The organism is Pseudomonas sp. Irchel 3F3 (genome assembly GCF_900187545.1).
In the GTDB taxonomy this organism is placed as follows: domain Bacteria; phylum Pseudomonadota; class Gammaproteobacteria; order Pseudomonadales; family Pseudomonadaceae; genus Aquipseudomonas; species Aquipseudomonas fortuita.
The window spans coordinates 397,555-500,828 of record NZ_FYDS01000007.1; the positions used below are offsets into that span (position 1 = coordinate 397,555).

90 protein-coding genes, 2 tRNA genes, 1 other RNA gene and 1 pseudogene (1 of these 94 running past the window's edge) are annotated in these 103,274 nt (G+C 60.4%); 58 read left to right on the forward strand and 36 right to left on the reverse strand.

Annotated elements, in window-relative coordinates:
• The 13 genes from CKW35_RS17940 to CKW35_RS18000 form a co-directional block, all read left to right on the forward strand.
• Positions 1–518, forward strand: partial view of a hypothetical protein gene (locus CKW35_RS17940; protein ID WP_023047877.1) — the end only. The gene continues 2,422 nt to the left of window position 1, outside the view; 518 of the gene's 2,940 nt are visible here — the last part of the coding sequence; its start codon lies off the left edge, out of view; it ends in the stop codon at positions 516–518.
• A gap of 117 nt (positions 519–635) precedes the next feature.
• Positions 636–1,253 carry a hypothetical protein gene (locus CKW35_RS17945; RefSeq protein WP_060518529.1) on the forward strand — a complete coding sequence of 206 codons (618 nt, stop codon included), beginning with the start codon at positions 636–638 and terminating at the stop codon, positions 1,251–1,253.
• Positions 1,254–1,255: 2 nt separating this feature from the next.
• Positions 1,256–1,780, forward strand: coding sequence for a transglycosylase SLT domain-containing protein (locus tag CKW35_RS17950; RefSeq protein ID WP_016489296.1), 525 nt, complete (start codon positions 1,256–1,258; stop codon positions 1,778–1,780).
• Between the two features lie 64 nt (positions 1,781–1,844).
• Entirely contained in the window at positions 1,845–2,345 is a 501-nt protein-coding gene (locus CKW35_RS17955; RefSeq protein WP_231995295.1) for a DotD/TraH family lipoprotein, read from the forward strand.
• Between the two features lie 14 nt (positions 2,346–2,359).
• Positions 2,360–3,307: a type IV secretory system conjugative DNA transfer family protein gene (locus CKW35_RS17960; RefSeq protein ID WP_224372393.1), complete on the forward strand. Its 948-nt coding sequence runs from the start codon at positions 2,360–2,362 to the stop codon at positions 3,305–3,307.
• On the forward strand, positions 3,304–4,503 hold the full coding sequence (locus tag CKW35_RS17965) for an ATPase, T2SS/T4P/T4SS family (RefSeq protein WP_016489293.1): 1,200 nt from the start codon (positions 3,304–3,306) through the stop codon (positions 4,501–4,503). Before CKW35_RS17960 ends, CKW35_RS17965 begins: the two co-directional genes overlap by 4 nt.
• A gap of 46 nt (positions 4,504–4,549) precedes the next feature.
• Complete coding sequence (locus CKW35_RS17970; RefSeq protein WP_172455929.1) at positions 4,550–4,822, forward strand: hypothetical protein; 273 nt, start codon at positions 4,550–4,552, stop codon at positions 4,820–4,822.
• Positions 4,823–4,876: 54 nt separating this feature from the next.
• Positions 4,877–6,196, forward strand: a complete 1,320-nt coding sequence (locus CKW35_RS17975; protein ID WP_060518527.1) for a hypothetical protein — start codon at positions 4,877–4,879, stop codon at positions 6,194–6,196.
• A gap of 134 nt (positions 6,197–6,330) precedes the next feature.
• Positions 6,331–7,323: a hypothetical protein gene (locus tag CKW35_RS17980; RefSeq protein WP_095116512.1), complete on the forward strand. Its 993-nt coding sequence runs from the start codon at positions 6,331–6,333 to the stop codon at positions 7,321–7,323.
• A 12-nt stretch (positions 7,324–7,335) separates the two neighbouring features.
• Positions 7,336–8,118: a hypothetical protein gene (locus CKW35_RS17985; RefSeq protein ID WP_016489289.1), complete on the forward strand. Its 783-nt coding sequence runs from the start codon at positions 7,336–7,338 to the stop codon at positions 8,116–8,118.
• A gap of 249 nt (positions 8,119–8,367) precedes the next feature.
• On the forward strand, positions 8,368–9,210 hold the full coding sequence (locus CKW35_RS17990; RefSeq protein ID WP_016489288.1) for a hypothetical protein: 843 nt from the start codon (positions 8,368–8,370) through the stop codon (positions 9,208–9,210).
• Positions 9,211–9,214: 4 nt separating this feature from the next.
• Positions 9,215–9,787 carry a hypothetical protein gene (locus CKW35_RS17995; RefSeq protein ID WP_232248900.1) on the forward strand — a complete coding sequence of 191 codons (573 nt, stop codon included), beginning with the start codon at positions 9,215–9,217 and terminating at the stop codon, positions 9,785–9,787.
• A 36-nt stretch (positions 9,788–9,823) separates the two neighbouring features.
• Complete coding sequence (locus CKW35_RS18000) at positions 9,824–10,672, forward strand: hypothetical protein (protein ID WP_016489286.1); 849 nt, start codon at positions 9,824–9,826, stop codon at positions 10,670–10,672.
• A gap of 82 nt (positions 10,673–10,754) precedes the next feature.
• On the opposite strand, the gene CKW35_RS18005 is transcribed toward CKW35_RS18000, so the two are convergent.
• Both CKW35_RS18005 and CKW35_RS18010 read right to left on the reverse strand, forming a co-directional pair.
• Positions 10,755–11,108 (reverse strand): hypothetical protein, encoded by a 354-nt coding sequence (locus tag CKW35_RS18005; protein WP_023049287.1) that lies wholly within the window; start codon positions 11,106–11,108, stop codon positions 10,755–10,757.
• Positions 11,109–11,119: 11 nt separating this feature from the next.
• Entirely contained in the window at positions 11,120–11,665 is a 546-nt protein-coding gene (locus CKW35_RS18010; protein ID WP_016489284.1) for a hypothetical protein, read from the reverse strand.
• Between the two features lie 961 nt (positions 11,666–12,626).
• On the opposite strand from CKW35_RS18010, the gene CKW35_RS18015 reads away from it, so the two are divergent.
• The 5 genes from CKW35_RS18015 to CKW35_RS18035 all read left to right on the forward strand — a co-directional run bounded on the left by CKW35_RS18015 (position 12,627) and on the right by CKW35_RS18035 (position 19,020).
• The gene (locus CKW35_RS18015; RefSeq protein ID WP_095116514.1) at positions 12,627–15,557 is read left to right on the forward strand and encodes a DotA/TraY family protein; all 2,931 of its coding nucleotides are present in this window, start codon (positions 12,627–12,629) and stop codon (positions 15,555–15,557) included.
• Between the two features lie 164 nt (positions 15,558–15,721).
• Positions 15,722–16,099, forward strand: a complete 378-nt coding sequence (locus CKW35_RS18020; RefSeq protein ID WP_016489282.1) for a hypothetical protein — start codon at positions 15,722–15,724, stop codon at positions 16,097–16,099.
• Positions 16,100–16,158: 59 nt separating this feature from the next.
• Positions 16,159–16,611 (forward strand): hypothetical protein, encoded by a 453-nt coding sequence (locus tag CKW35_RS18025; RefSeq protein WP_016489281.1) that lies wholly within the window; start codon positions 16,159–16,161, stop codon positions 16,609–16,611.
• Positions 16,612–16,669: 58 nt separating this feature from the next.
• Complete coding sequence (locus CKW35_RS18030) at positions 16,670–18,460, forward strand: phospholipase effector Tle1 domain-containing protein (protein WP_016489280.1); 1,791 nt, start codon at positions 16,670–16,672, stop codon at positions 18,458–18,460.
• Between the two features lie 125 nt (positions 18,461–18,585).
• On the forward strand, positions 18,586–19,020 hold the full coding sequence (locus tag CKW35_RS18035) for a hypothetical protein (RefSeq protein ID WP_016489279.1): 435 nt from the start codon (positions 18,586–18,588) through the stop codon (positions 19,018–19,020).
• 31 nt (positions 19,021–19,051) lie between these two features.
• Here the strand turns inward: CKW35_RS18035 and CKW35_RS18040 are convergent, their stop codons facing one another.
• Both CKW35_RS18040 and CKW35_RS18045 read right to left on the reverse strand, forming a co-directional pair.
• Positions 19,052–20,305, reverse strand: coding sequence for a DUF6685 family protein (locus tag CKW35_RS18040; protein ID WP_095116516.1), 1,254 nt, complete (start codon positions 20,303–20,305; stop codon positions 19,052–19,054).
• 34 nt (positions 20,306–20,339) lie between these two features.
• Positions 20,340–20,873 (reverse strand): hypothetical protein, encoded by a 534-nt coding sequence (locus tag CKW35_RS18045; protein WP_016489277.1) that lies wholly within the window; start codon positions 20,871–20,873, stop codon positions 20,340–20,342.
• Positions 20,874–21,179: 306 nt separating this feature from the next.
• On the opposite strand from CKW35_RS18045, the gene CKW35_RS18050 reads away from it, so the two are divergent.
• Both CKW35_RS18050 and CKW35_RS18055 read left to right on the forward strand, forming a co-directional pair.
• Positions 21,180–21,671 (forward strand): hypothetical protein, encoded by a 492-nt coding sequence (locus CKW35_RS18050; protein ID WP_095116518.1) that lies wholly within the window; start codon positions 21,180–21,182, stop codon positions 21,669–21,671.
• Positions 21,668–22,321 (forward strand): OmpA family protein, encoded by a 654-nt coding sequence (locus CKW35_RS18055; protein ID WP_016489275.1) that lies wholly within the window; start codon positions 21,668–21,670, stop codon positions 22,319–22,321. The genes CKW35_RS18050 and CKW35_RS18055 overlap by 4 nt, the downstream gene beginning before the upstream one ends.
• Positions 22,322–22,343: 22 nt before the next feature.
• Here the strand turns inward: CKW35_RS18055 and CKW35_RS18060 are convergent, their stop codons facing one another.
• Positions 22,344–22,691, reverse strand: coding sequence for a hypothetical protein (locus tag CKW35_RS18060; protein ID WP_016489274.1), 348 nt, complete (start codon positions 22,689–22,691; stop codon positions 22,344–22,346).
• Between the two features lie 113 nt (positions 22,692–22,804).
• On the opposite strand from CKW35_RS18060, the gene CKW35_RS18065 reads away from it, so the two are divergent.
• Together CKW35_RS18065 and CKW35_RS18070 are read left to right on the forward strand one after the other, a co-directional pair.
• Positions 22,805–23,416, forward strand: a complete 612-nt coding sequence (locus CKW35_RS18065; RefSeq protein WP_016489273.1) for a hypothetical protein — start codon at positions 22,805–22,807, stop codon at positions 23,414–23,416.
• A 102-nt stretch (positions 23,417–23,518) separates the two neighbouring features.
• Positions 23,519–24,277: a hypothetical protein gene (locus tag CKW35_RS18070; protein ID WP_016489272.1), complete on the forward strand. Its 759-nt coding sequence runs from the start codon at positions 23,519–23,521 to the stop codon at positions 24,275–24,277.
• Positions 24,278–24,321: 44 nt separating this feature from the next.
• On the opposite strand, the gene CKW35_RS18075 is transcribed toward CKW35_RS18070, so the two are convergent.
• The 10 genes from CKW35_RS18075 to CKW35_RS18120 all read right to left on the reverse strand — a co-directional run bounded on the left by CKW35_RS18075 (position 24,322) and on the right by CKW35_RS18120 (position 33,296).
• On the reverse strand, positions 24,322–24,753 hold the full coding sequence (locus CKW35_RS18075) for a hypothetical protein (RefSeq protein WP_224372387.1): 432 nt from the start codon (positions 24,751–24,753) through the stop codon (positions 24,322–24,324).
• 28 nt (positions 24,754–24,781) lie between these two features.
• The gene (locus tag CKW35_RS18080) at positions 24,782–25,207 is read right to left on the reverse strand and encodes a hypothetical protein (protein WP_016489270.1); all 426 of its coding nucleotides are present in this window, start codon (positions 25,205–25,207) and stop codon (positions 24,782–24,784) included.
• Positions 25,208–25,295: 88 nt separating this feature from the next.
• Entirely contained in the window at positions 25,296–26,645 is a 1,350-nt protein-coding gene (locus CKW35_RS18085; RefSeq protein ID WP_016489269.1) for a hypothetical protein, read from the reverse strand.
• A 27-nt stretch (positions 26,646–26,672) separates the two neighbouring features.
• Positions 26,673–27,806, reverse strand: coding sequence for a M23 family metallopeptidase (locus CKW35_RS18090; RefSeq protein WP_095116520.1), 1,134 nt, complete (start codon positions 27,804–27,806; stop codon positions 26,673–26,675).
• Positions 27,807–27,819: 13 nt separating this feature from the next.
• The gene (locus CKW35_RS18095; protein WP_016489267.1) at positions 27,820–28,995 is read right to left on the reverse strand and encodes a hypothetical protein; all 1,176 of its coding nucleotides are present in this window, start codon (positions 28,993–28,995) and stop codon (positions 27,820–27,822) included.
• Positions 28,996–29,002: 7 nt separating this feature from the next.
• Positions 29,003–30,139: a hypothetical protein gene (locus CKW35_RS18100; RefSeq protein ID WP_016489266.1), complete on the reverse strand. Its 1,137-nt coding sequence runs from the start codon at positions 30,137–30,139 to the stop codon at positions 29,003–29,005.
• A 1-nt stretch (position 30,140) separates the two neighbouring features.
• A complete protein-coding gene (locus CKW35_RS18105) occupies positions 30,141–30,896 on the reverse strand; it encodes a hypothetical protein (protein ID WP_016489265.1) in 756 nt (251 codons plus the stop codon).
• Between the two features lie 12 nt (positions 30,897–30,908).
• Complete coding sequence (locus CKW35_RS18110) at positions 30,909–31,754, reverse strand: hypothetical protein (protein WP_016489264.1); 846 nt, start codon at positions 31,752–31,754, stop codon at positions 30,909–30,911.
• A complete protein-coding gene (locus CKW35_RS18115; protein ID WP_095116522.1) occupies positions 31,747–32,265 on the reverse strand; it encodes a type IV secretion protein IcmW in 519 nt (172 codons plus the stop codon). Before CKW35_RS18115 ends, CKW35_RS18110 begins: the two co-directional genes overlap by 8 nt.
• 260 nt (positions 32,266–32,525) lie before the next feature.
• On the reverse strand, positions 32,526–33,296 hold the full coding sequence (locus CKW35_RS18120; protein WP_023047583.1) for a nuclease-related domain-containing protein: 771 nt from the start codon (positions 33,294–33,296) through the stop codon (positions 32,526–32,528).
• Between the two features lie 174 nt (positions 33,297–33,470).
• On the opposite strand from CKW35_RS18120, the gene CKW35_RS18125 reads away from it, so the two are divergent.
• On the forward strand, positions 33,471–35,864 hold the full coding sequence (locus CKW35_RS18125) for a TonB-dependent siderophore receptor (RefSeq protein WP_095116524.1): 2,394 nt from the start codon (positions 33,471–33,473) through the stop codon (positions 35,862–35,864).
• Between the two features lie 96 nt (positions 35,865–35,960).
• Here the strand turns inward: CKW35_RS18125 and CKW35_RS18130 are convergent, their stop codons facing one another.
• Positions 35,961–36,608: a TetR/AcrR family transcriptional regulator gene (locus CKW35_RS18130; protein WP_016489260.1), complete on the reverse strand. Its 648-nt coding sequence runs from the start codon at positions 36,606–36,608 to the stop codon at positions 35,961–35,963.
• A 122-nt stretch (positions 36,609–36,730) separates the two neighbouring features.
• Between CKW35_RS18130 and CKW35_RS18135 the strand changes: the two genes are divergently transcribed.
• The 7 genes from CKW35_RS18135 (at position 36,731) to CKW35_RS18165 (ending at position 44,347) form a co-directional block, all read left to right on the forward strand.
• The gene (locus CKW35_RS18135; protein WP_095116526.1) at positions 36,731–38,767 is read left to right on the forward strand and encodes an NADH:flavin oxidoreductase; all 2,037 of its coding nucleotides are present in this window, start codon (positions 36,731–36,733) and stop codon (positions 38,765–38,767) included.
• A gap of 100 nt (positions 38,768–38,867) precedes the next feature.
• Positions 38,868–40,175, forward strand: a complete 1,308-nt coding sequence (locus tag CKW35_RS18140) for a Xaa-Pro peptidase family protein (protein ID WP_095116528.1) — start codon at positions 38,868–38,870, stop codon at positions 40,173–40,175.
• A 13-nt stretch (positions 40,176–40,188) separates the two neighbouring features.
• The gene (locus CKW35_RS18145) at positions 40,189–40,998 is read left to right on the forward strand and encodes an amino acid ABC transporter ATP-binding protein (RefSeq protein ID WP_095116530.1); all 810 of its coding nucleotides are present in this window, start codon (positions 40,189–40,191) and stop codon (positions 40,996–40,998) included.
• The gene (locus CKW35_RS18150) at positions 40,998–41,639 is read left to right on the forward strand and encodes an amino acid ABC transporter permease (RefSeq protein ID WP_095116531.1); all 642 of its coding nucleotides are present in this window, start codon (positions 40,998–41,000) and stop codon (positions 41,637–41,639) included. The genes CKW35_RS18145 and CKW35_RS18150 overlap by 1 nt, the downstream gene beginning before the upstream one ends.
• Entirely contained in the window at positions 41,636–42,295 is a 660-nt protein-coding gene (locus CKW35_RS18155; protein ID WP_095116533.1) for an amino acid ABC transporter permease, read from the forward strand. Before CKW35_RS18150 ends, CKW35_RS18155 begins: the two co-directional genes overlap by 4 nt.
• Positions 42,296–42,353: 58 nt before the next feature.
• A complete protein-coding gene (locus CKW35_RS18160) occupies positions 42,354–43,187 on the forward strand; it encodes an ABC transporter substrate-binding protein (protein WP_016489254.1) in 834 nt (277 codons plus the stop codon).
• 152 nt (positions 43,188–43,339) lie between these two features.
• A complete protein-coding gene (locus CKW35_RS18165; RefSeq protein WP_095116560.1) occupies positions 43,340–44,347 on the forward strand; it encodes an Ldh family oxidoreductase in 1,008 nt (335 codons plus the stop codon).
• A 299-nt stretch (positions 44,348–44,646) separates the two neighbouring features.
• Here the strand turns inward: CKW35_RS18165 and CKW35_RS18170 are convergent, their stop codons facing one another.
• The 11 genes from CKW35_RS18170 to CKW35_RS18220 form a co-directional block, all read right to left on the reverse strand.
• Positions 44,647–47,925: a DEAD/DEAH box helicase family protein gene (locus CKW35_RS18170; RefSeq protein ID WP_095116536.1), complete on the reverse strand. Its 3,279-nt coding sequence runs from the start codon at positions 47,923–47,925 to the stop codon at positions 44,647–44,649.
• A 1-nt stretch (position 47,926) separates the two neighbouring features.
• Positions 47,927–51,322, reverse strand: a complete 3,396-nt coding sequence (locus tag CKW35_RS18175) for a DNA methyltransferase (RefSeq protein WP_095116538.1) — start codon at positions 51,320–51,322, stop codon at positions 47,927–47,929.
• Between the two features lie 20 nt (positions 51,323–51,342).
• A complete protein-coding gene (fic, locus tag CKW35_RS18180; RefSeq protein WP_095116540.1) occupies positions 51,343–52,464 on the reverse strand; it encodes a protein adenylyltransferase Fic in 1,122 nt (373 codons plus the stop codon).
• A gap of 195 nt (positions 52,465–52,659) precedes the next feature.
• The gene (locus tag CKW35_RS18185) at positions 52,660–55,560 is read right to left on the reverse strand and encodes an SNF2-related protein (RefSeq protein WP_095116542.1); all 2,901 of its coding nucleotides are present in this window, start codon (positions 55,558–55,560) and stop codon (positions 52,660–52,662) included.
• Positions 55,561–55,887: 327 nt separating this feature from the next.
• Entirely contained in the window at positions 55,888–56,151 is a 264-nt protein-coding gene (locus CKW35_RS18190; protein ID WP_016489250.1) for a DUF3077 domain-containing protein, read from the reverse strand.
• 88 nt (positions 56,152–56,239) lie between these two features.
• Complete coding sequence (locus CKW35_RS18195; protein WP_063422809.1) at positions 56,240–56,482, reverse strand: hypothetical protein; 243 nt, start codon at positions 56,480–56,482, stop codon at positions 56,240–56,242.
• A gap of 358 nt (positions 56,483–56,840) precedes the next feature.
• Positions 56,841–57,239, reverse strand: a transfer-messenger RNA (tmRNA) gene (gene ssrA, locus CKW35_RS18200).
• 99 nt (positions 57,240–57,338) lie between these two features.
• Positions 57,339–57,629 (reverse strand): hypothetical protein, encoded by a 291-nt coding sequence (locus CKW35_RS18205; RefSeq protein ID WP_023047600.1) that lies wholly within the window; start codon positions 57,627–57,629, stop codon positions 57,339–57,341.
• 608 nt (positions 57,630–58,237) lie between these two features.
• The gene (locus CKW35_RS18210; protein WP_095116543.1) at positions 58,238–61,048 is read right to left on the reverse strand and encodes an FAD-binding and (Fe-S)-binding domain-containing protein; all 2,811 of its coding nucleotides are present in this window, start codon (positions 61,046–61,048) and stop codon (positions 58,238–58,240) included.
• 75 nt (positions 61,049–61,123) lie between these two features.
• The gene (lldD, locus tag CKW35_RS18215; RefSeq protein WP_019470436.1) at positions 61,124–62,269 is read right to left on the reverse strand and encodes an FMN-dependent L-lactate dehydrogenase LldD; all 1,146 of its coding nucleotides are present in this window, start codon (positions 62,267–62,269) and stop codon (positions 61,124–61,126) included.
• 63 nt (positions 62,270–62,332) lie between these two features.
• Complete coding sequence (locus CKW35_RS18220; RefSeq protein WP_095116544.1) at positions 62,333–64,003, reverse strand: lactate permease LctP family transporter; 1,671 nt, start codon at positions 64,001–64,003, stop codon at positions 62,333–62,335.
• Between the two features lie 254 nt (positions 64,004–64,257).
• Here CKW35_RS18220 and CKW35_RS18225 point away from each other — a divergent pair, with 254 nt between their 5' ends.
• The gene (locus CKW35_RS18225) at positions 64,258–65,025 is read left to right on the forward strand and encodes an FCD domain-containing protein (protein ID WP_016489184.1); all 768 of its coding nucleotides are present in this window, start codon (positions 64,258–64,260) and stop codon (positions 65,023–65,025) included.
• 134 nt (positions 65,026–65,159) lie between these two features.
• On the opposite strand, the gene smpB is transcribed toward CKW35_RS18225, so the two are convergent.
• Positions 65,160–65,642 (reverse strand): SsrA-binding protein SmpB, encoded by a 483-nt coding sequence (gene smpB, locus CKW35_RS18230; RefSeq protein WP_016489183.1) that lies wholly within the window; start codon positions 65,640–65,642, stop codon positions 65,160–65,162.
• Positions 65,643–65,805: 163 nt separating this feature from the next.
• On the opposite strand from smpB, the gene CKW35_RS18235 reads away from it, so the two are divergent.
• The gene (locus tag CKW35_RS18235; protein ID WP_016489182.1) at positions 65,806–66,240 is read left to right on the forward strand and encodes a type II toxin-antitoxin system RatA family toxin; all 435 of its coding nucleotides are present in this window, start codon (positions 65,806–65,808) and stop codon (positions 66,238–66,240) included.
• A gap of 63 nt (positions 66,241–66,303) precedes the next feature.
• Here the strand turns inward: CKW35_RS18235 and CKW35_RS18240 are convergent, their stop codons facing one another.
• Complete coding sequence (locus tag CKW35_RS18240; RefSeq protein WP_095116546.1) at positions 66,304–66,840, reverse strand: outer membrane protein assembly factor BamE; 537 nt, start codon at positions 66,838–66,840, stop codon at positions 66,304–66,306.
• A gap of 97 nt (positions 66,841–66,937) precedes the next feature.
• On the opposite strand from CKW35_RS18240, the gene fur reads away from it, so the two are divergent.
• Entirely contained in the window at positions 66,938–67,342 is a 405-nt protein-coding gene (gene fur / locus CKW35_RS18245; RefSeq protein WP_003249922.1) for a ferric iron uptake transcriptional regulator, read from the forward strand.
• Between the two features lie 107 nt (positions 67,343–67,449).
• On the opposite strand, the gene recN is transcribed toward fur, so the two are convergent.
• Complete coding sequence (gene recN, locus CKW35_RS18250) at positions 67,450–69,123, reverse strand: DNA repair protein RecN (RefSeq protein ID WP_016489180.1); 1,674 nt, start codon at positions 69,121–69,123, stop codon at positions 67,450–67,452.
• Between the two features lie 192 nt (positions 69,124–69,315).
• On the opposite strand from recN, the gene grpE reads away from it, so the two are divergent.
• The 8 genes from grpE (at position 69,316) to CKW35_RS18290 (ending at position 79,735) form a co-directional block, all read left to right on the forward strand.
• Positions 69,316–69,873, forward strand: coding sequence for a nucleotide exchange factor GrpE (grpE, locus tag CKW35_RS18255; RefSeq protein ID WP_016489179.1), 558 nt, complete (start codon positions 69,316–69,318; stop codon positions 69,871–69,873).
• Between the two features lie 101 nt (positions 69,874–69,974).
• Positions 69,975–71,900, forward strand: a complete 1,926-nt coding sequence (gene dnaK / locus CKW35_RS18260; RefSeq protein ID WP_003249929.1) for a molecular chaperone DnaK — start codon at positions 69,975–69,977, stop codon at positions 71,898–71,900.
• 196 nt (positions 71,901–72,096) lie between these two features.
• Entirely contained in the window at positions 72,097–73,221 is a 1,125-nt protein-coding gene (gene dnaJ / locus CKW35_RS18265) for a molecular chaperone DnaJ (RefSeq protein WP_016489178.1), read from the forward strand.
• A gap of 13 nt (positions 73,222–73,234) precedes the next feature.
• Complete coding sequence (gene dapB, locus CKW35_RS18270; protein ID WP_016489177.1) at positions 73,235–74,038, forward strand: 4-hydroxy-tetrahydrodipicolinate reductase; 804 nt, start codon at positions 73,235–73,237, stop codon at positions 74,036–74,038.
• Positions 74,039–74,365: 327 nt separating this feature from the next.
• A complete protein-coding gene (gene carA / locus CKW35_RS18275) occupies positions 74,366–75,502 on the forward strand; it encodes a glutamine-hydrolyzing carbamoyl-phosphate synthase small subunit (RefSeq protein WP_016391781.1) in 1,137 nt (378 codons plus the stop codon).
• Between the two features lie 105 nt (positions 75,503–75,607).
• On the forward strand, positions 75,608–78,829 hold the full coding sequence (gene carB / locus CKW35_RS18280) for a carbamoyl-phosphate synthase large subunit (RefSeq protein ID WP_016489176.1): 3,222 nt from the start codon (positions 75,608–75,610) through the stop codon (positions 78,827–78,829).
• A gap of 2 nt (positions 78,830–78,831) precedes the next feature.
• Positions 78,832–79,308: a transcription elongation factor GreA gene (gene greA / locus CKW35_RS18285; protein WP_024717413.1), complete on the forward strand. Its 477-nt coding sequence runs from the start codon at positions 78,832–78,834 to the stop codon at positions 79,306–79,308.
• Positions 79,286–79,735 carry a hypothetical protein gene (locus CKW35_RS18290; protein WP_019470448.1) on the forward strand — a complete coding sequence of 150 codons (450 nt, stop codon included), beginning with the start codon at positions 79,286–79,288 and terminating at the stop codon, positions 79,733–79,735. Before greA ends, CKW35_RS18290 begins: the two co-directional genes overlap by 23 nt.
• Before the next feature lie 12 nt (positions 79,736–79,747).
• Here CKW35_RS18290 and CKW35_RS18295 read toward each other — a convergent pair whose 3' ends face one another.
• Positions 79,748–80,056: a YhbY family RNA-binding protein gene (locus tag CKW35_RS18295; protein WP_016489174.1), complete on the reverse strand. Its 309-nt coding sequence runs from the start codon at positions 80,054–80,056 to the stop codon at positions 79,748–79,750.
• Positions 80,057–80,158: 102 nt separating this feature from the next.
• On the opposite strand from CKW35_RS18295, the gene rlmE reads away from it, so the two are divergent.
• The 16 genes from rlmE to CKW35_RS18375 all read left to right on the forward strand — a co-directional run bounded on the left by rlmE (position 80,159) and on the right by CKW35_RS18375 (position 96,125).
• Complete coding sequence (gene rlmE / locus CKW35_RS18300; protein ID WP_012274251.1) at positions 80,159–80,785, forward strand: 23S rRNA (uridine(2552)-2'-O)-methyltransferase RlmE; 627 nt, start codon at positions 80,159–80,161, stop codon at positions 80,783–80,785.
• 203 nt (positions 80,786–80,988) lie between these two features.
• A complete protein-coding gene (ftsH, locus tag CKW35_RS18305) occupies positions 80,989–82,893 on the forward strand; it encodes an ATP-dependent zinc metalloprotease FtsH (RefSeq protein WP_016489173.1) in 1,905 nt (634 codons plus the stop codon).
• 8 nt (positions 82,894–82,901) lie between these two features.
• Positions 82,902–83,753 carry a dihydropteroate synthase gene (gene folP, locus CKW35_RS18310; protein ID WP_016489172.1) on the forward strand — a complete coding sequence of 284 codons (852 nt, stop codon included), beginning with the start codon at positions 82,902–82,904 and terminating at the stop codon, positions 83,751–83,753.
• A gap of 16 nt (positions 83,754–83,769) precedes the next feature.
• A complete protein-coding gene (gene glmM, locus CKW35_RS18315) occupies positions 83,770–85,110 on the forward strand; it encodes a phosphoglucosamine mutase (RefSeq protein ID WP_095116547.1) in 1,341 nt (446 codons plus the stop codon).
• A gap of 65 nt (positions 85,111–85,175) precedes the next feature.
• On the forward strand, positions 85,176–85,931 hold the full coding sequence (tpiA, locus tag CKW35_RS18320; RefSeq protein ID WP_016489170.1) for a triose-phosphate isomerase: 756 nt from the start codon (positions 85,176–85,178) through the stop codon (positions 85,929–85,931).
• A gap of 4 nt (positions 85,932–85,935) precedes the next feature.
• Positions 85,936–86,334 carry a preprotein translocase subunit SecG gene (secG, locus tag CKW35_RS18325; RefSeq protein WP_016489169.1) on the forward strand — a complete coding sequence of 133 codons (399 nt, stop codon included), beginning with the start codon at positions 85,936–85,938 and terminating at the stop codon, positions 86,332–86,334.
• Between the two features lie 21 nt (positions 86,335–86,355).
• Positions 86,356–86,441, forward strand: a tRNA-Leu gene (locus CKW35_RS18330).
• A gap of 100 nt (positions 86,442–86,541) precedes the next feature.
• A tRNA-Met gene (locus CKW35_RS18335) sits at positions 86,542–86,618 on the forward strand.
• A gap of 130 nt (positions 86,619–86,748) precedes the next feature.
• Positions 86,749–87,207, forward strand: a complete 459-nt coding sequence (rimP, locus tag CKW35_RS18340) for a ribosome maturation factor RimP (RefSeq protein WP_060518513.1) — start codon at positions 86,749–86,751, stop codon at positions 87,205–87,207.
• A 59-nt stretch (positions 87,208–87,266) separates the two neighbouring features.
• Positions 87,267–88,748, forward strand: a complete 1,482-nt coding sequence (gene nusA / locus CKW35_RS18345) for a transcription termination factor NusA (protein WP_016489167.1) — start codon at positions 87,267–87,269, stop codon at positions 88,746–88,748.
• 27 nt (positions 88,749–88,775) lie between these two features.
• Positions 88,776–91,304, forward strand: a complete 2,529-nt coding sequence (gene infB / locus CKW35_RS18350; protein WP_095116549.1) for a translation initiation factor IF-2 — start codon at positions 88,776–88,778, stop codon at positions 91,302–91,304.
• Between the two features lie 116 nt (positions 91,305–91,420).
• Positions 91,421–91,819: a 30S ribosome-binding factor RbfA gene (gene rbfA / locus CKW35_RS18355; protein ID WP_016489165.1), complete on the forward strand. Its 399-nt coding sequence runs from the start codon at positions 91,421–91,423 to the stop codon at positions 91,817–91,819.
• A gap of 3 nt (positions 91,820–91,822) precedes the next feature.
• Positions 91,823–92,740 (forward strand): tRNA pseudouridine(55) synthase TruB, encoded by a 918-nt coding sequence (gene truB, locus CKW35_RS18360; RefSeq protein ID WP_016489164.1) that lies wholly within the window; start codon positions 91,823–91,825, stop codon positions 92,738–92,740.
• Between the two features lie 147 nt (positions 92,741–92,887).
• Complete coding sequence (gene rpsO, locus CKW35_RS18365) at positions 92,888–93,157, forward strand: 30S ribosomal protein S15 (protein ID WP_016489163.1); 270 nt, start codon at positions 92,888–92,890, stop codon at positions 93,155–93,157.
• 249 nt (positions 93,158–93,406) lie between these two features.
• Positions 93,407–95,512, forward strand: a complete 2,106-nt coding sequence (pnp, locus tag CKW35_RS18370) for a polyribonucleotide nucleotidyltransferase (protein ID WP_060518476.1) — start codon at positions 93,407–93,409, stop codon at positions 95,510–95,512.
• 262 nt (positions 95,513–95,774) lie between these two features.
• A complete protein-coding gene (locus tag CKW35_RS18375; RefSeq protein ID WP_016489161.1) occupies positions 95,775–96,125 on the forward strand; it encodes a BON domain-containing protein in 351 nt (116 codons plus the stop codon).
• Between the two features lie 77 nt (positions 96,126–96,202).
• On the opposite strand, the gene CKW35_RS18380 is transcribed toward CKW35_RS18375, so the two are convergent.
• Complete coding sequence (locus CKW35_RS18380; RefSeq protein ID WP_016489160.1) at positions 96,203–96,505, reverse strand: putative quinol monooxygenase; 303 nt, start codon at positions 96,503–96,505, stop codon at positions 96,203–96,205.
• 60 nt (positions 96,506–96,565) lie between these two features.
• On the opposite strand from CKW35_RS18380, the gene CKW35_RS18385 reads away from it, so the two are divergent.
• Positions 96,566–96,979 carry a VOC family protein gene (locus CKW35_RS18385; RefSeq protein ID WP_010955354.1) on the forward strand — a complete coding sequence of 138 codons (414 nt, stop codon included), beginning with the start codon at positions 96,566–96,568 and terminating at the stop codon, positions 96,977–96,979.
• A gap of 59 nt (positions 96,980–97,038) precedes the next feature.
• Here CKW35_RS18385 and CKW35_RS18390 read toward each other — a convergent pair whose 3' ends face one another.
• From CKW35_RS18390 to CKW35_RS18405, 4 genes and pseudogenes are all read right to left on the reverse strand, one after another.
• Positions 97,039–99,975: a DUF748 domain-containing protein gene (locus tag CKW35_RS18390; protein WP_095116550.1), complete on the reverse strand. Its 2,937-nt coding sequence runs from the start codon at positions 99,973–99,975 to the stop codon at positions 97,039–97,041.
• Between the two features lie 78 nt (positions 99,976–100,053).
• Positions 100,054–100,923, reverse strand: a complete 870-nt coding sequence (locus CKW35_RS18395; RefSeq protein ID WP_016489159.1) for an oxygenase MpaB family protein — start codon at positions 100,921–100,923, stop codon at positions 100,054–100,056.
• A 42-nt stretch (positions 100,924–100,965) separates the two neighbouring features.
• Complete coding sequence (gene acs / locus CKW35_RS18400; protein ID WP_095116552.1) at positions 100,966–102,900, reverse strand: acetate--CoA ligase; 1,935 nt, start codon at positions 102,898–102,900, stop codon at positions 100,966–100,968.
• Between the two features lie 198 nt (positions 102,901–103,098).
• Positions 103,099–103,274 (reverse strand): annotated as a pseudogene (locus CKW35_RS18405) (glucose-6-phosphate isomerase); the annotation flags it as partial.

Below are 103,274 nucleotides of genomic sequence, written 5' to 3' on the forward strand. Positions count from 1 at the left end.
CTTCGTTCGCCGTGCTCGGGGGGTATTTGACCGGTGCGTTGAAAAAGCCGGCTCCGGCTGCGCCATCTCCGCAGCAGGTGCTGGAGACACCCGTTACGCCACCCGCTGCGCCCGTAGCGGCAGCCCAGGAGGATCCACTGAGCCCGGGGGCGATCGAGGCGAGCATTCTGGCGGTGGCGGACCTGATCGTCGGGAACACGGTGGCGCCAGAAGTGCCCGCTGTTGCGGCTGCGGACGAGCAGACGCTGGACGATGAATGGGCCCGTGAACTGGCAATCGTCATGCCCAAGCAAATGCTCGACATGCAAGTGATGGCTGCCGGTGAAGGGTTTGCATCGCTGTCGGACAAGTGGGCCGCCGAAGAACGCATCCGCGAAGCCTGCGATGCCATCGCTCGCGAAACGGCCTATTCCGTAGCGCCCGCGCCTGAGGCGCAGGATGTGGCGGGTATGCGTGAACGGTTGAATGAACTGCAGGCGCAATGCCGCGCGCTGATGAAGAACAAACCGCATGAGTAGGCATCGAGCCCCCCGTCCACTGGTCGGAAGCAGATTCTAATTGGTGTCATAAATTGACGACGATAGATATCTAACAGATAATCAGAAACTAGAATTTTTGCATGCCAGGGTGACGTGATGGGGTTGTTCGATTCAGGGAAGAAGGCAGCGAAGTTCGCGTTCATCACCATGCCCATGGCGGCCTTGGGCGTGAACCAGCTGCGCATGGGCAACCAGCACATCAAGTCGCTGTGGCGTTCCAATTTCAGCCCCACTTGCCCCGAGTGCGAGCGCGGGGTCCTGCTCAAGACCGAAGGCGATCATCAGGAGCTTGAGCAGAGCCCGAAAGGCAAGCTGCGTGTGCTGCACAGCTGGGGCTGCAACAACTGTGACTTCGCCTTGTTCGAAGAGGACAATGTCAAAAAGGTCCGCGAGCATGCTGCGCGCTACCGCAATGAGCGCGTCAAGGCACAGCTGACGACCATCGAGCGCGACGAACTCGACCGTATCGCCCGCAACCACCGGCTGCATTCCAGGGCGTTTTTCATCGCCAGCCTTTTCGCCGTTGCCGGGTTCGTCTACATGCTGGCGACCGGCGCCGGCATCATGATCGCCCTGAACTGGTTGTCGATCGGCTTTGCGCTGTGGGTATTCGGCATGAAGAAGTCCTATCGCAGCTGGCAGGTCTCGACCGGGCAGCTGTTTGTCGAAGGCGCGTTCTGGTTCTGGTTCCAGCATCAGAAGTGGATTATCTGAACATGGCACGCAACGGGCTCCAATGGGTAGTCGCCGTGCTGGCGCTGTGGTCTGCGCAAGTGCTGGCCGACGACTTCTATGCCGTGCGGCCTGCGGATATCGACTGCGTCGTGCAGGCCGCACAGCGCCAGGGTGTGCCGGCCAACGTGCTGCTGGCCATTTCCAGCAAGGAGAGCGGGAAGAACGGGCAAAGCGTGTCGAACAGCAACGGCACCTTCGACCTTGGCCACTTCCAGATCAATACCACCCACTGGGGGCCGAAAGGCGTATTTGCCTCGTACCCGGCCATTACCAAATCCGATGTCGCCTGGCGCGGTTGCTACAACGCAGAGCTGGCGGCCTGGCTGCTGCGCCAGAAGCTTGCCGAGAACAATGGTCAGGACTTCTGGACCCGTGCGGCCAACTACCACTCCCGCACCCGCAAATTCAACGACATCTACAAGAAAGACCTGATCCCGCTCGCGGTGAAATGGGGCAAATACCTTGAACGGCAGCGCCATGACCGGCTGGTGGTCAGCTACCAGTAACCAGGCCGCCGCAGGTTGCCCCTGCGCAGGGTCGATCAGAATGACAAACTTCAGGAGTTTTTAAATGAAAGGAATGCTCATGGGTGCACGCTGCTGCAAGGCCGGAGGCGTGCTGCTGGCATTGGTTGCGCTGGGGGGCTGTGCCAGTTCTGCCAAACCGACCACCGACGACACCGAGGCGTTTGCCAGCCGGATCATCGCCGACAAGGTATCGGTAGCGGTCAACTCTCAGCACAACTACGTGTCGCGCCTGAACGCTGACCGTGTGCAAGCCGCCTCTCGCCAGGCTGCGGTCGACACCGACCAGGTGGATATCGATTTCATCGGCAAGCCCCAGGAGCTGCTGCAGACCTTCGCCAGCCGCTACGGCTATGCCTACGTCGAGAGCGGCAAGCGTGTGGACCTCAAGCCCATCAACGTGTGGGTCCGCAAGGCTACCCCGATCAACGTGCTCAAGGATGTGGGCGCGCAGATCGACACCGGTGCCGATGTGGTGCTCGACAAGAGCACCAATACCCTGCGCCTGATCTACAAGCCGGTACCGTTGGCGCTGGGGAGGGGCTGAACATGGCGATGGACATGCCCCCGATGACCCTTGAGGACGCCGAGCGCCTCTATGACAAGCCTGCCTACGTTCAGCAGCAGGGCGACACCGGCGATGCCAAGTCCGCTGTCGAGGCCATGCGCGATGAGAAGAACCAGGCATCGGCAGCCCGTGGCGAAGCCATTCTCGATGCCGCGCTGCAGGTCGGTGTAAAGGCTGGCCTGGCCTGGCAGCTCACCAACATCAACAAGGCGCTGAAGGTGCGCGAGCGCGAGTTCGATACGGTCTATGACTTCAGCAGCCTGATGATCCAGGACCGCGTGGTGCCGCCGGTGATCACCGAGGCGCGCCACCTGTACAACCAGGACGGCGATTACACGCTGCGCCTGTCGGGGGCGGCCTACAAGATCGAATCGCAGGCGCGCTTTTCGTCCGTTCCGCCAAGCTGGCGCGAGTACCTGACCTTCCCGCTGCCCAGCTTCGACCGCACCTCGCTGGTTTCTGCGCTGGTGCCGCGTTCCGACGAGGAAGAGCGGGTATGGAAACTGGCTGTACGTGAAGGCTGGAAGCAAGGCGTCGAGCAGGCAAACCTGATGCTGACCTACGGCTTCGACCGGATGAACCGCGATATCGATGGCATGCGCCGTTTCAGTGAGTTTGCCCGCCACGGCCAGGTCACCCTGCCGATCATCTCCGGAGCGGCCATCCCTGTTACCAAGGAAGGGCGGTCGATGGCGGTGGACGAAACCCTGTTGCGCATCACGGCGCTGCCAGAATTCAACGACAACATGAATGTCTGGCGCAGCTCGATTGCCACCTCCACCACCGCCGATCCGGTGCGACGTGCTGCGCCAGCCCGTGCCGCAAACCCGGCACCGTCGCCGGCCGCCGCCCGTCAGCCTGCAGCGGCCGAGGCATTCGCGGCCCCCGGTGGCAGCCGCTTGCGCACGCAGCCCGCTGCCGGTGAAGGCGGGCCGCAATGAAGCAGGACTTCCACGATGACGTGATGATGCTGGAGCCGGGCGCACTGATCGAGCGCCTGGAGCGGCTGACCAGCTACGAAGACCCGTTTCGCTTCGACCGCGCCGACCAGTTCAAGGCGATGATGCTGGAAACCCTTACCCATGGCGTCAGCGATATCTTCATCCAGCCCGCATTGCCGGTGGTGGTGAAGAAGTACGGGCGGTTGTATGCGGTCACCCGCCGTACGCTCGATGTCGGGGAAGTCAACGAACTGTTGAAGATGGCGGCCAACCGGGACACCGCCACTACCGATATCGTGTCCGGGACGGCGGTCAACGAGCGGTACGAGTTGTTCGACCCGCAGCGCAAGGATGCGCGAGGCGCCCGCCTGCGTTATGCCTACCGGGTAAACGCCTCGCCTATTGCCTGCCATGGCGATACGTCCTGCCAGATTGTCATCCGGGCCATTCCCGATGACCCGCCCCGAATCCAGGACGTCGGTTTGAGCGAGGACATCGTCAGAATGGCCACGCCGCGTGATGGCATCGTCTATGTGGCCGGGGCCACGGGCCATGGCAAGACCACCACGTTTGCCGCCATCAACCGTTTCATTCTGGAAAACGACACGCCGATCAAGGGCAACCTGATCAGCCATGAAGAGCCGATCGAGTTCACCTACGACAAGATCCAGAGCAAGCATTCGATCTTCGTGCAGTCGCAAATTCCCACGCACTTCAAGGATTTCTACCGGGCCAACCGCGAGGCCATGCGGCGTGCCCCCGGCCTGTGTGTAATTGGCGAATTGCGAGACCAGGAAACCATTCGTGCGGCGGTCGAGCTGTCGCTGACTGGCCACCCGGTGTTCGGCACGGTCCACGCCAAGGACGTGGCGGCGATCATGCGCCGGATGATCTCCCGCTTCCCCGAACAGGAACGGGCGACGGCCATCTACGACCTGGTCGACACCAGCCGTTTCATGATGGCGCAAAAGCTGGTGCCAACGGTCGATGGCAAGCGCACGGCGGCGCGCTCTTGGCTGAAATTCACCGAGCAGGTGCGTGACACCTTGATGGACCTGACCGACATGGGGCGGGTTACCCAGCGTGTCGCCGAGTTCGTGCGCGATGAAGGGCATACGTTTGCTGCCGAGGCGGACCGCCTGCTGGCAGCGGGCGTGATCAACGAAGCGGCTGCCCGCGACTTGCGCCACGGCTGAGCCGGGGCTCTCGTAAAGGCTACCCAACAGAATTCAGGGGAAGAACATGGCAACAGGACGGTATCACTGGAGCAGAAGTGCTCCACCCGCACGTTTCTTCGTGATCAACGCAAGCGCTGCCTTGCCTTGGTTGCTGTTGTTGCTGGTGCCGGCGCTGTGGAAGTTTCTGCTGCCGCTGGCGTTGTGCATGACGCTCGGGCTGGTCTACATCGAAGTGGTCAAGAAAATGACCGTACGCGCTGTTTTTCGTCAGGCTGCGGTGTTCATGGTGGGGCGTGTGCGTACCACCCACAACATCCTCAAAGAGCTGGTCAGGTAGGGGCACGGCAGGCATGACCGGCGAAAATCTTTGTGGCGGCAGAAGGGGCGTAGAATGAAGCAGCAAGGCGGTGGGCAAAAAAGTTTCACGTGGGATGATCCCGCGATATTGATAGGGATCATCGTGGTGCTTTACCTGGGGGGGTGGGGTGCCTGGTACTTCGCCCACGAAAAGATTTCCGCCGCCTACACCTACATCCGCTACGTTGAACTCTGGTTGCCGAGCGTGCTTGGCGACTTTGCGGACATACCGGGTATTTCGTCGATCAACGAATGGGTCGGGCGCATGTGTGCGCCCGACGGCATTGTGGGCGCCTGCCAGCGTGACTTTTCAAACGTGGCGTGGGGCGAAATTACCTCGTCCTCCCTGTTCATGAACGGGTTCTTGCTGGTACTCATGGTAGTGCTTTCGGTGCGCATGTTCCTGCGCATAAACAAGACCCACCCCAAGCTCAGGTTCACCCGGACACACAACATCAAGAGCTATGTGCAAGAGAACAAGGCGCAGTACCCGCACCTGCGGATGTTCGCCGAGCTCGACCTGATCGCCCAGCCACTGGACCACCCTGTATTCGGCATGTCGCAGACCTCCCGCCAGTTTGCCTACGAGCATCTGCTGATCAGTGGCTGGCAAGCGCAGTCGGACCGAAGCTGGGCGCCGACGCTCGACCGTGAGAAGGCCACCGAAGTGATGCGGCGTCAGTTGGGCCAACACTGGACCCGGGTTGGCAGCTTGTCTGCGGCGGAAACCCTGCTGGTGGCAATTGCCTTGCCACGGGTGGTTGCCACAGACACGTCGCTCGATGACGAAGCCTTCAAGGCGGCGATGGCCGACAGCGACTACATGGTTGCGTGGTGTTGGGACCAGTTCAAGGCGCCTTCGGCGAAGGGGGGTAAAGGCGCTGGTGCCGCCGACCCTTATGCCTGGCTGAAGCCTGAGGTGCCACTGGAGGTGCCGCGGGCAATCATCCAGAAATACATAAAGCACCCTAACGCCAGTGCGATCCTGCATGCCCATGCGTTCGTCAGGACCATTATCTTCGCCATGTTCTTCCAGGCGCGGCGCCTGGGCGTGTTGCCTCCCGCCGAGATGCGCTGGCTGCGCTTTTTCGACAGGGACATGTGGTATGCCCTGCAGACGATCGGGCGCCAGGCCGGGTTCCCGGAGGCGCCGGGCATCCTGTCGCACTTCCTTTATGAGTGCAAGGCAGGTGCATCGCTGGCGGAGCCCCAGCTGGACAAGGCAGTCAATGGCCTTGAACAGGCCATGTCGGCGTACAAGTATACCGACGCCGACAAGAAGCGTTACGAGGCCGTCCAGGAAGAGAAGGAAGCCGCGGCACGGAAGGCGATGCACGATGAGAAAATGACATGAAGTGGCACTGCTGAGCCGGCAGTTCGCTGTCAGAGGGTCATCATTCAATATGACCCTTTTTTGTTTTTTAGTGCCTTTTTCTGCTTTTTTGTTAGAATGCGGTCGTATTGGATTATTAATAAGGACGTTGAGCCATGAAGGGTGTGTTTGCAAGACCTGTTGCCGTGCTTGCGGTGCTTGCGGCGGGGGTTTCAGTCGCCCATGCCGCCCCGGCTCAAACGGCGGACCTCTCTGCTTTCATCACCGCTCAAGCCGTTGCGCCGGCCACTCAGGCACAGCAGGAACTCGATGACCTGACCGCGCAACGGGTATCGCGCTATGGCCGCATCGTCAACGCCCGCCCGGTGGGCTTGGGCGGGTTGACTGCCTGGACGGTGGAAAAAAACGGCCATCAGGTGGTGTTGTTCAGCACCCCGGATTCTGCGGTGCTGTTCACCGGTGTGGCCTGGAATGCCGAATCGGGCGCCAACATCTCCGACGCCTTCCTGCCGGGCGCTGCGCAGGTCGCCAACCCTGCGCCTGCTCCTGCTCCTGCTCCTGCTCCTGCTCCTGCAGCCGTTGCTGTTGCACCTGCCGCGCCGATGATGTCGCCGGTTGTCGCACCGAACGTGCGTGAGGCCGCAGCGATGGATGGCAGTTTCAAAGGGGCTGTACCGGAGTCGATGAAGACGGTCGACTCCCTTGCCGGGGTGAAGGAAGGCAAGGGCGGTATTGGCGATACCGTCTACATCATCATCGACCCCCGCTGCCCATACTGCCGGGAGGCGTACAACCTGACACGGGCGTATGCGGCAAAGGGCCACTCGATCAAGTGGATCCCCTCAGCAGCGCTGGGCAACCCGGAAGATGGCGTGCCGCTTGCGGCCACTATCCTGCAGGCCAAGGACCAGAAAACGCTGGCGCGAGTGCTGGGCAAGCACGAGCAGATCCGCTCTGAGCCATCGCCGGAAACGGTCGAACAGTTGAGCACCAACCTGGCGTTCCTGTTTGCCGCGTTCGAAAACAACGGCAAGGAACAGGCGGGTGTCCCGGCTGCGTTCTTCATCGACCACCGCACAGGGAAGCCAAGGATGATGACGGGCCTTTCACAGGCCGTCGTACTTGAAGACATCTTTGGGAAACTTTAAGGAGCAACGTACATGAAATCCAAAGCGCCGAACTTCGAGTTCGATCCCGGCATCCGCATCTTCGGCTCGGGCGAGCACTTGCTGGTGGTGTTCGACAGCCAGAGCCCCCATGACGTGCTGCGGGCGCCCCGGACCGTGCGTATTCCCAAGGGGTTTCAGCAGTTGTCCCTGTTGGTTGCCGGTTTTGATACGGCTGAAGACGATGGTCATCAGCGCTTGCTGAAGGGCAGCGTCAGCCTGGCAATCGAGGATGCCACTGGCGCGCTGTCCAACCACGAGCTGGCCGCCCTGCAGCTGGTATTCCATGCCGAGGCAGATCGCAAGGGCGCGCTGACCCACATTGATCCGGCCCTGGTTGCCTACACCGTTCGCCAGGCCCTTGCGCAATGCTTGAACGAGGCCCTGAACGACTACTTCCAGCGCGATGAAGCTCAAAGGGTGGGTGGGCAGCTGCAGCCGGCGGCATTTAATGCTTCGCTTCCCGTGGCTGCGCCGCAACCGTCACGCAAGGCCCTGCGCGAACAGGCCGCCGATGATGCAGCTCGCCAGGCCCGATCGCGCCGGCGCAAGACTGCATTGGCCTGGGTTGTTCCGCCATTGGTAGTGGTTGCGGTAATGGCCACCATGTCTCATCTTGCTTCCTCCCCGTCGCCGATTGAAAATGCTGTCGCGCAGCAGATGGCGAATGACCCTGAGTCAATCAAGGCGCAGGTGGAGCTTACCAAGCAGACGCTTCAGTCCATGGGCCTTGACCCAGGTCAAGGCGGCGATCTCGGGTGCCTGGCACCGCAATGATTGCCGTTGCTTCCATCTTGAGGGATGGGTTATGCCTTTCGCTGGTTTGCGGGCGTGTGAAATGGCGTAATGCCTTTTCGCTTTGCCCGATTGTTGCCAAGCGGTGCCGAAGGTGGTTCTTTTCCAGGATTGGAGATTAAGAGCAGGCAAGGGCCGCGAAGCCTTCCGTGCTGTTCTGCTTGAGCAGGGTGTTGCTCTCCCTGCAGGCACTTTAAGACTATTTTGGATTGGAAAACCTTAGGTACGTATATGCGACCAGCGAATGAAGTGAAAGACGGGACCAAGTTGTTGTCGCTTGCCCAAGGCTTGCGGTCCCTGCTGGTCCCCTCGCCGGATGTACTGGCAGACACCGTCAAAGAGTTGCACCCGCTGGTCAACCTGTCCGACAAGGTGCTGCCGCTGAAATCGTATTTCAACATGGTCCAGGACATTCAGCGGACCAAGCACACCCATGCCGCCATGCGCGCAGCTGGCGAACCCCTGAGCCGCGAAGCCATTCAGCAAGGCGTGTCGCGCAAGCTCTGCACTGAAGACATTTTCATGGTTGCCTGCTCGTTCCTGGAAGTGGAAATAGCCAAGCAGGGCTCGGTCTACTACCTCAGTGGCGAGTCGCCCGATTTCAAGGAAACCAAGAAGAACCGAAACCCGCTGGACCTGTCCGATGAAGTCGTGCTGAAAAACCTTTCCAGCGGGCTGGCCCGGCCGGACACCGACCGCGGTGCCGTTGAGCGAGGTCAGATCGACAGTGGCTTCAATCACCTGGTGCGGCTCAACCAGTTGCACAACCTGATGCTGGAGTCGGTGCGGCTGATGAAGGCGGACGAGCGCCTGACCAAGGTCGATATCCGCAAGAAGTTCAACATTTCGCATACCGATTATGAGCGCATGATGTCGATGGCGCGCCGTTCTGGGCTGATCTCGTTCCGTAACCGGAAAAAAGATCCGTCCAATGCCTACACCTTGCGCAACGACAATCATGAGCGGGTGTCGGAACATGCCAAGAACTTTGGCCATACGCCGCAAAAGATGTTGAACAAGATTCTTGATGATTTCTTCGGGATGCTGGAAAAGCGCAAAAAGCACGAGGACTGATTTGATGGGAACCCAAGGCCATAAGGATGTCGGGCCGGCTATAAGCGCAGATGAGCGAGCCCGGATAGCGCGGGCCGCCAGGCAGGTGGTGGCGTACGCCAACTTTCTGCGCTGGACGGCGAACTTCAAACGGGACGAAGTGCTGCGCCATCCTGAACACGACCGCGTGATGTTGCTCTCGCCCATGCAAAGTGGGCGATTCAGCTTTGCGCTGGAAGGGGACACCCTGTATGTGGGTGTGCAGCCCTTCGAGGCCGCCTGGGCCGGGTGCATGCCTTTCGAGGCTGCCTACGTATCCGACCGGCTGTATTTGTCGGTTGAGAGCGTCAACTTCATGGACACTCGCATGCCGCCGCTGGCGCTTGGCATTTTTGTCGACGAACAGGGCAAGCGGGAACTCATGGCTCAAGCCAGGTTCGTCCAGTTCGTGCGGGTGAGTGTGCATGAAGGCTATGTGGCTGAGGTCGGCGAGCCTTGTGGCGAGGCTTTTGCGATGCGGCCGGGCGATGTGGTGGGTCAGCTGCGCGAGACGCGAAAGGTGAAGGCACAGCAGCAAGACATGGGGCGGTTCTTCTGACGCGCTCAAGCAGATTTTTCAAGTAAGGACACGAGCATGACCAAGTGCAAACTCATCCTGCCCCTGCTGGCCGCTGCGGCGATGGCGGGTTGTGTAACCACCGAGCAGATGCCGGACGGGACCACCAAGATTCGTTTTTCGGACGAGGCTGTCAGTTCGCTCACCTCGATGATGCCTGGCAGCCTCGTTACCGGGATTGCAGGTGGCGCAGGTGGGGGAGGGATCAACCTTGTTCCGACAACAAGCCCGCTTGGCACGGGCGAGCAACTGTATCTCAACGGGCAGTTTGAGCTGGAGTGTGCTTCTGCCCTGCTCTACAGCGCAAAGTCTGGGCGCCCCATGGACGCGCAGATCAGCAACAAGTGCCGCTCCAGCTACTTCTTGCGCCAGGAGCAGCTGAGGATGGCGGGCAAGCCCTATGATCGGGGGGCGCCAGCTTATGATCCTTCGAACCCGCCCAATGAGTACTGGGCCAAAGTGGTGGGCCGCACTGTCAGCCAGTTGGCGGCTGCTGACAAGTTCACCGCGCGGTTTGCCGGATACCCGCGTATCGAGAGCAGCGGCGGCATCACCATTGCCGTGCGCTTGCTGGGAGAGTCCCAGGGCGCCCACGTAGCGCTGGCGACCACGCCGGCACGTACGCCGGTTGTTCTGGATGATGCGCAGTTCGAACTGGGTATGCGCCAGCGTGCCTCTCAGGTCAGCAGCCAGGTGGTGGATGCGATAGCGTGCGATGCGGTGCTTGCCTACAGCAAGACAGTAGACAAAGGCCCCAGGCCATCACGTGTTTCTGCAAGCGCCTACACGCGGTATGAAGTGTTGTTCACGGTTGCATCCATGGGTTGCAAAGACAGCACTCGTCAGTTCAAGACCGCTTCGCGATAACCTGTGATGGGCCGACCTCACAGTCGGAAGCAGGCACAAAAAACCGGACGCAGGTCCGGTTTTTTTGTGCCTGCTTGTCAGGCTAGGGCTCTGCGTTCCAGGTGTCGTCCGCAGCTGCCGCTGACTCATCGATCCCCGTCCGTTGCGTATCGGCAGCATTCAGCCACTCCTGGCTGACGTCCGCCTGCTGAGCCACGCGTTCGTGGGCAAATTCACGAAGCAGGATGGAGTCCTCGATCGACGTCATGAGCGCCGGGGATGCCTGGCCATAATCGCCGAGCAGCGTCCGTGTGGCTTCAGGTGGCAGCTGGCTGATTGCGTTGCGCAGCTCACGGCCGTAGTCGGCCAGTACGGGCTGCTTGGCAATGACAGTCTCCGCCGCCTGGGAAGGGAACACGGAGGCGGTGAAGCTCTGAAATTCCTGCGGGGTCGGCATGGCTTGAATCCTTACATGCTGTAGTCGTTACTGCTTTCGCTGCGTGGTAGCGATGGGTTGGCGTAGCGGGCGAACGTCTTGTCCAGGTCGGCAGCCAGGTAGGCTTGTTCGCTTTCACGCACCATCCGCTTCATGCTGTCGGCGTCGGAGGAGGCCGCGATTACCTGATCGCGCACGGAGGCTAGCAAACCTTCCCTGTCTGCCCGTGAGCCGGGGGTATTGTCGATTGCTTCGAGTGCATCGAGCAGCGACTGGCGCAGCTCGGACTCGGCGCCACTCCTCCCGGACGGGCTGGCCATTTCCAGGGTCACGCTGCTGATCACGGCACGATGGATGGCTGTGAATGCGCTGGCTTCGGCTTCTCTGCTTTGCATTATCCGCTCGGAGCGCAGGGTGTGGGGAGGCGTGTTGCGCAAATATTCAGACGCTTGATCGGCCAGTGTGTCGATCGTCTGGCGGACTTTCTGGCCGTCAGGGCCTTCCCGCAGGGCGGCTTGCGCTACGTTGCCAAGGCTGATTGCCGGGTTGCCTGAGGCCTCGATGGCCTTTTGTCGCATTAGCCCGGCGCCGATCACGAATCGGCTCGCATCGCGTATTGATAGCTGCATCTATGTCCGTCGTTTTTTCACGGGGCTTGAACGTGCCCGAGTCAGTCGGCATTCAGCAACATCTGCTTCCCTGTGCGGCTCGCCGTACCCAGGCGCATAGGCTGATGCGGGCGGTCGAATGAGTCTGCGCTGACGTGCTGTGCCAGTCCACCGCGAACCCTGCGGTTCGCTTGCTTGAGTGACCATAGCATTTTTACTGTTATTTTTCTTGTGCTTGAGTCGGATAAATAGGTTTTTTGGTTGAATCAGGTATCCCCTGGAGCAAGCGCTGGCTTGTGTCCTCAAAAGCCCTCATCAGGACGCTGACGAGCGGGAGGCCCACTAAAAACGGGCTGTTGTGGCCAATCATGCCGCCCCTTTCGTGTGCTGACCAGTAGGTGAAATGTCTATTTACACAACTTTACAAGCCTGTAAGCCGTTCAATTGAGAGCCTTCTGTACGTTTTTTGTGCAGAAAAGGCAGGTTGACGGGGCTCCCGCCGGCATCTGAATAACGTGCTAGCCCGAAGGTTCAAAAAACCTCATGTTTGGCCTAATTATGAAATTTCGCGCTCATATCTCTTTATTTAAGCCAAATTTTCGGCATTTTCACGAATTTACAGGTTGGTCGCTTTCCCCGTGGCGTTAAAAGCACGGCTTCATGATCAGTATTGATCCAGATTTTGTTAATTTTCTTTCGTAGCATTATTTTGATTTTTTTGTCATTTGTGGTTTAAGATTGCCGCGTTTTCCATATCTTCAGGATCATGCCTGCAGAGTAGTATCATGAGCTCAGGCTCAAAGCATCGGTGTAAGCCATCGCCTACCGGGTGCAGCGAGCTCAATTCAAGGACGACGGAGCATTCCAAGGGGAATTCGTCGCGAACGATTTAGATCAACCGTCCGCAACTCGATTCAGGTAGGTATTCTCAATGGCTCAGATGCCGTTTTCACCGTGCAGCGATGCAAACGCCTGCACCGACCAGTCAGTCGAGATGCTTGGCAGGATCTTTGGCCCGGTAATCGATGCCCTGGTCAAAGGCACCGACCCCAACGCTGTGCAGGCAAGCGCCAATATCCTCGCGACGATGTTCGGCTTCTTCAACAGCGGGATCCTCATCATCGGTTCGCTGATCGTTTCCTACGTTGCCGTAATGGGTGTCACCAACACGGCCAACGACGGGGAGGCGATGGGCAAGAACTGGTCCTCGCTGTGGACGCCGGTACGGATCGTGGCGGGCGGCGCAGTGTTGCTGCCCACAACAAGCGGCTTCTCTTTCATACAGCTCATTGTGTTGATGTTTTCCCTGTGGGGCGTCGGCTTTGCCAATGGCACCTACAAAGCAGGCATGGCCATGGGCGTGCTGTCGCCGAACGGCATCGTCGAAGGGGTGAACTCACCTGGCAATTTCTACGGCTTGCGCGATTTCGCCCGCAGCTACCTGGCGGCGTCGTATTGTGCCAAGGCGGCCAACTCGATCTATGGCAACAACCCGGCATCCGGTGCGGTTCCCGAAGTAAGGGCGAACAACACGCAGGACAAGCTCAACACGGTAAATGGCCGCACGGAATACGTCTTCGAAATCAAGGACCGCAACGCCGATACAAACCTGGCCGGTGGGGCGGCTTTCTGTGGCACCGTTAAGGTGGCGGTGTATTCGGCACAGACCCAGACGGAGGCGATGGCCAGGGCTCTGGAATCGCTGCGGGTGAATGTGCAGGGCAAGAAGCGCGAAGCGGCCATGGGCATGATGACCCAGCTGGACACCTGGGTGAGAAGCTGGCCTGCGACGATCAACGACGCTGGCTGGGATGCGGTCGACTCGGACCAGTTCAATACCATCGTGAACGCGGCGGAGCAGAAGGTGGCCACGCAACTGTTCGCCCAGGTTAGCAGTGATCAGGGCGATGTCGACAATGGCCTCAAGGACTTCCTCAGCACGCTGACCGATGATGGCTGGTCGGCGGCTGGCGGATGGTTCCAGCGCGTGGGTATGGTCCGAGGCCAGATTGCCGGGGTGCTGTCCGAGCCGGTCGGTTCGGTCAGTGCGCCTTCTCTCGGTGCACTGCCTGCCGATGCCCGGGCCTCTCTGCTGACGCACAGCGTGACCACGGTCACCGAGGCAATCGACAAGAAGTCAGAAGAGAAGCCAGGGTACAAGCAATCGACCACGGCCAAGCCTGAGGATATTGCCAGCCTCATTCCCAAGGACCCCAACAGCGATATCAACGTCGGGTCCTTGAAAGCTGACATGGACTCCAAGATGTCTTCGTACGTCAACAGTGTCATGTTGAACGTGGTGGAGATTGCCACGGGTGCGGGCAGCAACGGGCAGACACCCCTGTGCGGAACGGCCGGGCAGATGGGGGGCTCGCTCAATCGCATGAAGTGTGTGGGCGATTACCTGACCGTTGCGCGTGCCGGCATTCTTGTGGCCGATGTAGCCATCAAGACTGCCGGGACAGCGATTCGGGTGATTGCCGGCGCGCTTTCCTCGGTCAAGGGCTTGGGCAACGGCCTTGATCTGGACAAGGTTGTGACCCCGCTCTGGGACTGGGTAATGACCGTGCCGGTCAAGCAGCTCGCCCTGATGGCCTCGTACATCGAGCCTCTGGCGTTCTACTTTGCGGTCTTTCTTCCAAGCCTGCCGTACACGCTGTTCATGATCGTCTTTGTTGGCTGGGTGCTGGCCGTGCTGCAGTCGATCATTGCTGCGCCGCTGTGGGCGGTCATGCACATGACACCGGATCGAACGTTCGTAGGCTCCCAGACCCAGGGTTACCTGCTTCTGCTTTCGCTGTTCGCCCGCCCTGCGCTGGCTGTTCTGGGGCTGTTTGCCGCGGTGCTGGTGTCAGACCCGGTGATCGACTATATCGCCCAGGGCTTTTTTGCCATGCGGGGGGCTGTGGTGTCTTCTTCAGGTGGTGTAGGTGCCATCTCCGAGTTCCTGACCTTTGCCTGGTGGTTCATGGTGTTCGGGCTGACGTTGTTGCCTGTGTTGTACATGATCTTCGGCTTGCCGCAGACATTGCCTGACCAGGTATTGCGCTGGATCGGTGCAGGCATTGGCGACCTGGGTGAGACCAATGCTGTCGGCCAGATGCGGGGCGGTATGGCTTCTGTAGGCGCAGGCATTCAGGGTTCGGGTTCTGGCATGCGCCTCGGTAATGACAAAGGCAAGCTGCCGCCGCCCGATGGCTCTTCGCCTGGCGGCGGGCCCAGAGGTGGCGGGCCTCGAGGCGGGGCGGGTGGCGCAACACCTCTGCTTAATGCCAACGGCCAGGGCGCCGGTGGGGCAGCTGCCCGGGATTCAGGCGCACAGGCTTCGGCCGAGTCGGGTGACACCCGAAGCCTTGGCGAAAAGCGCTCCGAGGCTGCTGGTGTCGCGCTGGGGCGGGCAATCACGGGCGGCACTGCTGCAACTGCCAGGTCGCTGCGCAGCGCGGGGAGCGCCGCGCTATCGGCAGGGCGTTCGGGGGTGGAATCCTTCCAAAGCTCGGGCTCTGGTTCGATGGGCGGGCGGCTGCGTGACGGCGTCAGGGCCGGCGCGCTGACTGCCGGTGCGGGCCTGGCTTCCACGGCCAGCGCTGCTGGGGCTGACTATAAGCAAGCCTTCTCGACTGCCAAGGCAGAAGGCAAGGCGGCGTACCACGAAGGTGCGCCTGCCCGGGTTCAGGCATTCAAGGACTCGCTCAAGGGTGGTTCGGCACCGGCCGGGAGTGATGCGGGCCAGGATCAGGCCGCTTCGGCTGATGCTGCTCCTGAAACTACCGGCTCCCGGGGGCAGCATTTCAATGACGCTGGGCTTCCTGCCGGGGCTGGTTCGGCTAACGCCAAAGACGACGATGAAGAGGGTCGATGAGCGGCAAAGTGCCGCTCTTGTTTTGGCATTTCGTGGGTGCAATGACGGTCCGTCAGCTGCCTGCGGGGGTGGGAATTTTTCAAACCTTCGGTTGTCTTGGACGATGACGCGCAATCGTGTGCGCACCTTGATACGCGACTCGGATCGCTTGGCGGAGACATCGCATGGATGAGAATCAACTGGAAGACCAGCTTCGACGGCTTCTTACCGGGTTGGCTGACCAGGCCATCGTGCGCGGTGAGCAGTTCATCTATGACGGCGGGGAACTGTACGCTGATGATGTAGCGGACATCGGGCTGGTCTCGGTGCTGTGCATTGCGCAGGCGTTGTCCGAGCGGGCCGGGTTGGGTGGGTTTGGTTATGAATTCCAGTTGGCTGCACCGGCCAATCCGGTGTTCCCTATTCACGCCACTGCGCCGGAGGTGCTGCCCGACTTTTTCAGGGTGGCGCCTTTTGTGTCGGCGGTTTTTCACAGTGAAGTGCTGAATGCCAGGCAGGACCTGACGCTGCTCTACCATGCGGCCGTGCTGCGATTGCAGTAAGTATCCGGAACGTGAAACAAGGCTGGCCGATTTTCTACCTGTAGCCCAAGGAAGTTTTTATGCACGACGAAGACAGTTCAAATGAAGGGAGTGGCCCAGCCGTTGAGCTGCCGCCTGGTGTGTTTCCGCCGATGGCGGGTTACACCATTGGAGATCTTCTGGCGGTAGCCAATGCCCCGTTCGAGGCATTGCTGGAAAGTCGCGATATCGACCCTGGGCTGATTCGTGAAACGGTTATTGCGCTGGCCCAGCACTTGTACGCGGCATTCGAAAGAGAGGACGCCCAGTACCAGATTGCCACGTGGTATCAAAAGCCATATGACCAGCCTGGAAAGCGCCAGCGCAGTATCGAGATCATCGCCGAGCAATTCGGCGTCATCACGCTGAAGGCAACGGCCGAATCATTGAAGGGATCACCGTTGCTCGGCCTGGGCAAACCGTTCTATCTGAGCCTTGTCGAGGCAGCCGGGCAGGCCATAAAGGCGCATATTCTGAAGTTGAATCAGGGCTGATGCGGCAGTTTGTTCATAGGGATATGAAGTGACTAATACAATTTATTTTAGTGTCTACATGGATGGCACCGATAACAACAAGGACAGGGACACGCCTCTCGGTAGCCATACCAATGTGGCCAGGCTTTATGAATACGACACCGCGCACGGCACCAACCTTTCCCTCAACTCCGGCGCTGCGCCCCGCAAGTATGGCCCTGGCGGCCTTACCGGCCAGTCGGAGAAAATTTACCTTGATGGGGTGGGGAGCCAGAAGGGTAATGCGCCTATCGCCTTGATCGAGCGGGGCACAGGGCGCGGCAGCCAGAACCGGATCGAGCAGGCTTATGATGCCTTCGTCACGTTCTGCAACAAGAACCCTGATCTGAATATTGAATTGAATGTGATCGGCTTCAGTCGCGGGGCGGCGCAGGCCCGTGCTTTTACCAACGAGGTGATCGACCGTGGTGTGCCCCGACTCGACAGCCAGTGGAAAGCCACCGACGATTACCTGATCCCGCCTGGTGAGGCGCAAATCAACAAGCTTGCCATTTTTGACACGGTTGCCTCCTACGGTATTCCCATTACTGAAAGCCACGTCAGGAAAAACCTGGAGATTAGTAACAACGTCAAGTCCACCACGCATTTGGTGGCCATGCATGAATACCGTGCGACATTTCCCTTGACCAGCGCGCTGCGCAATGACGACAACTCGCGCATCGAAGAGGTCAAGTTTGCAGGGGCCCATTCGCAGGTTGGGGGTGGCTACCGTAATGACTTGCTGGCAGCTGGCCCGCTTGCATTCATGTATGACCGCTTGAAGTCAGCAGGCGTGGAACTGGTGAATTTTCCGGCCAAAGAGCTTGAGCGTATCGAGCAATATAATGCGTTGATCAAACAGCCCGAGCGGTTGCAGGAGGCTTTGATTGACTCCCGGTTGCTCAAGGGTAATGAAGCGTTCAAGCGGGAAGCGGATGGGTCTTACACCCGCATCAATAACCGGCCGTTTCCTGCTGAGAGCGGCACATTGAATTTTATTGGGTGGGAAAGCACGTCCGGGTTTATGGCATGGCAACGAAAACCCTTCGACCATCCAGTGAGCGGTCGTAAAGTCATTTTCGAAAATGACCGCTCGCTCGCTGCACCTCTCATCCAGCAAATAGGCAGGCATGTGGGGCAGACGCTGGCTGGGTGGAACGGCAAGGTCAGCAACGATTCAGCCGTGCCGGATAACCCTTCAGAAAACATGGCTGGTGCCATGGAGCTGATCGATGACGACTTCGATGCCAATGCCGCCGAGCCGCGCAAGCAATTGGCAGAGCTCTCGTCATTGCTCGCGGGCTCAAAGCCGGAGGCCGAACATATCCAGCGCCTGGCCCTGAAGGAAGTGCCTCTTCCCGGCGCGAGCGTGTCGGCGAAGTACGCAGTGCTTCGGGTCGATCCCGAAGGTTCTTCTGCCTTTGCTGACCTGGGCTTTGGCTACGAGGCCGCCCGCATTGTTGCCGATGCCGGTGAGTTGACCCGCAATCGAGGGCCGCTGAGTATCAATGACCCGATCGCGCTCCACGATACCAATGGCAATAGGGTGGGCAGCCTGGAGGCTGTGCGTGAGGCGCCGGCATTTGCGGGAGAGCGCGGCATCCTGATCGCAATAGACATGCAGCATGTGGCGCCAGGTGCACAGGCGGGGGTCATTCGCGAGGGCCTCACTCAGGTTGCGCAATGGATCGCTGAACGGCCGGAAGGCAGCTTGAAAGACGAATACGAAATTGCCGGGGCGGATGGCAGGCCACGGGTTCGTGCCATGGTTGACTGCCCTGTTGTGCCCGAGCAGCAGCGAACCGTTGCCTGGGAGGCCCCAGCGCCCTGAGTGAGCCAATGCTGTTACACATACGGGCGATGGCACACACTGCAGTAACGCTTTTTGCAACCTGCTTGCTTAGAATGCACCTGTTGCCGGCGATGGTCGGCCAGTCAATCGGTAAGGGTTAGAACATGAAAATCCACAAATACCAGCCAGGCAGCTTCATCGAGGTCGATGACATGGCGGGTGGTCGCCGTGTGGGCATGGTCTGCAAGGACGGCGTGACATTTTGGGATTTGCTCGATTCCGAGCGCTGCACGCCACTGACGATTCATCCTTCAATGAATCCGCAAGAGCTGGGCAACCTGGTGCAGTTCAGCCGGGACAAGGGGTTGGGTAAAGCGACCCAGGCACTGGTCGGCCACATGCAGGCGGCGGATGACCAGCGCCTGAGCGGCGACCCGCTTTTCGTCATGCGTGCGCTGTGGTTCGTGGCCAAGAAGGCGAGCGGTGAGGACTATGTTCCTGATGCCGGAACACTGCGATGGGCCTGCGAGCAGGCCCAGGCGCAGACGCAATCGGCGGAGCGTGTCCACCAGCTGGCAGACCAGTACTGCTCCGCTTAGCCCGGAATGAAACTGCCCCTGCAGGGGCCGATCAGTCTGGGCTCGGTGCTTGCGGAGTTGCCTGCTTGGCCATCTGGTGCTCATGCAGGGCGGCATAGCCGTCCACCGTGGCGCGCAGGGTGTTCAAGGCCTGGCTGGAGATGGCGCCTGGGCTGTGCCGGGCCAGCGCATCGTAAACGCTGTGGGCATCTAGTCGGTGCACGCCAAAGGCTTCATCCATTGTCGCTTGCTCGACGCTTTGCCAATTCACCGCGGTCGGCCACTCGTCACGAAGGCTGGCTGCTGCGTGCTTGCCGAACAAGTGCGCCGCGCCGGCCTTTGCTTCCAGTTCGGGCAGGGCTTGTATGCGGCTGCGTATTTCATCCTGGCGGGCGCGACGCTCGACTGTGGCGTCGGGAGAGGCCAGCGCCATCAGTAGTTCGCCCACATTGGTAAAGCCTTCACTCTCGAAGATCTCTGCGACCTTGCGTGAGCGTGCTTCATCTCTGGGCAGGAAGATGGCTACGCCATTGTCATAAGGCTGCGGCAGGTCGCCCCAGTAGTGGGTGGCCTTGAAGTCGCGCATGGCATCGAGACCTTCAGCAAAGAATACGTCCTTGGTGACGGCGTAGATGGCGTAGTCATCGTTCAGCTGGGCAGCGGCTTCGGCATCGAGGCCGTTACGGACGAGGCGGCCTTGCAGCGTAACCGTTTGCTGCAACTGCCTGGCGATATGCTGGGCGGCGACGAAATGATGCGAGCCACCGCTGTTGGCCAGGTACAGTCCGTCATCCCAGTCGTACTGGACCAGGAAGTCGCTGGTGCCATGAACAATGCCGATCTCGGGCCAGCGCAGGTTTTGCGCAAGCCCTTCCTGGCTCACATCCCGGATGAACGCCTGGCAGGCCTGTTCCGCCATCTGCTGCATGGAGTAGAAACGATACAGGTCGGACTTGGAGGCCGACAGGCCCGTCACGTCAGCTATGTCACAGGTGAAGTGGGCCGTGGTTTCGCTGCTGCCCAGTCGGGCGAGTGCCGGGATATGCCGGTGTTCGCTCTGGTAGTGGCCGTCGCTGGCGCGCCAGCCCCTGACCTCACCGTTCTTTTCGCTGCCTTGGCTGAAGCCGATATGGTTCGACCACTCATGCCAACGCACCACGCTCGAGGAGGCGATGACGGCGGCGGTGTCATCCACTCGCATTCGAATGTTCGGCGCCTGCGCGATGACCCGGCGCAGCCGGGCGGGGATGCCCAGGTCGTCCTTGACCGTTTCCAGAAACTTGGCAGCCAGTGTTCTGAAGCTCATGGCGTGACTCCATTCAACGCAGGGTGATTGGCACTTACTGGGTGACGCGCTGCACTGCGTCCGCTGCCTCGCGCGCTTTGCGTTTGAGGGTTTTCACCACCGTGCGTACATCGTACGAACAGCTGATGTAGGTATCGCTGCCGTCTGCATAAAGCCACAGGTCATGGTTGCCGACTTCTTTCTTGTAGTCGCCAACCTCGTCCTTGGGAATGTCGGCCAGCTTGGCGACCGTCTGGATGCTTTCGCCGCTGAATGCGCCGCCGTAGGCGTTGAAGTCGCCTTCGCCATTGGAACCAGGGTGCAGCGACAGCCGGGTGACGGGACGGCCGTACACGTCCAGCGGGTTTGGAACGGTGAATTCACCGTCGGACAGGTCCGATGCCTGGACGATGGCTTTACCGTTCGCGGCCTTGATCAAGGCTTCGAACTGCTCGGGCGATACATTGCGTTTGCAAGTGAGCGCCTGGGTCAGGCGGGCACTGGCTTCTGACGGGTCGATTTTTTCTGCGTAGGCCGAGGTGCAGGCGAGCGAAACCAAAAGCGGCAGGGCGAGTTGCAGGGGGTTCATGCGTCAGATCCTTCTGGATGACAAAATGCTATCAATTTTAGTTGTCAGAAAAATGTTTTTTGCATAGGGCGAGTGTGCGCTACGCCTTGCCCAGGGTCAAGCGATCAGCTGTTCATGAGCAGGATTCAAACCTTGACGGGGCAAGGCCTCAAATTCATACTCGCTATCCATATCAACATTTTTCTAACAGGCCATTTTGATAATTGACAGGACGTCGAGCAGTGGCTGACGCACTTCGCTGTCAGTTGTTGCGGCGTTTGCGCTGGGCCTTACCGTTCAGCTGGCCCTTACAAGGAGTTTCCTGGCATGTCCTACCCATTACCTCCACTTGCCGTGGAGTCGGGCCTGAGGGTGGTGGGCGATCGCCGCTCAGCCTTGTGGCTGTTGTCGGTGCCTTTGCTGGCGGCGCTTGTCGCTTTTGCCATCGCGGTCATTGCAACTCTGATGGGTGAAATGGCGCAAGGATCACCACGTTTCTACGCCGCCGCGCTGTCCTTTTCGACCTTGCTGCTAAGCGTGATGCTGCTGCCTGCGTACCTGTTGAGTCTGGGCTGGTACGCATGGTGGACGCGCGAAGGTGACCATCATCGTCTGCGCCTGGGCCTGTGGCTCGCGCCGCTGGTAGCGGTGTTGTTCGCATGGTTCCCGGCCACGCTGGTTCCTGGGCTGCAGCCGCTTGGCCAGGATGCTATCGACCCGCTGCGAACCTATTTGCTCGCAGGCATGCTCACCCTGTTGCTGGGCTATGCCTGGTCCGTCATCGTTTTCGTGATCCTGCGGTACTGGAGAGATGTATGAACACCGTGCTTGCCACCCCACGCAGCGTGCTGCCGCTTGTTCTGGCCGTCATGTCGGCGGTAATGGTGCCCAGGGCTTTCGCAGGGTTCGAACTGGTAGAAAGCCCCGCGGCGCCGGTCCCTTATGCCGCACCTTCTGCCCAGGGGCAGGACACGGCGCACATGCAGCAGACCATCAACGCCTTGAATGTCGAGATCCAGAGCCTGCGGGTTCGTCTGGCGGCTGCAGAGGCCGATGCCAATGCTAGCCGCCAGGAGCTGCTGGCAATTCGTGCGCGGCAGGACCACATCCAGTCCTCGATCAACCACATGACCCTGAATTTCGCCTTCGGCCACTCACGGTTCAGCCCCAGTGCCGATGATGGCGACGTCCTGGTGCGCTCCGCGCAAGACGCACTGCAGGTGAAGATCGTGGGTTTCACCGACGGTGTTGGCACGGTAGAGGCGAACCGCCGTGTGGCCTTGCTCAGGGCCCAGGCTGCGAAGATGTACCTGGTTCGCCGGGGGGTGGCAGCGTCGAAGATCAGTGCCGAAGGGCAAGTGGGCGATTACATTGCCCCGAACGACACTGCAGATGGCCGCGCCGCCAACCGCCGGGTTGAATTCGAGTTTTTCGGCCAGTATCAGGCAAGCACGCCCGTCAATCGTTAACGGCCAGGGCCATGCCGATAAGTCAGGCCTGCAGGCGCTGGTTGTCCAGGAACAACCGCGCCTCGGCGGCCGCGGCGATGGTGGCGTCGGCTGGCGCCTCCCAGGCTACCCCGTTGTAGCGCAAGCTGTAGCTTTCGCGGCAGGAGTGAAAGCCGATATGGGCCCAGTCAATGCTTTCACTGCCAGCCCATTCACCCAGAATCTCCGACCTTGCTGCGCCAGCCGCCCGGCGCTTTTCGATCTGCCCGACCACATCGGCGAACAGCCGCAGGTTTTCAAGGTCGATGCTGACCGAGGCAGGGCCAATGTTCAGCACGCCGCCGACATTGCCGGGCGCGGGTTGAAATGCACAGTGAAACTGATGGGTCATTGCTACATCCTTGAAGTTTGGGCTGCAAACATACAAAACACGAACGACTGCCGGTTGGACCTTTCAGCAGGTTGAAGTTCAGTCTAGCCGAGCCGGTGCGAGGGAGTTGGACCATGTATACGCTGTATGAACTCGAGGCTTTTGTGGCGCAGGCCATCAGTGGCGATATCTTTGCGCAGGCAGGGGGTGGCTTCGTCAGCGTTATGGCCAAAAGCTCGCCTGCCATCCAGAAGGACATTCCCGCGGCTTTCGAGATGTACACGCTGCTGGAGCATTACCTGAAATCACTGCCCGTTCGGCACGCGGCAATCGGCTATGGCGCAAAAATGCTCGACCTTGAGCCGGGCATCGTGGTTGATGACGACGGGCGCAAGGTGATCGCACTGTTGCCGATTCAGGCCAACCAATTGGCGCAAGTGGCCTTCTGGCTGGCCGATGCGTTGCCCAGCCAGGAGGTGAAGGCGATGCCCGGGACGCTTGCGTTGATGTTCAGCGTTGAAACCCATGAAGGCACGGAACACTTGCTGCCGGAATGGATGGCCGTATTTTATGTCCAAGGCGATGCAAGGCATTGTGTGCCGATTCTCGCGCTCAAGTCTGTGCTGGAGGACGAGCGTTTCGGGGGTGACTGGGTAGCGGTTGCCTTGCACCGGCTGACTGATTTTTCTTTGCCTCAGGCGGATGCCCAGCAGGCCGCCGGGGCTGAAGTACACACGACAAAGTAGCCCTGATCCGCCCCCTTTCGCGGGCAATGGGCTGACCGATTCACCCTGAAGCTGATGTCGGCAGCGCGTGTGCCGGCGATATGCAGATGCCTGGAGGCAGCAATGGACCATAACTGGGGGGCAGGGCGGCGCAGTGGCGGCCTGGATGGCGGGTATACCGGGTCGCTTGATCATGCAATCTCCAACCTTCATGTCGGCCGCAGCCAAGGCCGCAAGCAAGGCCTTGAGGAGGGCCACAAGGAGGGCTTTGAAGAGGGGTACTCGCAAGGCTGGTATGCCGGGGCGGCGCGTGCCAACGAAAAACTGGAGCCGCTGCGTGACTATGTTCGCCAATACTTCGACGAAGCCGTGCAACTGCGGGCCGAAGTAGAGCGCCAGCGTGAACTGATCAAGCTGATGCACGGGCAGATGCTGCAGTTTGCACAGGCCAGGCGCGCCGGGGCGCAGGAGGGCGGACCGGAAGCAGGGCTGGCCGAAGAGGTTGCCGCGCTCAAGAAAGCCAATCGGCTATTGCATGCAACCATCGATTCGATGGAAACGCAGTTCCAGTCCACGTTTGCGCAGTCCGGCCTGAAGACGCAGCAATACAATCGAACCCTGGTGTTCGCGCATGCGGCGCAGGCGCTTGTGGCTGAGCTGGTTGCCGATGGCACGCCTGAGGCTCAGCTGGTACGTGAGCGATTCGTGGAGCACTACCGGCAAGAAGTTGCGCATAGCCTGCGTGAAGGCGATATCCAGATAGCCCCGGAGCTCGATGAGGCGTTTCAGAAACAGCTGCCCGAAACGCATCGGTTCATCATCGACATGCTGCAATCGGTTGCACCCCGGCCAGAAGCGGGTGAACCTGACCCAATGCCGTAGGCGCCGGGCCAGGGCAGCTGCCTGTCGCAAGGGGTACCGAGGGGCTATTGAGCAGGCTGGTCGATTGCGGGTGGCGGCGCAGGCTGAGGCGCGTAGGGCGACTCGTGGCCTGGGTTGGCGGGGGCATCACCCGGCGTGCCCTGGCTGTCGATGGGTACGCATACCAACGCCGTGCGTACCTGCGCAGGGTATTGCTGCACTTCGTAGCCGTATGCCGGCGGCTGTCGCATTTCCGGGGCCTGGCAGGTGCCTTCGATCACGCCCTGGCGAGGGGTGGAGAAGTCACAGCTTTCGCCTTCGTAGCGATTGGCGCACGAACGGTAAGCGGCCACCGGCGTGACCTGCTTCGGCACAGGCACGTAGATGGTGGTGTTGCGCGGTAGCTCCTGCCACTGCTCCTCACGGGGCGCGGGGGCGTCCTGCGCCAGGGTGGCATTCGCCATGGCCAGCGCGCCGAGCGCCAGCACTATCGTCATGCTTGCTTTCACCGAGCCCCTCCAGCCGTCACATGCCGGGTTCATAATCCGAACCACTGCGGTTTCTGGGCGCAGGTTCGCTGTGGTCCAGGCCTGCGTCCACTTCCACGCCGCGCTCTTTCATCTCGCTGATCATGTATTCATAGCCGATCGTGAAGTGGGCCAGGTCGTAGCCAGGGTCGGCCTGCTTGATCTTCGAGGTCAACTGGACGATTTCCAGTTTCACCGGGTCCGGGGTTTCGTCGGTGTCCCAGTTGCCCGAGTTGTTTTCCAGGTTGTTCAAGTGGAAGGCCTGGCTGAAAGCCTTGCCATTCACCGTGATTTCCTTCGCCAGCTTCTCGTACAGGTTTTTGCCACCCAGGCCCTCTTCCAGGCTGGCGTCAACCACCCGCAAGAAGTCCAGATGGGCCTCTGGCGTGGCGGTGACTTCTTTCCAGTTGCTGTACTCTTTCATTCCGTTCTCCTTGCTTGGATGAATGCCTGCGCCCTCATGGCTCCCGTTCGGCATTGGCTGGGGGGTGAGCGTGTACGCGTGTCTGGCCTCAGGGAGTGAAACCGTTGTCTTGCGATGAGCCTGAAGGCTTGCCGCGGACCAGGCTGACGATGCCCTGCACCATTTCCTTCAGGCGCTCGAAAATGCGCTGCATGGCGTCTTGCAAACGCTCCAGGTGCGATTGCGATTCGCCTGCGAATGCGGGGGTGTTGCCTGCATTGTGGTGCATGCTCTCGCTGGAGTTTTCCAGCCGGTTCTTGAGCTTGTCGTAATGCGGGCTGCCTTCGGTCTCGGGGTTCAGCAGCTCTTCCTGGGCGCGGCCGTACTGCCTGGCCCAGCCGGTGAGTGCCTTGTCCATGGCCTTCTTGCTGGCCTGTGCGTCCGGTGACTGCCCTACGGCTTCGACGAATGCCTCGTGCAAGTCGGTGAATTCACCGTCGGGTTTCATCTTCTCGACCACTTCGGGCACGGTAAGGCCGGTTTGTACGGCGCGTGCTTCGATCTGTTCACGAACCTGGGGCAGTTCGCCCGCGTTCCAGAAAGCCTGATGAGCCTTCTCGTAATTGCTGGCGGCTTTCTCGACCTGATCCACCCGGTATTCGGACAGGCGGGGCAATACCTGCACCCGGCCAGCCAGCTCTTCAGCAAACGCAGACTCACCCGCAGCGGCAGGTTGTTCCTGCGTTGCCGGCTGCGCCGCAGCGGCCTCTTCAGGCTGCTTGCTCGTGCCTGCACGCAAGGTACTGGCCAGCGCGCTGGCACCCTTGCCCAGGCCTTGCATGGCTGCACCCGTCAGCGAAGCCACGCCACCCACGAGCTCGGCACTGCCATGCAGCAGCGTTTCGGCAGCGTTGCGCTCTCGCGCCTGCGGGTTGGGCGCGTCTGCAGCATTGGCGGTATCCGACTCGTGGAGGGTGGCGTTGATGCGTCGCACTTCTTCCGGGTCGAGCGAAGCGCCTTCGGGCTTCAATTCGCCGGCAACCTTCATGATGGCGTCAAACACGCTTGCGTCGAAGTCTGGGCTGCCTTGTGCCTGGCTGGCGTGTGGGGGTTGGCCAGCGCTCATCCCACCGGCTTCGACCTTGTAAGCCGGCAGTGCAGTTGCATCGATCGAGCGCGCTACCCAGGCGTCGCCCTGGTAGTCCATCAATACAGGTTCGCCGCGCTGCGCCGTTGTGTCGTGCATGGCCTGTTCAAGCCCTGCCCCCCACAGCGTCTGGCTGCCGTCGGGTGTTTCCAGGGTGACGTAGTAACTGCTCTGGTTTGTAGGGTCATGTTTGTAGGGCGCTGCGCCATGATGGACCAAGATGCCTGCATAACTCCGCCCTGGCTGGGCGGGTTGCCCGGCCGCAGAATCAGCGACGGCTTGATCAGGCTTGTCGAGTTCTTTGGGTTCCATCTGTGTTTACCTTTCGTGGGCGCCGCATTATTCAATGGATCTGGACACAGCTCCTTTCTGAGCACGCTGGTGCGCCCATTCGGTCTGTGCCCTTTGACCTGCCAATTTCTGCGACGCGTAAACGGCAAGCAATGCTTCAACTTTTTCCTTTTTGCGATAAATCGCTTCCGACAAGTAGTTGCTGACACCTATCGCCCGGTTGTAGTCAACCCATAGCGCGCGGCTGGAAACATGGGTGATGCTGTTGTTCCACTCGGCATCGCTGAACCGTCGGGAGGCTTCGGTCATCATCATTTCCGAAACCGACATGGTGTCGTAACCACCGATGGGTGGCGTCGGCAAGGCACCATAGCCATCGGCGTCGGACAAGTACATCGGTGGCGTCTTGCCGTCAGCCTCTGCCAGCGCCGCATCGGCATTGGCCGCTGCCACTTGCACGGGCTCGGCTGTGGAGTCTGGCGCAACGCCGCCTGAAGGTACATTGCCGAACAGGATCTCGTGCTGTGCCTTGGTATCCTTGCCCAGGATGCGCTGATGCTCCGGGTGACCATCCTGAATGGGGTAAGTTTGGCAGAAATAGGGTGCCGGGTCAGTCTTCCAGCCAATGCCGTCCTGACGCTTGAACACCGGTGGCAGCTGCGCGGGGTTGAATGGCCCGCGCTGTGCGTTTTCGGTGAATGCCTTGGCCCTGGCGGCGTCTTTGGTGGAGGTGCCGTAGGTGAAGTGCAAATGCTTGGTCATCGAGCTGCTGGGGGTATTGCCCGAAAGGCCCAGCTGCTGCCCGGGTTTGACCTGGGCCTTGCGCTTTACGCCGTTGGCAAAGCCGCTAAGGTGGTAGTAGGCGACGATGTCGCCGTTGGCCCGCTTGATCAGCACGGCGTTACCCGCAGAACCTAGCGCCCCGGCGAAGGTGATTTCGCCCTCGGTGGTGGCATAGACCGGTTGCGACGCGCCACTGGTGGAAAAGTCCAGGCCGTCGTGCATGTGCGCTTTCTGGTTGGCCGAGCCAAAGTTGCCCGAGCCACCACCACGGAATTTGCCGAAACGACCAGAAACAACTTCCTTGTCGGTTGGCGATACCATGCAGGTGTCTGCAACGGCACTGTGGGCGCAGGCCAGCACGCCCAATGTCACAACGCCGCGCAAGATCGTTTTTTTCATCCCTTGCGCTCCGTCACTTCACGCTCTGCTGCATGTTCTGCCTGGCAGCATCCGTTGCCGCTTTGCTGGTCAGGGTCTGGCCGCCAGCTGTGCTGACGTTCATCGATACCAGCGACGCCAACTGAGCTTCCATGTTTTCGTACTGCCGGTACTGCTTTTCCTGGATGGCCAGGTCCAGCGCCTTGATCTTCAGCAACTCGACCAATGCACCACGCTCGTTCTGTGCCGCCATGACCCGCGCCCAGCTGTCGTACTCCGCCGTGTTGCCCGAATAGCGCTTCACTTCGTTACGGAAATGCACTGCCAACGGCAGGTCGGTACCTGTTTCCTTGCCTTCAACGCCTGAGTAGTCGAGCTGGATCGCCTTGAGGCTGGACAGCGCAGGTGAAACCAGTGCGTCCTTGCGGGCTTTGGAAAGGGAGTAATCCTCGGCGGCAGACGATTTGCCCGCCGACGACGGGACCGGGCCGTCTGGCAGGCCGGCAACGTTGTTCACGAACCCGACCTTTGCCTTGTACAGGGTTTCGTTTTCCATGGCGGGTTCGAACAAGGTGGCGACGGTGAGGTCGGCGCCCGGCATCGTCCCCACCGATTTGCACAGGCCAGAGTCTGCCTGGTCCTGGGTGCAGAACGGCTTGCGTGCTTCTATCAGTGCCGTCTGGGCGCTGATAGGTTCGGCGTAGGTGCCCGGTGCGGCCACGATCTCGGCCTTGACCCGCTGGCGAACCTCGGTGCCCATGTCGGCATCCCGGTTGCTGATCAGCGTACGGGTCGAGAAAATCTTGCAGGGCGAATAGCCTTGCCCGAACTCGCCGCCGTAGTCGAAGCGCGCCTGTTTTACCCGCTGTGTCTGGGCCAGTACGTTGAGTGCCGTCGCTGTCTGCTGCGCTGCATTGCGCCCGGCCTCGGCAACCGTGTTGGCTGCAAGGGCTTTCTGCTTGGTCATTACCGCAATGGCCGACGTCAGGCGTTGGCTTTCGGTTTCAAGCAAGGCAGAGAGGGACGCATCGACAGCAGAAACGGCCGCGTTGAGCGTCTGGGTAGCCGTCGTGAATGCGGGGGCTACGGTAGTTTCCTGGTATTGCGGAGGGCAATAGGCCCAGGCCAGTGTGGAGGTCAGGGCCAGCGATACGCCGAATGAAACCTTCCATCTGCGCGCATCGCGTGTTTCGTCGAAATCCTTTTTCATGGCTACCTCACTTTACCGACCGTGCAGCGGTTTCAGACAATACCTTCTGGTACCGCGCTTCCAGCGTGGCGTCGAGGCTGTCGGAGGAGGCGACCACCAGCGTTGCCAGGTTGGCGAGCAGGCGTTGGTTCTGCTCGTACTGTTGCTGATGAATCCATACCTCAAGCCCACCCATCTTGGCCGCCTCTACCAGCAACCCGCGCTGGGTCTGGCGTGCCAGGTTGCCTGACCATTGTTCCGCTTCCTTTCCACCGAAGTACTGGTTTACGCGCAGCTTGAGCACTTCATTGGGTGACTTGTTGCCGAAGCCCGCGCTGCGGGTGTTGGCTGCGTTGATCATCGACAGGCTGTAGGCCGGTACCGAGAGCAGCGAGTCCTTGCGATTTTTCTGCACCATGTAGGTTTCACCGGCAGGCGTCGCACCGGCCTCTTTGCTCAGCGCCTGATCTGGCGGGCCCATTACATGCTGGATATAGGCCGTGCGTGCCTCGGTGGTCAGCGAGTTTTCGTCCGCAGGCTCGAACAGCAACGCTGCGTTCGTATCGCCGCCTGGCAAGGTGCTGAGCGTGCACAGGCCGGCATTGGCTTCAGCTTCGGTACAGAACTTGTCGCGATGCTGCTTGAGCCGTTGCTGCATGGCCTGGCCCGTCGAGGCAACCAGGCGCCCTGGCGATGCGTCCAGTTCACCAACCGAGGCTTTGGCCTTGGCCGCCATGGTGCTGAAGGCGATGTCCATCGACTTGTTCTTGGCCACCGTGCCGCAAGGGTCAAAGCCCTGGCCGGTCGCTGCGTTGAAGTCGAGGTAGGCTTTGGCAACGGCCGTGTTCTGCTGCTGGGCGCGGATGGCGTTGACCAGTTGCTCGGATGTCTGCCGGTTGTTGTCTGCTACCACGTTGGCAGACAGCGCTTCCTGCTTGGTGGCAATGGCCACCGCCGAAATGATCTGCTCGAACTTGTACGACATCTGGGTACCGAAGCTCGTGCCAAAGGCCGCTATGTTGGTGGACACGCTTGTTGTAAGCGCAGCTATCTGGGCTGCGGTCCAGGCTTCTGCCGGGCCGAAGCCATACAACGCGCCATACGAAACACTCGAGAGCATCGTCGAGCCTGCGACGATGCTGGCCAGTTTGAGCCGAAAATTCATATCACTGCCCTGTGAGCATTGGCACGCGACGGTCCGTCACCTGCCCAACAAGAGAATTGGCAGCCATCGCGCTCATCGCCGAGGCAGCGAGCTGTTGCGACTGGGCGTCATTGCAGGCCACCGAGGTGCAGTCGATGTGCGCTTCGGCACGTTGGTCGGTGATCATCGCGGTATAGGCGTAGGCTGCCGCCTCGCCTTCAGGGGCGAGGGTCTTTTCGCTGAACGGCCCTGCGTAGTCCACGTCCCAGCCCTGCATGCCGTTGGCATTGAGCGCGCACATACCCTGCCTGGCTTCGGACACCGTGCAATAGGTATCCCGGTGCATGGCCAGGGTGGCCTGGTCGGCACCCGCCCTGGAGCCGACCCGCTGTGAGGCATAGGTGGCCATCAGCCGCGCTGCATCCTTGTCACGCTGTGATACCGCCTCGACGAAAAGCTTGCCCTGCTCCTGGGCGGTGCACTTGATGGTCACCGGCTGCCCGACTGCGGAGTCGAACGAGGTCGCGGCTTTCATCACCCGGTCGGACATGTCGATGGCCCCTACCGCGTTGGCAAGCTGCTTCTTCGAATCGCTGTCCATTTGCGAGACAACGTTGGCCGACAGCGCGGTCTGCTTGACCGTCACCGACCAGGCACTCATTTCTGTCTGCATGGTGCTGATGAAGGTCAGCACCGAGGCCCAGGACAGCGCCTGGGCCGGCAGCGCAGTTGCCCCCAGCCCAAGGCCCACGGCCAGAACTGCCGCGACTTTTTTCATTGCCGGCCCCCTTTAGTTGAACAGGCCGGCAGCCGAGCTGGATGACCCGCTGCTGCTACTGGAAGAGGAGCTGCCGGTGCTGCTCGAAGAGGTGTCAGGTGCGGGGCTGGGCGCCGGTGCCACGGCTCGGGTTGCCGCCGCGCTGCCGGTCGTGGTGCCGCTGCCGGTGCTGGCGCCACCACCAAAGTCGGTCTGTACGTAGTTGAACGGGTTTACATCCACCGTGTAGGTGGCCTCGTACCCGGCGGCGGCGTTGTGGTAGCCGCTGCCCAGTTGTGGGTCGAGCGTGCTCATGCCCTTGCTGACCAGGCCATTGGTAAGGCCATTCAGGTCGCCCAGAGAAGTACCACTGCTGACCTTGCCGATGGCCTGGTTGATCGGGCTGGTCACCATCGAGGCAACCTGCTGGATCGCGGTGCAGACCTTTTTCTGTGCGTACTGCAGCACGGCAGCCTGGGCCGAGGCCAGGATGCTGCCCAGGCTCGGGATCGAGCCGGACAGGTCGAACAGGCTGCTCAAACCGCCGAAGCAGTCTGCCGTGGCACTGAACAGCGACTCGACATTTGGCGTTGCCGACGCCAGCTCGGTATGGATTTTCAGTGCGTCACTGATGGAGGCGCCAATGGTGCCTTCCTTGGTGCCTTCGGCGCAGGCTTCGGCGTCGGCCTTGATGGCTTCGGCCACCACCGAGTCTTGTTGTGAAATCAAGTTGCTGGAGGTGGCGCCCAGGCTACTGGTTGCCGCAACAGCCGGCCCGGCCAGCAACAGCCAGGCCCCCAGCACGCCGCCCATGACTGCGCGTTTGCCCACAGATTTGCCCACTGCCACAGCGACAGGGTTCAGTCGTCCGTCATACATCTGCGTAACTCTCCATGATCTGTGATATCTCGCGCAGCCGCTCCCCGGAGAAAATCTCGCTGAGCAGGTGAGCCTTGCTGAACGCCTCCAGCCGGCGGCGAAATGCCGTGAGCTCTGCCGGCTGCGACAAGTCGCCAGCCAGCAGGGGGGCCAGCGCGCCGGTGAATGCGATGTTGCGCTGTGCCACATACCGCACCAGGTACATGCAGCGCGAAGAGGTGAGGTGGGCCAGCAGCTCGGTGAAGGGTTGTGGAACCTGGTGCAGGACGAGTGCGTAGGCTTCGACGAAGGCCTGGATTTCTTGCATCAGCAACTGGATTTCGAACTGCTGCGCAGGGGCATCCTCATCGAAATCCACCGCCCAGCGGTCAAGCCGATCCATGCTCATCAGGAAACCCACCAGCTGGGCGTTGCGCGACGACTTGGCAAAATGCCCCAGAACGCCGTGTGCCGTGAGGTCCAGCTGATCGATCGGCGGTGTGCCCGCGTCGGAGGTTGTGTATTCGTCCATTCCCTGCACTCGCTTAAAGCATACTGAAATACGCTAAAATGCATCCTGTTTCTAATTCTGTATCAAAAATGCTGGCGTATCAACTTTTTGACATGGCGAGGCCCGGGAAAAATTTTGGCAATTGGCCATTATTTCCGGGTAGTTGCGAGGATTTCATGTGGCGCCAGCAGGGCAGCTGGCGCGTTATGGGGTGATGGGTGGGCGGTTAGCGCAGCACTACCAAGAGCTGAAAAGGGCAGACCTTAGCGAGGAGTTAGCAGCTAGAGACTCTGCATGATTCTGCATTTGGGGAATGCTGAGCAGCCCCAGAACTGCTGCCCCACCTTTGCGCCTGACTTGAAGGTTCTGATCAGCAGCGCATTGCCACACTTTGGGCACTGCCGTTCTGCGCTCGGGTCGCTACGGCGTTTGAGGTTCTGCACATGCTCGCGATGAGTTGCCAGGGTTGGTGCACGGCGTCCGGTTTGCAGGGCTTGCAGCATGGCGTCTACATCGGCCTCGCTGAACACCGGTTGCTCGAATGATTTCATGTAGCGAATGAACGTGCTGCCTTGAGTGACGTTGGCTGGCATCTCGGTCTTGAAGGTGCTGTCGCCAACAAAGGTGATCACTGAGTGCAGGTGCTCGGGGCTGACGTTCAGTGTCGCTTCCAATGCCTTCAGGTGCTTGTAGTTCTGTCGCAGCGGGTTCTGGAATTTGAAGGTGCGTTTGTAGAGCTTCTGTGTCCACTGGGCCTGCTTCTCGCCACCAAAGATCCAGCCGCTCATGTTTTTGGTTTCCAGCACGAAGATACCGTAGATCGAGACAAAGACATGGTCGATCTGCGTCGTGCCGTCAGGTGTATCCAGTGTGATGTTGTGCAGGCGGCGGTAAGTGTTTTCGTCCAGCTTCAGCCATGCGAAATAGCGCACCAGCAGTTCACCAAGGTACCCCTTGGTTTCTGGCCTTTTGAGGATTAGCAGCAGAACGACGAGGGGGATGAACCAACTCAGGGTTGTCCAGTGCTGGCTAATGATTGCAGTGAAATCCATTTCTTGACGCTCCATAGATGCTTGACCTTGTGGATTTTACCGAATCAGGCGAGGTGCCACGACGGCCTTGTCCCGAATTGAAAAATAAATGAGGTGATTTCTCATTCTCGTCCGGCCTGTAGAGAAGGCCGGATTACAGGCCACCCCGCCGACCCTCTTACACGGAGCGAGAGAATGAGTTCTACCCCGGTTCCACAGCGCCATCCACTGAGCCGTGCCTTGCACGCGGCACTGTTCGGTTTGATGGTCAGCAGCTACGCACTGCCGTCGCTGGCGCAGCCTTTGAGCGCTGATCACGACACCCCGCTCAAGCAGTGGAACATTCCTGCCGGCCCGCTGGCGCCCGCACTGGACCGCTTTGCGCGTGAAGCGGGTATCAGCCTGTCGTTCGATGCGCAGAGCGTGGCCAACCGCAATACCCAAGGGGTGCAGGGTGCGCTGGATACCCCGTCGGCATTAGCGCGGCTGTTGCAGGGGACCGACCTGCAGCCCGAGCAGCAAAGCCAGGCTGCCTACCTGGTGGTACCGCAACCCCAGCCTGCCGGCCCGCTGGAGCTGGGCGCGACCGAGGACTACCGCCTGGCGCCCGTCATCATCAATGCCAAGGTCAAGGCCAGTGCCGACGATGACACCCACTCGGTGGTTGCCAAGGAACTGTGGGTGGGCGGCAAGGTGGCGACCAGCATCCTCAACACGCCAGCCTCCGTGTCGGTGGTGACCAACAAGGAAATGCAGCAGCGCAGCGTCAGCACTACTGAAGAGGCGCTGCAATACACCCCAGGTGTGGTCAGCGACTTCTACGGCTCGGACGACCGCAACGACTACTTCCAGATCCGCGGCTTCCAGGCCACCACCTACCGTGACGGCCTGACCTTGAGCTCGATGCGCGGTGTGCGCGAAGACCCGTTCGCCTACGAGCGCATCGAAATTCTGCGCGGCGCCAACTCCACCCTGTTCGGCCCGGCAGACCCAGGCGGCTCGGTCAACTTCGTGACCAAACAGCCGCGCTTCGAAAAATTTGGCCAGGGCTACGTGACCTACGGCTCCTATGACCATGCCGAAACCGGTATCGATGTAGGCGACGCCCTGAACGACGAACAGACGCTGGCCGGCCGCTTCACTGCCAAGATGCAGAACAGCGACCGTGAGTACGACCATTCGCAGGACGACAACCGCTTCGTGATGGGCGGCCTGACCTGGGCGCCTACCGACTTCACTTCGGCCACGGTGATCCTCGACTACCTGAAGACCAACAGCTCGCCAAACAGCGGTGGCTACCCACTGGACAAGGAATACGACCGCAGCGATTTCTACGGCGAGCCCGGCTACAACTTCCACGATGTCGAGCGCACCAGCCTCAGCGGCAACATCACCCACGACTTCGATAACGGCTTCACGCTGCGCGGCAACCTGCGCTACAGCGAGTTGAGCGATGACTTTGGCTATGTCTATCTGAGCGACAGCGCTTCGCGGGTTAGTACCACCCTGCCGCGCTATGTATTCGGAACTGACAGCGATGCCGATCAGCTCAACGGTAACCTGATGCTGCAATACGATGCCCAGTTCGAGCACATCGACAGCAGCACCCTGGTGGGTGTGGAATACCTCGACTCCACCACCAAGCAGAGCTCCGTATACAGCCTGGCGCCCTCCATCGATATCGCCAACCCAGTGTTCACCGGCGTGCCGGGCGGCATCACGCCCTATACCCGCAAGAAGAACGACGCCACCACCAAGGCCGTGTTCCTGCAGCAGAACCTGTCCTTCCATGACCGCTTGATCGCTACAGCGGGTGTGCGTAATGACTCCATGGACCTGTCCAGCACGGAGTACGTCGGCGGGGTGAGCAAGCAAAGCGACAACTTCTCTGAAACGTCCTACCGTGGCGCGCTGACTTACATCGTCAACGATGAAGTCTCCACTTATGTGAGCATGGTGGAATCGGTTTCGCCGCCGCAGGTGGGCGTAACGCCGCAGACCGGCAGGCAGTACGAAGTGGGTGTGAAGTACTCGCCACTGGGCATGGATGCGTTGTTCTCTGCCGCCGTTTATGACCTGACCCAGGAAAACGTCACCATCGCCGTGGTGCTGCCGAGTGGCATCATCGAGCAGCAGACGGTGGGCGAGTCACGTGCCCGTGGCCTGGACCTGGAAGCCAAGGCGCAAGTCACGCAAAACCTCAGCCTGATCGGTGCCTATTCCTACATGGAAACCGAGGTGCTGCGCGGTGCGCTGTATGACGGCAGTTCGCTCAAGGGCAAGGAATTCACTGTGGCGCCGAAGCATACGGCTTCGCTGTGGAGCTACTACGACATTGCCAACACTGATGTGAGCGTTGGTCTGGGTGCCAGGTACGTTGGTGGCTATTACATGGATGCTGCCAACACCAAGAAGAGCGACGGCACCACGCTGTTTGACGCGGCGCTGAACTACAAGATTGCCAAGGGGACTGACCTTGCCCTGAATGTCAGCAACCTGTTTGACGAGCAGCATGTGGTGGGGTCGGGGACGGCGAACTATTACAACCCGGGGCGTGAGGTGACGGCGAAGGTGAGTTACAGCTGGTAATACGGCTAGCGGATGGCACGGGTTGCGCCCTGTTCACGGGCAAACCCGTGGCCACAGGGGCGCAAATCCTGAAGCTTGCAAAGGCCCCGGTGTTTGTCAGGCGCTCAAATCGGCACTACTAAAACCGTTGCGCTGATAAAAGCGCTCCAGCTCACGGGCTTCCGGCTCCCTGCCGGTAAAAATCTTCAGGTACTCGGGGATGTAGCGCATGCGCTGAGCCAGCGGCTCCCGGGTTTTCATGCTGATGTAGCCGATTTGCGTAAGGTAGATCGACCGGGCGCGGGTAATCGCAGCATCGTTTTCAAAGCCGAAACGGTCGAACATCTGCCGTAACGCCTCGACGCGCTGCGCGTCTGCCTGGCCGATTTCCTGCGCCACTTCCGGTGACTGCAGCGCCCAGCTGCGCATGGCGAACTCGAATTGCGAGTCGAACAGTTCGCTGTTCAGCCAGCAGTCGAAGACGTTGAGAATCGCCTCGGTGATGGACTCGGCATAGGCCTGGGACTGGGTCACCAGGTTGAAGGTGTTCTTGTTTTTCCACTGCTCGATCAAGGCTACGAGCAGGGCATCGCGGTCTTCGAAAAACCAGTAGAAGCTGGTGCGCGACAAATTCAGTTTTTTTGCCAGCGGCATCACGCGCACGGCATCGACACCTGACTCAGTCAGGCTTTCATAAGCCGCATTAAGCCAGCTTTCCAGTGAGCCTCGGCCTGCGGGTTCCGCCTTTGAGGTGGCGCCTTTCATGGGCATTTCTCCCTTTTCAATCTGCTGTTTGTGGCAACTGTACACCATCGTCAAGAGTATTGACACCTGTGTACAGAGGGGCATATTGTCGGCTTGCCTGATGACCTGTTTGCGAGACCGATATGAAAAACGATCCGCTACTTCAGCCTTATCGCCTCAAGCATCTGACCCTGCGCAACCGCATCATCACCACGTCCCACGAACCGGCTTACCCGGAAGACGGGATGCCGAAAAAGCTCTATCGGGCCTACCACGTCGAGCGTGCCAAAGCCGGTGTAGCCATGACCATGACCGCAGGCTCCGCCGCGATCTCCCGTGACAGCCCGCCCGTGTTCAACAACATTCTGGCCTACAAGGATGAAGTGGTCGGCTGGATGAAAGACCTGACTGACGAGTGCCACGAACATGGCGCGGCGGTGATGATCCAGCTTACTCACCTGGGCCGGCGTACCCGCTGGGACAAAGGCGACTGGCTACCGGTGGTGTCGCCCTCCCACAATCAGGAGCCCGCACACCGCGCCTTCCCCAAGCAGCTGGAACATTGGGACATCGACCGCATCATTCGCGACTATGCCGATGCCGCCGAACGCATGAAGGCCGCCGGCCTGGACGGCATCGAGCTACAAGCCTACGGCCACTTGATGGACCAGTTCTGGTCGCCCCTGACCAATGAACTGGAAGGGCCTTACGGCGGCTCGCTGCAAAACCGCCTGCGCTTCACCTTCGATGTGCTCACGGCCATTCGCAAACGCGTGGGCCCGGACTTTATTGTCGGCATCCGTTACACCGGGGACGAAGTGCTTGCCGGTGGGCTGCAAAAAGAGGAGGGCTTGCAGATCTCTCAACTGTTGAAAGACAGTGGCATGATCGACTTCCTCAATGTGATCCGCGGCAATATCGCCACCGACGCCGGGCTGACCGACATCATCCCGATCCAGGGCATGCGCAATGCGCCGCACCTGGACTTTGCCGGTGAAATCAGGGCGCTGACCGGCTTCCCGACCTTCCATGCAGCGAAGATCCCCGACGTGGCCACAGCGCGTCATGCCATTGCCTCGGGGTTGGTGGACATGGTCGGCATGACCCGCGCGCACATGACCGACCCGCACATCGTGCGCAAGATCATCGAAGGCCGTGAAGACGATATCCGCCCATGCGTGGGCGCCAACTATTGCCTGGACCGCATTTACAACGCTGGTGCTGCGTACTGCATCCACAACGCCGCGACCGGGCGTGAAACCACCATGCCCCATGAAATACCCAAGGCGGTGCACAAGCGCAAAGTGGTGATTGTGGGCGCTGGCCCTGGTGGCCTGGAGGCGGCACGTGTGGCAGCAGAGCGCGGCCACGAGGTGGTGGTGTACGAGCTGGCGGACAAACCCGGCGGGCAGATTCGCCTGACCGCGCAGTCCGAGCGGCGCAAAGAAATGATCAGCATCATCGATTGGCGTATGGCGCAATGCGAGCGCCTTGGCGTGACGTTCCACTTCAACACCTGGGCAGACACCGCGGTTGTGCTCGATGAAAATGCCGACGTGGTGATCGTGGCGACCGGGGGCATGCCGCACACCGAAGTGCTGGCACACGGCAATCAGTACCTGGTTTCAAGCTGGGACATCATTTCTGGCGATGTGAAGCCTGGGCGCAATGTGCTGGTGTACGACGATGCGGGCGACCATGCCGGCCTGCAAGCCGCCGAGTTCATAGCCCGCAGTGGCGCCAAGACTGAAATCATGACCCCCGACCGTTCGTTCGCGCCAGAAGTCATGGGCATGAACCTGGTGCCCTACATGCGCGCGTTACAGCACCTGGACACCACCTTTACCGTCACCTACCGGCTCAAGGCGGTGGAGAAACAAGGCGACCAATTGCTGGCCACGATCGGCACCGATTACAGCGACCTGACTAAAACGCGCCTGGTGGACCAGGTGGTGGTCAACCACGGCACCCGGCCGCTGGACGAGCTGTATTTCGAACTCAAACCCATGGCCAGCAACGAAGGCGCCGTGGAGTACATGGACCTGATTGTCGGCAAGCCGCAAACCGTTGTCAGCAACCCCGACGGGCGCTTCCAATTGTTCCGCATTGGTGATGCAGTGGCGTCGCGCAATACCCATGCGGCCATCTACGATGCCCTGCGGCTGGTCAAGGACCTGTAGCTACTGTGTGTTGCCCACAACAATAAAGACAGCCGTCACCCGATTTAGAAACCTTTAGTTACTGCCCCGAAAGTTGGTCTGACTCAGCGGAGGTTGTTGCATGCAAACGGGTTCTGATTCCATTGAGCTGCTCACGGCGTTAACCGAACGCGACCTGCGCTTTCGCAGCGATGCCAAAGTCACTGAACATGCCATCGCGCCGGTCGACACGGCGTTACTCGATGCCTATGCCGCCATCGACCGCAAAGCCTTGCGCCATTACCGCCTGGAGCGCATTCGCGAGCAACTGCGCGCCCAGGATTACGCCGGCATTCTGTTGGCCGACCCGATCAATATTCGCTATGCCACCGACACCAATAACCTTGGTTTGTGGGTGATGCACTCGCCCAGCCGCTATGTGTTCGTGGCCACCGACGGCCCGGTGGTGCTGTTCGAGTTCACCAGCAGCCGGCACAACAGCGAGCACGTTGAAACCATCGATGAAATTCGCCCGGCGATTCCCTGGCTGTATTTTCTTGCCGGCCCCCGCGTGCAGGAAAAAGCCGAGCGCTGGGCACAGGAGGTGGCAGACCTGATGGCCCGCCACGCTGGCGGCAACCGCCGCTTGGCGGTGGACCGCTGCGACCCTTGGGGTGCCCAGCGCCTGACGCAACAGGGCATTGAACTGTTCGATGCGCAGCCCTTGATGGAGCAGGCACGCTTGATCAAATCGGCGGAAGAAGTGGCCAGCCACCGGGTGTCCATGGGCGTGTGCGACCTGGCCATTGCCCGCATGCGCACAAGCCTGGTGCCAGGGGTTACCGAAAACCAGCTGTGGAGCATCATGCACGGCACCAACGTCGCGCACGGCGGCGAGTGGGCCGAAAGCCGCTTGCTCAGTTCCGGGCCGCGCACCAATCCGTGGTTTCAGGACGCCACCGCCAAGGTCATCAAGGCAGGTGAAATGGTCTGCTTCGACACCGACATGGTCGGACCCGGCGGTTACCTTTCAGACATCTCGCGCAGCTTCATCTGCCCCGGCAAGGCGCCGACCATGGCCCAACGCGACTTGCTCGACATCGCCTCGCAGCAGATCAATCACAACGTCGAGCTGCTGCGCCCAGGCCTGTCCTTCCGCGAGTTCGCCGAACACTGCTGGCCGGTGCCCAAGCGCTTTGAGCACAACCGCTACATGATGATGCTGCACGGCGTCGGGCTGGTGGACGAGTACCCCAGCGTCGCCTACGCCGTGGATTTCGCCGAGTGGGGCTACGACGGCCTGTTCCAGGAAAACATGGTGGTGTCGGTGGAAAGTTACATCGGTGAGCAAGGCGGTGGGGAAGGGGTGAAGCTCGAAGAACAGGTGCTGATCAGCGCCAACGGGCCGATCAAACTCTCGCGCACGCCCTTAGTCGACGGCGATCGATAGCTGGAGCAAAACCATGAGCAGCATGACCGTGATTGAAACCGCACCCACCTTGGCGCCGCGGCCGGTGGCCAGCGCCGAACCGTTCTTGCGCCTGGAGGGCATTCATAAACAGTTTGGCCCTTACCCCGTGTTGCACGACGTGTGTTTTGAAATGAACAAGGGCGAGGTGGTGGCCATTATCGGCCCCAGCGGGTCGGGCAAAAGTACCTTGCTGCGCTGCATCAACCAACTGGAGCCGCCGACCAAGGGGCGGGTCAGCATGGATGGCGTGCACATCGAAGCGGGCAAGGCGTTGCCCCGTACCGAGCTGCTCAAGTTGCGCCGGCGCATTGGCATGGTGTTCCAGTCGTTCAATCTGTTCCCGCACCTGACGGTGCTGCGCAACGTCAGCCTGGCGCAAATCCGCACCCTGGGCCGCAGCCCCAAAGACGCCGACGCCCGCTCCTTGCAACTGCTCGAACGCGTCGGGCTGGCCGACAAAGCCCAGCATTATCCGGCGCGCTGTTCCGGTGGCCAGCAGCAACGCATCGCCATCGCCCGCGCCCTGGCATTGGACCCTGAGCTGATGCTGTTCGATGAGCCGACCTCGGCGCTGGACCCCGAGCTGGGCCTGGAGGTGCTGGCGGTGATGAAAGAGCTGGCCAGCGAAGGCATGTCGATGATTGTGGTAACCCACGAGATGCACTTCGCCGAAACCGTGTCTGACCGTGTGGTGGTGATGGCTGACGGGCGCATCATCGAGCACGGGCCAAGCCAGCAGGTGATGCGCGAGCCCCAGCATGAGCGGGTGGTGCAGTTTCTCCAGGCCGTGAGGAATCGCTGATGCAAGACATCCTGATGATGCTGTTGAACGGCGTACCCTGGACCATTGCCGTAACCGTGCTCGCATTCTGTGTGGGCGTAGTGCTGGCGTTTCCGATCTGTGCCCTGCGCATGTCCAGGGTCAAGATGCTGAGTGTGCTGGCTGCCATGCTGGTACTGACCCTGCGCTCGATCCCCCCGATTGTCTGGTTGTTTTTCATCTTTTTCGGCATCGGTGGCGGCTATGTCAGCCTGTCGCCGTTTACCGCAGCGGTGGTTGGCCTGGGGCTGATTACGGCGGCGCACATGTCCGAGGTATACCGCGGTGCGTTCGCGGCGATTCCTGCCGGCCAGTTCGAAGCCGCCTACGCGCTTAACCTGTCGGCGCCGCAACGGTTTTTCGATGTGGTGTTGCCGCAGTTGGTGCGCATCGCCATTCCCACCTCAGCCACCTACGCCATTGGCCTGCTGAAGGATTCGGCCGTGGCCTCGACCATTGGCGTGGGTGATATCAGCTTTCAGGCTTACCAGGTTTCACAGCAAACCTTTCAGGGCCTGAGCGTCTACAGCGCGGCGGCGGTGGTGTACCTGGTGCTCAGCGTGCCAGTGGCCCTGTGCTCACGTTGGCTGTCGGCCACGTTGAAACAGAGGATTGCCCGATGAGCGAACTGTTGACGATGTGGGCGCAATGGTTGCCAGAATTGTGGAAGGGCTTTGTGCTGTCGATGCAGGTGACAGCGGTGAGCCTGGGCCTGGGCGTTGTGCTGGGCCTGTTGCTGGCCATGGGCGTTTCGGCGCCGAACCGCTGGTTGCGTTACCCCTCCCTGGTAGTGGTAGAGCTGGGGCGTGGTGCACCGGCATTGATCCTGCTGCAGTATTTCTACTTCGGCCTGCCCAGCGTCAACCTGACCCTTACCTCGTTCTGGGCCGCTGCGCTGGCCATGGCGTACTGCACGGCGGCCTACACCAGTGAAATCATCCGCGGTGGCATCGAGTCGGTGGCCGCAGGGCAAACCGAGGCGGCCGAAGTGATCGGCCTCAACCGGTTCGACGCGCTGCGCTTTGTGATCCTGCCTCAGGCCTTGCGGGTGGCGCTGCCATCACTGCTGGGGTTCTCCATCATGATGTTCCAGGCCTCGTCGCTGTGTTTCACCATCGCCCTGCCAGAAATTGTCAGCCGGGCATCCTCCATTGGTTCCTCCACGTTCGAGTACATGCCAGTGCTGATACTGGCCGGTTTGATGTATGCCGCTGTCTGTGCCCCGGCGACCCTGGGCGTGGCAGCGCTGGAAAAAAGACTGGCCCCCAGCCAGCCATAACAACAAATGCCACTCGCGCCGATTTCGGCTGCTGCTCTCTTAATGCAAAGGTGACGTCATGACTCGCTCATTCAAACGTTTTACCCGTTGGATGTTCTTGTGCTCGACCTTGGCCGGCGCCCCGTACGCCCTGGCCGAATGCACCCCCGCGAACCAGTTTGAAACCATCACCCCGGGTGTACTCACCGTGGCGGCGTACGTGTTCCCGCCCTACTCGATACCGGGGCCCAACAACCAGTTGAGCGGCGTGGATGGCGAGATCATCAAGCGCATCGCCGAGCGCGAATGCCTTAAAGTCAAAACCATGGTGGTGGACACCGCAGCCGTCGTCCAGGCGGTGGTGGCAAAGCGTGCCGATGTCGGCATTGGCGATTGGTATCGCACGGCAGAGCGCAGCAAGGCATTGGGCTTGTCGGCACCGTTGTACCTGGACGTGATGGGCATTATTTCGGATGAGGGTTACACCAAGATTTCCGAACTGGATGGCAAGCGTATCGGCACCGTGCAGGGCTACCTGTGGGTGGACGATTTGAAGAAGGCCTTTGGCGATAACCTGGTGCTCTACCCAAACCCCGTGGCCATGGCCCAGGACTTGGCGTCCAGGCGCATCCAGGTTGGCGCGGACAGCTTCGCGGTGGCCGTTTCTTCGCAGCAGAAGGGCGGCTACCCCGGCAAGAGCATCAAGGTGTCCGAGCCCGATCAACGGGTCAAGGCCACGCTTGAGCCCGGGCAGAGTGCCTTCCCGTACACCAAGGCCAACGCAGCCTTGGGCGAGGCGCTGGGCAAGAACATCCAGGCCTTGCACGCCTCGGGCGAAATCGCAGAAATCCTCGCCACGTTTGGTCTGGACCGCGAGGCTGCAAAAGTGGGTGAGCCAAGGATGATTCAGTAAAGACAATCAAATCCCGTAGGCGCGGCTTTAGCCGCGAATGAACGCACCGCGAGCTCTCAGGAATGACGCGTCATCGTTCATTCGCGGCTACCGCCGCCCTTGCAGGTTCGCTGGCTGCGGCACACCTTCAACCCGAGAGCACCAAAGCCCCCATGGACGACGACAAACCCGAAAAGCGCCTGTCGCTGACCGATGCCACCACCTTCGCACGCCAGCTGTGCCTGGCCCACGGCACCAGCTACGCCGTGGCCACGGCGCTTGCCAACGCCACCGTATCAGCCCAGGCCCATGGCCAACACGAAGTCGGTTTCGGCCATTTGCCTGACTACCTCAGCGGCTTTGCCACCGGCCGAATCGCCCCGGCTGCCGAGCCCATCGTGACGCAGGTCGCGCCGGCCATGATCCGCTGCGACGCGGCCCGAGGGATCGCGCAACTGGGGTTCGATCGCGCTTTCCCACAGCTGTGCAGCAATGCGCATCAACTGGGTATTGCCCTGTTTGCGCAGTTCAACGCTTTTACCTGTGGCGAGTTGGGTTATTACACCCGCCGCCTGGCGCGCGAGGGGCTGGTCGCGTTGGCGTTTACCAATGGCCCTCCGCTGCTCACCGTGGCGGGGCAGCGCAGACCGCTGTATTCCACCAACCCGATCGCATTTGCAGCGGCCAGTGCAGCGGGGCGGTTACTGGCGATTGACCAGGCCAGCAGTGCCACGGCCTACGTGAACCTGCTGCGGGCGGCTGAAGCGGGGGAGGCGATACCGGCAGGCTGGGCGGTTGATGCGCAAGGCAATGAAACGTGTAGTGCGCGGGAGGCATTGCGTGGGACGTTGCTGGCGTTTGGGGGTGGGCGGGGGGCTAACATTGCGTTGATGGTTGAGGTGCTTGCGGCGGGGGTGACGGGGGCCAATTGGTCGTTGGATGCAGGCGATTTTCGGGCTGGTAGCGAATCGCCGGGGGCTGGGATGCTGGTGATTGGGATTGCGCCCAGGTTGTTGGACGAGTGCTTTGCTTCACGGTTGGGTGAGCAGATGAGCCGGCTTGAAGGCTTGGGTGTTTACCTGCCGGGCAAGGGGAAGGAGCAAGCTTATGCTCGTGCGGTTCGTGAGGGGATCAGCTTGCCGTTAGCGGCGTACCAAGCGTTTAGGGGGCGGGTGGGATAGGCATACACTTTGCTGCTGGCGGCTGCACTAGACAACGCTCAAGGGCAGTGGTCAAGCTGGGGGAGTCTTTGATGCCTAGCAAATCGGTATGTTCGGACTGCAGGTGCACTGCAGCTGCTGGGTCCTTTGAGCTATGGAGGCTTAAGATAGATAGTGATTATCAGATGGGGCTTACACACCATTTGTGACATTAGATGGTCGACAATTGACGACGCCGCATGCTGACTGGGAGAGCGTGTGTGAGGTGGTCTTTAGGGCGGTAGTAGACTGCCCTAAAGACGCCTGAGTTTAGTAAGAAGTTACGGCACCACGAGCCCCATCACCTTGCCGATGTAGTCCGGTTCCCCGATAAAGAAAACATGCAGCGCATTCAGATCTGGGGTTGGCAGGCCTTGCTGACTCCACAGGTGCTGGATGCGCATGCGGTTCGTACTCGGTGACAGGATGACCGACTCCAGCGTGACCCCAGGATCATTCAGGCGCGCCTGCAGATCCTTGATGTTTTGCGAGAGCTGGATCTTGTCGCTGCCGGGGCCTTCGTGTTCCAGTCCGTGCGGGTCGATAAAGCAGATGCGCTGACTGCCATCCGACTTCAGGCACCAGAGGATAAAGTCTGGATAGAAATTGCCGGCTTCAAAGAAACCGACGCCCTGCTTGGCCAGGTTGCGCAGCAGGAAGATGCGCTCTCCACGTTCAGCAAGATTCGTTTCGTTGGCCGCCAGCCAAAGACGCAAGTCCTCGACGAACTGAAACTCGGACTTGTTGAGACCGACAGGCTGGATTTTCACCTTTTCGCTGGAGAGCAGTGGTTCGTAGAGGTGAGCATCTAGTCTCAGACCCTGGACGTGTCCGTGGTCACGCCAGCCCACCTGGGCGAGCTCTTCCTTCAGTGCTTTGATGTCGTCGATCAGGTATTGCTCGGTAGCCTCGACGATCAACTGGTAGTTGATGTCGTCACCCGGCAGGTTTTCGTTCTCGCGGGTGAGCAGAACCAGCTCCATGCGCGGATCGAGGTATTTGCGCTTTTGGTGATTGAAGCAGCGCTCGAGGGCACCGCAGAGCAGTTCGAAGGCTATTGATTGCCAGTGACGCAGGTTGGCCATCGAAGGTGCCCACCAGTGCGCGGGCACCAGGACGCGATACCAGTCTGGGGTCTCCAGCAGCGGGCGCAGTGCTTCTGCTTTAACGATGACGTTGTCCAGGTGTCGCTGGCGACGAAAGCGCTCCAGATCGAACCACAACTTGTCCCAGTCGAGCATCGACAGGCGCAAGGCATCGAAGTGACGTGGTGGGTTATCGGCTGCCTCAGGGGCCTGGCCCATGACCTCTTTAGCCTGGATCATCTGCAGGCGTGGGAAGCGATCAACCACCAAGGGCATTCCCCCCTTGGTCAAGCCAGGCGGGAGGGCTCCAATACTGAGATCCACGATGGGGCCGTGTTTGCGGAAGTCATACTGCTCCTGGGTGTCCTTGCGGAACTTGGAGCGGAGGATCTTCAGCTTCTGGCCAAAGTCGTGGGTGACGTTGAGGGTGATTTCCTCGACATGTGGCGCATCGTTTGGCGGTAGGCCTTCGCTTTCGAGGAAGTCGCGGAAGGTCGCCATAAAGTCGGCCTGCACACCGAACACGTTCAGCGTCTCCAGGAAGTGAATATCCCTCGGTGGGTTCACCGGCTGATAGCGGCTGGTACGCATCAGGCTTATGTCTTTGCCTTTCAGGCGCACGCCACGCCCGAAAAGCTGAATGATCTGTGCGCCTTCGCTCTGGCCCATGCGCATCAGGCCCAGGCTGGATACCCGCCAACAGTCCCAGCCCTCGATGAATTTCTTCGAGCCGATCAGCATGTGAATGGGCGAGGTCGGTTTATGCACGTCACCGAATACCGGCTCGCCAAACTCGCTAGGGCGCACCTCGGCAAGGGACTGTTTGTCTTCCAGCTCATCCTGCACATGCTTGGCCAGCGCCGCGGCATCGCCGACGTTGATGACACCAAAGGGTTGGTCGGCTTCGCCAACTTTCAGCAGCAATTCGCCGCTGTCGCCTTTCACGCGCTCGACCACCAGGTGACCGCCACCAGGGGCATGGAACAGGCGCTGGCAGATGTCGGCATAGAATTGTGCCGCGCTCTGCTTCAAGCCCTTCAGGTAGGGGAAGGACTGCACGAAGATGTCGTGGCCTTGTGCATCGACCAGGCCTGTCTGCTGGCTGTTGCCGTTGAGCACGGTATGGATAAGGCCGGTGAAGGCTTCACGGTGGGCTAGGAAGCGCGCCAGGAAGTCGAGGATCTGCGCCACATCGGACGGCTCTACGCTTTCCTCATCGACCTTGCGCCCGGTGACGCTGGCACCGACAAAGACCCACAACGGCTTTTCCAGGTTGTAGCCGGTGTAGCGATTGCCCGCCTCGGTGAACATGCGCAACTGCTGATAAAACCCCAGCAGGGCAGCGGTCAGGTAGGTGTCCTTGTGGGCCAGCTCATCCCGAGGCAGGTTGAAGATGCGGTAGTCCTTGCCATAACCGTCGGCATAGAAGTAGCGGTAGCTGTAATCGAACAGCACTGCTTTGGCGTAGCTCTCGGCCAGCACGCGGTCGTTGGCTGCCTTGACTGCCTGTTTGAAGGTGGCGGAGTACTCGAAGGTGAAGCCCTTGGCCGCCAGCTTGTCGCGCTTACTTTTCCAGTCGCTGCCGCTCATGCCACGGTGGCCTTCGTCCACCAGCAGCAGGTTGCCATCGCCAAAGCTGTCGACGGCCATTTGCTTGACCTTTTGTTCGTCCGCCAGTTTGGTTATTTCGGTCAGCAGCGGTACATCGAGGGCGTTTTGCCCGCGTGAGATCAGGTCGCTTTCCTGGCGCAGTGGCTCCGGGTAGAAGCCGTTCTCGCGCAGTTCCCGCTCGTGCTGCTCGGACAGGCGTTCGTTCGGCGACAGCACAATGACCCGGCTGAAAGCATCGGCCTGCCCAGTCGCTCGCGCATGCTGGGCAAACTGCAGCAAATTCACATGCATGAGTAACGTCTTGCCACTGCCCGTGGCGTTTTGCAGGCAGATCTTGTTGAGGTCTTCAACAGCGTAAGCGCCGATGCCGGTTTCGCGCCCTTGGCCTTGGTGGTGCTGGTTGAAGCGCTCGATAAATTCATTGAGTGCTGCGCACAGACCCTGGCGGTCGTTGAAGTAGCGGTCGAGGTAGATCTCGACAAACAGGAGAGTCAGCCACTGGAAGTATTTCCAGGCGATTTCTCCCTTGTGCTTGCGCCGGGCATTGATCGCCCGCGTATGCGCCACCAGGTTGGCGTCGTAACGCTCCAGCTCAACCGGGGTCAATGTCGCATTGGCAGGCAAGTGCGAGATCAGCTTCGCCAGAAAGCGGTGCTTGCCGTCCGGGCCGATGCCCGGCTCGGCGCTACGCAGCGACTTGGCGATTATCTCCAGTGGCCGCACAGTGCGGCCTTCATCCTTGTGAGTCACCAGCGGATCGATGTCAAACAGGCTGATCAGATACTGATTGAGTACTAAGGCATCCTGAAAGTGACTGGCTACCAGCGGTGGTTGAACTTTGCTTTTACGCGGGGCGCGAGCCATCTCAAGCGTCCTCCCACATGCGCTGGGCGAAGGTCTCTTCGATCAGGCGCACGCGTGTGGCGGCATCGCCATCGCTGGACAGGGCATGGTTGCCGTTGACGTAGATGGTGGCGAACTCGCTTTCACGTGGGGTGATTCCGCGCTTGTTCAGCCAGGCTTCCAGGGCGGCTTGATCACGACCGGAATCGCCGGTTAGCTTGCGCCAGATCACCAGCACACGTTCACGCGACAACTCGTCGCCCGGTACGCTCAGAATGTGGCCTTCCACGGCGCGGAACCAGAACTCGCCATCGTCACGCTCTTTGATGGCGGTTGAGCGCCAGCGCGTGTCTTGGTCTTTGGGCAGCTCGGGGTCAGTTTCACGCACCAGCTCAATGGCATAGCGGCGCGGCTGATCTAGGTGGGCGACATGCAGGCCAATCAACCAGTTGAAGGTTTCCACCAGATCGATGGTTTTCACCACCTGGGCGTCGCTGCCAGGCTGTTTGACCTTGAGTTTGTAGGACGTGGGATCGGTAAACTCGCGCACATTGAGCAGGCTCGGGCTGCCGGCGGTTTCAAACTCAAGCCAGTATTTGAGCAGGTAGTCGCGGGCCATCTCTGCGGACTCAGGAGTGCTGGTGTTCAGACGAGGAGTGTCTGGTAGTTGCAAATTATTCAGGGTGTCTTCGAACGATTCGAGGCGCAAATATTTGAAGCAATGGCTTATGCCATCTCGTGAAATGGGCTTTTCATTTCTCCAAGTGTCTGAGTATACGGATTTTTTTATTCTGGGTAGAAGTACGGATGAGAAATGCTCTCCCATCTCGAAGAGAACGTACTTGTCATTATTTTGGTTTTTTCTATTCGTGCTTATAACTGCATGGCCTGTGCTTCCTGAGCCTGCAAAATAATCTAGAACATAGTTTCCTTCTGCATTTTGGGCCATCTCGATAAGTCGGGATATTAGTTTAATAGGCTTTTTCCCTAGCGGGAAGTCGACTGCGCCTTCGTGTTTCAAATTGTTGGTATCGATGTCCATCCATATGGTTGATGCTGGCTCGGCTATAGCTTGAGTTCCATCAACAGTCCTTACGGATTTTGAAAGGAAATAAAACTGTCTTCCTCCTAGTAGATACATCGTTTCGCTAGTGTCGCGCTCAACTGCGACTACTTGATCTTTATTGTTTTTCGAGTGTTCGATATGGTCGCGAAGCCAGGGCGCTGGCTTTTGTAAGGTCTTGGTCTCGAATACACGGTCTGCATTTTTTATAGCAAATTGTTCGCATGCGTTTTCAACAATCGCAGATGCAGCATCCCCCCATTTCTGGCGGGCTAGCTTCATTCCAGTTGCAGAGTTTTCACATTGGAAACCCAGATCTTGAAGGACTTGAACCTTGATAGGTTTGAATTCCCAGAGAGAGCAGTCTTGCTCCGGATTAACAATAAATCTTGAAAAATGAGCGAGGTCTACGGGTTTTTTCACGTAGCTAGTCGTGTAGCTGTAATTGTTTCTGTCTTTTGCTGCAAAAATTAGCCTGTCAGAGACGTCTACTGGGCCGAGGTTTACTGTGCGAAAGCTGGAGGCGGTAGAACACTTTGTCGTCACAGTTGTGATGTAGCTTCCTTCACCAAGAGCGCTTTCAAGTAGTCCCCTGTAGCGCCAGTCTTCAATGTCGTTAAGGTTGCAGATAATTCCAGCGGAATCAGAAAGTAACTCTTTTGCGATACTCAGTCTGTCTGCTTGCATAGAACACCAGCTAGAGTGTCTGTAGTTGTCCTTGTAAATAAAGTCATCTCCGCCGGTGTTGTATGGCGGGTCTATGTAGATCAATTTAACCTGGTGGCTGAGTTTTTCTTTTGCAATTGAAAGGGCTTGAAAGTTGTCGGACTGGATAATTATTCCATTGCAGGATTTGTCCAGTTCGCTTTGGGTTGCCAGTATTATTTCTTTTTTTTCTTCGTCAAGAAAGCGCGTGTCGATTGAAAGGAATTTATTGGCTTTCAAAAACTCTATAGAGAGAGGCTCGCTGTATCCGGGCTGTGCCATGTCTGCCTTGATTTCATCAATGGCAAATAATTTCACCCACTCTTCCCGCTGCTGCTCATTGGCTGCAATTTCTGGATAAAAGCTTTCCGGGATGCGATCCAGGGTGATGCAGTACTGGGTCTCGACAACGAATTTTTTCTTGAGCCAGAGTTTTTTCTGGAAATCTTCGAGCTGGGCGAGAAAGTCGACAATGCGCCGTGCAATCTTGCGCAGCACGCGCAGCTTTTTCAGGTATTCATCCACGCGCGGAGCATCGGCGGCCTCGATGTCGTCGAGGCGAATGATCTCGTTCTTGATATAGAAATCCAGCTCGCGACGGAGGAAGCCACCGAGGTTCTTGTGGATGAAGTAGTCCATGGTATTGCGCGCAGTGAACTGGCCCAGGTATTTGCCCAGCAGTGTGCGGTTGGGCTGCTTGTCGGTGGGGGCTGGAGCAAACAGCGGCTGCTCGAAGGCGCGCAGCTCAGGGTGAGGGAACACCAGATTAGCGAGCTGCTCGCCTACGACTTGTTCGGCCTCCGCCAGACGCTTTTGCTGCCAGGTGCCGGCTTGGCCGGACTTCGTGCTGTCGGGGCGGTAGTCGAACTGCACGACGAGTTCCGGCAGCCCTTTCTCGTTGGTTTCAAGCTTCAGCGGTTCTGCCGCGTGGATGATAAAGAAGCGCTCCTGGCCTTCTTTGACGTTGTTGTGCTCGCCTTCTGCGGCAGCGGCCAGGCGGAAATGCACCTTCAGCGGGGTTGTGGCTGTTGGCTGGAATTCGAAGCCGCTTTGCGGCCCCTGTTCCTTGGCCCGGGCTGCGGTGAGATCGAAGGTGAAGTTGCTGAGCGCTTCACTCGACTTGATGTAGTACTGGTCTTTGTTGGCCCAGTGCAGCATGACTTCGCGGCCATCGTAGGGCACGGCATAGGGCGCAGCACGGCTGTCGTTCTCGGCGACGAAGTAGCGCTTCGACATGAAATCGCCCTTGTCGTAGTAACGACTGAAGAAGCGGTACAGGTGTTCGTACACCTGGGCATCGTCAGCCAGTACACCGCCGCCATCGCGGGCGTGCTGCTGGGCCAGCTCGAGCTCTTTGCCGACCGTGGTGCCGCGATATTCAGGCTTCAGTTCACCCGTGGGCAGGAAGGCGTCCTCCCCGAGGGTCTCGGCGACTTTTACCCGCGCGGCTTCTAACGCGTCATGGGCGTTGCTTTGCGATTGGCCGGCAAAGTGGGCATCGATCTCGCTGCCCAGCTCGGTATCGATAAAGGTTCTGATCTGTGCGCTACGGGCGTGAAGGATGCGGTACAGGCCGAAGTCGAGCTCGGGTTGGTTGAGCTGGAAGAGCTCGCCCAGCAGGGCGATGAATTGGTCTTTTTGCTTGCTCATATGTACTTCTCAAAAAAGGGTCAGGCGTAGGGCTTGAATTCGTTGCTGTCGCGAATCAGTAGCTGCATCAGCTTGGGGTGGATAAAGAGCTTTTCCTTGCCGACCTGCACCTCTTGCAGGACGCCGATGACGACAAGCTCTTTGAGGTAGCGAGAGGCGGCCTGACGTTGGGCAATCTGTTTGTCGACGACGTTGCTAATGCGGCAATAGGGCTGCTCGAAAATTACGTCCACCAGCTCGCGGGAGTAGGTTTTCGGCAGCTGTTCGCGAACAAACTGGGTGGTGTGTTCGGAGAGGCTGCGGATGGCGGCTATTTTGGCAGTGGTCCAGCGTGCGGTTTCTTCCACGGCGCTGAGCATGTACAGCAGCCAGGGCTCCCAGGCTTGTTCGCGGGTGACATCCAGCAGCAGACGATAGTAGTCGGCACGGTGGGCGATGATGTAACGGCTGAGATAGAGAATCGGCAGATTCAGCAGACCTTCGTGGATCAGATACAGGGTGTTGAGCACGCGCCCGGTGCGGCCATTGCCATCGGTGAACGGGTGGATAGCCTCGAACTGGTAATGCCCGACGGCCATGCGTACCAGCGGATCGAGGTCGGTCTCGTTGTGCAGGAAGCGCTCCCAGTTGGCGAGCAGATCGCGCAAACGGTCTTCACCTTCCGGTGGGGTGTAGATGATCTCGCCGGTGCGGTCGTTGGCCAGCTGGGTGCCCGGCACCCGGCGTATATCCATGTTCACGCCCTTGAGCGTGCGGCAGATCTCGACTGCCGTGCCGGTGGAGAGTGGGCGCTCGGCCAGCGATTGGTAACCATGATGCAGGGCCTTGCGGTAGCGCAAGGCTTCCTTGGTCGCGGGGTCGGCATGGTTATCGCCATCCTGGGCATGCTGAAAGAGCAAATCCGTGGTGGTGACGATACTTTCGATTTCCGAGCTGTCCTTGGCTTCCAGCAATGGGATGGTGTTGATCAGCACCGTCTGGTTGGGGATCAGCTCGGCCGCCTGCTTCAATCCGGCCAGTGCTGCGCGGGCCTCGATACAGCGCTTGAGCACTGCACGGGTTTCAAGCTCGGCTGCCGGTGGCAGAGGCGGCAGCTGGTTATAGGGCTTGTCGGCCTGCCAGGGGAGGGGGGATGCGGTCATGGATGCGATCCTGATCCTTGGGGTATCCATCTAAAGGCAAGGGCGCTCTGATGAGCGCCCTTTTCGTGGCGTCAGTGTAAACATGTGTGCATAACGTGTCGCTATTTTTTAGTTTCAGCGACATGTTTTGCTCTCGTGTCGCTGGCGGCGACATGTGCGCACAACGTGTTCTTGAAATGGCTTTTTAGCGACGTGTTAGCTCACGGCCCAGCGCACAGTGAACAGTGTTTGGGTGCGGCTGGCACGATGCAGGCGCTTTTCCAGGGCTTCGATAAGGGCATCGCGGCGAGCTTCTATCTCGTCTTCCACGGCAAAGATCTCTTGGCGTTGCCGGCGTTGCTCGCCTTCCACCTTGCGGATGTCGTCCTGTAAGCTTCGTGCCTCGTCCATGCTCTGGGCGGTACGGGCTTGCCGCTTTAGGCCTTTGAGCTTGAGCTTGGTGTCTTGCAGGGCTTGCTCGGCAGCGAGGATGCGGTCTTCGGCCCAGGCGTCCAGTTTTTCGCGTTCTTGCTGGAAAAACTTGTCGTTCTGCTCTAGTGCTTGGCTCAGCGCTGCATCGATTTGGCGACGGGCGTTGCCATGCAGGTCATCGGGCGGGGCGCTGTGGGTTGGCTCGGCGGTAGCGCACAGTTGGAAGAGTTTTTCGCAGGTTTCCTGATCGAGCAGTTCGCCGCTATCGGCCATGGCGGTGAATACCAGGTGCTCCTCACGTTGAAAGCTGTCGAGCTCCAGCAAGTTGAGCTGAAGCCAGCCTTGCTGATCGACCAGCTGCTCGATGACGCTGATGCGCGGGTTGCGGCCTTCCAGCCATTGCGCATAGCTGAAGCGCAGAGTGGCTGTGGGGGCAGGGGCGTTACGTCCCTGATCGAGTACGTATTCGCCCAGTGGGTGCGTCAGGCGGTAGATCCGGGTGTTTTCAATCTGAGCTTGTTTTGCCAGTTCGCCCTTGCGAATGAGCTGGTAGTGCCCGGTTGCGATCTGGGAAAGGGGCGGCAGGCTGAGGTCGAAAGTCAGTAGGTTGCTATCGAACCTGGCTTGCTCTGCCAAGATGTACTGAGTCAATTGCCAAAACAGCCGCGTGATTCGGTCTAGCTGGCTTTCAGCGCGCTCTTTGTGGGTTTTGAGTAGGCTGTGGATATCGGCATCGAAATTTTCCAGCAAGAGCTTTTCGGTTTCCAGCATGCGTGCCTGGATATCAGCATCCAGTTCGGCACGCAGGCTGGCAAACGCGGAATCGATCTCTTGGGGCGTGCGGCAGCAGTCGTAAATTTCGGCAATACGTTTCTCGAAGTCGATGCCGGCTTCGATCCTGCCGAGCACTTGGTCAGATGCACCGAAAACACCATCGAACAGGTGAAACTTGTCCTGCAGTAGGGCCAGTACACGCTGGTCTGCGGCATTGCGTTGGTTGAGGAAGTTGATCACCACTACGTCGAAACGCTGCCCGTAGCGATGGCAGCGACCAATGCGTTGCTCTACGCGCTGGGGATTCCAGGGCAGATCGTAGTTCACCACCAGGGAGCAAAACTGCAGGTTCACACCTTCGGCGGCTGCCTCGGTGGCAATCAAAATTTCCGCGCTACTACGGAAGTGATCAATCAGCGCTGTACGACGGTCTATGGCGGGTGAGCCGGTGACACGGTCGCTGCCATGGTAGCGAGCCAACCAGCGCTGATAAATGCCGGTTGCGGCTTCACCCAGATTGCCACCGCTGAAGGTGACAATCTTGCCGGCGTGCCCATGAGCCTCTAGAAAACGAGCCAGGTATTCCTGGGTACGGCGGGACTCGGTGAAGATTACTGCTTTACGCGGTGCGCCCATACCGGACATGCGTGCAAAGCCTTGTTCGAGCGCGTTCAGTAGGGCGAAGGATTTTTGGTCTTCGCGAATGCTGTGAGCGATTTCGATATAAAGGTCGAGCTCGGCGATTTCCTTGCTCAGCAGTTCGAAGTCGAGCTTGCTGGCTGAGTCATGAACATCGTAGTTGGCTGAGTCTTCCGCTGCTTCGAGAAGGTCTTCCTCCAGGTCGTCCTCTTCAATCAGGTGCTCGAACCATTCCTCATCGATGCTCTGACGTTCCAGCAGTTTCTGCAGGCGTACTTTGATGGCTTGCAGTGTGGCGACGACAGCTTCCGTGGACGAGGCCAGCAGCTTGCGCAGGATAAGAGCCACGAGATGCTTCTGGCGCTGTGGGAAGCCGTAGCTGAAGTCGCGGTGCAAATACGCGGAGATGAGGTCGTAAAGCCGCTGCTCGTCATCGCTCGGGGTAAATGGTGTGGTCAGCGCATGGCGCTGAGTATAGGGCACGTACTCCAGAACATCCCTACGCAAGGTGCGCTTAATAAAGGCCTGCAAACGGCGGCGCAAAGCTGCCAGGTCGCCATCCGTATTGTTGTACTGAGCGCGAAAGCTGCGCTCATCGCCGAAGATGTCCTCGTCAATCAGCGAGCTGAGGCCATACAGCTCCATGAGTGAGTTCTGCAGCGGTGTGGCCGTTAGCAAAAGCTTGCGTCGCCCGGCCAGTGAGCGTTTGAGAGATTGCCCAGTTTCGTTGCTTTTTCGGTGGGCATTGCGCAGCTTGTGGGCTTCATCGATAACGACTAAATCCCAGGGAATATTGCCCAGCTGCTCTTGCATACGTGCGGCAAAGTGGAACGATATGATGCTGATAACGTCGCGGGCCAACGGATCGTAGATGCCATCCTGGCGAAGCTGTTTCCAGGTACGGGCATCCAACACCTGGGTGGGCAAATTGAATTTTTCGGAAAGCTCCTGCGCCCATTGTTTGCGCAGTGCCGCTGGGCAGATGACCAAGAGGCGACGGCGACGTTCGGCCCAGAGCTGGCCTAGAACCAAGGCGGCTTCAATCGTTTTACCCAAGCCGACTTCGTCAGCCAGCATCACGCCTTTACTCAGGGGGTTTTGCAGGGCAAAAAGGGCGGCATCAATCTGGTGTGGGTTGAGGTCGACACTGGCGTCGAACAGCGACTGGGAAAGCCGGTCCTCTTCGCTGGCTGCACGGCGCCGCGTCAGCTCCCAAGCGAAATACTTGGCGTGATGGGGCGTGAGGCTGCTTGTAGGATTGAGCGTCGACATCAACTGCCCTCGGTAATGTCCATGAGCCGAACGATGCAGATCCTGCATCCGGGTTAGTTTTGAGTTGCTGAACTGGTTGCGACCGTGTCCCAACTTTACCGATGTGATGAGGAGGTTTGTAGCTTTATTAGGCTGGACTGGTTCACCCTGAATTTCCCGGTGCACAATGTGCCTGCTTACTACCTAGGCATTCGTATGACCCGTGACGGTACATTCGAAGAAATTTAAAACGGGCGGGGAGCTCTTATCCAGCAGCAGCTGGCGGGGCGTTGAAGTAACAGGGGCCAAGCGGCTGACGCTGACCCCATAAACATCCCGGTGCGTGACTCAACGCATCATGCCGAGTTCGGCATCATCCAACAGCGCTTTGCCCAACGCACAGAGGTAGTGCGCTGCCCAGATCAGTTTGGGCTTGTCTTCCATCAGGCCATCAATGGTCAGGTCCCGCGCATAGCCCATCAGTTCCGAGGCCTGTTCGCGGGCGTTCTGGCAAGGGATGCCGGGTTCGATGCGGAACAGTGGGTGGGTCTGGTTTTCGCCTTGAAAGAAGATAGTTTTGCCGACTGTGCAGTTCGTGTCTTCGGTGGTCATTGATCAATCTCCCTGGTCTGGTGGTTGCCTGGGCTGGCCCTATCGCCGGCAAGCCGGGCTCCCACAGGTTTTTCGCTCGGTATGCGAATCAGTGCATCGGTTGCGGGTTCGCTGGCTGTTGTATTTGCACCAGCGCTGACTCGAGTAATCGGCGCAGGGTTTCGAGCTCGTGCATCGAGGCCATGATCAACACCGATGCGGGCGACCTGGGCTGCATCAGCATCGCCTGCTGGGCTACGGCTTCTGCACAGAGTGCGTAGTCCGAGGCCATCATGATCGTGTCTTCCAGGGAGTGGAGGTGGTGAGGTGGGTCAGGAACAATCTTTAACATTGTGCTGTGTTCTCGATAGGGGCCACCGCCAACCCGCTGTCAAACGGAATGGTGGCAGCTGTGCATGGGTTGACAGACCGGCGAACACAGAAACCGGCGCACGCGAGCGTGCCCCATGCACAACCGCCATGAACGGTTATGCGCGCTGTGTATCGTTGCGGCCTGTCAAAGCCGGTCGTTGATGAGCAACGACCCACCGAGACTAAAACCCTGAAAAAATGACCGCAACGGAAAACAGGCGCTGGGAGTATCTTTGGGAAACGCCCTACAAGAAAGGGGGGAAATCCGATTTTTCGCCCGCAAATCCCAAAATTCAGACACAAAAAAAGACGCCCGAGGGCGTCTTCTTCTTTGGATTTGGTGGAGCCGGGGGGATTTGAACCCCCGTCCGCCAGTACTCCGCTGTCGGTACTACATGCGTAGCCGTGTCTACTGATTTAATCCGCAGCCGCCCGACGGGCAGGGTGCTTTGGATGAGTTGTGTAAGTTTTAGTCACTTCGCCCACAACGTGCTACGCGACGATCCTGTTCTGTATGACAATCAGTTCGGGTTTACAGGCATCCCCTAGTGATTGCTGGAGCCGAAGCTACCAGAAGCAACGGGTCAAGAGGACTGCTTACGCAGCCAGCTTGTACTCCGCGCCGTAGTTTTCGTCATTGGCAACTATAAAAGTTGCAACAGTGGATTTACGAGTTCTGTTACCAACTCGGCATGCACCTAGAGTTTCGCTACCGGCGTCGAATCCTAATCGGCCCCACACTAGCGTTACGCTAACGCACCTTACGGCACGTGGAATGGAGTATACGCCATTGCGCGGGCGACGTCGACAGCCGGTCCTGTCGCCCGCTTCATGGCTCACGCGCCGCCGCTGCCGGAGCCGCTGCCTTTCTCGGTTTTCTCCAGGCGTTCCAGCACTTTGCTGGTGATGGCGATGCATTCCTTGGTGTCGCCCGAGGCCTGGGCGGCTTTGGCTTTGTCCACCTGCTCGGTAAGGGCCTTGTCCAGGCCTTCGGAGGTGGCGCCGGCGGTGGCCATGCTGTCGTCGATCTTTTGCAGGTTGGTGTTGCAGAGGTCATCGGCGGCGAACACCGGCGAAGCCAGCAGGGTGGCGGCCGCGAACAGGGCCGAAAGCGCGGTACCTTTCATGGGTGTCTCCTCTGGGGCCTCTGGAAGGTGGGCCTGTAGGGTGGACTGTGGGGGATTGGCGGGGGTTCAATCGGGATGGTGGCGGGGCGATATTGAGGTGGGGGATGGCACCGGCTTTGCCGGTGTTCGCGGGGCGAGCTCGCTCCCACATGGATCGCGGTTGGCTCGGGGATGCGCTGTAGCGGGGGCTTTAGGGGGCTGTGGGGACTGGTTGGTCGGGGGTGGTGGCGGGGCGATGTTGGGGTGGAGGATGGCACCGGCTTTGCCGGTGTTCGCGGGGCGAGCCCGCTCCCACATGGATCGTGGTTGGCTCGGGGATAGGCTGTAGCGGGGGCTTTAGGGGAGTGTGGAGATTGGTTTGTCGGGGTGGTGGCGGGGCGATGTTGGGGTGGGGGATGGCACCGGCTTTGCCGGTGTTCGCGGCTGAAGCCGCTCCCACAGGGATCGTGCTTGGCTCGGGTATGCGCTGGACCTGTGGGAGCGGCCTTGTGTCGCGAAGGGCTGCAGAGCAGCCCCGGGGATCTATGCAGCGCTGCTGAGAACCTGGGGCCGCTTTGCGGCCCAATCGCGACGCAAGGCCGCTCCTACAACAGTGAAGGTGTCTGCCTTTAGATGCTGCGTGGCCGGGTAACACGGTCTACCAGGTAGACCAGGCCGTGGTAGTCGATGCCGCTGTGGCTCGACAGGCCTATTTCGCAGGTGCGGCTGGTGGAGATGCCTTCGCTGCAATACTGCACCGCATCCTTCAGGCTGCGCAGCGAGTGGGCGTTGAGCTCGGGGGTGGTGAAGCCTTTGTCACCGGCAAACCCGCAGCAATGGATGCCTTCGGGGATTACCACCTGTTTGCTGCAGCGCCGCGCCAGGTCGATCAAGGCCTGGCTTTCGCCCAGGTGCTGGGTGCTGCAGGTCACGTGCACGGCCACCGGTTCGTCCTGGGGGGTGAACTCCAGGCGGTCGAGCAGGTGGGTGCGGATGAAGCGCACGGGGTCGTACAGGTCCAGCCGGGTTTCGCCCAGGTCTTGCACCAGGCGCAGGGTGCAGGGGCTGGTGTCGCAGTAGATCGGGTCAAGGCCGCCGCGGCTGGCGTGCAGCAGGGCGGTGATCAGCTCCTGGCGCTTGTGCTCGGCCTGTTCGGGGTAACCCTTGGAGGCGAAAGGTTGGCCGCAGCACAGGCTGTCGGCGTTGTCGGGGAACACCACCTGGTAACCGGCCTTTTCCAGCAGGGCGCGGGTTTTGTCCAGCAGCGAGCTTTGCTCGCGGTCGGCATAGGCCGGGCCCATCACCCGTGACACGCAGGCGGCCAGGTACACCACGCGGGGCCGGGCGTCGTTGCTGACAGGGCCGAAGCTGATCGGGCGCAGGGGTTGTGGCATGGCCGGGGTCCACTGGGGCAGGCGGCCTTTGCTGGCTTTGCTCAGCGAGGCGCTCAGGCGGCCCAGGCGCGGGGCGCCGAGTAGCTTGCGGGCGGTGTTGGCGGCCGTGAGGGTAAGGCGGGCGCCACCCAGTGCAGTGTGGAAGTGCTCGGCCAGCCAGTCGGCAGTCTTGTTGTGCTCGGCGGCCTGGCTGCGCAGCTTTTTCACCAGCTCGCCGGTGTTGATGCCGACCGGGCAGCGCTGGGCGCACAGGCCAGTGGCTGCGCAGGTTTCGATGCCTTGGTACTGGTAGGTCTGCATCAGTTCGCGGGTGTCGATGCCGGCGCGTTGCTTGGCCTGGATGTCACGCCACATGACGATGCGCTGGCGTGGGCTGAGGGTAAGCCCCTTGGACGGGCACACCGGTTCGCAGAAGCCGCATTCGATGCACTTGTCGACGATTTCGTCGGCGGCAGGCAGCGGCTTGAGGTTTTTCAGGTGGATATCAGGGTCATCGCTCAGCACCACGTCGGGGTTGAGGATGCCGTTGGGGTCGAGCAGGCGCTTGAGCTTCCACATCAGCTGGTAGGCGTCATGCCCCCATTCCAGTTCCACGAATGGGGCCATGTTGCGCCCGGTGCCGTGTTCGGCTTTTAGCGAACCGCCAAACTCCACGGCCACCAGTTGCGCCACGTCGTCCATGAAGGCCTGGTAACGGGCGACTTCCTCGGCGCTGTTGAAGCCTTGGGTGAAGACGAAGTGCAGGTTGCCTTCCAGCGCGTGGCCAAAAATGATCGCTTCGTCATAGCGGTGCTTGTCGAACAGCAGGATCAGGCGGTTGACGCCTTCGGCCAGTTGCTCGACGGGGAAGGTCACGTCTTCGATGATCACCGTGGTGCCGGTCTGGCGCACGGCGCCGACGGCGGGGAAGGTGTCCTTGCGGATTTTCCACAGCTGGTTGTACACGGCCGGGTCTTCGCTGAAGTCCACTTGCTGTTCCAGCGGGAAGTCGGCGATCGAGGCCATCACCTGGTGCAGTTGTTCGTGCAGCAGGCTCTGGCTGGCGGCGCGGGACTCGATCAGCAGGGCGCAGGCGTTGTCTGACAGGCCTTTTACCCACAGCGGCATGCCGGGCATGTTCTGCACCGAGCGCAGGCTGCGGCGGTCGAGCAGTTCCACGGCCGAGACCGGCTGCTGCTTGAGCACGGGTACCGCGCGGCAGCAGCTTTCGACGCTGGGGAACACCAGCAGGGCGCTGGCCTTGTAAGGGTGGTCGGGCACGGTGTTGTAGGTGACGGCGCTGATGAAGCCCAGCGTGCCTTCGGAACCGACCAGCAGGTGCTGCAGGATGTCCAGCGGCTGGTCGTAGTCCACCAGTGCGTTCAGCGACAGGCCGGTGGTGTTCTTCAGCCGGTATTTGTGCCGGATGCGCTCGGCCAGGGCGGTGTTGGCGCGGGTCTCGCGGGCCAGGCTGGCCAGCGATGCCAGCAGCGCGGCGTGGCTTTTTTCAAAGGCGGCGACGCTGGCTGGGTCTTCGCTGTCCAGGCGGGTGCCGTCGGCCAGCACCAGGCGCAGGCCGGCCAGGGTGTGGTAGGTGTTCTGCGCGGTGCCGCAGCACATGCCGCTGGCGTTGTTGGCAACGATGCCGCCAATTTTGCAGGCGTTGATCGAGGCCGGGTCGGGGCCGATCTTGCGCCCGAAGGGGGCCAGCCAGGCGTTGGCCTGGGCGCCGATCACGCCGGGTTGCAGGCGGATCTGCTCGCCCTGGCCACGGATTTCGCGGCCGTTCCAGTTATCGCCGAGCACAATCAGCACCGAGTCGGTGATGGCCTGGCCAGACAGGCTGGTGCCGGCGGCGCGGAAGGTGACCGGCACCCGCTCGCGCTGGGCCAGTTTGATCAGGCCGACCACTTCGTCCTCGGACTCGACGCGCACCACCAGCTTGGGGATCAGCCGGTAGAAGCTGGCGTCGGTGCCAAAGGCCAGGGTGGACGTGGGGTCGTCGAAGCGGCGTTCGGCGGGTATCAGGCGCTCGGCATCACGCAGGAACGCGGCGGGCAAGCTCATGCAGTCTCCTCGCGGGGCTGTGGCGTCTGTGCGCCACATGCCCCGGGTCAATCAGGCGGTGTTTCTTGCAGGCGGTCAGGCGCCCAGTTCGCGTACCAGCGAGTCACGGGTGATCTCGCTGATCGACTTGGCGCCGGTCAGCACCATGGCCACGCGCATTTCCTTCTCGAACAGCTCAAGCAGGTTCTTCACCCCGGCCTGGCCATGCACGGCAAGGGCGTAGAGGAAGGCGCGGCCGATCAGTACGGTGTCGGCGCCCAGGGCGATCATGCGCACCACGTCGAGGCCACTGCGGATGCCGGAGTCGGCCAGAATCTTCAGGTCGCCTTTGACGGCGTCGGCAATGGCCGGCAGGGCGCGGGCGCTGGACAGCACGCCATCGAGCTGGCGGCCGCCGTGGTTGGACACCACGATGCCGTCGGCGCCGAACTTGACCGCATCGCGGGCGTCATCGGCATCCAGAATGCCCTTGATGATCATTGGGCCGTCCCAGTACTCGCGGATCCACTCCAGGTCTTTCCAGGAGATGGACGGGTCGAAGTTGTTACCCAGCCAGCCGATATAGTCGGCCAGGCCGGTGGGGTTGCCGCGGTACTTGGAGATGTTGCCCAGGTCGTGCGGGCGGCCCATCACCCCCACATCCCACGCCCACTCGGGGTGGGTCATGGCTTGCAGCACGCGGCGCAGCGGGCCGTTGCGGCCGCTCATGCCCGAGTGGGCATCGCGGTAGCGGGCGCCGGGTACGGGCATGTCGACGGTGAACACCAGGGTTTTGACACCGGCGGCCTTGGCCCGCTCCAGGGCGTTGCGCATGAAGCCGCGGTCCTTCAGCACGTACAGCTGGAACCACATCGGCCGGTCGATGGCCGGGGCCACTTCTTCGATCGGGCACACCGACACGGTCGACATCGTGAACGGGATGCCGTGGGCGGCCGCTGCACGCGCCGCCTGCACTTCGCCCCGGCGGGCGTACATGCCGGTGAGGCCGACCGGGGCCAGGGCCACCGGCATGCTCAGGGTTTCGTCGAACAGCTTGGTTTCCAGGCTGAGCTCGGACATGTTGTTCAGCACGCGTTGGCGCAGGGCAATACCGGCCAGGTCCGACACGTTGTGGCGCAGGGTGTGCTCGGCGTAGGCGCCGCCGTCGGCGTAGTGGAACAGGAAAGGAGGCAGCTTGCGTTGGGCCGCGGCGCGATAGTCGGTAGAGGCAGAAATGATCATGGATTCTCGCAGCGTTGCTTGTGGGGAGTGCCGGGCGCGCGATGGCGCCCGGCCCCTTTCACTTTAGTGATGAACCAGCATGCCGGTCAGCCAGTAAGCCTGCACCAAGGTGATCAGGCCCACGATGGTGGCAAAGAACAGGCTGTGCTTGACGGTGAAGCGGAACAGGTCGGACTCCTTGCCCACCAGGCCGGTGGCGGCGCAGGCCACGGCAATGGACTGGGGCGAGATCATCTTGCCGGTCACGCCGCCGCTGGTGTTGGCCGCTACCAGCAAGGTGTCGTTGACGCCGATCTGGTGTGCGGTGGTGGCCTGCAGCGAACTGAACAGGGCGTTGGACGAGGTGTCCGAGCCGGTCAGGAACACGCCCAGCCAGCCAAGGAACGGCGAGAAGAACGGGAACGCGGCGCCAGTGCCCGCCAGTACCAGGGCCATGGTCGAGGACATGCCCGAGTAGTTGGTGACGAAGGCGAAGGCCAGCACCATGCCGATCGACAGGATGGGCCAGCGCAGCTCCCAGAACGTTTCTTTGAAAGTGGTCAGACCAGTTTTGAAGTTGATCTTCAGCACCGCCATGGAGATCAGCGCCGAGAGGAAGATCGCGGTGCCGGTGGCAGAGATCGGGTCGAGCTTGAACACCGCTGGCATGGCAGTGGGCGCGGCGACGATCGGTGCGGTCTTGATCACCAGTTGGTCGAGGTGCGGGATGGCGAAGTTGAACACGAAGTTGTACATCGCGCCGCCCGGGGCGAACGCTGCCTTGAACGGCCTCAGGGTCCAGATGGTGACCAGTACGGTCAGGATCAGGAACGGCGACCAGGCCTTGAAGATTTCGCCAAAGCTGTAAGGGCTAGGCTGGCTGCCGCTTGGCTGCACAACGGCTGCGCCGACGCTGCCTTTGGCTTCGCTGAACGAACGCTTTGGCTGCCAGACTTTCAGGAACAGGGTGAGGCAGATCAGGCTGGCCAGCGCCGAGGTGATGTCGGGCAGTTCAGGGCCGATGAAGTTCGAGGTGAAGTACTGGGTGACGGCGAAGCTCAGGCCGGCGACCAGGGCGGCAGGCCAGGTTTCTTTCACGCCACGTAGGCCGTCCATCATGAACACCAGCCAGAACGGCACGAACAGCGACAGCAGCGGCAGCTGGCGGCCAGTCATGGCGCCGATGTGGAAGGCGTCGATGCCGGTGACCTGGCCGGCCACGATGATCGGGATGCCCAGGGCGCCGAAGGCCACGGGGGCGGTGTTGGCGATCAGGCACAGGCCGGCGGCGTACAACGGGTTGAAGCCCAGGCCCACCAGCAGTGCGGCAGTGATTGCCACAGGGGCGCCGAAGCCCGCCGCGCCTTCCAGGAAGGCACCGAAGCAGAAGCCGATCAGCAGCACTTGCAAGCGCTGGTCGTCGGTAATCGACAGCACCGAGCTGCGGATCACTTCGAACTGGCCGCTCTTGACCGTGAGTTTGTACAGGAACACCGCGGCAACGATGATCCAGGCAATCGGCCAAAGGCCGTAGAGGAAGCCATAACCCGCAGCAGCCAGGGCCATGTCGACAGGCATCTGGAAGGCGAAGATCGCCACCAGGATCGACAGGGCAAGGGTGATGCTGCCCGCTACGTGGCCTTTCAGGCGGAACACGGCGAGGGCAAGGAAGAAGAACACGATAGGGATGACTGCCGCCAGTGCGGACAGGCCAAGACTACCAAGCGGGCTATAGAGTTGTTGCCAGGTTTGCATATGGGGTGGCCCCTAATTGTTGTTGGTCAGCACTGGCATTGGATAATTGGTAAGACCAATTTACAATGGCTGGTCGCTAGGTTAAAAGCGCTGTCGTGGGTGTGTCAATTTGTCCTGTGCAAAACTTTGGTCGCGTGCCGATGAGCGGGCGCCTGATGCGCTGGCAAAATCGCGGCTTGATGGGTGTTTGCGCGGCCTGGATCGGTGAGAATAGGCGCCCCTGAAATTTGCCGGGGGTTTGTGGAGAGCATGTGATGGTTTTTGATCAGGTCCGCCAACGGCGCCTGTCCGACGACATCGTCGATCGGTTGGAAGGGATGATTCTGGAAGGCACGCTGACCTCGGGGCAGCGGCTGCCGGCCGAACGCGCCCTTGCCGAGCAGTTCGGCGTGTCCCGCCCGTCACTGCGTGAGGCGATCCAGAAGCTGGTGGCCAAAGGGCTGCTGGTCAGCCGCCAGGGCGGGGGCAATTTTGTTGCCGAATCACTGGGCTCTACCTTCAGCGACCCACTGCTGCAGTTGCTTGAGCACAGTGCCGAGGCGCAGCGCGACCTGCTCGAATTTCGCCATACCCTGGAGGCGTCGTGCGCCTACTACGCCGCCCAGCGCGCCACCGACCCAGACCGGGCGCGTTTGAAGGCGGCCTTCGATGCGTTGCAAGACTGCTACACCCGGGTCGATGAAGTGACCCGGGCGGAGGAGGGCGCGGCGGATGCACGCTTTCACCTGGCGATTGCCGAGGCCAGCCATAACGCGGTCTTGCTGCACACCATTCGGGGCTTGTTCGACCTGCTCAAGCGTAACGTGGTGACCAACATTGGCGGCATGTATCAGCAGCGCACCGAAACCCGGGACATGCTGATCAGTCAGCACCGGGAGCTGTACCTGGCGATTGTCGAGGGCAGGGCGGAAGATGCGCGGGAAGTGTCCAGCCGGCACATTCTGTATGTGCAGGAGGTGCTGGAAGAAGCGCATGAAGAGGCGCAGCGCGTGGCGCGCGCGGAACGGCGCAGCGGGCGCTGAGGTTTGTATAAGCAGTGCTGGCCTCTTCGCGGGGCAAGCCCGCTCCCACAGGCCCCCCACAGCGTTTAAAGGCTGTGAAGGCCATATGGGAGCGGGCTTGCCCCGCGAAGAGGCCGGAACAGGCTAAAGACCGATTAGTCTTCCTTGCCCTTGTTCCGCACAACCCGCTGCAGCTCGCGGTTGGAATCGCGTTCGCGCACGGTGTCGCGCTTGTCGAATTCCTTCTTGCCCTTGCCCAGTGCGATTTCGCACTTGATCAGGTGCTTGCTCCAGTACAGCGACAACGCCACGCAGGTGTAGCCTTTTTGCGCTACAGCCGCTTCCAGCCGCTCGAGCTCACGCTTGTTCAGCAGCAGCTTGCGGGTGCGGATGGGGTCGGCGATGACGTGGGTGCTGGCAGTGGTCAGCGGGGTGATGTGGCTGCCGAACAGCCAGGCCTCACCGTCCTTGAGCAGCACGTAACTGTCAACGAGGTGCGCCTTGCCAGCTCGCAGGCTTTTTACTTCCCAGCCGGACAGGACCAGCCCGGCCTCGAACTTGTGTTCGATGAAGTAATCGTGTCGCGCTTTTTTATTCTGCGCGATGGTCCCGGTCGGATGTTTTTTTTGCTTAGCCATAGGGGCGGCATTATAGGCAAAGCCGCGCGTCGTTCGCTATGGGATTTCGGTGTGCTTGAGCCACCGGAATGAATACCGGACAATACAAACCCTGTCATACGCACAGAACCTGTTTTCGGCACGCTGCGAAGCGAAGCCACCCAGCCTTGGAAGTGACGCCTGGATGACTACCCATATTCAACGCTCCGCCCTGCTGCCATACCCCGCCCAGGCGCTCTACGATCTGGTCAACGATGTGGCCAGCTACCCAGAGTTTCTGCCGTGGTGCTCGGCCTCGACGGTGATCGATGCCAGTGATACGCACATGCATGCCAAGCTGGAGGTGGCCAAGGGCGGCATGAGCCAGTACTTCGTCACGCGTAATGTGCTGGTGCCGGGGCAGTCGATCGAGATGAACCTTGAAGAGGGGCCGTTCACGCAGCTGCATGGCGTATGGGTGTTCAAGCCGTTGGGCGAAAAGGCCTGCAAGATCAGCCTGGACCTGTCCTTCGATTATGCCGGGCCGATTGTGCGCGCCACGTTGGGCCCGCTGTTCAATCAGGCGGCCAACACACTGGTCGATGCGTTCTGCCAGCGTGCCAAGCAATTGAATGGCTGACGCATAAGCTGCAAACAAAAAGCCCGGACCAGGTCCGGGCTTTTTTGCATCTGCTGTTCCCGGTTAACGGGTTTCCAGCGGTGCCGGGGTCGGGACCGGGGTGGCCTCGATGGTGTCGATTTCGCGCTGAATGGCCTCTTCAGTCGAACCAGGCTTGGCTGGTTTTTCTTCAGGCTGCGCTGCTGGCTGTTCGGTCTGGCCTGGCTCGGTGGCCGGGCTGACGGTGGTGTCGCTGCTGCCACCGAGGATTTCCTGGTCGCGGCTGACGCCTGGCATGAAGTCGCCCGACAAGCTGACCAGTTGGTCGCTTTCGTTGAAGAAGATGCTCATGCGCTCTTGCTGGCGTTTACCACCACCCGGCTGCAGGCTGTACAGGTAATCCCAACGGTTGGTGTGGAAGGTGTCCTGAATCAGCGGGTTGCCCATGATAAACCTTACTTGCCGGCGGGTCATTCCCGGGCGTAATTGGTCTATCATGTCCTGCGTGACGACATTGCCCTGCTGGATGTCGATTTTGTAAACCCCGGGAAACGAGCAACCGGCGAGTGCGAGCAGTCCCACTAGGGTGAGGCTGGTTAGCAAGAGCTTGGTGTTTTGCATCGGTGGGCGACTTCCACTATCTTGGCTGGACAACGTAAACCCCGATCATACCCGTATTAAGAGAAGCTGCGAAGCAGCATCGGCGAGAAAGCTGACCATGGTTGAAAATAGCGAATTGCGCAAAGCCGGTCTCAAGGTGACCCTGCCTCGAGTCAAGATCCTTCAGATGCTCGATTCCACCGAGCAGCGTCACATGAGTGCCGAGGATGTTTACAAGGCACTGATGGAAGCAGGCGAGGACGTAGGCCTGGCCACCGTCTATCGCGTACTGACCCAGTTCGAAGCGGCGGGGCTGGTGGTTCGCCACAACTTCGACGGCGGCCATGCAGTGTTCGAGCTGGCCGATGGCGGTCACCACGACCATATGGTGAACGTGGATACCAGTGAAGTCATCGAGTTCATGGATGCCGAAATCGAGAAGCGCCAGCGCGAAATCGTAGCCGAGCATGGCTTTGAGCTGGTGGACCACAATCTGGTCCTGTATGTGCGTAAGAAGAAGTAACGATTTTTATCGTTATGAATGACAAAGGCGACCTTCGGGTCGCCTTTGTGCTTTCTGCTTCGGGCAGATTAATTTGCTTGCCGGCGATAGGGCCAGTACAGGTAGCATCAAGCCTTGCCAGAAACCACCATCTTGCGCGCATGCGCCAGGGATTCCTTGGTCAGGTCAATGCCGCCCAGCATTCGCGCCACTTCCTCGACCCGCTCACGCTTGCCCAGGCTGGCCACGGCGGTGTGGGTGGTGTCGCTGTTGCGCACCTTGTGCACAAACAGGTGGTGATGCCCTTGCGCGGCGACCTGTGGCAAGTGGGTCACGGTCAGTACCTGGCCGCGCTCGCCCAGGCGGCGCAACAACTGGCCGACAATTTCGGCCGTAGGGCCGCCGATGCCCACGTCGACTTCGTCGAACACCAGGGTAGGTATGCGTGATGTCTGCGCGGTAATCACCTGGATCGCCAGGCTGATACGCGACAGTTCGCCACCTGAGGCCACCTTTGCCAGGCCCTTGAGCGGTTGGCCGGGGTTGGCGCTGACCAGCAGTTCGATCTGCTCCAGGCCATGCGGTGACAGGTCTGCGCCCTCGGTGGGAGTGAGCTCGATACGGAAACGCCCGCCGGGCATGCCCAGGCGCTGGATTTCCTGCTCGACGGCGCCCGCCAGTTGCTGCGCGGCTTGCTGGCGCAGGGCGCTGAGCTCGCGAGCCCGCTCTTTATAGTGGTGTGCGAAAGCGGCCAGTTCTTCGCCTAGGCGCTCGATCGACTCATCACTGGCGTTCAGGCCTTCGATCTCTTCCATCAACTGTTGTTGCAGGTGAGGCAGTTCAGTGGGGTGCACGCGGTGTTTGCGTGCCAGCGTATAAATGGTGTCCAGGCGCTCTTCCAGTGCTTGCAAGCGCATCGGGTCGGCGTCGAAATTGTCGAGGAAGCGATTGAGTTCGCCCACGGCTTCCTCGACCTGAATCTGTGCGCTGGCGATCAGGTTGGCTGCTTCGCTGAGTGCCTTGGGCGAGTGGGTAGCGGCACCCAGGCGGTTCAGGCTGGAGGTGAGGGCGCTGAGCACGTTGCCCGAATCGCTTTCACTGCACTGGTCGATCACCTGGCGGCAAATGCCGAACAGGGCTTCGGCGCTGGTCAGGTTCTTGTGTTCCTGTTCCAGTTGCTCCAGTTCGTGCTCACCCAGGCCAAGGTTGTCCAGCTCTTCCAGCTGGTAGCTGAGCAGTTGATGGCGGGCACGCTGCTCGTCACCCGAATTGGACAGCCGCTCCAGCTCCAGGCGGGTCTGGTTCCAGCGCTTGGCGGCCAGGTGCACCTGGCGGGCCAGGTCGACGGCGCCGGCGTACTCGTCGAGCAGGCGGCGGTGGGTGTCGGTCTTGAGCAGCGATTGGTGCTCGTGCTGGCTGTGGATATCGATCAGCAGCTCGCCCAGCGCCTTGAGGTCGCCCAGCGGGCACGGCGTGCCATTGATGTAGCCGCGGCTGCGGCCTTCAGCGGTGATTACCCGGCGCAGGATGCACAGGCCGTCGTTGTCCAGGTCGCGTTCGGCCAGCCAGGCGTGGGCCTCGGGGATGTCTACCAGGTCGAAGGTGGCGAGGATGTCCGCCTTGTCGGTGCCAGGGCGCACCACGCCACTGTCGGCCCGATCGCCCAGGGCCAGGCCGAGGGCGTCGAGCATGATCGATTTGCCAGCGCCGGTCTCACCCGTGATGACGGACATGCCGCGGGCAATTTCGAGGTCGAGGTGCTCGACGATGGCGTAGTTGTGAATGGACAGGTGCACCAGCATGGGGGCGGCTCCCGAAAGTCAGGTCTGGTTATTTATACAGTACTTTTTTCGGGCCTGCCAATGCCCTTCACAGAATCTGTTGCAGTGGGGAAAAGCACCTTGCCCCCTTGAAGCTGGTTTTTCCGGCCCCATATAGCCGACATCACAGGCGAGCCTGGCTCGCAGTCCACAAAATTGCGCAGGAGAGACCCCATGGCTGATGAACAGCTGAACGAGAAAGACCTTAACGTGGAAGAAACCGGTGCAGGCACTGCAGCTGACACCCGTGTTCTGGAGCTCGAGGAACAGCTGGCCGCAGCCAAGGACCAGGCGCTGCGCGCCGTTGCCGACGTGCAGAACGTGCGCCGTCGTGCCGAGCAGGATGTGGAGAAAGCCCACAAGTTTGCCCTGGAGAAGTTCTCCAGCGACCTGCTGCCGGTGATCGACAGCCTGGAGCTGGCCCTGGCCCACTCCAGCGCCGAGGACGAGCACGTCAAGCAGATCCGCGAAGGCGTCGAGCTGACCCTGAAGATGTTCCAGGACACCCTCAAGCGCTACAACCTCGAAGCGGTCGACCCGCACGGCCAGCCGTTCAACCCTGAGCACCACCAGGCCATGGCCATGCAGGAAAACGGCGAAGTCGAGCCAAACAGCGTGCTGAATGTGTTCCAGAAGGGTTACCTGCTGAACGGCCGCCTGCTGCGCCCCGCCATGGTGGTGGTCAGCAAGGCGCCGAGCGCGGCGCAACCCTCGATCAATGAAAAGGCTTGAAATCCATCGGGGCATCCCCATCTAGGTGTCAAGCCTTCAAGTATTACCGCAGTTGGCCAAAGTAGTCGCTGCTACCAAATTCAAGTTTCGGGAGAGTTAACATGGGTAAAATCATCGGTATCGACCTGGGGACCACCAACTCGTGCGTCTCCATTCTGGAAAACGGTAACGTCAAGGTCATCGAAAACGCCGAAGGTGCGCGTACTACCCCTTCGATCGTGGCCTACGCCAACGATGGCGAAATCCTGGTAGGTCAGTCGGCCAAGCGTCAGGCTGTGACCAACCCGCACAACACCCTGTTCGCAGTGAAGCGCCTGATTGGCCGCCGCTTCGAAGAAGATGTCGTGCAAAAAGACATCAAGCTGGTGCCGTACAAGATCGTCAAGGCGAACAACGGTGACGCCTGGGTCGAAGCGGCTGGCAAGGAAATGGCTCCGCCGCAAATCAGCGCCGAAGTCCTGAAGAAAATGAAGAAGACCGCCGAAGACTACCTCGGCGAGCCAGTGACCGAAGCGGTCATCACCGTTCCGGCCTACTTCAACGACAGCCAGCGTCAGGCTACCAAAGACGCCGGTCGTATCGCTGGCCTGGACGTAAAGCGCATCATCAACGAGCCGACCGCCGCTGCACTGGCGTACGGCATGGACAAGGCCAAGGGCGACCACACCGTCATCGTTTATGACCTGGGTGGTGGTACCTTCGACGTTTCGGTCATCGAAATCGCCGAAGTCGACGGTGAGCACCAGTTCGAAGTACTGGCTACCAACGGCGACACCTTCCTGGGTGGCGAAGACTTCGACATGCGCCTGATCGACTACCTTGTCGACGAGTTCAAGAAAGAGTCGGGCATGGACCTGAAGAACGATCCTCTGGCCCTGCAGCGCCTGAAAGAAGCCGCAGAAAAAGCCAAGATCGAACTGTCGTCCGCTCAGTCGACCGACGTCAACCTGCCGTACATCACTGCAGATGCCACCGGTCCTAAGCACCTGAACGTGAAGATCTCCCGCGCCAAGCTGGAGTCGCTGGTCGAAGACCTGGTCAAGCGTACCATCGAGCCTTGCCGCATCGCCCTGAAAGACGCCGGCATCGACGCCAGCAAGATCGACGACGTGATCCTGGTCGGCGGTCAGACCCGTATGCCGCTGGTGCAGAAAGAAGTAGCCGACTTCTTCGGTAAAGAAGCCCGCAAGGACGTCAACCCGGACGAAGCCGTTGCCATGGGCGCTGCTATCCAGGGTGCTGTTCTGGCCGGTGACGTGAAAGACGTACTGCTGCTGGACGTCAGCCCGCTGACTCTGGGTATCGAAACCATGGGCGGCGTGATGACTGCGCTGATCGAGAAGAACACCACCATCCCGACCAAGAAGTCGCAGGTGTTCTCCACTGCCGATGACAACCAGGGCGCCGTGACCATTCACGTACTGCAAGGCGAGCGTAAGCAGGCTGCGCAGAACAAGTCGCTGGGCAAGTTCGACCTGGCTGACATTCCGCCAGCACCGCGTGGCGTTCCACAAATCGAAGTAACCTTCGACATCGACGCCAACGGCATCCTGCACGTAGGCGCGAAAGACAAGGCTACCGGCAAGACTCAGTCGATCGTGATCAAGGCCAACTCCGGCCTGTCGGACGAAGAGATCGAGCGCATGGTGCGTGACGCCGAGGCCAACGCCGAGGAAGACCGCAAGTTCGAAGAGCTGGCCGCTGCCCGTAACCAGGGTGATGCACTGGTTCACTCGACCCGCAAGATGGTCGCTGACGCGGGTGACAAGGTCACCGCTGAAGAGAAAACTGCCATCGAAGCGGCTGTGGTTGCCCTGGAAGCCGCCGTCAAAGGCGACGACAAGGCTGCCATCGATGCCAAGGTCGAGGAGCTGTCCAAGGTCTCTGCCCCGGTTGCCCAGAAAATGTACGCCGAGCAGTCGGCTGAACAGCCTCAGGGTGGCGCGCAGCAGGCCGAGCCGGAAGCCAAGCACGATGACGTGGTTGACGCCGAGTTCGAAGAAGTGAAAGACAACAACAAGCAGTAATCCCTGCATGTTGTCGGCCAGCTCACCGCCGTTTGGCGGTGAGCTGGTAGGATGTCGCCGCGCGGGGGCTTGCTCCCGCGTTGGCGTATCTGGAATTCGAGAATTTTTACAGCATCTGTCAGCCACCTTTGGAGGCGCAGGCAGGTGCTGATGGCGCGGCGCAGATGCCAGACGCCCAACAAGGTGCAAATGACCTATGTCCAAGCGTGATTATTATGAGGTTCTGGGCGTCGAGCGCGGCGCCAGTGAGTCTGACCTCAAAAAGGCTTACCGCCGTTTGGCGATGAAGTACCACCCGGACCGCAACCCGGGTGACAAAGAGTCTGAAGACAAGTTCAAGGAGGCCAACGAGGCCTACGAAGTGCTGTCTGATGCCAGCAAGCGCGCGGCGTTCGACCAGTATGGCCACGCAGGTGTCGACCCAAGCATGGGCGGTGGTGGTGCCGGCTTCGGTGGCGCCAACTTCTCCGATATCTTCGGTGATGTGTTCAGCGACTTCTTCGGTGGCGGTCGCGGTGGCGGCCGTGGCGGTGCCCAGCGCGGCAGCGACCTGCGCTACACCCTGGAGCTGAACCTGGAAGAAGCGGTGCGTGGCACCACGGTCAGCATCCGTGTGCCTACCTTGGTCAACTGCCAGCCTTGCGATGGTTCTGGCGCCAAGAAGGGTTCGACCCCGTCCACCTGCCCCACTTGTGGTGGCATCGGCCAGGTGCGCATGCAGCAAGGCTTCTTCTCGGTGCAGCAGACCTGCCCGCGCTGCCATGGCCAAGGCAAGATCATTACCGACCCGTGCGCCTCGTGCCACGGCGAGGGCCGTGTCGAGGAATACAAGACGCTGTCGGTCAAGGTGCCGGCAGGTGTCGATACCGGTGACCGCATCCGCCTGTCGGGCGAGGGCGAGGCTGGGGCCCATGGTGGCCCGACTGGCGACCTGTACGTGGTGATCAGTGTGCGTGAGCACGAGATCTTCCAGCGCGATGGCAAGCACTTGTACTGCGAAGTGCCAATCAGCTTCACCGATGCCGCCCTGGGTGGCGAGCTGGAAGTGCCCACCCTCGATGGCCGCGTGAAACTGAAAATTCCGGAAGGTACTCAAACGGGCAAGCAGTTCCGCCTGCGTGGCAAGGGCGTGGCGCCAGTCCGCGGTGGTGGTGCCGGTGACCTGCTGTGCCGGGTGGCGGTGGAAACCCCGGTCAACCTCAGCCGCCGTCAGCGCGAGCTGCTCGAAGAGCTGCGTGACTCGCTGGAAGGCGACAGCTCCCACTCGCCCAAGGCCAGTGGCTGGTTCGATGGCGTGAAGCGCTTCTTCGGCGATCTCTGACAAGGAACAGGCTATGCGACGTATTGCAGTGATGGGTGCGGCAGGGCGGATGGGCAAGACCCTTATCGAAGCCGTGCAGCAAACCCCGGGTGCCGGGTTGACGGCGGCGATCGATCGTCCTGATAGTTCGCTGGTCGGGGCCGACGCCGGTGAGCTGGCGGCACTTGGCCGGATTGGCGTGCTGTTGTCCGATGATCTGGCCAAGGTCGCCGATGAATTCGATGTGCTCATCGACTTCACTCACCCCTCGGTCACCCTGAAAAACCTGGCGTTTTGCCGCAAGCACGGCAAGGCGATGATCATTGGCACCACCGGTTTTACAGCTGAAGAGAAGCAGCTGTTGGCCGAGGCCGGCAAGGACATTCCAATCGTGTTCGCCGCCAACTTCAGCGTGGGTGTAAACCTTAGCCTGAAGCTGCTGGACATGGCAGCGCGGGTGCTGGGCGATGATGTCGACATCGAGATCATCGAGGCGCACCACCGGCACAAGGTCGATGCACCTTCGGGCACTGCGCTGCGCATGGGTGAGGTCGTTGCCAATGCGCTGGGCCGAGACCTGCAGGAAGTGGCCGTGTATGGCCGTGAGGGGCAGACTGGCGCGCGTGATCGCAAGACCATCGGTTTCGCGACTGTGCGGGCTGGTGATGTGGTGGGTGACCACACCGTGCTGTTCGCTGCCGAAGGCGAGCGCCTGGAAATTACCCACAAGGCTTCCAGTCGCATGACCTTCGCCAAGGGCGCCGTGCGTGCGGCGCTGTGGCTGGATGGGCGCGCGCCTGGCCTGTACGACATGCAGGATGTGCTCGAGCTGCGCTAAGCCGTTCGAGTGGTGTTGGCTTCTTCGCGGGCTTGCCCGCTCCCACAGGCATTGCGCAGGTCTTGGGGTCTGTGGTGTTCCTGTGGGAGCGGGCGAGCCCGCGAAGAAGCCCCCGCCGATGTCAGTCTGTCGCATTGATGTGTTTTAGAGACACATATGCGGTAGACCGAAAACGCACTTTTCTGTAAGCTACAGCTTTAGTGTGTCCACTAAAAGCGCGCAGCGAATTGAATTCAGCACATGAAAGCGGGGTGACGTGTCCATACGTCACTCCGCTTTTTTGCAACCTGCGATCGCCCTTTCATGCTTGATTTACGGGAGGTCTTCTTGACAAAGCCAGCCATACTCGCCCTTGCCGACGGCAGTATTTTTCGCGGTGAAGCCATCGGTGCCGACGGTCAGACCGTTGGTGAGGTGGTGTTCAACACCGCTATGACCGGCTACCAGGAAATCCTTACAGACCCTTCCTACGCGCAGCAAATCGTTACCCTGACCTATCCGCACATCGGCAACACCGGCACTACGCCGGAAGATGCCGAGTCGAACCGCGTCTGGTCCGCTGGCCTGGTCATCCGTGACCTGCCGCTGCTGGCCAGCAACTGGCGCAACACCCAGTCGCTGCCTGAGTACCTCAAGGCCAACAACGTTGTTGCCATCGCCGGCATCGACACCCGTCGCCTGACCCGTATCCTGCGTGAAAAAGGCGCTCAGAACGGTTGCATCCTCGCCGGTGACAACATCAGCGAAGAGGCAGCCATCGCCGCCGCCCGTGGCTTCCCTGGCCTGAAGGGCATGGACCTGGCCAAGGTCGTTTCCACCAAGGAGCGTTACGAGTGGCGCTCCAGTGTGTGGGAGCTGAAAACCGACAGCCACCCGACCATCGAAGCTGCCGACCTGCCGTACCACGTGGTCGCCTTCGACTACGGCGTCAAGCTGAACATCCTGCGCATGCTGGTTGCCCGTGGCTGCCGCGTGACTGTGGTGCCGGCCCAGACCCCGGCCAGCGAAGTGCTGGCACTCAACCCGGACGGTGTGTTCCTGTCCAACGGCCCTGGTGACCCCGAGCCGTGCGACTATGCCATTCAGGCGATCAAGGAAATTCTCGAAACCGAGATTCCGGTATTCGGCATTTGCCTCGGCCACCAACTGCTGGCCCTGGCGTCCGGTGCCAAGACCGTGAAAATGGGCCACGGTCACCACGGCGCCAACCACCCGGTCCAGGACCTGGATACCGGCGTGGTCATGATCACCAGCCAGAACCACGGTTTTGCTGTTGACGAAGCCACCCTGCCGGGCAACGTTCGCGCCATCCACAAGTCGCTGTTCGACGGCACCCTGCAGGGTATCGAGCGCACCGACAAGAGCGCGTTCAGCTTCCAGGGCCACCCTGAAGCGAGCCCTGGCCCGACCGACGTCGCGCCACTGTTCGATCGTTTCACCGATGCCATGGCCAAGCGCCGCTGAGCATCCTGCTTCAAGGCCCCGGGCCGGCTCGCGCCGCGCCCGGAAGCGCCTGACCCAGATTGTTCAAAGCGGCTTGCCGACTGACCCCGGATTTGAGTGACCACCATGCCAAAACGTACAGACATCAAAAGCATCCTGATTCTCGGTGCCGGCCCGATCGTGATCGGCCAGGCCTGTGAATTCGACTACTCCGGCGCCCAGGCCTGCAAGGCCCTGCGCGAGGAAGGTTTCCGCGTCATCCTGGTGAACTCCAACCCAGCCACCATCATGACCGACCCGGCCATGGCCGACGCCACCTACATTGAGCCGATCAAGTGGCAATCGGTGGCCAAGATCATCGAGAAAGAACGCCCGGACGCCGTCTTGCCGACCATGGGCGGCCAGACCGCACTGAACTGCGCGCTGGACCTGGAGCGCCACGGCGTTCTGGAGAAGTTCGGCGTAGAGATGATCGGTGCCAACGCCGACACCATCGACAAGGCTGAAGACCGCTCGCGCTTCGACAAGGCGATGAAGGACATCGGCCTGGAGTGCCCCCGCTCCGGTATCGCCCACAGCATGGAAGAGGCCTATGCGGTCCTCGAGAAGCTTGGCTTCCCGTGCATCATTCGCCCGTCGTTCACCATGGGTGGCACTGGCGGTGGTATCGCTTACAACCGTGAAGAATTCGAAGAAATCTGCACCCGCGGTCTGGACCTGTCGCCGACCAAAGAGCTGCTGATCGACGAATCGCTGATCGGCTGGAAAGAGTACGAGATGGAAGTGGTCCGCGACAAAAAGGACAACTGCATCATCGTTTGCTCGATCGAAAACTTTGACCCGATGGGCGTGCACACCGGTGACTCGATCACCGTTGCTCCCGCGCAGACCCTGACGGACAAGGAATACCAGATCATGCGCAACGCCTCGCTGGCGGTGCTGCGTGAAATCGGTGTTGAAACCGGCGGTTCCAACGTGCAGTTCGGTATCTGCCCGAACACCGGCCGCATGGTCGTCATCGAGATGAACCCGCGGGTATCGCGTTCGTCCGCCCTGGCTTCGAAGGCTACCGGCTTCCCGATCGCCAAGATCGCCGCCAAGCTGGCCATCGGTTACACCCTCGACGAACTGCAGAACGACATCACCGGCGGCCGCACCCCGGCTTCCTTCGAGCCGTCGATCGACTACGTCGTCACCAAGCTGCCGCGCTTTGCCTTCGAGAAATTCCCGAAAGCCGACGCCCGCCTGACCACCCAGATGAAATCCGTGGGTGAGGTCATGGCCATCGGCCGTACCTTCCAGGAGTCCCTGCAAAAAGCCCTGCGTGGCCTGGAAGTGGGTGCCTGTGGCCTGGACCCGAAAGTCGACCTGGCCAGCCCGGAAGCTGCCGGCATCCTCAAGCGCGAGCTGACCGTGCCGGGCGCCGAGCGTATCTGGTACGTGGCTGACGCCATGCGTTCGGGCATGACCTGCGAAGAGATCTTTGCCCTGACCGGCATCGACATGTGGTTCCTGGTGCAGATGGAAGATCTGATCAAGGAAGAAGAGAAGGTCAAGACCCTGGCCCTGTCGTCGATCGACAAGAGCCTGATGCTGCGCCTCAAGCGCAAAGGTTTCTCGGACCAGCGCCTGGCTGTGCTGCTGGGTATCACCGACAAGAACCTGCGCCGTCACCGTCACAAGCTCGAAGTGTTCCCGGTGTACAAGCGCGTCGACACCTGCGCTGCCGAGTTCGCCACCGACACTGCCTACCTGTACTCCACCTACGAGGAAGAGTGCGAGGCCAACCCGTCGACTCGCGACAAGATCATGATCCTGGGTGGCGGCCCGAACCGTATCGGCCAAGGCATCGAGTTCGACTACTGCTGCGTACACGCCGCCCTGGCGCTGCGTGACGACGGTTACGAGACCATCATGGTCAACTGCAACCCGGAAACCGTCTCCACCGACTACGACACTTCTGACCGCCTGTACTTCGAGCCGCTGACGCTGGAAGACGTGCTGGAAGTGTGCCGCGTCGAGAAGCCAAAAGGCGTGATCGTCCATTACGGCGGCCAGACCCCGCTGAAACTGGCCCGCGCCCTGGAAGAAGCCGGCGTACCGATCATCGGTACCAGCCCGGACGCCATCGACCGCGCCGAAGACCGTGAGCGCTTCCAGCAGATGGTTCAGCGCCTGAACCTGCTGCAGCCGCCAAACGCCACCGTGCGCAGCGAAGAAGAAGCTATCCGCGCTGCTGGCAGCATCGGTTACCCGCTGGTGGTGCGCCCGTCGTACGTACTGGGCGGCCGCGCCATGGAGATCGTCTACGAACTGGACGAGCTCAAGCGCTACCTGCGTGAAGCCGTGCAAGTGTCCAACGACAGCCCGGTACTGCTCGACCACTTCCTCAACTGCGCCATCGAGATGGACGTGGATGCGGTGTGCGACGGCACCGACGTGGTGATCGGCGCCATCATGCAGCACATTGAGCAGGCCGGCGTTCACTCCGGTGACTCGGCGTGCTCGCTGCCACCTTACTCGCTGAGCAAGGAAGTGCAGGACGAAGTCCGCGTACAGGTTGCCAAAATGGCCCTGGAGCTCGGCGTTGTCGGCCTGATGAACGTGCAGCTGGCCCTGCAGGGCGACAAGATCTACGTGATCGAAGTCAACCCGCGCGCCTCGCGTACCGTGCCGTTCGTGTCCAAGTGCATCGGCACTTCCCTGGCCATGATCGCCGCCCGCGTAATGGCCGGCAAAACCTTGAAAGAGCTGGGCTTTACCCAGGAAATCATCCCGAACTTCTACAGCGTCAAGGAAGCCGTCTTCCCGTTCGCCAAGTTCCCAGGGGTTGACCCGATCCTCGGCCCTGAGATGAAATCGACCGGTGAAGTCATGGGTGTCGGTGACACCTTCGGTGAAGCGTTCGCCAAAGCCCAGATGGGTGCCAGCGAAGTGCTGCCGACCGGTGGTACCGCGTTCATCAGCGTGCGTGACGACGACAAGCCGCAAGTGGCTGGCGTTGCCCGCGACCTGATCGCCCTGGGCTTCGAAGTGGTTGCAACTGCTGGCACTGCCAAGGTGATCGAAGCGGCAGGCCTGAAAGTGCGCCGTGTGAACAAGGTGACCGAAGGCCGCCCGCACGTGGTCGACATGATCAAGAACGACGAAGTGTCGCTGATCATCAACACCACCGAAGGCCGCCAGTCGATTGCCGATTCCTACTCGATTCGTCGCAATGCGCTGCAGCACAAGATTTACTGCACCACTACCATTGCGGCCGGTGAAGCCATCTGCGAGGCGCTGAAATTTGGTCCGGAAAAGACCGTTCGTCGCCTGCAAGATCTGCATGCAGGACTGAAAGCATGAGCATTACCAAGTACCCGATGACCGTCCAGGGCGCTCGCGCCCTGGAAGAGGAGCACCTGTTCCTGAGCAAGACCGAACGCCCGCGCCTGAGCCAGGCGATTGGTGAGGCACGCGAACTGGGCGACCTCAAGGAAAACGCCGAATACCATGCCGCCCGTGAAGAACAGGGCATGGTCGAGGCGCGTATCCGCGATATCGAAGGCCGTTTGCAGAACTCGGTCGTAATCGACGTGACCACGATCCCCCACACCGGCAAGGTGATTTTCGGTACCACCGTGGTACTGGCCAACACTGAAACCGATGAAGAAGTGACCTACCAGATCGTCGGCGAGGATGAAGCCGACGTGAAACAGGGCAAGCTCTCGAGCGGTGCGCCGATTGCCCGTGCCATCATCGGCAAGGAAGAAGGTGATACTGTCGTCGTCAAGACGCCTAGCGGCACGGTCGAGTACGAGATTGTCGAAGTCAAGCACATCTGACCGGCGCCTGCGGGCGCCATCCCTCGAGGGGATCCTCTGGCAACTGGCCCAGGTTTTCTGGGTCGGTGGCTTATGGGTGTTCCATGTGGGGCTGGTGCCTGCGCTCAAGGTCAGTGGCCTGGCCCCGCTGCTGGTGCAGGATATCGCCGGGCAGATCGACCGCTGGTTGATCGGCGTGGCGTTGCTTGGCTTGTTGACCCAGCTGGCAGTGCTGGCAAGGGTGGACGGCCTGGCGGCCTGGTGGCGGCAGTTCCGTGGCCAGATGCTGTTGCTCGGCTTCGGTGCCTGCGTGGGGTATTACACCTTGCGCTACGGTATTTCCGTGGGTGAGCGCTGGCAGATGTTCTGCTTCCTGGTCCTGGGCTTTTCCGGCATCGTGCTGGTGGCCCAGCCGGTGCCGGTCAGGGCGCGCTCATCGCGCCACTGACCGGAGCCACCGTTACTTGTAGCGGTGGATATTGGACAGCTGCTTGTTCGGCTGTGGGTTCTTGCGGTAAATCAGCGCTTTTTTGCCGATGGTCTGCACCAGCTCGGCACGGCCGGCCTTGCACAGCTCGGCAATAGTTGCTGCACGTTCTTCGCGGTCTTCCGAACGAATCTCGACTTTGATCAGCTCATGGTCGACCAGCGCACGCTCCAGTTCGGCGACTACGCCTTCATTCAGACCGTTCCCGGCAACGATCAGGACCGGCTTCAGGTCATGACCAATGGACTTGTATTGCTTCTTCTGCTCGTTATTGAGCGGCATAATCTGACCCTTTCCGTCTGATTCTGTAAAATTGACGGGCATTTTACCCGAGGGCCACCGGCTCCGCCCAGTCAATCACGACGCATATCATCGAGGTGCCCCGTGGTACAACGTTCCAAAAGCAGCGCAAACTGGCTGCGAGAGCATTTTAACGACCCTTTCGTCAAACAGGCGCAGAAGGATGGCTACCGCTCGCGTGCGAGCTACAAACTGCTGGAGATTCAGGAAAAGGACCGGCTGATCCGCCCGGGCATGAGTGTTATCGACCTCGGCGCGGCGCCTGGTGGCTGGTCGCAGGTGACCAGTCGTCTGATTGGTGGCCAGGGGCGCCTGATTGCTTCCGACATTCTGGAAATGGACTCGATCGCGGATGTGACCTTCATTCAGGGTGACTTCACCCATGACGAAGTGCTGCAGCGCATTCTCGAAGCGGTCGGCGATTCGCACGTGGACCTTGTGATTTCCGACATGGCCCCCAATATGAGTGGTACGCCCGCGGTAGATATTCCACGGGCCATGTTCCTCTGCGAGTTGGCGCTCGATCTGGCAACCCGCGTACTCAAGCCTGGCGGCGATTTCCTGATCAAGATTTTCCAGGGCGAAGGTTTTGACGTGTACCTGAAGGACGTGCGTAGCAAGTTCGACAAGGTGCAGATGCGCAAGCCATCGTCGTCGCGGGACCGTTCCCGTGAGCAATACCTGTTGGGCAGGGGCTTCAAAGGGGCATGAAAGGTGTGAAGCGGGGTGGCCGATAGTTAATTCCAATCGGCCACTGCGTCAGGATCGTCCGAACTTCGTGTAGTCTAGCTTTCACAAAGGGTTACAGACGGTGCCTGCGGCTGCGTAGGTAATGTAGTAAGTTAGGGCGATGAATATCATGCGAGGCACGGCTGCGTCGTGCGCCGGCCTCAGAGGGTAGCGAATTGAACGACATGGCAAAGAATCTGATCCTGTGGTTGATCATCGCAGCTGTCCTGGTGACAGTGATGAACAACTTCTCCAGCCCTAACGAGCCGCAGACCCTCAACTATTCCGACTTTATCCAGCAGGTCAAGGATGGCAAGGTCGAGCGTGTGACCGTCGACGGCTACATCATTACCGGCAAGCGCGCCGACGGCGACAGCTTCAAGACCGTGCGCCCGGCCATTACCGACAATGGCCTGATCGGTGACCTGGTTGACAACCACGTGGTTGTCGAAGGCAAGCAGCCAGAACAGCAAAGCATCTGGACGCAGTTGCTGGTCGCCAGCTTCCCGATCCTGGTGATCATCGCGGTGTTCATGTTCTTCATGCGCCAGATGCAAGGCGGCGCGGGTGGCAAGGGCGGGCCGATGAGCTTCGGCAAGAGCAAGGCGCGCCTGCTGTCCGAAGACCAGGTCAAGACCACATTGGCCGACGTTGCAGGTTGCGACGAAGCCAAGGAAGAAGTGGGCGAGCTGGTCGAGTTCCTGCGCGATCCGGGCAAGTTCCAGCGCCTGGGCGGTCGTATCCCCCGCGGCGTGCTGATGGTCGGCCCGCCCGGTACCGGTAAGACCCTGCTGGCAAAGGCCATTGCGGGCGAGGCGAAAGTACCGTTCTTCACCATTTCCGGTTCGGACTTCGTTGAAATGTTCGTCGGTGTCGGTGCCAGCCGCGTGCGCGACATGTTCGAGCAGGCCAAGAAGCACGCCCCGTGCATCATTTTCATTGACGAGATCGACGCCGTTGGTCGCCACCGTGGCGCCGGCATGGGTGGCGGTCACGACGAGCGTGAGCAAACCCTCAACCAGTTGCTGGTAGAGATGGATGGCTTCGAAATGAACGATGGCATCATCGTCATTGCCGCTACCAACCGCCCTGACGTACTCGACCCGGCGCTGCTGCGCCCTGGTCGTTTCGACCGTCAGGTGGTGGTAGGCCTGCCAGACATCCGTGGTCGCGAACAGATCCTCAAGGTGCACATGCGCAAGGTCCCGATTGGCGAAAACGTCAACCCGGCGGTCATTGCCCGTGGTACCCCCGGCTTCTCCGGTGCCGACCTGGCCAACCTGGTCAACGAGGCCTCGCTGTTTGCTGCGCGTTCCAACAAGCGCCTGGTCGAAATGAAAGAGTTCGAACTGGCCAAAGACAAGATCATGATGGGCGCCGAGCGCAAGACCATGGTCATGTCCGAGAAAGAAAAGAGGAACACTGCGTACCACGAGGCGGGTCATGCCATCGTTGGTCGCCTGGTGCCTGAGCACGACCCGGTCTACAAGGTTTCGATCATTCCGCGCGGTCGCGCCTTGGGCGTGACCATGTTCCTGCCGGAAGAAGACCGCTACAGCCTGTCCAAGCGTGCGCTGATCAGCCAGATCTGCTCGCTGTACGGTGGCCGTATCGCTGAGGAAATGACCCTGGGCTTCGATGGCGTCACCACGGGCGCTTCCAACGACATCATGCGGGCCAGCCAGCTCGCTCGCAACATGGTGACCAAGTGGGGCTTGTCGGAAAAACTCGGCCCGTTGATGTATGCAGAAGAAGAGGGTGAGGTGTTCCTGGGTCGTAGCGCGGGCAGCCAGCACGCCAGTGTTTCTGGCGAGACTGCCAAGCTGATCGACTCTGAAGTGCGCAGCATCATCGACCAGTGCTACGCCACCGCCAAGCAGCTGCTGATTGAAAATCGCGACAAGCTCGAGGCGATGACTGAAGCGCTGATGAAGTATGAGACCATTGATGCCGATCAGATCGATGACATCATGGCTGGCCGTACGCCACGCGAACCGCGTGATTGGGACGATGACAAGCATTCGGGCACCCCTGCTGCCCAGGATGATCGCCCTGAATCGCCAATTGGCGGTCCGGCAGCTCAACACTAAGGGCGTTTATGAGCTCAGTGCAGTACCCGACCCGGTTGCCTTGCGGCAACCGGGTTCTTGATTTGTCGCGTACCCATGTCATGGGTATTCTCAATATCACCCCCGATTCCTTCTCCGATGGCGGGCGCTTCAGTCAGCGCGACGAGGCCCTGCGCCATGCCGAAGCGATGGTTGCGGCCGGCGCCACGCTGATCGACATCGGCGGTGAGTCCACGCGTCCCGGCGCGCGAGCGGTATCGGTGACCGAGGAGCTGGAGCGTGTGGCACCGATGGTGGAGGCCATCAACAGTCGCCTCGATGTCGTCATTTCGGTCGATACCTCGACGCCTGCCGTCATGCGTGAATCGGCGCGCCTCGGTGCCGGGTTGATCAACGATGTACGTGCCCTGGAGCGCGATGGCGCCCTGGACGCCGCTGCGGATACCGGCCTGCCGGTGTGCCTCATGCACATGCGCGGCGAGCCGGGTAACATGCAGGACGACCCGCACTACGATGATGTGACCGCTGACGTCACGCGTTATCTTGAGCAGCGGATGGCCGCCTGTGCTGCAGCGGGCATCGATGCGAACAGAATCATCCTTGACCCGGGCTTTGGTTTCGCCAAGACACTGGCGCACAACCTGAGCCTGTTCAAGCACATGGAAGCGCTCTATCGCCTTGGGCGGCCGCTACTGGTGGGCGTATCACGAAAGAGCATGATCGGCCTGACGCTGGAACGTCCGGTCGGCGAGCGCTTGTACGGCAGCCTTGCGCTGGCGGCGTTGGCCATGACTAAAGGGGCGAGCATCCTTCGAGTCCATGATGTGGCTGAAACTGTTGATGTCGTACGCATGATTGCTGCGGTGCAAAACGCCGAATAAGAACATTGGAGTCCCTATGAGCAGAAAATACTTCGGTACCGACGGCATCCGTGGCCGCGTCGGCGAATTCCCGATCACGCCTGAGTTCATGCTGAAGCTTGGCTGGGCGGCCGGCATGGCGTTCCGCAAGCAGGGCCATTGCCGGGTGTTGGTGGGCAAGGACACGCGTATTTCCGGCTACATGTTCGAGTCTGCACTCGAAGCCGGCCTGGCTGCGGCAGGTGCCGACGTCATGCTGCTGGGGCCAATGCCTACACCGGCCATCGCCTACCTGACTCGCACCTTCCATGCCCAGGCTGGCATTGTCATCAGTGCCTCGCACAACCCACACGAAGACAACGGCATCAAGTTTTTCTCGGGCCAAGGCACCAAACTGCCGGACGAAGTCGAGCTGATGATCGAAGAGCTGCTCGATCAGCCGATGACGGTTGTCGACTCGGGCAAGCTGGGCAAGGTGTCGCGCATCAACGATGCTGCCGGCCGCTACATCGAGTTCTGCAAGAGCAGCGTGCCTAGCAGCACCAGCTTCGACGGCCTCAAGCTGGTGGTCGATTGCGCCCACGGTGCAACCTACAAGGTGGCGCCGAGCGTGTTCCGTGAGCTGGGCGCCGATGTGACCGTGCTGCATGCGCAGCCAGACGGCCTGAACATCAACGAAGGTTGCGGCTCGACCCACATCGAATCGCTGCAGGCCGCCGTACTGGTTGGCCATGCCGACCTCGGCATTGCCTTCGACGGTGACGGCGATCGCGTGTTGATGGTCGACCATACTGGCGCCATCGTCGACGGTGACGAGCTGCTGTTCATCATTGCCCGCGACCTGCACGATCGTGGCAAGCTGCAGGGCGGGGTGGTGGGTACGCTGATGAGCAACCTGGGCCTGGAGCTTGCGCTGAAGGACCTGGATATTCCGTTCGTACGGGCCAAGGTCGGCGACCGCTACGTCATGGCCGAGCTGCTGGAGCGTGAGTGGCTGATCGGTGGTGAAAACTCCGGGCACGTCGTGTGCTGCAACCACACCACCACCGGTGACGCGATCATTGCCGCGCTGCAGGTGCTGATGGCGCTCAAGCGCCGTGGCGAAACCCTGGCACAGGCCCGTCAGGCCCTGCGCAAGTGCCCGCAGGTACTGATCAACGTGCGCTTCGGCGCCAGCAAGGTCGACCCGCTGGAGCACCCGGCAGTCAAGGAAGCCAGTGCCAAGGTGACCGAGGCCCTGGCGGGGCGCGGCCGTGTTCTATTGCGCAAGTCGGGTACAGAGCCGCTGGTGCGGGTTATGGTCGAAGGCGAAGACGAAAGCCAGGTGCGCACGCACGCTGAAGCGTTGGCCAAACTGGTCGGCGAAGTTTGTGCCTGAAGGCGCTTGCCAGCGCAGATCTGGTTGGGTAAGATCTGCGCCCACTTTGACCGACGAGGTAAAGCATGCGTCGCCCTATGGTAGCTGGTAACTGGAAGATGCACGGTACCCGCGCTAGCGTCGCTGAGCTGACCGAAGGCTTGAGCAATCTCGCCTTGCCGAGCGAAGTGGAAGTCGCAGTGTTTCCATCGGCCCTGTTCATCAATCAAGTGATCGATGGCCTGGCGGGTAAAGAAATTACTGTCGGTGCACAGAATTCTGCTGTACAACCCGAACAGGGTGCGCTGACCGGGGAAGTTGCTCCGGAGCAGCTGGTCGAGGCAGGTTGCAAGTTGGTGTTGGTTGGCCATTCGGAGCGTCGCCAGATCATTGGTGAAACCGACGAAGTGCTCAATCGCAAGTTTGCAGCGGCCCAGGCCAAAGGTTTGAAGCCAGTGCTTTGCATAGGGGAAACCCTTGAAGAGCGCGAGGCTGGCAAAACGCTTGAAGTTGTCGGGCGTCAACTAAGCAGTATCATCGAGGCATTCGGTGTTAAGGCTTTTGCCAATGCAGTAATTGCCTATGAGCCTGTATGGGCCATCGGCACCGGCCTCACGGCCACGCCACAGCAGGCCCAGGATGTGCACGCCGCCATCCGCAGCCAGCTGGCGGCAGAAGATGCTGAAGTAGCTGCGAAGGTGCAGTTGCTCTACGGCGGCAGCGTGAAGGCGGCCAATGCGGCCGAACTGTTCGGCATGCCGGATATCGATGGGGGTCTCATTGGTGGGGCTTCCCTGAACGCAGACGAATTCGGTGCAATTTGTCGCGCCGCAGGAAACTGAACAAATGCTGGAAACAGTCATCGTTGTTTTTCATCTGTTGGCAGCGCTGTCGCTTGTAGTGCTGGTTCTGTTGCAACAGGGTAAGGGTGCGGAAGCAGGTGCATCTTTCGGCGCGGGTGCTTCAAACACCGTGTTCGGGAGCCAAGGGTCTGCAACGTTCCTAAGTAAATTCACTGCTATACTCGCTGCCACTTTCTTTTTGACAGCACTTGGGTTAGGATACTTCGCGAAGCAACAAGCTCACCAGCTTAGCCAAGCAGGTCTTCCAGATCCAGCAGTGCTAGAAGTGAAAGAGCCGCAAAAACCGGCAGTTAATGATGATGTACCGGTGCTCCAACAGCAGAAGAGCGAAACCACCAATAACACTGGTGATGTACCTCCTCCGGCTCAAGAGCAGAAGTAACGGGTTTCAAGTAGTAATATTGCCGAGGTGGTGGAATTGGTAGACACGCAACCTTGAGGTGGTTGTGCCCATAGGGTGTAGGGGTTCGAGTCCCCTTCTCGGTACCAATTGAAGCTTGAGAGCCCGCTTTAGCGGGCTTTCTTGTAGGTGAACGTTTGGATTTGACCCTTAACAGGGTTCGGTCTTATACTTTCGCCCCAGCTTTGTCGCGGGGTGGAGCAGCTTGGTAGCTCGTCGGGCTCATAACCCGAAGGTCGTTGGTTCAAATCCAGCCCCCGCAACCAGCTTCAGCGGAGCCCCTTTTCAGGGGCTTTTTGCTAACCGAACAGTTTTCGGCGTCGTTGTCCAACGGCGCTTTCAGGGATGGGCGCTTTGCCCATTTTTTATTTGCACAGCATGCACGAGGGGGTTCAGGTGTCGAGCAAGCTAGAACAGTTGCAGGCCTTGTTGGCCCCGGTTGTCGAGGGTCTGGGCTATCAGTGCTGGGGGATCGAGTTCGTTTCCCAGGGTAAGCATTCGGTACTGCGCATCTACATCGACAAAGACGGCGGCATCCTGGTGGAGGACTGCGAAGCGGTCAGTCGTCAGGTCAGCGCCATTCTCGATGTGGAAGATCCAATCAGCAGTGAGTACACCCTCGAGGTGTCTTCTCCAGGCATGGATCGCCCACTGTTCACTCTGGAACAGTTTGCCTCGCATGCCGGCGAACAAGTGAAGATCAAGCTGCGCTCACCCTTCGAGGGTCGTCGTAACTTCCAGGGCCTTCTCCGCGGTGTGGAGGAGCAGGATGTGGTTGTCCAGGTGGACAATCAGGAGTTCCTGTTGCCGATCGACTCGATCGACAAGGCCAATATTATTCCCAGTTTTGACTGAGACGTGCCGGGCCCGGCGGACTATCCGGGCCCAATGGCTTGCGCAAGGCGAGGCGTACGATGAGCAAAGAAGTACTGCTGGTTGTTGAATCGGTATCCAACGAAAAAGGTGTACCGCCCGGCGTCATTTTCGAAGCGCTGGAGGTGGCCCTGGCCACTGCGACCAAAAAACGTTTTGAAGACGAAGTTGATCTGCGTGTGGAAATCAACCGCCACACCGGTAGCTACGAGACCTTCCGTCGCTGGACCGTGGTCGACGAAGCCGATCTTGATGACCCGGCGATCGAAACCTGGTTGGACAAGATCAAGGACACTCATCCGGAAGCCAAGATTGGTGACGTGATCGAGGAGAAGATCGAGTCCATCGAGTTCGGTCGTATCGCCGCCCAGACCGCCAAGCAGGTCATCGTGCAGAAGGTCCGTGAGGCCGAGCGTGCCCAGGTGGTCGATGCCTACCGCGAACGCGTAGGCGAGATCATTTCCGGTACCGTCAAAAAGGTTACCCGCGACAACGTCATCGTTGACCTGGGCAACAACGCCGAGGCCTTGCTGGCCCGCGAAGATATCATTCCGCGCGAAACCTTCCGTGTGGGTGTGCGCCTGCGTGCACTGCTCAAGGAAATTCGCACTGAAAACCGTGGTCCTCAGCTGATCCTGTCGCGCACCGCGCCACAGATGCTGATCGAGCTTTTCCGCATTGAAGTGCCGGAAATTGCCGAGGGCCTCATTGAAGTCATGGCTGCCTCCCGTGATCCGGGTTCGCGAGCCAAGATCGCCGTCCGCTCCAAGGACAAGCGCATCGACCCGCAAGGCGCCTGTATCGGCATGCGTGGTTCGCGCGTCCAAGCTGTATCCGGGGAGTTGGGTGGTGAGCGTGTGGATATCGTCCTCTGGGACGATAACCCGGCGCAGTTCGTCATCAACGCCATGTCGCCGGCTGAAGTCGCGGCGATCATCGTTGATGAAGATGCCCATGCCATGGACATCGCCGTCGCCGAGGATAACCTGGCCCAGGCCATTGGTCGTGGCGGTCAGAACGTTCGTCTTGCCAGTCAGTTGACCGGCTGGACGCTGAACGTGATGACCGAGAAGGACATTCAGGCCAAGCAGCAGGCCGAAACCGGTGACATCCTGCGCAATTTCATTGATGAGCTGGAAGTCGACGAGGAGCTGGCCCAAGTGCTGGTCGACGAAGGCTTTACCAGCCTCGAAGAAATTGCCTACGTACCGTTGGAAGAAATGCTCAACATCGATGGCTTTGACGAAGATATCGTCAATGAGCTCCGCGCTCGAGCCAAGGACCGTTTGTTGACCAAGGCCATCGCTACCGAAGAAAAACTGGCAGACGCCCACCCGGCCGAAGACCTGCTCTCTCTTGAGGGTATGGACAAAGACCTGGCGGCTGAACTGGCGGTGCGCGGCGTGGTTAACCGCGAAGACCTGGCCGAGCAGTCGATCGACGATCTGCTCGACATCGACGGCATCGACGAAGAGCGTGCCGGCAAGTTGATCATGGCCGCCCGAGCCCATTGGTTCGAGTAATTAGGCGCGGCCTGAGGAGAGAAGTGCATGACGCAAGTCACGGTGAAAGAACTGGCCCAAGAGGTCGAGGCACCGGTAGAGCGCCTGCTGCAGCAGATGCGTGAGGCAGGTCTGCCGCACACCGACGCCGGTCAGGTAGTGACCGACAATGAGAAGCAGACCCTGTTGACTCATTTGAAGAGCAGCCACAAGAGCAAGGCGGAAGAACCGCGCAAGATTACCTTGCAGCGCAAAACCACCAGCACCCTGCGTGTCGCCGGTAGCAAGAGCATCAGCGTAGAAGTACGCAAGAAGAAAGTATTCGTGCAGCGCAGCCCGGAAGAAATCCAGGCTGAGCAGCAGCGTGAAGTGGAAGAGCGCCGCGCGGCTGAAAACGCCGCTCGCGACAAGGTTGACGCCGATGTTCGCCAGCGCAACGAAGATCAGGCTCGCCGTCAGGCAGCCAACTCTGCTGTAGCCGCCCCTGCGCCTGCCGCCAAGCCAGAGCCGGCACCTGCCGCTGCCCCGGCCCCGGTAGTCGCCGACGCCCCGGCCTCCGAAGACGCTGCAGCCCGTGCTGCCGAGCGCAAGAAGGACGAGACCCGTCGCAACGAAAGCCGCACCCGTGATGACGACCGTCGTCGTGGCGAGGCGCCTCGTGTGTCGATCAAGGTCAAGGTCAAGGAAAAGGAAAAGGCGCCGACTCCGCGTGCTGCTCCGCGTACCACCGACGAAGAGAGCGATGGCGCTCGTCGCGGCCGTGGTGGCAAGGGCAAGCTGAAGAAGCGTAACCAGCATGGTTTCCAGAACCCGACCGGCCCCGTCATCCGTGACGTGACCATCGGCGAGACCATCACGGTTTCCGAACTGGCCAACCAGATGTCCGTCAAGGGCGCTGAAGTCGTCAAGTTCATGTTCAAGATGGGCACCCCGGTTACCATCAACCAGGTGCTCGACCAGGAAACCGCTCAGCTGATCGCAGAAGAGCTGGGTCACAAGGTCACCCTGGTCAGCGATACCGCCCTGGAAGACTCCCTGGCCGAATCGCTGAAATTCGAAGGCCAGACCGAGTCGCGTGCGCCGGTGGTCACTGTCATGGGGCACGTTGACCATGGTAAGACCTCGCTGCTCGACTACATCCGTCGTGCCAAGGTTGCCGCTGGCGAAGCCGGTGGTATCACCCAGCACATCGGTGCCTACCACGTGGAAACCGATCGTGGCATGGTCACCTTCCTCGACACCCCGGGCCACGCAGCTTTCACCCAGATGCGTGCACGCGGTGCCAAGGCGACCGACATCGTCATCCTGGTGGTGGCAGCGGACGACGGCGTGATGCCACAAACCCGCGAAGCCGTTCAGCATGCCAAGGCAGCTGGCGTTCCGTTGGTAGTTGCGGTGAACAAGATCGACAAGCCAGGTGCTGACCTCGATCGCATCCGCAACGAACTGTCCGTCGAAGGTGTTACTTCCGAGGACTGGGGTGGTGACACTCCATTCGTCAAGGTTTCGGCGAAGATGGGTACCGGCGTCGACGAACTGCTCGAAGCCGTCCTGCTGCAGGCCGAGATCCTCGAGCTGACCGCAACCCCGACCGCTCCAGGTCGTGGCGTGGTCGTCGAATCGCGCCTGGACAAGGGCCGTGGCCCAGTGGCCACCATCCTGGTTCAGGACGGTACCCTGCGTCAGGGCGACATGGTGCTGTGCGGCTCCAACTATGGCCGCGTGCGTGCCATGCTGGACGAGAACGGCAAGCCTGTGAAGGAAGCCGGCCCGTCTATCCCGGTCGAGATCCTTGGCCTGGACGGTACTCCGGAAGCCGGTGACGAGCTGTCCGTGGTTGCTGACGAGAAGAAAGCCCGCGAAGTTGCCATGTTCCGTCAAGGCAAATACCGTGAGGTCAAGCTGGCCCGTGCTCATGCGGGCAAGCTGGAAAACATCTTCGAGACCATGGGTCAGGAAGAGAAGAAGACCCTCAACATCGTCCTCAAGACCGATGTGCGTGGTTCCCTGGAAGCGTTGAACGGGTCGCTCGCCGGCCTGGGCAACGACGAAGTCCAGGTGCGCGTGATCGGTGGTGGTGTTGGTGGTATCACCGAAAGCGACGCCAACCTGGCGCTGGCTTCGAATGCAGTACTGTTCGGCTTCAACGTGCGTGCCGATGCCGGCGCGCGCAAGATCGTCGAGCAGGAAGGTCTGGATATGCGTTACTACAACGTGATCTACGACATCATCGAAGACGTCAAGAAGGCCCTGACCGGCATGCTCGGCAGCGATGTTCGCGAGAACATCCTGGGTGTCGCCGAAGTGCGTGACGTGTTCCGTTCGCCGAAGTTCGGCGCCATCGCTGGCTGTATGGTCATCGAAGGTACCGTGTACCGTAACCGTCCGATCCGCGTTCTGCGCGAAGACGTGGTTATCTTCGAAGGCGAGCTGGAATCGCTGCGTCGCTTCAAGGACGACGCCGCCGAAGTGCGTAACGGCATGGAGTGCGGTATTGGCGTCAAGAGCTACAACGACGTCAAGGTCGGTGACAAGATCGAAGTCTTCGAGAAAGTCCAGGTGGCTCGTACCCTTTAAGGGCGAGCAAGCCGCAAACCTCCGCTACAGGGCGGTTTGCGGCACCTCTTCAGGTAGCGCCCGGTCAGGCATTGGTCTGACCGGGCGTTTGCCGCTTTAAGTTACAGGTAGCAAAAATGGCCAAAGAATACAGCCGTACCCAACGTATCGGCGATCAGATGCAGCGCGAGCTGGCCGAGCTGATCCGTCGCGAAGTCAAGGATCCACGTGTCGGTCTGGTTACCATCACCGCCGTGGACGTCAGCCGTGACCTGGGCCATGCCAAGGTGTTCATCACCGTCATGGGCGAGGAAACGCCAGATGCCGTGAAGCAGTCGTTGAAGGCACTGAACAGTGCTGCCAGCTTCCTGCGTCTGCACCTTGGCCGCTCGATGCAGCTGCGCAGCGTGCCGCAGCTGCACTTCCACTTCGATGAAAGCGTCAGCCGCGGTGTGCACCTGTCGGCGCTGATCGAGCGTGCAGTGGCCGAAGACCGCCTGCACAAGGATACCGACGAGCTGGACACCAAGGAGTAAGCGGTGGCCCAGGTCAAACGTATCCGCCGCAATGTCAGCGGCATCATCCTGCTCGACAAGCCTTTGGGCTTTACGTCCAACGCCGCCCTGCAAAAGGTGCGCTGGCTGCTCAACGCGGAAAAGGCCGGCCATACTGGCAGCCTCGACCCGCTGGCAACCGGCGTGCTGCCACTGTGCTTTGGCGAGGCGACCAAGTTTTCGCAGTACCTGCTCGATTCCGACAAGGGCTACGAAACCGTCATGCAGATGGGGCAGACTACCAACACCGGCGATGCCGAAGGTGAGGTGCTGCAGACCCGCGAGGTGACCGTTGGTCGTGCCGACATCGAGGCAGTACTGCCACGATTTCGTGGCCCTATCAGCCAGATACCGCCGATGTACTCGGCGCTCAAGCGTGACGGCCAGCCACTTTACAAGCTGGCACGTGCAGGAGAGGTAGTGGAGCGCGAGGCGCGTTCTGTTACTATTAACCGCTTGGAGTTGCTGGAGTGTGAAGGCACCCGTGCACGGCTGAGCGTAGGATGCAGCAAAGGCACCTATATCCGCACCCTGGTGGAGGATATCGGCGAGGCCCTTGGTTGCGGCGCCTATGTCGCCGAACTGCGCAGGACCCAGGCCGGGCCCTTTGCGCTGGCACAGACGGTCACGCTCGAAGCGCTCGAACAGGCCCATGCCGAAGGTGGCAACGAAGCGCTCGATCGCTTCCTGATGCCCTCGGACAGCGGTCTGCAGGACTGGCCCATGGTGTGCCTGTCCGAGCACAGTGCGTTCTACTGGCTGCATGGGCAGGCAGTACGCGCGCCCGACGCGCCACAGTTTGGCATGGTCCGGGTACAGGATCACAATGCGCGCTTCATCGGTATCGGTGAAGTGAGCGAAGACGGGCGTATTGCGCCGCGTCGGCTGATTCGGTCGGAATGACCGAAACCGCGGGGTGAGGCTTCGGCCGAGCCCTACGGAATCAAGGGTGGCTGTCAGTAGGCACGGTCACACCTTTCTTATTAATACAGGGATTTGTCCCTGGCCTATTGGACCCCGCTTGCGGGATCCGTTATCAGGAGAAGCCAAATGGCCCTCAGCGTTGAAGAAAAAGCTCAAATCGTTACCGACTACCAGCAAGCTGCTGGCGACACTGGTAGCCCGGAAGTTCAGGTTGCTCTGCTGACCGCGAACATCAACAAGCTGCAAGGCCACTTCAAGGCCAACGGTAAAGACCACCACTCGCGTCGTGGCCTGATCCGCATGGTAAACCAGCGTCGTAAGCTGCTGGACTACCTGAAGGGCAAAGACACCACTCGTTACAGCGCCCTGATCGGTCGCCTGGGCCTGCGTCGCTAATAGCGGCCTGGTCAGTGGTGTGCATGGCGTGTCTCATGCATTGGCAGCGCTGCCTGGCAGCGTTGTCTATGGGCATGCCATGCGTATCTCCGAGGTTGGCAGCCTGGTGAAGTGGAGCGCTTTGCGCTCTTCAACCAGGCTCCCAGCCTCGTGTTGTATCTGGACGGTCAATGGGGCCGATTCCCCGTTCTGCCCACACATTCGCAAGAAACCAGTTCCCCCAAGAGCCACTGAAAAAGGTAGGAAACCGTGAACCCGGTAATCAAGACATTCCAGTTCGGTCAGTCGACCGTTACTCTCGAAACGGGCCGTATTGCCCGTCAGGCAACCGGCGCCGTGCTGGTTACCGTCGACAACGACGTCACCGTGCTGGTGACCGTGGTAGGTGCCAAACAGGCTGATCCAGGCAAGGGTTTCTTCCCGCTGTCGGTTCACTACCAGGAAAAGACCTACGCCGCCGGCAAGATCCCGGGTGGCTTCTTCAAGCGTGAAGGCCGTCCTTCCGAGAAAGAGACCCTGACCTCGCGCCTGATCGACCGTCCGATCCGTCCGCTGTTCCCGGAAGGCTTCATGAACGAAGTGCAGGTCGTCTGCACCGTGGTTTCCACCAGCAAGAAGACCGACCCGGACATCGCCGCGATGATCGGTACCTCGGCTGCCCTGGCCATTTCCGGTATTCCGTTCGAAGGCCCGATCGGCGCCGCCCGCGTTGCCTTCCACGAGAGCACCGGCTACCTGCTGAACCCGACCTACGAGCAACTGGCTGCCTCGAGCCTGGACATGGTCGTTGCCGGTACCTCCGACGCCGTACTGATGGTTGAATCGGAAGCTCAAGAGCTGACCGAAGACCAGATGCTGGGTGCCGTACTGTTCGCCCACGACGAATTCCAGGCTGTTATCCAGGCTGTCAAAGAGCTGGCTGCCGAAGCTGGCAAGCCAACCTGGGACTGGAAACCTGCCGTTGCCAACACCGAGCTGTTCAACGCTATCCGCGCCGAGTTCGGCGAAGCGGTTTCGCAGGGCTACACCATCACCGTCAAGGCTGACCGCTATGCGCGCCTGGGCGAGCTGCGTGATCAGGCCATCGCCAAGTTCTCCGGTGAAGAAGGCCAGCCTTCGGCTGCCGAAGTAAAAGAAATCTTCGGCGAAATCGAATACCGCACCGTTCGCGAAAACATCGTTAACGGCAAACCGCGTATCGATGGCCGCGACACCAAGACCGTTCGTCCGCTGAACATCGAAGTAGGTGTTCTGCCGAAGACCCACGGTTCGGCGCTGTTCACCCGTGGCGAGACTCAGGCACTGGTCGTTGCGACCCTGGGTACTGCCCGTGACGCACAGCTGCTGGATACCCTCGAAGGCGAGAAAAAAGACCCGTTCATGCTGCACTACAACTTCCCGCCGTTCTCGGTAGGTGAGTGTGGCCGTATGGGTGGTGCTGGCCGTCGCGAAATCGGTCACGGTCGTCTGGCTCGTCGTTCGGTACAGGCCATGCTGCCGGCCGCTGACGTGTTCCCGTACACCATTCGCGTCGTTTCGGAAATCACCGAGTCCAACGGTTCCAGCTCCATGGCGTCGGTCTGTGGCGCTTCCCTGGCGCTGATGGACGCGGGTGTGCCGATGAAGGCACCGGTTGCCGGTATCGCCATGGGCCTGGTCAAGGAAGGCGAGAAGTTCGCCGTTCTGACCGACATCCTGGGTGATGAAGACCACCTGGGCGACATGGACTTCAAGGTAGCCGGTACCGCCAAAGGCGTGACCGCGCTGCAGATGGACATCAAGATCAACGGCATCACCGAAGAGATCATGGAAATCGCCCTGGGCCAGGCCCTGGAAGCGCGCCTGAACATCCTCGGCCAGATGAACCAGATCATTGGTCAGTCGCGTACCGAGCTGTCGGCCAACGCCCCGACCATGATCGCGATGAAGATCGACACCGACAAGATCCGTGACGTCATCGGTAAAGGCGGCGCCACCATTCGTGCCATCTGTGAAGAGACCAAGGCTTCGATCGACATCGAAGACGACGGCTCGATCAAGATCTTCGGCGAAACCAAGGAAGCGGCAGAGGCTGCCAAGCAGCGCATCCTGGGCATCACCGCCGAGGCCGAAATCGGCAAGATCTACGTGGGCAAGGTTGAGCGTATCGTCGACTTCGGCGCCTTCGTCAACATCCTGCCTGGCAAGGACGGCCTGGTGCACATCTCCATGCTGAGCGATGCTCGCGTCGAGAAAGTCACCGACATCCTGAAAGAAGGCCAGGAAGTCGAAGTACTGGTATTGGACGTGGACAACCGCGGCCGTATCAAGCTATCGATCAAAGACGTTGCCGCGGCCAAGGCCTCGGGCGTCTAAGCGACTGCCACGCTACACAGAAAGGGCCCTTCGGGGCCCTTTTTTCATGGGGTACGGGAACCTTTTGCGGACTTGCATCTTGCATGCAGGTTTACCGCGCTGATTGCAAAATGCACGACATTGAGCTTGATAGCAATTAGCTAACTTGTTGATTTTAAAGGGAACAAGCGAAGCGGGAAAGCTGGCACAGCCCATGCAACTACCTTCATACCTGCCGCCAGGACATACGGCGCAGACCTTTCGAAAAACAGGAGTGACCCACATGAAGAAGTTCGCCATTGCTGCCGCTACTGCTACCGCTCTGACCCTGACCATGGCTAACGCGGCATTCGCCCAACAGTCCACCCAGGCCCCGATGACGCTTGCGGCCGGTGAGGTGACCAAAGCCAAGGAAGCCACTTCCGATACCTGGATCACCACCAAGGTCAAATCGGACCTGCTGACTGAGAAAGGCATCCCGGGTTCCGACATCAAGGTTGAAACCAACAAAGGCGTCGTGTCGCTGTCGTCGACTACCGCCGTGACCGAATCGCAGAAAGAAATGGCGATTGCTATCACCAAGAAAATCAAAGGCGTGAAGGCCGTTTCGGCCGATGGCCTGAAAGCCGAATAAGGATTGTCCCGTCGGCCAAACGGATTTGGCCACTTACACATAAAGCCCCGGCGTGAGCCGGGGCTTTTTCATACCTGCTAGTACACCGGGTTGCGTGCGATCACATCGCTTTCGAAGCATTCCTGCTCGGCGATCAGCGGTTCTACCAGTGGGCGGCTGTCGCGAAAGTGCGCGGTCTGGGTATGGGCTTCATACGCGGCATCGTCGCGATAGATTTCGTACAGGTAAATAAGCTCTGGGTCGACCCGGTCCTGCGACACATCGAACACCAGGCAGCCTGGCTCGCTGGCGACGGAAGCGGCGGCATTGACCTTGATCGCTGCCAGAAAGGCCTCCGCGCAACCAGGCTTTACACGGGTCTTGATGAACAGGCTATACACAAGTCGCTCCTTTTGTTTTAAATTCAATTATGAATTGTATACAAAAATGGAGCTCCGCCAATGTCTGAATTGCCCGCACGTCCTGGCCGCCTGAATGGCCTGCGCCATATCGCCTTGCTGGTACCCAACCTGGAGGAATGCGAGCGCTTCTACGTCGATGTGCTGGGGATGGAAGTACTGAACCGCGCCAATGAAGACCTGGTGTACCTCACCTGCGGCAACGACAACCTTTCGTTGGGGCGTGGGGCGGGGGCGGCCAATGGGCTGCAGACTCTGGATCACTATGGGTTCATTGTGGACAGCGTGGAGGAGCTGGAAGCGTGGTACCAATACTTCAAGGCCCATGGCGTGACCTTGCTCGACCGGCCGTTCAACCATGGTGACGGGGCGCGCAGCTTCCACTTGCTGGACCCGGCGGGGAACAAGGTGCAGCCGCTGTACCACCCGGCGGTGTCGGGGCAGCGGTTGGTCTGAAGCCTGTGCCGGCCTCTTCGCGGGCGCGCCCGCGAAGCGGCCAAGCCTGCTAGAGGGGTTTACTCGGCATCCAGATGCATCGGCGTCACCACCCGCCCATCGCTTTCAGGCTGGCCCAGGCTGGTATCGATGAAATACACCCGGTCATCTTCCAGCTTGCCCTTGTCCACCAGGTAATCCTTGATGCTGCTGGCCCGCTCCTGGCCCAGTGTGCGCAGCAGGGCGGTGCTTTCGGCCCACGACTTGATCACTGCCTCGCGTAGCCTGGTGGTGCGTTCTTCGCGGCCCAGTTGCTCCCATTCGGCAGGCGGCTGCTGTTTCAGACGGGTGCGGTAGATGCCTTCAAGCATTGCCGGTTTGTCGCTCTCGTCGACCACCAGCATCGAAGCATTGGCCGGCACTTTGTCACCGCGGCGCTGCAGGATCTTGTACCAGGTGGACTGGTACTCGCGCTCCAGGCGTTGCTGGGCGATCAGTGGGCCGTCGCTGGCCTGGGCGCTGGTGCCTTCGATTTCCAGGCGCAGTTCGGGGCGCTCTTTCAGCGCCGCAGCCAGCTTGTCCAGTGACGACTGGGCATCGCCAGAGAGTTCGCTGGAGCCTGGGGCAAACGCCACGTTACCCAGGTCTTGCGAGCCCCCGCCGGTAATCAGCCCACCAATGAACTTGAACGGTGCCTGCGCCGCGCGCAGTACCAGGTTGCGCAGTGTTTGCCACACAATCGGCATTACGCTGAATTGCGGGTTGTTGAGGTCACCCGTCACCGGCAGCTCGATCGAGATCTTGCCCTCGGTATCCTTCAGCAGTGCCACTGCCAGGCGGATCGGCAGGTCTACGGCGTCCGGGCTGTCGACTTTTTCGCCCAGTTGCAGCTGCTCCACCACTACCTTGTTCTCGGCCTTGAGCTGGCCGTTGGTAATCAGGTAGTGCAGGTCGAGGTTGAGCCGGCCCTTGCGGATGCGGAAGCCGGCAAACTTGCCGGAATAGGGCGTCAACGTGGTCAGCTCGACCCGTTTGAAGCTGGTGGCGATGTCCAGGCTCGCCAATGGGTTGAACGGGTTGAGTGCGCCCTTGATGGTCACCGGTGCGTAACGGTCGACCTTGCCCTTGACGTCAACCTTGGCCGGCAGCGGCTTGCGGTTGTCGATGGTGCCGATCTGGCCGTTGAGCTGTTGAACGGCAGTGGCGAAGTTTGGGGTGAGCGACAGGTCTGCGAAGTTGGCCGAGCCATCATTGATATCGATCTGGCCGATGTGGATGCCCAGGGGCTTTTCGTTGCTGGCCGAGGCCGGCTTGGCATGGCTGCTCGCCGGGGCGCCGGCCGGTTGCGGGACCAGCAGGTCATTGACGTTGGTGGTGCGGTCTTCGTTGATGATGAAACGCGCATACGGCTGCAGCAGGGTGACCTTGTCGATCGACAGCGCATCGCCGTGCACGTAGGACAAGCCGTCGACATTCACCTGCTGCCATTTAACGAAGTCGCGGCTCTTGATGGTGTCCAGGGTATGCAACTGGTTGACCTGCGCTTTGCCGGTAATAGTGAAAGCCAGTGGCGCGGTGTTCTTCAGGTCGACCTTGAGGTCGCTGGCGAGCATGCCGCTGCGCAGCTCCAGCAGGATGAACGGGTTGATATAGGCCTGTGCCACACGCAGGTCGATGTCGCGGGTGCTCACATCCAGCTTGGCCCATATCGGCGCCAGGTTGACCTGGCCGGCCGCCTGCAGCTTGCCTTGCCTGCCTACGCCGGTGTCGAGCTTAAGCGTGAAGGGTGACTGGTTGAGGCTGTCGAAACCTTGCAGGTCGGCGTTGAGCGGGCCAATGTCCAAGGCTACCGGTTCTTTCTGGCTGCGGTCTGCCAGGTGCACCAGGTAGTTGCGCAGTTGCACGTCCTTGAGCAGCACTTGCCAAGGTTTGCCTGGCTCCTTGGCAGCTTTCTCTTCAGGCGTATGCTCGGCGGCAGCGGGCTCGGCTTTTTCCTTTGGCGTGGCCTTGGCCGGTTGGCTGGCGAACAGCTTCTGCCAGTCGAGCTGGCCGTCTTTTTCCAGCGCTGCCCAGGTTTCCAGTTTTTCGCTGCGGATCTTGCCGACACTGACCCGTTGCTTGACCAGATCGACGGAGGTTTCGCTCACGTCCAGGCTGGCCAGGCGCGCCAACGGGCGGCCATCCGGTGCCTTGATGGCGAACGGCGCGATGCGCACCGACACGTTATCCAGCAGCAGCTCGGTCTGTTTGGCGAGGTTGAGCGTGTAATGCGCATCAAGGCTGAGCACGCCATCTTCCAGCACCAGTGGCACGGCATCGCGCACGTAGGGCCAGAACAGCTTCATCTTGGCGTCGGTAACCTTCAGTGTGCCTTCGGAAGCGATCGGCGACAGGCTCAGGGTACCTTTCCAGTCGATCCGGCCACCATTGGGGCCGTTGGCCACCAGCGTCATGTCGGCATTGTCGTTGGGCAGGGTGCTGAGGTTTTTCAGCTCCAGGTTCATGTTGTCGTAGAGAAACTCGATTGGCTCGCTGGGGCGCAGGTCCTCGAAGTGCAGGTAGCCATCGACCAGCTTGATGCTGCCAATGCGTAGCGGGAACGGGTCGCTGGGCGGCTCGTCGGGTTTGGCCTCACTGGCTGGCAGCTTGAACAACCCGGTGAGGTTGAGGGCACCGTCCTTGGCGAACAGCACCTCGTTGCGTGGTTTGTCCAGCTCCACCGCTTGCACATGCAGGGCTTTGGTCCACAGGCTGTCGAGCGAAACGTTAGCGTACAGACGCTCGAAACCGACCTGCTCCTTGCCCGGCTCGCCGATCTGCAGGCCCCACAGCGTCAGCTCAAGGCTGAAGGGGTTGAGTTCGATCCGTTCGAGGTGGGCCGGCACGGTGGCGTACTGGGCCAACTGCTGGTTGGCGACGCGCAGCGCGACACCAGGAAGAATGAGGAAGCCGAGCAGGCTATAGAGGGCTACCAGGGCCACGATTGCGCCGGCGGCGCGAGTCAGTCCTTTGTACATGTGTCGCTTCGTCTGTCTAAGCAGGAGTGCTTGGAGTATGGCACGTTAAATCAGTTCCGCAGGCGCGACCACTTGGCCTCATTCGATGCCCATGCGCCGTTTGGCCCGATGCGCCGAGCCGTCGCGCATGGCCCAGCGCAGTACCGGTGCGGTGCGTTGCAGGCCCAGGCGAATCAGGCGCTGTTGCAAGGCTCCGTGCTGCAGGCCGAGCATGGCCTGTGCCCAGCCCGGCAGCAGGTCGATACCGGCGTGCAGCATCAGCTTGCCAACTGGCTGTGCCAGGCGGCTGGGGGCAGGGGCGTCGAGCAGGATCTGTATGACTTCATGGCTGCGCGTATCGCAATGCAGCTGCGGGCGCATGCGTTGCAGGTAGTCTTCGACCTGCTGACACGAACGTGGCACGTCACGGGCGCCAAGGCGCTCGGCGATCAGGGCGATTTCGTTGTAATAGGCATCCTGCTCGGTGCGCGGCAGGTGCGGGTTGCGATAACGCAGGTGGGCGGCGAGGAAACTGCTGACCTCCGCCACATGCACCCAGGTCAGCAGGTCCGGATCGCTGGCTGCGTAGGGGCGGCCGTCCGGTGCCGTGCCGGTGACCTGCAGGTGAATGGTGCGCACCTTGTCGATCAGCCATTCGGCATCGCCGGTGGCACCAAAGGTGGTACCGGAAATGAACTGGCTGGTGCGGCGCAGGCGGCCGAGCAGGTCTTCACGGAAATTGGAGTGGTCCCACACGCCGGCCAGGGCCAGCGGATGCAGCAGCTGCAGCATCAGCGCGCTGATGCCACCGACCAGCATGCTGGGGAAGTCGCCATGTACCTGCCAGCTGATGCTGTGCGGGCCGAACAGGCCCGGGTCGCCCTTGGGCGATTCCAGGTCGAGCTGGCCGAGGGCCAGCCCGGTGAGGCTCATGACCTGGGTTTCGATGCGGCGACGAAGGGCTTCCATGGCGACCTGAGGTTCAGGGCGGCCATGGACAGTGGCCGCCGGTTACTGGTTGAGGCGTTTATCGATCAGGCCCTGTACCACGCTGGGGTCGGCCAGGGTCGAGGTATCGCCAAGGTTGTCCAGCTCGTTGCAGGCGATTTTGCGCAGTATACGCCGCATGATCTTGCCTGAGCGGGTCTTGGGCAATGCGGGCGCCCACTGAATCAGCTCGGGCTTGGCGAAACTGCCGATTTCCTTGCTGACCAGGGCCAGCAGCTCGGCCTTGAGCGCATCGTCCGGGGTCACGCCATTCATGGGCGTGACGAAGGCGTACACGCCCTGGCCCTTCAGGTCGTGAGGGTAACCGACCACCGCTGCCTCGGCGACGCGGTCATGCAGCACCAGCGCGCTTTCCACTTCAGCGGTGCCGATGCGGTGCCCTGACACGTTGATCACATCGTCGATGCGCCCGGTGATCCAGTAGTCGCCATCGGCATCGCGGCGGGCTCCGTCGCCGGTGAAGTAATAGCCGGGCATGGGCTTGAAGTAAGTGTCGACCATGCGCTGGTGGTCGCCATAGACGCTGCGGATCTGGCCAGGCCAGCTGGCCTTGATGACCAGCAGGCCAGCGCCGGGGCCTTCGATCAGCTGGCCTTTTTCGTCCAGCAGTGCCGGTTGCACGCCGAACATGGGCTGAGTGGCGCAGCCGGGCTTGAGCGATTGCGAGCCGGGAAGCGGGGTGAGCATGATGCCGCCAGTTTCGGTCTGCCACCAGGTATCGACGATGGGGCAGCGTTTTTGCCCCACTTCCTCGAAATACCATTCCCATGCTTCGGGGTTGATCGGCTCGCCGACGCTGCCCAGCAGGCGCAGGCTTTTGCGCGAAGTGCCCTGCAGCGGTGCGGACCCCTCGCGCATCAGTGCGCGCAGGGCGGTCGGTGCGGTGTAGAAGATGTTCACCTGATGCTTGTCCACCACTTGCCAGAAGCGCGAGGTGTCCGGGTAGTTGGGCACGCCTTCGAACATCAGCGAGATCGCGCCATTGGCCAGCGGGCCATAGACGATGTAGCTGTGGCCGGTAACCCAGCCTACGTCGGCGGTGCACCAGAACACCTCGCCGTCGCGGTAATCGAACACTACCTTGAAGGTCATCGTCGCCTGCAGCAGGTAGCCGCCGGTGGTGTGCAGCACGCCTTTGGGTTTGCCGGTGCTGCCGGAGGTGTAGAGGATGAACAGCGGATCTTCGGCCTCCATCGGCTCGGGTGGGCAGTCGTCGCCGGCTTTGTCGGTCACCTCGTGGTACCAGACGTCGCGGCCTTCGGCCCAGCTCACATCGCTGCCGGTGCGGCGTACCACGAACACGCTGCTGACCGCGGGGCAGCTGACCAGGGCCTTGTCGACGTTCTGCTTCAGCGGGATGCGCTTGCCACCGCGCACGCCTTCATCGGCGGTGATCACAGTGCGGCAATCGGCGTCGAGGATGCGGTCACGCAGGGCGTCGGGGGAGAAACCGCCGAACACCACCGAGTGGATGGCGCCGATGCGGGTGCAGGCGAGCATGGCGAAGGCGGCTTCGGGGATCATCGGCATGTAGATGCATACCCGGTCGCCTTTTTTCACGCCGCGGGCCTTCATCGCATTGGCCAGGCGGCAGACCTGGCGGTGCAGTTCGCGGTAGGTGATGGCCTTGGCGTCGTGGGGATCGTCGCCTTCCCACAGCAGCGCGGTTTGCTCTGCGCGCTGGGCCAGGTGACGGTCGATGCAGTTGTAGCTGACGTTGAGCTGAGCGCCGTCGAACCAGCGAGCCTTGCCGGTGCTCAAGTCGCATTGCTGCACGCTTGACCAGGGCTTGACCCAGTCAAGGCGCTTGGCCTGTTCGGCCCAGAAGGTGTCAGGGTCGTCGACTGACTGGCGGTAGAGGCGGCGGTAGTCGTCGGGGGTGAGGGTGGCAGACTGGCTGACGGCCAGTGCCTGGGGGTAATTGCGGATATCGAACATGGCGGGTGGTCCTGCTCTTGTAAGGGGCGATGGACTGCAACGGCTATTCGATAGGACAGTGTAGCTGGGAGCGGTGTTCAACCTGTGCTGGCCTCTTCGCGGGTGAACCCGCTCCCACAGGGACCGCACGATGCGTGGAACTTGTGCAGTACCTGTGGGAGCGGGTTTACCCGCGAATAGCCCCGTGCAGGCGTTAGCTCACCCGCGGTGACGGCCGCGGAAGTAGTTGATCAGGCCTTGGGTGGAACCGTCTTCGGCGCTGTCTTCCAGGGTGCCAACCAGGCGTTGGTACACACCCTTGCCCAGCTCTTTGCCCAGCTCCACGCCCCACTGGTCAAAGGCGTTGATGCCCCAGATGACGCTCTGCACGAACA

Bases quoted from the DNA above. Each gene is read 5' to 3' on its own strand.
- CKW35_RS18035 (WP_016489279.1), top strand. From the start codon at position 18,586: ATGAAAATCCACAAATACCAGCCAGGCAGCTTCATCGAGGTCGATGAC.
- tpiA (WP_016489170.1), top strand. From the start codon at position 85,176: ATGCGTCGCCCTATGGTAGCTGGTAACTGGAAGATGCACGGTACCCGC.
- CKW35_RS18385 (WP_010955354.1), top strand. From the start codon at position 96,566: ATGTCTGAATTGCCCGCACGTCCTGGCCGCCTGAATGGCCTGCGCCAT.
- grpE (WP_016489179.1), top strand. From the start codon at position 69,316: ATGGCTGATGAACAGCTGAACGAGAAAGACCTTAACGTGGAAGAAACC.
- CKW35_RS18170 (WP_095116536.1), bottom strand. From the start codon at position 47,925: ATGGCTCGCGCCCCGCGTAAAAGCAAAGTTCAACCACCGCTGGTAGCC.
- CKW35_RS18195 (WP_063422809.1), bottom strand. From the start codon at position 56,482: ATGTTAAAGATTGTTCCTGACCCACCTCACCACCTCCACTCCCTGGAA.
- CKW35_RS18055 (WP_016489275.1), top strand. From the start codon at position 21,668: ATGAACACCGTGCTTGCCACCCCACGCAGCGTGCTGCCGCTTGTTCTG.
- CKW35_RS17960 (WP_224372393.1), top strand. From the start codon at position 2,360: ATGCCCCCGATGACCCTTGAGGACGCCGAGCGCCTCTATGACAAGCCT.
- nusA (WP_016489167.1), top strand. From the start codon at position 87,267: ATGAGCAAAGAAGTACTGCTGGTTGTTGAATCGGTATCCAACGAAAAA.
- CKW35_RS17950 (WP_016489296.1), top strand. From the start codon at position 1,256: ATGGCACGCAACGGGCTCCAATGGGTAGTCGCCGTGCTGGCGCTGTGG.
- folP (WP_016489172.1), top strand. From the start codon at position 82,902: ATGAGCTCAGTGCAGTACCCGACCCGGTTGCCTTGCGGCAACCGGGTT.
- CKW35_RS18110 (WP_016489264.1), bottom strand. From the start codon at position 31,754: ATGTATGACGGACGACTGAACCCTGTCGCTGTGGCAGTGGGCAAATCT.
- CKW35_RS18100 (WP_016489266.1), bottom strand. From the start codon at position 30,139: ATGAATTTTCGGCTCAAACTGGCCAGCATCGTCGCAGGCTCGACGATG.
- CKW35_RS18205 (WP_023047600.1), bottom strand. From the start codon at position 57,629: ATGAAAGGTACCGCGCTTTCGGCCCTGTTCGCGGCCGCCACCCTGCTG.
- CKW35_RS18080 (WP_016489270.1), bottom strand. From the start codon at position 25,207: ATGAAAGAGTACAGCAACTGGAAAGAAGTCACCGCCACGCCAGAGGCC.
- CKW35_RS18150 (WP_095116531.1), top strand. From the start codon at position 40,998: ATGCAAGACATCCTGATGATGCTGTTGAACGGCGTACCCTGGACCATT.
- CKW35_RS18185 (WP_095116542.1), bottom strand. From the start codon at position 55,560: ATGTCGACGCTCAATCCTACAAGCAGCCTCACGCCCCATCACGCCAAG.
- CKW35_RS18040 (WP_095116516.1), bottom strand. From the start codon at position 20,305: ATGAGCTTCAGAACACTGGCTGCCAAGTTTCTGGAAACGGTCAAGGAC.
- infB (WP_095116549.1), top strand. From the start codon at position 88,776: ATGACGCAAGTCACGGTGAAAGAACTGGCCCAAGAGGTCGAGGCACCG.
- CKW35_RS18375 (WP_016489161.1), top strand. From the start codon at position 95,775: ATGAAGAAGTTCGCCATTGCTGCCGCTACTGCTACCGCTCTGACCCTG.
- secG (WP_016489169.1), top strand. From the start codon at position 85,936: ATGCTGGAAACAGTCATCGTTGTTTTTCATCTGTTGGCAGCGCTGTCG.
- dnaJ (WP_016489178.1), top strand. From the start codon at position 72,097: ATGTCCAAGCGTGATTATTATGAGGTTCTGGGCGTCGAGCGCGGCGCC.
- ftsH (WP_016489173.1), top strand. From the start codon at position 80,989: ATGGCAAAGAATCTGATCCTGTGGTTGATCATCGCAGCTGTCCTGGTG.
- carB (WP_016489176.1), top strand. From the start codon at position 75,608: ATGCCAAAACGTACAGACATCAAAAGCATCCTGATTCTCGGTGCCGGC.
- CKW35_RS18010 (WP_016489284.1), bottom strand. From the start codon at position 11,665: ATGCGACAAAAGGCCATCGAGGCCTCAGGCAACCCGGCAATCAGCCTT.
- CKW35_RS17965 (WP_016489293.1), top strand. From the start codon at position 3,304: ATGAAGCAGGACTTCCACGATGACGTGATGATGCTGGAGCCGGGCGCA.
- glmM (WP_095116547.1), top strand. From the start codon at position 83,770: ATGAGCAGAAAATACTTCGGTACCGACGGCATCCGTGGCCGCGTCGGC.
- CKW35_RS18140 (WP_095116528.1), top strand. From the start codon at position 38,868: ATGCAAACGGGTTCTGATTCCATTGAGCTGCTCACGGCGTTAACCGAA.
- CKW35_RS18045 (WP_016489277.1), bottom strand. From the start codon at position 20,873: ATGAACCCCCTGCAACTCGCCCTGCCGCTTTTGGTTTCGCTCGCCTGC.
- CKW35_RS18125 (WP_095116524.1), top strand. From the start codon at position 33,471: ATGAGTTCTACCCCGGTTCCACAGCGCCATCCACTGAGCCGTGCCTTG.
- CKW35_RS18165 (WP_095116560.1), top strand. From the start codon at position 43,340: ATGGACGACGACAAACCCGAAAAGCGCCTGTCGCTGACCGATGCCACC.
- CKW35_RS17990 (WP_016489288.1), top strand. From the start codon at position 8,368: ATGCGACCAGCGAATGAAGTGAAAGACGGGACCAAGTTGTTGTCGCTT.
- lldD (WP_019470436.1), bottom strand. From the start codon at position 62,269: ATGATCATTTCTGCCTCTACCGACTATCGCGCCGCGGCCCAACGCAAG.
- CKW35_RS18005 (WP_023049287.1), bottom strand. From the start codon at position 11,108: ATGCCGACCCCGCAGGAATTTCAGAGCTTCACCGCCTCCGTGTTCCCT.
- CKW35_RS18030 (WP_016489280.1), top strand. From the start codon at position 16,670: ATGGATGGCACCGATAACAACAAGGACAGGGACACGCCTCTCGGTAGC.
- CKW35_RS18295 (WP_016489174.1), bottom strand. From the start codon at position 80,056: ATGCCGCTCAATAACGAGCAGAAGAAGCAATACAAGTCCATTGGTCAT.
- CKW35_RS18135 (WP_095116526.1), top strand. From the start codon at position 36,731: ATGAAAAACGATCCGCTACTTCAGCCTTATCGCCTCAAGCATCTGACC.
- CKW35_RS17980 (WP_095116512.1), top strand. From the start codon at position 6,331: ATGAAGGGTGTGTTTGCAAGACCTGTTGCCGTGCTTGCGGTGCTTGCG.
- CKW35_RS18065 (WP_016489273.1), top strand. From the start codon at position 22,805: ATGTATACGCTGTATGAACTCGAGGCTTTTGTGGCGCAGGCCATCAGT.
- CKW35_RS18115 (WP_095116522.1), bottom strand. From the start codon at position 32,265: ATGGACGAATACACAACCTCCGACGCGGGCACACCGCCGATCGATCAG.
- recN (WP_016489180.1), bottom strand. From the start codon at position 69,123: ATGCTGGTGCACCTGTCCATTCACAACTACGCCATCGTCGAGCACCTC.
- CKW35_RS18235 (WP_016489182.1), top strand. From the start codon at position 65,806: ATGACTACCCATATTCAACGCTCCGCCCTGCTGCCATACCCCGCCCAG.
- CKW35_RS18145 (WP_095116530.1), top strand. From the start codon at position 40,189: ATGAGCAGCATGACCGTGATTGAAACCGCACCCACCTTGGCGCCGCGG.
- CKW35_RS18130 (WP_016489260.1), bottom strand. From the start codon at position 36,608: ATGAAAGGCGCCACCTCAAAGGCGGAACCCGCAGGCCGAGGCTCACTG.
- CKW35_RS18220 (WP_095116544.1), bottom strand. From the start codon at position 64,003: ATGCAAACCTGGCAACAACTCTATAGCCCGCTTGGTAGTCTTGGCCTG.
- CKW35_RS18225 (WP_016489184.1), top strand. From the start codon at position 64,258: ATGGTTTTTGATCAGGTCCGCCAACGGCGCCTGTCCGACGACATCGTC.
- CKW35_RS18025 (WP_016489281.1), top strand. From the start codon at position 16,159: ATGCACGACGAAGACAGTTCAAATGAAGGGAGTGGCCCAGCCGTTGAG.
- CKW35_RS17975 (WP_060518527.1), top strand. From the start codon at position 4,877: ATGAAGCAGCAAGGCGGTGGGCAAAAAAGTTTCACGTGGGATGATCCC.
- CKW35_RS17995 (WP_232248900.1), top strand. From the start codon at position 9,215: ATGGGAACCCAAGGCCATAAGGATGTCGGGCCGGCTATAAGCGCAGAT.
- CKW35_RS18090 (WP_095116520.1), bottom strand. From the start codon at position 27,806: ATGAAAAAAACGATCTTGCGCGGCGTTGTGACATTGGGCGTGCTGGCC.
- CKW35_RS18050 (WP_095116518.1), top strand. From the start codon at position 21,180: ATGTCCTACCCATTACCTCCACTTGCCGTGGAGTCGGGCCTGAGGGTG.
- CKW35_RS18240 (WP_095116546.1), bottom strand. From the start codon at position 66,840: ATGCAAAACACCAAGCTCTTGCTAACCAGCCTCACCCTAGTGGGACTG.
- CKW35_RS18070 (WP_016489272.1), top strand. From the start codon at position 23,519: ATGGACCATAACTGGGGGGCAGGGCGGCGCAGTGGCGGCCTGGATGGC.
- CKW35_RS18190 (WP_016489250.1), bottom strand. From the start codon at position 56,151: ATGACCACCGAAGACACGAACTGCACAGTCGGCAAAACTATCTTCTTT.
- rpsO (WP_016489163.1), top strand. From the start codon at position 92,888: ATGGCCCTCAGCGTTGAAGAAAAAGCTCAAATCGTTACCGACTACCAG.
- CKW35_RS18155 (WP_095116533.1), top strand. From the start codon at position 41,636: ATGAGCGAACTGTTGACGATGTGGGCGCAATGGTTGCCAGAATTGTGG.
- CKW35_RS18060 (WP_016489274.1), bottom strand. From the start codon at position 22,691: ATGACCCATCAGTTTCACTGTGCATTTCAACCCGCGCCCGGCAATGTC.
- fur (WP_003249922.1), top strand. From the start codon at position 66,938: ATGGTTGAAAATAGCGAATTGCGCAAAGCCGGTCTCAAGGTGACCCTG.
- CKW35_RS17955 (WP_231995295.1), top strand. From the start codon at position 1,845: ATGAAAGGAATGCTCATGGGTGCACGCTGCTGCAAGGCCGGAGGCGTG.
- CKW35_RS18175 (WP_095116538.1), bottom strand. From the start codon at position 51,322: ATGAGCAAGCAAAAAGACCAATTCATCGCCCTGCTGGGCGAGCTCTTC.
- smpB (WP_016489183.1), bottom strand. From the start codon at position 65,642: ATGGCTAAGCAAAAAAAACATCCGACCGGGACCATCGCGCAGAATAAA.
- CKW35_RS18120 (WP_023047583.1), bottom strand. From the start codon at position 33,296: ATGGATTTCACTGCAATCATTAGCCAGCACTGGACAACCCTGAGTTGG.
- CKW35_RS17945 (WP_060518529.1), top strand. From the start codon at position 636: ATGGGGTTGTTCGATTCAGGGAAGAAGGCAGCGAAGTTCGCGTTCATC.
- rbfA (WP_016489165.1), top strand. From the start codon at position 91,421: ATGGCCAAAGAATACAGCCGTACCCAACGTATCGGCGATCAGATGCAG.
- CKW35_RS18390 (WP_095116550.1), bottom strand. From the start codon at position 99,975: ATGTACAAAGGACTGACTCGCGCCGCCGGCGCAATCGTGGCCCTGGTA.
- CKW35_RS18210 (WP_095116543.1), bottom strand. From the start codon at position 61,048: ATGAGCTTGCCCGCCGCGTTCCTGCGTGATGCCGAGCGCCTGATACCC.
- CKW35_RS18105 (WP_016489265.1), bottom strand. From the start codon at position 30,896: ATGAAAAAAGTCGCGGCAGTTCTGGCCGTGGGCCTTGGGCTGGGGGCA.
- CKW35_RS18020 (WP_016489282.1), top strand. From the start codon at position 15,722: ATGGATGAGAATCAACTGGAAGACCAGCTTCGACGGCTTCTTACCGGG.
- CKW35_RS18095 (WP_016489267.1), bottom strand. From the start codon at position 28,995: ATGAAAAAGGATTTCGACGAAACACGCGATGCGCGCAGATGGAAGGTT.
- CKW35_RS18015 (WP_095116514.1), top strand. From the start codon at position 12,627: ATGGCTCAGATGCCGTTTTCACCGTGCAGCGATGCAAACGCCTGCACC.
- acs (WP_095116552.1), bottom strand. From the start codon at position 102,900: ATGTTCGATATCCGCAATTACCCCCAGGCACTGGCCGTCAGCCAGTCT.
- CKW35_RS17970 (WP_172455929.1), top strand. From the start codon at position 4,550: ATGGCAACAGGACGGTATCACTGGAGCAGAAGTGCTCCACCCGCACGT.
- CKW35_RS18075 (WP_224372387.1), bottom strand. From the start codon at position 24,753: ATGACGATAGTGCTGGCGCTCGGCGCGCTGGCCATGGCGAATGCCACC.
- CKW35_RS18000 (WP_016489286.1), top strand. From the start codon at position 9,824: ATGACCAAGTGCAAACTCATCCTGCCCCTGCTGGCCGCTGCGGCGATG.
- CKW35_RS18085 (WP_016489269.1), bottom strand. From the start codon at position 26,645: ATGGAACCCAAAGAACTCGACAAGCCTGATCAAGCCGTCGCTGATTCT.
- CKW35_RS17985 (WP_016489289.1), top strand. From the start codon at position 7,336: ATGAAATCCAAAGCGCCGAACTTCGAGTTCGATCCCGGCATCCGCATC.
- CKW35_RS18160 (WP_016489254.1), top strand. From the start codon at position 42,354: ATGACTCGCTCATTCAAACGTTTTACCCGTTGGATGTTCTTGTGCTCG.
- fic (WP_095116540.1), bottom strand. From the start codon at position 52,464: ATGACCGCATCCCCCCTCCCCTGGCAGGCCGACAAGCCCTATAACCAG.
- dapB (WP_016489177.1), top strand. From the start codon at position 73,235: ATGCGACGTATTGCAGTGATGGGTGCGGCAGGGCGGATGGGCAAGACC.
- CKW35_RS18395 (WP_016489159.1), bottom strand. From the start codon at position 100,923: ATGGAAGCCCTTCGTCGCCGCATCGAAACCCAGGTCATGAGCCTCACC.
- dnaK (WP_003249929.1), top strand. From the start codon at position 69,975: ATGGGTAAAATCATCGGTATCGACCTGGGGACCACCAACTCGTGCGTC.